The organism is Virgisporangium aurantiacum (assembly GCF_016863635.1).
GTDB classification, from domain to species: domain Bacteria; phylum Actinomycetota; class Actinomycetes; order Mycobacteriales; family Micromonosporaceae; genus Virgisporangium; species Virgisporangium aurantiacum.
Window position 1 is genome coordinate 1 of record NZ_BOPG01000024.1, and the last position, 112,979, is coordinate 112,979.

Genomic DNA, 112,979 nt, shown 5'->3' on the forward strand with positions numbered 1-112,979 from the left:
TTACCGCAAGGGCGTGCTCGTCGGCGGAGGCCACGACGTCGAACCGGACGCGGTGCGAGCCGGCGACCAGGAGCGCTTCGCCTCGGCGAGCGGACAGCAACAGGTGCCGTTCGGCGTCGGTGAGCTGGAACGCGTCGGCGATGGCATCGATGGCTTGCGGGGCCTGCCGCATCAGCACCTGGGTGGCGCTGTTGGCGATGACCGCCCGGCCGAGGTCGGTGCCCAGCACATCGGCGGCGTCCTGGGTGATGACGGCCAGCCCGGCGCTGCGTTTGCGGGCGGCTTTGGCCATCTTGAACAGCCAGTTCGCGGCGGTGCCGTCACGCAGCATCGTCCACGCCTCGTCCACGACCACCAGCCGCGGACGCACCGCGTGTGGCCGGGCGCGCCGGCTTGTGGGTGGTGTGTCGATGGTTCGCCAGATGTGATCGAGGGCGAGCAGGGTGCCGATGGTCTTGACCTCGTCGGCGAGGTGCCGCAGGGACCAGACGACCAGATGCCCGTCGGGGCGGCCGGTTGTGGGTCCGTCGAAGAGATCCTTGAACGAGCCGGTGACCCACGGCGCGAGCCGGGCGGCGAGTCTGGTGGCCGCTGGGTCTTCGGCCGTCGCCAGGGTGGCGGCGAGGTCACGCAGGAGGGGTGCCGGCGTGTCCCAGGTGGCCGGATCGGCGGTGATTCCGGCCTGGTGGTAGGTGTCGATGATCGCCGTGTCCAGGGCGGCGGTCTCTTCCGGGCCGATGTCGGGGGTGCCGCGGTTGGGGCCGACGAGCACGGCGATGACGGTGTGCAGGAACAGCCACCGGCGGTTCAGGGCGACATCCCGGCGATCCCCGGCCGGGATGTCGAGCGGGTTGAGCCGTACGCCGGCGGCACCGAGCTGCACGACGGTCCCGCCGACCCGCTCGGCCAGGCGAACGTACTCGTCCTCGGGGTCGACGACCGCGACGTGGACGCCGTGGTACAGGTTGCGCAGCACTTCGAGTTTCACCAGGTACGACTTGCCGCTGCCGGATCGGGCCAGGACGACGGAGTTGTGGTTGTCCTGCGCCCAGCGGTCCCACATGACCACGCCGGAGGAGGCGAGGTTCAGCCCGTACAACACGCCGGTGGCCGATGCCGGTTCACCCGGAAGGCGGGCGGGCAGGTCCGGGCAGGCGAGCGGGAACGCGGCGGCCAGGGCGTGCGTGTCGAGGGTGCGGCGCATCCGGATCGCGTCGGTGCCCAGCGGCAGCGTGGAGACCCAGCCGTGCAGGTGCCGATGGGTGACCGGCTGAAGGTCCAGCAGCACCGAAGCTGCCGCGGCACGCACCTGCGCGCACGCCTCGATCAGCGCTTCGGCGCTGGCAGCGTGCACGGTGATGTACACGCCGGTCCGGAACAGCTTCGCCGCCCCACGGGCGACGCGGTCGGCCAGTTCGGCCGCGTCCTCCGCGGCGGCGTCGACGCCCGGATCGCCGAGCCTGCCCTTGTCGGCGTCGATGCGGCGCGAGGACTCCAACTTGGCGCGCTGGCGGCGTAGCTGGCCGGCCGCGGTGTCGGCCCGGACCGGCTCGACGTGGATGGCGACATCGAGGCGCCCCGGCCAGGACAGGATCGGCTCCAACCACGGTGCGCCGACGGTCGCCGGGTACCCGGTCACGGCGAACGTCGCGGCGTACCCCCATCCCAGGCGCAACGATCGTGCGCCGACCTCCACACTGTCCGGCCCGACCGCTGCCGCAACGGCGTGCGCTCCGGCGTGATCGGTGGTCAACGTCCGGACGGGTCGAGTGAATCTCACGGCTTCTCCTCGTCCGGTCCGGCGGTTATCACGGCATCGGGGATCGTTCGGCCGGTGCCGACGGTGCGCCACGGATCGCACGCGGCGGCGAGCGCGTCGGTCACCTGCCCGCCGTCGAGGACCCGGGTGGCTGCGCCGAGCCCGGTCAACGCCCGGGCGGTCTGCTCTGCGGCACGGCGGGCCACACCCGGGTCGGTGTGCGGCCCGACCTGGTGGGCGATGAGGACCCGCCGGTCGAGTGGGTCGCGGTCGGCGGCCAGGTCACGCAGAAACTGCGCGTAACCGGCGGCGGCATCGGCCAACGCGGAATGCGGCAACGCGTCCAGGCGGTCGTCGACCAACTGGGCGACGGTGTACAAGTCAACGCGGCGCGTGGAGATCACAATCTGCACCGGGCCCGACAGCGAGTTGAACCAGCGGCCCATGCCGGCGACGAGGGCGTGCTGCTCAACGACGGAGCGCAGGTCGAAGTTGACCGTGGTGGCTGCGGTGACCGCGATCCGGCCGCCGTCGACATCGACCGTTCCGTTCTCGCCAATGGCGTTCGCCGGCAGTCGTAGCGGTGCCATCGCCGTCCGGCCGTGGCGGTCATCGGTCGCGGCCGTGAGTCCGTCGGCGGTGGCCGTCCGCGGCACCGGTGCCCAACTGGGGACGGTCGGAGAGGCATCGGTTGCGGCGACCAGGCGTCGTGGTGCACGGCGGGCGGCGATGGCGGCGGCGATCCAGCGGTCCATGCTGATCCCGTCGCGACGCCCCAATGCGACCGCAGCGGCCAGCCCACCGACGGGCAGGGCAGCGGTCGCCAACACCACTGCCGGCACCGCCGGGGTCAGGATCTGAAAGGCAAGCCACAGCAGCACTCCGGCGGTGGCGACGATGGCGACCTGCCGGGCGGTCAGCCCGTACACAACGCGGTCCGGCGCGTCGAAATCAGCGGGAATTTTCGCCTCGACCGGCGGGGCGTCATAGCTCATCGGATGTTCCTCCGTCCACGGTGGTCATGCGGGGCCGACCGCGCGGCGGGTCGCCGGTGGAAGGGTCGGCCGGCCTTCCAACGCCTGCGGCGGCCGGCCCGGATGCGGTCGCGCGCTTGGCGATCGGTCTACCCAGACATGACCGCGGCGCGGCGGCTCGGCGTCGGCCCTCGGCGGCCGGGGTGGGTGGATGTGCAGGTGCTGGTGCAAGTGCTGGTGGTCGTTGGCGTGCATGTGGTTTGCCGGCGCTCGAGGTCCAGCGGCCGCGGCCGCACCGCGACGGCCCAGCAGCCGACCGCCACGAAAGCCGACCGCGCCGAGGAGCTGCTGTACGACCACGACACGGACGATGTTGGCGAGGACACTCCCGCCGCGTCCAAGGTCGCCACCGCCGACGATGCGGGCGACCCACTTCGGGATCCGAATGACCAGCCACAGCACGAAGCAGGTGATCAGGATGTTCAGCACGCCGGTGGGATCTTTCGGCAGACCCAGATCCGGCAGATTGGCGTCGCTGGACAGCAACGTCGCCACCGCCACGTTCAACGTGACCGCCTGGAGCACCTGCACCAACAGCACTCCGACCAGCGACCGCCACCAGAGCCGGGCCACCACCTCCGTGTACGGCAAGGCGTGGCACATCAGCGCGACCGGGGCGGTGCCCGCAACGACCAGCAGAACAGCAATGCGGCCCAACCAGGTGAAGACCAGCCCGATGAGCATCCACAGCGCGAGTTCACGCAACACGAGCGCCGCCACGAACATCGTCGAGTCGGTGGTGGAGCCGAGGATCACCCGGCGGATCTGGGTGAACGCGTCATCGGAGGTGAACCTGTCCCCGGACAGGGCGCCGGTCACAGCGTTCGCGCCGGTGATGGCCGCCCGCACCATGGGCGTTGCCATGTTCGCGGCCAGAAACCCGATCAGCATGCGCGGCAGCAGCTCCTTCAGCGAATACCGCTCCTGCACATTCCCGTGGGTCATCGCGATAACGCCCACGACCATGACGACGAGCACCATGAAACCGTTGGCGACCAGCAGCGCCCGACCGGACACGTAGGACACCTGCGGCAGCCCGGTGACATCAGGGCTGGAGAACACCGAGCCCGACAGCAACCCCAACACCCAATTCAGCGCGGCCTGGGTGGCCGAGGTCAACCAGTTCAAAATCGCCCCGCCCAGCGCGCCGATCAAGCCTGAGTACCAGCTGTCCATGTCAGGCGATCCCGAGAATGCCCTTGATGATCGCGACCAGGATCGGAGCGAGCGCGGCCAGCGCGTAGCCGAGACCGGCGGACTTGAACGCCGACTTGGCCTTCTCCACCTCACCCGGATCACCGCCGGCCATCACGTACCGGACCCCGCCAACGGTCGCGAAGAACGTGGCGATCGCGGCCAGGATGCCCATCAACCACCCCGTGGCGTTGTCCAGAATCGTCGTCAGTCGCTGGGTCGGATCAGGCTCAGCGGCAAAGGCCGGTGACCCGGCGGCGACCGACAAGGCCACGGTCATGGCGACCGCGGCCGCCATCCGGATCAGTCGGTGCCGGATGTTGCTACGTTTCATCGGATCTACCTCCACAGTTCGGCCGGACGGTCCTCACTCGGCGGGAGGGCGGCGTGGGAGCCCTTTCTCCCTTCCGTCGACGCGATCGGCTGCATGCGTGACCGTGTCCAGCCAGACCGCCCACCCCGCGAGCGAGACGGGACTCACCGACGCCTTGCGATGGATCCCGCACCCGGGAAGAGCGGCCGTGTGAGCCGGTGATTACCGGCCCGCCGACTCACATCGACCCACACCGGCTCATCAGTCCGAAGCGGACGGTGGAGACGCGGTCGCGCCGGGGAAAGGGCTACACGTCACGGTTCCGACCGCGATCGCGTCCCGCAGTCGACGCTCGGCGCGATGGCGGCGAACCACCACCGTGTTGGGCCGTTCGCCCAGCATCGATGCCACCTCGTCGACGGCGGCGCGCTCCAGCCGGGTCACCCCGATCAGCCACGCCTCCGCCCGCGAAAGCACCCCTGCCCGCACGGCGTCGAGCAGGACGAAGTCCGGATGCCCCCACGGCGTCTGCGGGGCGCAGGAGGCGAACTGCGACCAGACAACGCCCCGCGCCGCCGCGTCGTGGTACACCTGCTTCACCCCGGCCCGATGGGCCGCGCGGACCAGCCGGGCGCACAACGCCCGCGCCGTCACGTCCACCCGGTACAACTCCGCGACGAACCCCTCGGCCAGCGCGGACTCCACATCGTCGCGATCGCCGGCGGAATCCAGGGTGAGGGCACGAGCCTCACGACGGAGTCCCGGCATCGCCATTCCCAGGGCGACCACGAGCCATGTAGAGCGGTCACTACGTGCCCGGCGGATCAGCACCCGCCAGACCGCATCCCGCACCGCCAACGGCGTCTGCCGGCGCAGCAACAGATCCCGCAGCGGACGCAACAGAATCCGCCCGGGCGGTAGCTGCGTCCGAACGTCCTGAGGAACATCGCCGTCGAGATCCTCGCGGCGCAGGACGAGATTCGTCGGCTCGGTCGTCGCGGCAAGGAACACCTGCTGCGCCACCCGCAGCGCCGATGTCGTGTAGTCCGAACGCGAGCGTCGCGCCATCGTCGAACCCTCCTACAGTTGTCGGCCCGCGCTGGTCTGCGCTCGCGCGGGTCTGGGAGAGCCATCAAGGCACCGGCACCGTCACACCGGTCCCACACGAGCGGCGAGGTTGGGGAATCTGTAGCCCTTGGGATGCATCGATCCGCACAACCGAACACCGGGATGGAGAACATAACCACAGGTCAACCGTGGTGTCGCCCGATGTGACGTCGAGTCAGCGTGCAAGATCTCCAACGACGGCGGCGAGCTGCTCGGGAGACCTCATGTCCAGGACCTGCAATGTGATTGCGTGTGACTTCGTGTGATTCCTCGATCCCGGGCGGGCCTCACACGGACTCACATAGCTTGACCGTTGGCGGGTCCCGGCGGGCTATTACGAATAGTCCGGGCTCACCGGACCCAGCGCATACGCGAGTTCCGTGGGAGAGGGGGCAGCGATGGCGGGTGGAACCAGCGCAGCACGCAACGTCTCCGCCGGCGCGGTCGCCGCGATCGCGGCGTGGTCGTCGTACTCGCACATGGTCCACGTCGCGCTGGCCTTCGGCGAACGCCCCGAGGTCGCCTACGCGCTTCCGTTCAGCGTCGACGGCATGCTGATCGTCGCCAGCGTGGTGATGGTCGACGACAAGCGCCGCAGCCACCGCGTTCGCCCCATCGCACGCCTGGCATTTACCGCCGGCGTCCTCGCCTCCGTCGCGGCCAACATCGCCGCCGCCCAACCCAGCATCGGCGCCCGGATCGTGGCCGCCTGGCCAGCGGTGGCGCTCCTCCTGGTCGTGGAGATGCTGGCCCGGCCGACCGGTCCCTCCTCCGCGGAAGTTCCGCCGACGGCCGCCGCGGAAGTTCCGCCCGCAGCCGCCACGAACATCACACCGGCGGCAGTTACGATCGCCGCCGCACTACCACCCGCCGACGGTGCGGCGGAAGTTCTGGCCCGGCCAAACACCCACCTTCCGCCGGTCACCAACAGCCGCCTTGGCGCCGTGAACCTGATCGAGGCGGCGACAGGTGGCGGAGACTCCGCCGCCGTCCCGCCGCTCGCTGCCGTGGGGAAACCCACGGCCACGGCACGGAGCCGCCGCACCGCCGTCCTCTCGCCGCTCGGCGGAACAGTCGATGTTCCGCCGCAACTGCCGCCGGCCGAGGGCGCTGATGTCGAGACGGCGGAACCTGCGGGCACACCAATCGCCCGCCGCATGCTGAAGCCGTCACGCACGCACTCCCGGCTGCGTCGGCCCGCCGCCACCACCCGCCAACTTGCGCGTCAGATCATCGAAACAGAGCCGCATCTATCCCGTGCCGAGGTGGCCGCACGGCTGGGCGTGTCCACCCGCCGGCTCCGTGAAGTACTCGCCACTCCGACCTAGTTCCAGCCGACGAACGCTGCCGAGGCGACGTTGGCGCCCCCATCCGTCCCTTGATCAGGCGGTGGTGGTCTCGTATCGGGTCAGCTGGTGGCGGATGTGGGGGTCTCGCTCGGACAGCAGGTCGTCGATCAGGTTCAGGGCCGCAGTGCGCACGGCAGGCGTATCGGCGGAGGCATAGGCACGGACGGCCATGTCGGCCACCAAGTTCTGATGGGCCGGACGCCTGACCCGGCGCGGGCCGGGGCGCGCCTCGGCGGTCAGTAAGGGGCGGAGGGCGTCGATGATGGCCTCCGAGCCCAGCCGGTGCGATTTATCCAGGGCTTTGAGCACGGGCCAGGGATCGTCGACGTAGGCGGGGCTGGCCAGGAACGGCGGCAGGAGGGCCCGGCTGGTCGGGTCCGTCTCGGTGAAGGACCGGATCCAGTTGGCGGCTGCGCCGCGTACCGACGGATCCTCGTCGTGAAAGAGGTGGTCCAGCCACTCGGCGCACCATTCCCGTACCCGGGGGTTCTGGGCTGCGAAGAAGGCCGCGGCGACTTGGGCGACCCCCGCACGTGATTCCGGTGAGCGCCCGACCGTCCCGCTGAGTAAGGCGGCCGTCGCTCCGGATTCCAAGGCCATCAGGGCCGTCAGGCGACCGCCCGCCTCGCGGACGGCGGGGACTGGCGAGGTGACCATCCGGCGCACCACCCGCCGCAGGCGCGGCCCCGGGTCGGCCTTGAACCGGGCGATGCAGCGCTCGACGTACCGCGTGGCCAGCACGGCGTCGTGCGCCCGGCGCACGAGCATCTCGAGCAGTTCCCGAGCGAAGGTCTCATCGTGTTTCGCCACGGTGAGCACCGCGCGCGCGGCGCAAGCCCGCACAGCACCGACCCGGTCTGTGCACAGGCGTCGCAGGGTGTCGGCGAACAGCGGCAGGCGCTGCGGACGCGGCCAGAGGAGAGCACTGATCGTCTCGGCCGCGGCGCCGCGGACGCTGTTGATGCCCGCTGTCAGCGGATCCCCGCCGTCGTTCCTGTCGGCGGGCAGCCACGAGTCCTCGTGCGGGTCGGCGTCCTCAGTGGCGTACCAGCGGATAATCTCCAGCACGTCGTCCGGGATGTCCGTGTCGGCCAGACGGGCGAGCGGCCTGCCCATCCAGCGACCGCCCGGGCGGCCCGGGAGATCGTGGAGCCGTCGCAACGCCGCGTACAGGGCGTCGGCCTCTGCATCGCCGACGGAGTCGCCGACGGCGATCAGGATCGCGTCGGGATACGCCCGGTGCACGTCGTCCGGCATCCCGACCACCAGGCGCAGGAAGCGACCCGGATCGGTCCGTGCCACGTCCTGCAACACGGCGGACAGTTCGTGGGGACCGCCTTGCAGCCACCCTTCCCGTTCGTCGGAGTCGTAGCGCCGCATGGCACTGAGCCACTGCTCGTCCGTCATGCGCGCCGCGGCCGCCGGCTCGATCGGCGAGGGGACGAAGCCGAACTCTGCGCCCTGTGGGGGCCGGGGGTCCTCGCCGAACTTGCGCCGCAGCTCGTCGCGGCGCCGACGCGCGTCCGGCGACATGAGTGCGGGATCCAGGGCATCGAGGAGGACGAACTGCGCGGACCCTCGGGCCGTTCGCGTACGCGCCGACCTTTCCCAGTCGGGATAGAAGGCGAGGATCGACTCCTCCAAGGCGAGCCGCCGTCGTGGCGACAGCCGGGGATGGATCGCGCTGAGGAGCTCGTGCGTGACCCAGTACGCGCTGTCGATGTATCCGCACCGGTACCGCGCCGGGTCGGCCAAGAGGAAATCGAAGGCCCGATCCGCGTACCGGTCCGCGTTTCCGGCCCAGGTCCGATACAGCAGGAAGCGGGCGACTTCCAGGTCCGGCAACGCCACGAGGTCGGCCTCGTGGGGAAAGGAGTCCAGACCGGTCAGGGCATCGGCGAGGGCGACCAGCAGCGCGTCCACCGGATCCTCGACGGAACTCGAGATCGACGGCCACCAGCTGACCTCGGTGAAGGCCAGCATCGCCGCCACGTGGGGGAGCACGATCGACACGAACGCGTCGGGGTGACGGGATGCCATCGCCTGGAGGAAGTTTGTGACTGAGTGATGCCGTTCGACGACGGTTCCGAGCCTCGACCCGTGTTGAGCCGAAAGCGCGAACCACCGGGCAACGAACGCGGCTAGTACTGCGAGTCTGCCCTCGGCGTTGTCCTCGCCCTCGGTCAGGGAATAAAGGAACAAGTCGTCGACCAGCAGCCCGTTGTCGTCGAACAGGCCGCGGTCCAGCGCCGTGGCGATGAGTCGGCAGAAGGCCGGAGAGGAACCCGCCGGGGCCCGGTCGATGAGCAGGCGCAGTCTGTCCCGCCACGCCGGCTGGGGGAGGAGGGTCGTTAGAATCTCCGCGACCCGGTCGGCGTCCCATTTCAGGGCAGCATCGAGCATGGTCGCCGCCAGGTCCGGCCGGTCACCGGCGGCCCATCGCAGCACCACCCCGGTGGCATCCGCGTACGCGAACCATGCGGGCGTCGTGAGCACCTCCGCGACGGGGTCAGCGCTGACAATCCTCCAGAGCGCCGGTGTCGGCGCTGGATCCGAGGCCAGCACCGACAGTACGACGTCCTTGAGGTGATACCGGATACCGGGGTCGCCCAGGAGCTCAGAGATGGAACGTTCGTAGGCCGCACGGTCGGTGCCTCGCTGGTAGATGAGCACCTGCCGCACCAGCGAGCGATGCGAGAGATCCTGGTTGGTGTCCAGCAGGGCCGAGGCGAGGGGCCGCTCCGACTCCGCCCACGACCGCGCGATGACCTGGTCGAACAACGCCTCGTGCGAGAACCGGAGGTCGTTCCGCTCTCGGACCAGAACCCCGTCCCGAACGAGCTCCTCCACGACCGCCGACAGCGACTCGACCTCCCGCGCGTCGACCCCGTGGGCGCCGGTCTCCTTGGCCCGCTCCGCGATCAGCTTCAGCGCGCTCCACTTGGCGGTCACGTCCGCACCGCCCAATCCAGGTATCCGTCGATGAGCTCCTGCTCGGTGCCGAAGTCGAAGAGCTCCGCCGGCGGCACCTTGGTGAGGATCCGCAGGTTGCCCGGGACCCGAAGGATCGCGATCTGAACGTCGCCGAACTTCGACAGGTCGTGTCCTGCGGTGACGAGCGCGCCGGTCGCCTGCCCGCGCGACAGCAGTCCCACATCGAACCGGGCGGCGGGATCCGGCTCCGCCACCAGGCCGCGCAGCCGGGTGTCGGTGTCCAGATCCTCAGTACGGCACGAGACGAGGACGGCCAGGTTCGGATAGGCGGCTGCCTCGCGCAGCACCTCGCTCACCGCCCGGAACAACTCGACCGGCTTGTCCCGATTGACGCCGACGGAGTCCAACGAGTCGATCACCAGGACGCCCTGCCTGTTCCGCGCCACCGCGGCCAGCGCGGCAGCCGGGGGAGCGGCGAGTCCGAACGCCCGGCCGACCTCGGCGCTGGACGTCTCGCGCACGAGCCTCGTCACGTCGACGGTGAGAACCTCGGCGCCGGAGCGGACAAGGATGCCCGCTACCCCGGCTAGCACAGCGCTCTTGCCGCTGCCTTTCCCGCCGGTGACCAGCACCGACCGGGAGGATCCCAAGGACCGGACGATGTGCGGGATCTCGTCGCGCGGCAGGAACGAGGAGTTGACGAGGCTATTATCCACGCCGACGCGGAAGCGCTCCGTCGTCGCACGGACCTCGTCGGCCGAGGCGCCCGCCCCGCGCAGCGTCGTTCCGTCCTCGGCCAAGCGCCGGATCAGTTCCTCCCGGTCGAGCGGCCGATACAGGGATCCGCGGACGATCCTGAGGAGAGAGGCGATCGCATCCTTGGGGTCGCCGTCGAGGAAGGCGCCAGCGCGTTCACTCAGCCGCTCCTCGAGCGTCCAGGCGTCGAGGGTCCGCGTCCTGACGCGGTTGCGTAGCCAGGCCCACGCATCCTGGCCGGTGACGCGCCAGTGCTTGTGCTGGAGGTCGTTGAATGCGTCCGTCAGCTCCTGGCTCGACAGGAAGTGCGTGACGAAGTAGGCGAGCGAAGCACTTTCGGCGGCGTGGTCGCACAGCTTTCCGAGTGGGTGGGCGGCGTGCGCGGAGACGAAGACGCAGGTGGACCGCTCGTCGCCGGCGAGCTTGGCGCGGAAGTTGTCGAGCACGTGTTCGCTGTCCAGCGCGGGGAGCGTCCACTTCCCCGACTTTGAGTTCTGGTACTTCACCTGGTGCCACTCGCGTGTGTCGGGCCGGTCGACGAAGAACTCGAAGCCGACCCCGGCGGTGCCCGGCGGCTCCAGCGTGATCGACTCGGCCTGGCCGATCAGCAGGTCGATCAGCACGTACATGGTCCAGTGGTCTTCGTAGATTCCGCTGACCTTGGAAGCCCCGCCGCCGTGCAGAGCGACCTTCGAGGTCGTCATCGGCCACCTTCCGCGCGGACAACACGGCCAAGCACGGAGTGTAGCCGCCGAACCGGGGGCGGGCCTTGAACCCGGCCGCAGGACGTTTGGCGAGATTACGCCGAGCAACTCTGATGCGTGAAGTCGGCGCTTCGCGAGCGCTGCTTACTCACTGTGAGCTACTGGCGGGGGAGGGACCGACAGCGGCTGTTCGTGGGCGTGGCGGGCACAGACAGCATGTCAGTCCTTGAATCCGCCACGACGTTGGGCATCTCTAGCGTCGCCGGCCACGCCGCTGCCGCTGTCACACGGGATCACAGCTCGGCACCGTCGATGCCTCGCCGGTAATCGGTGACGGCGATCAGCTGCATTTCCTTGATGCATGCGTGACTGGCCAGCGCGGGAGCCGCAACCCGCCATGGATCGACACCACCAACAGCACGACTGTCTCGGCTCGCGACTCGACGACCACCTCGCCGACCGGCTGGCGCTGCCGGGCGAGGCCCGTCCCGCCATTTGGCGCGCCGCGCCAGCGCAGCAGCCCGGCTGCCTGTCCCCGCGACTGGCCCACCTGCTGCTCGACGACCAGACAAAGGTCGAGGACGTCGTTCTCGACATCGACGACGACATCGCCTTCGCGGCCACCGCGGCAGCGACTGGACGCCGTCACCACGCACTCGGCGGAGCCCACCACCTGGCGACGATGAGCCACGCCGCCGGCTACCTCGATCTGATCCTGTTGCACTGGCCCCGCCCCGCGGTCAACCCCCGGTGGCTGCTGACCGCATGCCGATCGCTGCTCGGCGTCGCCGGTCGTCTCGTGATCGCCGTCTCCGTCGACAACGGCCAGCGGATGGCGCACCTGACCGCGCTCGGTGGCGCAGCGGCCACGGCCGGGCTGAACAAGATCCGCCACATCGCCGCCCTCGACCCGGACGCGGCCACATGTGAGCATCCGCACGCCGACCTGCTCATCTTCGGTGTCCACGATGTCAAGACCGCCGACGATGGGTGACCACACCGGCGCGGCAAGCCGTTCGCCCAGCGGCCACACCCCCGACGCGGTCTTGGCCACGCCGCGCACAGCGGCCACACCCTGCTGGGTGTACACATCCACGACGCCACTACAAGCGGCGATCAGCGGCATCGGGCAGAGCCACGTCGGGCCAGCGGCCACAGTGTGGCCCACCGGCCAGGACAATGGCGCCTCCCAACGCGCCGGCAGGTACCTGCCGCAGACACAGTGCCACCCGCAGCGGACCCGTCCAGCCCTGGCCGCCACGGCAATCGAGCGGTACAGCCGCCCGGGGCAGACTGTGTTTGACCCGTTCGTCGGAAGCGGAACCACGGTGGTCGAAGCGGTCCATGTCGGCCGCCGCGCGATCGGCGTCGACATTGACCCGCGATGGGTCGAGCTGACCGAACGTAACCTCCACCATGCCCGCCAGCACGGCGCCACCGGCGCGGCCATGATCCTGCGCGGCGACGCCCGCCACCTTCAACCGGTGCCGCGACGGCTGCGCGGCACCGTCGACCTGGTCCTGACCACGCCACCCGCCCGGCTGAACGCATCTGGCCACTCGGGGCGACGGTGGAGCAACGCCGACCTCGTCGGTCAGATGGAGACCGACCTCAAGTTGTCATTCGCCTGCTGGATCCCGCTGCTGCGCTCGGGCACAACCATCGTGCTGACCAGCCGGCTGCTGCACCGCGGGCACCAGATGCTGGACCTCACCGTGCCGATCGCGTATGCCGCCGAGTGGGCCGGGCTCGCCCTCGTCGAACGCATTGCCGCCCTACACGTCCCCATCAGCGACACCAGACGCGCGCGACGCCCGATTACCCGTAACCGGCGACGCCTCTCGCGACCGCGGGTCATCCACGACGACGTCCTCGTTTACCGCGTCCCGGACGTGCTGCCCACCTGGTGGCGAGGCCGCCGATGACCAGCGGCACCGTCCGACAACCGCCGAACAACGCCGCACCAAACCACACCGCACTGGCCCTGACAGCGAGCTGCAAGGTATTAGGCTCGAAGAGACCGTGACTGCTGGTCAAGAGGCCAACTATGGTGGCGGCCCTCCCGCTGCCACCGGCAATCCCACGCCTGCCGAAGAGATCCGAGTGCGGCTGCCGTCGGCGACGCCCGACCTCACGACCGGTGCCGCACGTGCACTACTTCGGATCTTGCTCAGCGCGGCCCGGCGGCACGGGGACGAACAGGACCGATCTGCTGAGGAGTGAAGCTGTGGACTTCGCCTTCTACGGTCGCGTGTCGACCGAGGACAACCAGGACCCGGAGTCCTCGCGCGGCTGGCAACTGACCCGAGCCCGGGCCTTGGTCGAGCCGCGCGGCGGCCAGATCGTGACCGAGTTCTTCGACATCGGCCAGACCCGTGCATTGCCGTGGCAGCGGCGTCCCGACGCCTCCCGCCTCCTGGCGGCGTTGCGGAATCGTGATCGTGGGTTCGACGCGGTGGTCATCGGGGAGCCGCACCGGGCGTTCTACGGCAACCAGTTCGGCCTGACCGCGCCGCTGTTCCAGCACTACGGCGTGGCCCTGTGGGTGCCCGAGATCGGCGGCCCGATCGACCCGGAAAACGAGGCGCACGAGCTGGTCATGTCCGTCTTCGGCGGGATGAGCAAGGGCGAACGCAGCCGGGTCAAGGTCCGGGTCCGCACCGCGATGGCGGCGCAGACCGAACTGGAAGGCCGGTTCCTCGGCGGCCGCCCGCCGTACGGATACACCCTCGCCGACCTCGGCCCGCACCCGAACCCGGCCAAGGCAGCCGAGGGACGCCGACTGCACGGCCTGACCCCGGATCCCGCCACCGCTCCAGTCGTGCAGCGGATCTTCACCGAGTTCCTGACCGGGAACGGGCTGTATGTCATCGCCGAAGGGCTCACCCGTGACGGGATCGCGTGCCCGTCGGCGTACGACCGGGCACGAAACCGGCACCGGTCGGGGATCGCCTGGTCCAAGAGCGCGGTGCGGGTGATCCTGACCAACCCGCGCTACACCGGCCGGCAGGTGTGGAACAAGCAGCGCACCGACGAGATCCTCCTCGACGTTGACGACGTCGCCCTCGGCCACACCAACGTCATGCGGTGGAACTCGCCGGACAGTTGGATCCGCTCGCGTGAGCTGGTTCACGAGCCGCTGATCGACGAGGACACCTTCGATCACGCCCAGCAGATCCTGACCCGGCGCGGCACCCGGCTGGGCAGCCCGCGGGGACCGCGCCGGAGCCGCCACCCGTACGTATTCAAGGGCGCCGTCTACGACGCCGTGTGCGGGCGGAAGATGCAGGGGCAGCACTCCCACGGCGTGGCCTACTACCGGTGCCGGTTCCCGCAGGAGTACGCCCTGGCCAACCGGATCGAGCACCCCCGCAACGTCATCCTGCGCGAAGACCTCCTCGTCCCGCACCTCGACGGCTGGCTTGCCGGGCTGTTCAGCCCGAACCACCGACAGGACACTATCGATCAGCTCACCGCCGCCCAGGACGAGCCCGATCAACCGGACTCGGCCGCCACGACCGCCGCCGCCGTGCTGCGCGACTGCGACGCGAAACTTGCCCGCTACCGCGCCGCCCTCGACGCCGGCGCCGACCCGGCAGTCGTGACCGGCTGGATCAGCCAGGTCCAGGCCGAACGGAAAGCGGCAGAAGCGCTACTGAGCGGCACGAGCCCCGGCAAGAGCAGCCGGCGGATGACCGCCGAGGAGATCGCGACCCTGGTCGGCCAACTCGGCGACATCCTGGCCGTCCTCGCTCAGGCGGACCCGGCCGACAAGGCCGAGGTCTACCGCCAACTCGGCCTGCGCCTCAACTGGCATCACGAAACACAAACGGCGCACGCGGAGATCGATCCGCTGCGCCGTTGGGAAAAGGTTTGTGTCCGAGGGGGGACTTGAACCCCCACACCCTATACGGGCACTAGCACCTCAAGCTAGCGCGTCTGCCATTCCGCCACTCGGACTTGGTGTGACCACCCGGGTCACGCCGCGCGATTACTGTACATGGCCCCCCGCCCTCTTCGCACGGTGGTTCCCCCCATGCGAACGAGGCAAGATCAAGAGGGAAAAAAGTGGCCCCGGGGGTACCGGGGCCACTCCTGCTCGGGGGCGCCGTCACGAGGGGGATTCGTGCGGCGCCCGGTTGGTTAGGTGAAGATGCTGACCCCGCCGGGCCCTACCAGCAGCCCGACGATGATGAGCACGATGCCCCAGAGGAGCTGGCCGCGGACGATCGAAACGATGCCGGCGACCACGAGAACAACTGCCAGGATCCACAGCAGGAAACTCATGGTCGCGGAGGTACCCAGGCGAATCCATGAATAAACGGGAGCGCTTCCGCTCAAGGTCGAATGGGACCGGCGCCACAGCCACACGGCGGCCACACAACCAGGCCACCCGCGGCACGCACGATCGTCACCCACCATAGAGTGAGGGCATGACCGGCACCGACGAGGTCGTTCGCATCTGTCGCGACCTGCTGCGCATCGATACCACCAACACCGGTGATCTTGCCACCACAGCCGGTGAGCGGGTGGCGGCGGAGTACGTGGCGGCGCAGCTCGACGAGGTCGGGATCGAGTCGCAACTCCGGGAGGCGGCGCCGGGCCGCACCAGCCTGATCGCGCGGATCGAGGGGACCGACCCCACCCGGCCGGCGCTGCTGGTCCACGGTCACCTCGACGTGGTCCCCGCCGACAAGAGCGAGTGGAGCGTCGACCCCTTCGCGGGGGAGGAGAAGGACGGCTTCCTCTGGGGCCGGGGCGCGATCGACATGAAGGACTTCGACGCGATGATGCTGGCCGTCGCGCGTCAGTGGGCGCGGGAGGGCAAGCGGCCGACACGGGACATCGTGTTGGCCTTTCTCGCCGACGAGGAGGCGGGCGGCAACTACGGCGCCGGCTACCTGGTCGACACCGAGCCGGAGCTGTTCGAGGGGTGCACGGAGGCGATCGGCGAGGTCGGCGGGTTCTCGCTCTCGATCAGCGCCGAGAAGCGGCTGTATCTCATCGAGACCGCGGAGAAGGGCATCGACTGGCTGCGCCTCAAGGCGAAGGGGCGCCCCGGGCACGGGTCGATGATCCACGACGACAACGCGATCACCGCGCTGAGCGAGGCCGTGGCGCGGGTCGGCCGCCATCGGTTCCCGGTCGTGCTGACGCCGACGGTCCGGGCATTTCTGGACGAGGTGGGCGAGGCGCTGGGCATCGAGGTCGACCACGACGACCCGGAGTTGACGATCTCGAAGCTGGGCCCGCTCGCCGCGATGATCGGTGCCACGATCCGCAACACCGCGAACCCGACCCGCTTCGACGCGGGGTACAAGGACAACGTCATCCCGAGCCAGGCGACGGCGGTGGTCGACTGCCGCACGCTGCCCGGCCAGGCCGACATCTTCCGGGAGCAGTTGCGGGCCGTGATCGGCCCCGACATCGAGATCGAGACCGGTCACCTCCACCCGGCCGTCGAGACCACGTTCGACGGCCCGCTGGTGGAGGCGATGAAGGCCGCGTTGCGTGCGGAGGATCCCGGCGCGCACCCGGTGCCGTACATGTTGTCGGGTGGCACCGACGCCAAGTCGTTCAGCCGGTTGGGCATCCGCTGCTTCGGGTTCTCCCCGTTGCGGCTGCCCGCCGACCTGAATTTCAGCGCGCTGTTTCACGGCATTGACGAGCGCGTACCCGTCGACGGACTAAAGTTCGGCGTGCGGGTACTCGACCGCTTCCTGACCGCCTGCTGAAGTTCCCCGATCTTCGCGAGAGGAAGCTCAACCATGACCGACCGGCACGCCGAACTGGATGCCGCTCTTGAGCGCATGATCACGGCTGCCCGCGATCACCTGGCCGCGGTGCGCGCCGCCGACGGCCGCGCCGACGACGACGAGGTGTGGCGGGCGTACGTCGAGCTCAACAACGCCTCGTTCGAGTACGACGAGCAGTTGCTCGACGCGTTCGGCGAGGTCACGCCGTGGGACGTCCAGCCGATCGACCCGAACGAGGCCGACAAGCAGTTCGGCTTCGGGGTCGGTGCCGGTGGGTCCGACGACGAGTACGAGCACGTGATCTCGGTGCGTCAGCGGCGTGACTACCGGGTACCGAGCGTGGCGGCGCTGCTGCGGGCGGCGGAGAGCGCCCGGCAGACCAGCCAGCAGGGCTCCGACGAGCCTGTGGCGGCGGTGGAGACGGTCGGCGAGGCGGTCCTCGAGCTGATGCAGGCCGCCGACGTGTCGCTGGGCGCGCTCGACATCCCCGAGCTGGAGTCGCTCGACGGGGTGGTCGTGGTGGCCGAGGTCGGGCAGCCGCTGGATCCCGAGGCGTACGACGAGACCGACGGCACCGGGCCGTTCGCGCTGGACACCGGCGACCGGCTGGTCGACCGGCTCGACGAGCACGCGAGCATCGGTTTCGACGACGAGGACGAGGAAGAAGACGAGGACGAGGAAGAGGACGCCTCCCAGGCGACCCACTGAGCCGCGCTCACCGCGTCCCAGATAAAGATCTTTCCGAAGACCGCCGGCCTGCCCGGCGGTCTTCCGTCTGTGGCACACTGCCCCTCACATATCGATCCTTGTCGAAACGGGGGACTCAGGATGCGTTATGGACGGCTGCGCCGTGCCGTGCTGGCGGCGGCGCTCACGATCGGAATGCTGGGCGTCGCGGCGCCCGCCGACGCGGCGGTGACGCGGATCGGGAAGATCTACCAGGAACCGTCGCCGTACGAGGCGCGCTTCCCTGACCTGCTGAAACTCGACGACGGCCGGATCATGGCCGTCTGGTACCGGGCGGCCGAGCACCAGGGGACGATCGGGACGGTCCAGGTCGCCTTCGACAACCGCGACAACGGACGCTCGTGGCCGGTGCGCCATAACGCGCTGGCCGACATGGCGCCGATGAGCGGCAAGGACATGCGCGACCCGAAGCTCGGGAAGATGCACGACGGCAGGGTCCTGCTGAGCTGGTTCGTGCCCGGCGACGGGGTGTACACCGCCGTGTGGCGGCCGGGCGACAGCTACTTCGGCACGCCGCAGAAGCTGGTCGTGCCCGGCCTCGCCGGCACGCCGGCCGAGCACGGCGGGATCGTCGCGCTCGAGGGCGGCAACCAGGTGCTGATCCCGTTCTACACGGGCAACGGCAACGCCTACGTCGCCCGGGCCAACTACCAGGGGACGGCGTCGCACGCGCTGCCGGTCAACGCGTTCTGGGCGCTGGAGACCACCTCGCGGGCCGCCGACGGCCTCAACGAGATGTGGTTCGAGCCGAGCCTCGTGCAGTACGGCGACACGCTGCTCGTGGTCGTGCGGCACGAGCGGTGGTCGCCCACCGACACCTCGGTCCGGCGGGGAGCACCCGCCCGCGTGATCACCTGGAGCGCGTCGACCGACACGCCGACGTTCACCCGGGCCGACTGGAACGTCCAGGCGAACTCGCACCACCTGCTGAAGACCGCCGACGGGCGGCTGCTGTTCACCTTCGGCAACAAGGGCGTGACCTACCGGCCCACGTACGGCACGCTGATCGGCAACCCGACCCAGTTGCCGTGGCGGCAGCCGTCGGCCGGGCAGAAGGTGGTGCCGATCTACAACTCGGGCTTCGGCGACCAGGGGAACCCGTCGAGCGTGGAGACGACGCCGGGCGTGTTCATCACCGCGGCGTACAACGCCAAGAAGTACGCGTCGAGCGAGGGGACCGGCACCTCACCGAGCGGTGGCAGTCTGTGGCTGCTGGAGAGCCGGAACGCCGACTACTGAGGCCGCAACGCGGCTCAGGTGCAGAACGGGCTCATGGGCGCGTCGGGAGCGATCACGGCGCGCCCCGCGTACTGGCGGCGCATCGCGCTGACCTCGTCGCTGGTCAGCTCGGCGAGCAGCAGGTGCGGCTCGATGCGGCGGGCGTGGCGGTGGGCGACGACCTCGGCGAGCACGGTGTCGTCGCGGGAGGCGATCACGTACGTAAGCGGACCGCAGTCGGTGAGGTGCCCGACCGAAGGTTGTCGCCACGTCATGGCTACGCAAGATATTCTCGCGACTACCCATTGTGCAAGAGGGTGCGCGGAAAGCGTTGGTAAAGATTCAGATGGAGAGACCGGGCTGCAGCTCCGGCTGACCGGGTGCGATGCGCCGCCGCATCATCACCTTGCGGGTTCCGTCGCGGTAGAGCTGGACCCGCGCCAGCTCCCATCCCGCGTACTCGGCCTGGAGCGTCAGCTGCGCCGTGGCGGTCAACCGGTCGACATTCGCTGGTAACCGCAACGGCGCGTACTCGTAATCCACCGGCTGCCTCCATGGGCGGTCGATTGTGGGCTATGGACAAATTCGCGGCCGCGAGCGGCGTGGCCTGTATCGGTGAAATGTGCGGTTCCCGTATGGTCGGCGCGTGGCGCGCGGACCGCAACTTGCCGCACAGACGACAACTACGGCGAGGCTGGGGTGAGGCGTCGCTACAAGTTCCTGCTGCGCCCAACCTCGAAGCAGGCGACGGCGCTCGCCGCGTGTGTGGAGGACCATCGGCTGCTGTACAACGCCGCGCTGGAGGAGCGCCGCGAAGCGTGGCGCCGTGCGCGAAAGGGAATTTTGTACGGAAGTCAGTCGAAGCAACTCAAAGACATCCGCAGCGCTGACCCGCAGGGGCAGGGTCGCTGGTCGTTCTCGTCCCAGCAGGCCACGCTGCGTCGCCTGGACAGAGCGTTCCAGGCGTTCTTCCGGCGTATCAAGACAGGCCGGAAACCCGGCTATCCGCGGTTCAAGGGTGGCGGCCGTTTCGACACGGTCGAATGGCCGAAAGACGGTGACGGTTGCCGATGGAACTCGACCTCCGACTCCGCTGCCCGCAGCGACCGCACCCGCGTCTACCTGCGAGGCATCGGTCACGTTCGGGTGCATGCCCATCGCAAGATTGCCGGGACCGTGAAGACCGTCAGCGCCAAACGGGAAGGGCGCCGCTGGTACCTCGTACTGTCGTGTGATCACGTACCCGCGGATCCCCTGCCGCCCGCCGGTAGCACTGTCGGGATCGACATGGGAGTGGCGTCGTTCCTCACCACCTCTGAAGGTGCGCAAGTCCCCAATCCGCGACCGGGCCGGTGTTCCGCCGGACGACTCACCGCTGCGCAGCAGGCTCTCGCCCGGTGCGCGCGGTACTCGAACAGGCGGAGGAGAATCGTCGCCCGGGTCGCTGCGTTGCATGCGGCGGTCCGCCGCAGACGGCTGGACCACGCGCACAAGACCGCCGTATGGCTCGTGCGCAACCATGACTTGATCTTCCACGAAGAACTTCGCATCACCAACATGACCCGCTCGGCGGCCGGCACCCTCGAAGAACCGGGCACGAACGTGGCTCAGAAGTCCGGGTTGAACCGGAGCATCCTCGATGCGGGTTGGGGGGTGTTCCTCGCTGTGCTGCACGCCAAGGCTGAGAGTGCCGGACGTGTCATTGTCGGGGTCGACCCCCGCAACACGTCCCGCACCTGTCCCGATTGTGGGCACTGTGCTGCGGGCAACCGTGTCACCCAGGCCAGTTTTGTCTGCCTCGCCTGCGGGTTCGCCAGGCACGCAGACATTGTCGCCGCAACCAACATCCTCAGGGCAGGGCTTGCCCTTCAGACCTGACGAACGGTCTGAGAAACTGACGACATCAGGCGTCAGAGGAGTCACTTTCCGATATTGCCGCGCGTCGGCGCCTAAAACCAGTCCTGATCCCGCACGAATCTACAGCTCACGCTCGGGATAGCCGCCGTAGGGGAGCGACACGTCGTCGAGCGCGGCGCGGATCTCGGCGGGCAGGTCCAGCCGTTCCGACGCCAGCGATCCGACCAGTTGAGCGGCGGTGCGGGCGCCGAGAATCACCGAGCTGACGCCGGGCCGGTCGCGGACCCAGGCCAACGCGACCGCGAGCGGGGCCACGCACAGCCCGTCGGCGGCCGTGGAGACGGCCTCCACGATCCCGCCGCAACGCGCGTCCAGGTAGGGGGCGGTGAAGCCCTCGAAATGCGGCGACGCGGCCCGCGAGTCGGCCGGGACGCCGTACCGGTACTTGCCGGTGAGCACCCCGCGCCCGAGCGGCGACCAGGCGAGCACGCCGAGCCCCAGCGCCGCGCAGGCCGGCAGCACCTCCCGCTCGATCTCCCGCTCGACGAGCGAGTACTCGACCTGGCTGGAGATCAGCGGGGTGCGTCCGGCGCACGTCTGCATCGTGGCGGCGTGGGCGGTCTGCCAGCCGGCGTAGTTCGACACGCCGACGTAGCGGGTCCGGCCGGACGACACGGCATAGTCCATAGCGGACAAAGTTTCCTCAAGCGGCGTGTCCGGGTCAAAACCGTGCACTTGCCACAAGTCGACGTAGTCGGTGTCCAGTCGGGCGAGCGACGCGTCCAGCGCCCGCAGCAGGTGTCCCCGCGAGGCGTCGCGCCGCCGCCGGTGCCCGGGCCGCAGGCCGGCCTTGGTGGCGATCACCAGTTCGTCGCGGGGGAGCAGGCGGTGCAGCAGGCTGCCCAGGACGGCCTCGGCGTCGCCGTCGGCATAGACGTCGGCCGTGTCGATCAACGTGCCGCCGGCGTCGGCGAACGTCTTGAGTTGCTCCGCCGCGTCGTCGGTGTCGGTGTCGCGGCCCCAGGTCATCGTGCCCAGCGCGAGCCGGGAGACCGTCAGCCCGCTTCGGCCGAGCGGTCGCTGTTGCATGAGCCACAGGATAGGGCCACTTAAGGTCACAACCACGTACCACACATAAGGTGAGTCGGGGTTCAGACCTTCGTGAATCAGGGAGACCGCATGCGCCTCGCGCTCAGCCTCGGATACCTGTCCGGGCGCACCAATCCCGCCGACCGGCTCGCGCTCGCCCAGGAGGCCGACCGGCTCGGCCTGGCCGCCGTATGGGTCGCCGAGGCCTACGGCTCCGACGCGGCCACCCTGCTCGCCTGGCTCGCCGCCCAGACCGAACGCATCGACCTGGGATCGGCGATCTTCCAGATCCCCGCCCGCACACCCACCATGACCGCGATGACCGCCGCCAGCCTCGACCTGCTCTCCGGCGGCCGGTTCCGGCTGGGACTCGGCGTGTCCGGCCCGCAGGTGTCGGAGGGCTGGTATGGCGTCCCCTTCGCGAAGCCGCTGGCCCGGACCCGCGAATACCTCGAGGTCATCGCGAAGGCCCTGGCCCGGGAGACCGTCGAGTACGCCGGCGAGCACCACACCCTGCCCGTCCCCGGCGGACCCGGCAAGCCGCTCAAACTGATGCTGCACCCGCACCGCGAGCGCATCCCCACCTACCTCGCCGCGATCGGCCCGAAGAACCTCGAGCTCGCCGGCGAGCTCACCGACGGCCTGCTCGCCGTCTTCTGGGCGCCCGAGTTCGCCGACGAGCAGCTCGCGTCGATCCGCGCCGGCCGGGAGCGCGGCGGCCGCGCCGGTGAACCGTTCGACGTCGTGCCGAGCGTCCCGCTGGTGATCGGCGACGACGTCGAGAAGGCCGCCGAGCCGGTGCGGCCGTACTCGGCCCTGTACGTGGGCGGCATGGGCAGCCGGGAGAAGAACTTCTACAACGCGCTGGCCGTGCGCATGGGCTACGGCGACGCCGCCCGCGAGGTCCAGGATCTGTACCTCGCGAAGAAGCAGCGCGACGCCGCGGCCGCGGTGCCGCTGGAGTTCATCGACCGGACCTCGCTGCTGGGCCCCGTCGACCGAGTCGCCGACCGGATGCGCGAGTTCGCCGCGTCCGGCGTCACCACGCTGTCGCTGGCGATCCACGCGCCCGACCTGGAGGCGAGCATCCGGCAGCTCCGCCTCGCGGCCGAGGCGTACGAGAAGTCGGGCGTCGCGTAGTTTCCCGATCTTTCCGCTGGTCTTGCCACACATCGATAGCGGTTCGACAATGTGACGATGATCATGGGGGATCACATCGAGTTCCGTCTGCTCGGACCACCGGAGATCGGCGGCCCACCCGGACGGGTCTGGTTTCGGAGCCACCGCCAACGCGCGGTGCTCGCGACACTGGCGCTGAACGCCAACGCGAACCAACTGCGGGAACGGCTCCGCGCCCTGCAGATGATCGTGCTGTACCTGTGCGGGCGGCGGGCCGAGGCGCTGCACGGCGCGCCGGAGGATCCGCTGGCCCTCGTCGCCGGATGGACCTGCGCCACCGGCGTCGACCGGGCGATGCGGTGACCGGCCTGATCGCGGTCGCCATCCTGACGATCGCGGCCGGCACCGTGTATGCGGTGCGCCGGCGCTACCTCGTCGTCACCGTCGTCGGGCCCAGCATGACTCCCACGTTCCACGACGGCGACCGGGTGCTGGTCCGCCGCCGCGACGGCCTGCGCTGCCGGACCGGTGACGTGGTGGTGCTCCGGGCGCCGGAGCAGCCGGGGTGGCGGGACCGGCCGCCGGAGTGGCACCTCAAGCGGGTCGCCGCGGTGGCCGGCGAACCGGTGCCCGCGGCGGTGGAGCGGGCGTGCGGGCAACCGTCGGGGAGCCCGGTACCGGCGGACCACCTGGTTGTGCTCGGCGACAACGTGGTCAGCTACGACTCGCGGTCGTGGGGCTTCCTGCCGGCCGACCGGGTGCTCGGTGCCGTGCTCCGGCGCCTGACGAAGGGACGCGGCGAGCCGGGTACCGCTGGTGCACCCAGGACCAGGTCTGCCGCGTGAACTGCAACGACTGCTGCTGAGAAGACCGACCGGTGCCGGCCGGAAGGCCGGTACCGGTGCCCCTCGTCCTGTCTCTTGGAGAGAAGCCCGTGCCGTACCTCATCGCCGCCGTCGTGTTCACCACCGTCCTCGGCCTGCTCAACCTCCTGCTCACCCTGGCGGTCCTCCGGCGGCTGCGGGAGCAGGCGACCCAGCCGGCCGCCGGCAACCCCGACTCGGAACTGCTGCCGGTCGGCGCGCCGCTGCCGGCCTTCACCGGCCACACCGCCGGGGGCGGCGTCGTCGACGGCGCGACGGCGAAGCCCGAGGTGCTGGCGTTCCTGTCGACCACCTGCGGCGCGTGCCTGGAGCAGGTGTCCGCGCTGATCCGCTACGTGACCGACCGCGGCATCGCCCGGGACGCCGCGCTGGTGGTCGTCGTGGGCCCCGCCGACGATCCGGTCGGAACGGAGCTCACCGCCGACATCGATCCGGTGGCGACCGTGCTGCGCGAACCGCTGGACGGCCCCGTCTGCCGGGCCTTCAACCAGCGCCTGTTCCCGACGTTCTACCTCGTCGCCGACGGGGTCGTGCGGGCGAGGTCGATCGACGTCGACGGCCTCCGGACGCACGCCGAGCCCACCCGGGCGTGAGTGACGGGGCCGCCGGCGAGCATGTACGCGACGTGTACGCGCGCCTTCTACGTTCTGCCCACACACGCCGTCGGCGTCGAACAGGGGAGAACGTCAGTGCGCATGAACGTCAGACGCCTGCTGCAGCGGGCCGCCATCGTGGTGGCGGTGATGGCCGCCGTGGTCGCCACGGGCGGACCCGCGAACGCCAACGTCGAATCGGGTGGAACGTACCCGGACCCCAACAAACCGGCCTTCTGCCACTACACGATCTGGGACGGGACGTTCTACTGCAACACCGAGGCCGAGTGGTTCAAGCCCGACTATCACTGGCAGGTGTTCGTCATCGGCCAGGACCGGTCGGTCTACACGAGGTGGCGGCGCGACGGTGGCACCGCGGAGTGGCTCAACATGGGCGGCACGTGCAATCCCAACCACCGGATCTTCCTCAACTACCAGTACGCCAACTGGTCGGTGGTGGTGAACTGCATCGCCGCGGCCGACGGCCAGTGGTGGTACCGCAAGCGGTTCAAGGACGGCAGCTGGACCCCGCGCTGGATCCGGGGCAGCGCGTCGCCGGACCCCCTGTAGGGGGTCGGCCGCCCGCGGTCAGTCGACGCGGGCGGCCGCGCGGCCCGCATGGAGGTAGCGGCCGCCGTCGAGGAACGTCACCGTGTCGTGCGTGCCGTCGACCGGTTCGGCGGTGACGAAGGTGTCGCCCGCCAGCATCACGAACCGGTCGGTGCGCGGCGGGCGGCCCATCTCCTCGACCAGCCCGTGCGGTGTCCGCCGCACCACCAGGCCGGCGGCGTCGGCCGTCACCTCGAACTCCCACAACGGCGTGGCGTAGCGACCGGCGAACCGGCGGACGTCGCCGGCGTCCACGGCCGGGCGCGGCGGCACCGGCCGGGACGGCGCCGTGACGCCGGCGAGCTCCTCCAGGAGCGGCACCACCAGGTCGTCGGTCATGCCGGTCGTCGCGGCGTCGGCGTTGATGCTCACCGCCACGACCAGGTCGTGGTCGGGTACCACCCGCCACATCGCGGCCTGGCCCGGCACGCCGCCGTCGTGACCGACGATCGTAACGCCCGACCACGTCCACAGCTCCAGCCCGAGGCCCCAGTGGTCGCCGCCGCGCCCGACGACACCGGGCGCCGCGACCTGCGGGGTGCGCATCGCGGCCACCGCGTCGGCCGACAGCACGGTGCCGATCTCCCGGCCGAACCGCACCAGTTCGCGGGGCGCCGCGCGTATCCGCGACCCCGCCGCGGCGTTCGACCGGGGCAGCGTCGCGTCGTCGACGGTGCGCCGGGAATCCAGGTGGCCGGTCGCCGCCGCGAACGCCCGCGCCTCGGCCGCGGAAAAGGCCAGGTGACGCACACCGAGCGGCCCGGCCACCCGCTCGCGCACCGCCGTCTCCCAGGTCGTGCCGCGCAGCCGCGCGACCAGCGCGCCCAGCACGCAGAAGCCCGAGTTGCAGTACGAGAACATCGCGCCGGGCGGGTGCACCTGCACCGCCTCGGTGCGCAGCCGTTCCAGGTAGCGGTCGGCCGCGTCGTCGCCGTCGCCGGTGTCGAGGAACAGGTCGCCGGCGAACCCGCCGGTGTGCGCGAGCAGGTGCCGCGCGGTGACCGCGGCGGTCGCGGCGGGGTCGGCCACCGCGAACCCGGGCAGGTACCCGACGACCGGCGCGTCGAGGTCGAGCCGCCCCTCGTCGACGAGTTGCAGCACCAGCGTCGCCGTCCACGGCTTCGTGACGGAGCCGACGTGGAAGAGGCTGTCGGGCGTCACCGCCGCACCCGTGCGGACGTCGAGCACGCCGTACGCCGCCTCGACGAGGTCGCCACCGTGTCCGACGGCGACCGCGGCACCCGGCACGCCGTGCCGTCGGGCCGCCTCGGCGAGCCGGTCGGGGAGCGACCCGCGCCAATCCGTCACCCGGCCGAGGCTACCGGGAGTTTTTGTCGGAGGGGGCGGGCAGGATGACGCGCATGACCGTGACAGGACGCCTGGAACTCGTCGCCTTCGACGCGACCGACATCGCGGGGCTCGCCGCGTTCTACGCCGAGCTCACCGGCTGGGAGACCGTCCGCAGCGTCGACGGCTGGATCACGCTGCGCGCCGGCGACGGGCAGGAGGTCGCCTTCCAGGAGGTCGCCGAGCACCGCGCGCCGCGGTGGCCGGGGCAGGAACGCCCTCAGCAGGTCCACCTCGATCTCCTCGTCGACGGGCACGAGGAGGCGGCCCGGCGCGCCGAGGCGCTCGGCGCCACCCGGCTGGCCGACGGCGCCACCTGGATCACGCTGGCCGACCCGGCCGGGCACCCCTTCGACCTGTGCCAGCGCGACGAGATCGGCCCGCAGACGCAGCTGTTCGCGGTCACCATCGACGCCCCCGACGCGTCGGCGCTGGCCCGCTTCTACGCCGACCTGCTCGGGATGGAGGTGACCCACGACGGGCCCGAGGGCGCGCTCGTCACCGGTGGCGGCAAGAGCCTCATGTTCCAGCAGGTCGCCGGTTACACGCCGCCGCGGTGGCCCGATCCCGCGCACCCGCAACAGGGGCACCTCGACATCGTCGTCGACGGTCCCGACCACCTCGCGGCGGTCGGCGCCCGAGCGGAGGAACTGGGCGGCACCCGGCTCGGCGGCGGCACCGGCTGGATCACGCTGGCCGACCCGGCCGGGCACCCCTTCGACCTGTCGATCCCCTGAGGGTCACTTCGCCTCGAGCACGTTCGTCGCCAGCAGCACCATCAGCAGCGTGCCCAGCGCCACGCGGTACACGATGAAGACGGTGTACGAGTGGCGGGCGATGTACCGGAGCAACCAGTTCACCGAGAGGTAGGCCACCACGAAACTCACCACCGTCGCCACGATGGTGTTCAACCAGCCGACGCCGTTGGAGATGCGGTCGAACTCGTCGATGCCCTGCAGGATCGACGCGCCGGTCAGCGCCGGGATCGACAGGAAGAACGACAGCCGCGTCACGGTCACCCGGTCGAAGTCGCGCAGCAGGCCGGCCGACATCGTGGCGCCGGACCGGGATATGCCCGGGATCAGCGCCATGCACTGCACCACGCCGATGATGAGCGTGTCCTTCCACCTGATGTCCTCCTCGCCCCGCTGCTGGGTGGCGGCGCGGTCGGCGAAGACCATCACCCCGCTCCACAGGATCAGCGCGCCGGCCACGAACCACAGGCTGCGCAGCGTCGTCTCGATCTGGTCCTTGAACAGCAGGGCCGCGAACACGATCGGCATCGACCCCAGCAGCACCGCCACCCCGAACCGGAAGTCGACGTGCCGGCGGGCCTCGGCGTTGGTCAGGCCGCGGAAGAACGCCGGCACGATCCGGGCGATGTCCTTGCGCAGGAACAGGATCGTCGCCAGCACCGCGCCGGACTGGATGATCACCGTGAACGCGGTGATGTCCGGATCGTCGATCTGGTACCCGAACAGCTTCTCCAGGATCGTCAGGTGGCCGGTGCTGGAGATGGGTAGGAACTCGGTGACGCCCTCGACCGCACCGAGGAGCACCGCTTCGAGAATGTTCAAATCTCAGGCCCCGCCCATTTCGAAACCGTTCATGGCCGGGAAGAGCATAGGGGACCGCGCGTACGCTTCGCCGGGTGGCAACCGTCCTCCTGCTGCGGCATGGCCGCACCACCAGTAACGCCGCCGGCACCCTGGCCGGTCGCCAGCCGGTCGAACTCGACGACGTCGGCCGTGGCCAGGCCCGCGCCGCCGGTGAGCGGCTCGCCGGCATCCCGCTCGCCGCGGTGGTCACCAGCCCCCTGATCCGCTGCCGGCAGACCGTCGCCGAGGCCCTGCCGGCCGTGAATCCGGCCGTCGACGAACGCTTCACCGAGTGCGGCTACGGCGATTGGACCGGGAAGGAGCTGGCCAAGCTCGCCAAGGATCCGCTGTGGAAGGTGGTGCAGGCGCACCCGTCGGCGGTCACGTTCCCCGGTGGCGAGTCGATGTCGGCGATGTCGGCCCGCGCCGTCGCCGCCGTGCGGGAGTGGGACGCCACCGTCACCGCCGAACGCGGCCCCGACGCGATCTGGCTCGCCTGCAGCCACGGCGATGTGATCAAGGCCATTGTCGCCGACGCGCTGGGCCTGCACCTGGACCAGTTCCAGCGCATCGTCGCCGACCCCGCGTCGGTCACCGCGATCCGCTACACGTCCACCCGCCCCTTCGTCGTGCGGCTGAACGACTCGGGCGCCGATCTGGCGTCCCTCGTGCCCCCGAAGAAGACCCGGCGCGGCCGCGCGAAGGCCGCCGCCGACAGCGACGCCGCGGTCGGCGGCGGAGCGGGGGCGGGGAGCGTTTAAGACGGTAGGCCAGTCGGCGTCGCCGTACCGATGCGGATATCGTCGTGGGTATGGCCCACCAGGTGTACGCGTTCGAACCGCCCGAGCGGTTCGTGGCCGGTACCGTCGGGCCGCCCGGCGAGCGCACGTTCTTCCTCCAGGCCCGCGGCGGCGGCCGGCTGGTGAGCGTCGCCCTGGAGAAGGTGCAGGTCCAGCTGCTCGCCGAGAAGCTCGACGAACTGCTCGCCGAGGCCAACCGGCGGTTCGGGCTCGAACTGCCCACGCTGGCGATCGCGGCCGACAACGAGCCGCTCGACACCCCGCTCGACGAGGAGTTCCGCGTCGGCACGCTCGGGTTGGCGTTCGACGTCGACACGTCCACGGTCGTCATCGAGGCGATCGCGGCCCCGGAGGGCGAGGCCGAGGCCGAGCCGGAGGAGGCGGCGGAGGACGACGACGCCGACGACGAGGACGCCGACGCCGACCGCGACCGCCTCCGGGTGCGGCTGACGCCACAGGAGACCCGGGCGTTCATCGAGCGCGCGAAGCGGGTCCTCGCGTCCGGCCGGCCGCCGTGTCCCCTGTGCGGGCAGCCGCTCGACCCGAAGGGCCACCTGTGCCCGCGGCACAACGGGTACCACCGGTAGCTACGTGGGCGAGCTCACCGACCTGCTGTCGCGGGGGAGTCTGGAGATCGAGGGCCGGCTGGTCGACGCGTCCAATACGACCCTCCGCGCGGAGATCACCCTCGACGGCGTCGACGCCCGGTGCGTCTACAAGCCGGTGCGCGGCGAGCGTCCGCTGTGGGACTTTCCCGACGGGACCCTCGCCGGCCGCGAGTACGCCGCCTACCTGGTGTCCGAACTCACCGGGTGGGGAATCGTGCCGCCCACCGTGCTGCGCGACGGGCCCCTCGGCCCCGGCATGTGCCAGCTGTGGATCGACGAGGACCGCCAGCGCCCGGAGCCGCTGGTGGACTTCGTGCCGGGGCGGCGCATCCCGGTCGGCTGGCACCGGGTCGCGGCGGCCCGCGACGAGAGCGGACGGCCGTTCGTCCTCGCGCACGCCGACGAGCCGCAACTGGCCCGGATGGCGGTCTTCGACGCGGTCATCAACAACGCCGACCGCAAGGGCAGCCACATCCTGTCCACGGTCGACGGTGAGCTGTACGGGGTCGACCACGGCGTCAGCTTCCACGTCGAGAACAAGCTCCGCACGGTGCTGTGGGGCTGGTCGGAGTCGCCGGTGCCGGACGACGCGCTCGACGTCCTCAAGAAGCTCCGCTCGGCCCTGGACGCCGACCTCGGCGCCGACCTCTCCGAGCACCTGACGATCCGCGAACTGCGCGCCATGTGCCGCCGCGTCGACGGCCTGCTGCGGACGAAGGTGTTCCCGAACCCGCCGGAGGACTGGCCGGCGTTACCGTGGCCGCCGATCTGAAATAGTCTGTTCGTGATCAGCGGTTAATGTTGCGGTCATGGAGCCCTGGACCTCGCACGACGTACCTGAACTGCCCGGTCAGGGCGTCCCCTTGAATTTGTACGACACCGCGCGGGCCGCCGTGGCCCCGACCGGCCCGGCCACGATGTACGTCTGCGGGATCACCCCCTACGACGCCACCCACCTCGGCCACGCCGCCACGATGATCACGTTCGACCTGGTCAACCGCGCGTGGCGGGACTCCGGGCTGGCGGTGAACTACGTGCAGAACGTCACCGACATCGACGATCCGCTGCTCGAACGCGCCACCCGCGACGGGGAGGACTGGGTCGTCCTCGCGATGCGGGAGACCGCGCTGTTCCGCGAGGACATGGAGGCGCTGCGGATCATCCCGCCGGAGCACTACGTGGGCGCCGTGGAGTCGATCCCTGCGATCGCTGCGGCCGTGGCCCGCCTCGTTGATCTTGGAGCCGCCTACCGGCTCGACGACGGCACCGGCGACGTCTACTTCCCGGTCGCGGCCGCGCCGGGCTTCGGGTCGGAGTCGAACTACGACCGGGAGACGATGCTCACGTTCGCCGCCGAGCGCGGGGGCGATCCGGGACGCGCGGGCAAGCGCGACCCGCTCGACCCGCTGCTCTGGCGCGGCGCCCGCGACGGCGAACCCGCGTGGGACGGCGGCCCGCTCGGCCCCGGACGGCCCGGCTGGCACGTCGAGTGCGCGGTGATCGCGCTGCGGCTGCTGGGGGACCAGATCGGCGTCCAGGGCGGCGGCAACGACCTGATCTTCCCGCACCACGAGTGCTCCGCCGCGCACGCCGAGGTGCTCACCGGCGTCGCGCCGTTCGCGCGGCACTACGTCCACGCCGGGATGATCGGGCTCGCCGGCGAGAAGATGTCCAAGAGCCGCGGCAACCTGGTGTTCGTCTCCCGCCTGCGGGCCGACAAGGTCGACCCGATGGCGCTGCGCCTGGCGCTGATCGCCGACCACTACCGCGGCGACCGCCAGTGGACCGACGACGTGCTGAAGGCCGGTCAGCAGCGCCTGGCCCGCTGGCGCGACGCGGTGGCCCGGGGTCGGGGACCCGCTGCCGGTCCGGTGGTCGCGGCTCTGCGTTCGCGGCTGGCCGACGACCTCGACACGCCGGGCGCCCTGGCGGCGGTGGACGCGTGGGCGGAGGCGGCCCTGGCCGGTGTCTCCGACGCGCCGGTCGACGAGGTCGCGCTGGCGGTCGACGCGCTGCTGGGTGTGCGCCTCTGAGCTACCGTCCACGGCACACCGAGCGCCGGAGGTAGTGCCGTGACCGACTTCGACCTGACCGATCACGTGTCCGCCGCCGACTACCCCTCCGTCGCCGGGTCGGACGAGAACGCGGCCGGCACGGTCGACGTCACGTCCGTCCCGCCGCGCGAGGACGACCCGGACGGCCCGACGGCCACCTACACCACGTACGACTACGACAGCGACGGACACGTCGACATGATGGTCGCCGACGCCGACAGCGACGGCCGTCCCGACACCGTCTACCGCGACGCCGACGACGACGGCCACTGGGACGACATCCGGTACGACAGCGACGAGGACGGCCGCTTCGACGAGGTGTGGCGCGACACCGACGGCGACGGTCACGTCGACTCCCTCGCCCGCGACACCGACGGCGACGGCGTGCTCGACGTCACCCGGGTCGACACCGACGGCGACGGCTCGTTCGACCGCATCCTGTACGACACCGACGGCGACGGCCGGACCGATCAGGTGGGCATCGACGCCGACGGCGACGGCCGGCCCGAACACGTCCTGCGGTACGGCGTCGACTCCGCCTCGGCCGCCGACCGGCCCTGGCACCGGGAGCCGTAGCCCCGGCCGTTCAGCCCGGCCGTTCAGCCCAGCGCCAGGTCCGGGTCGTCGGTGGGGACCGCGGGGCGTTCGCCGGCGATCTGGTACTTCTCGGTGAGCTGGGTGACCGGCCCCGGCCAGACCGCCTGCGACACCTCGATCGCCTTGCCGCGCTGGTCGAAGGCGACGTGCATCAGCACCAGCACCGGCGTGTCCGGGCGGATCTGCAGCAGTTCGGCCTCGTCGCGGCTGGGGAGGCGGGCGGTGATCTGGTCGGTGGCGGTGGTGTAGGTGCGGCCGGTGGCCTCCTCGACCTCCTGGTAGAGGGGCCGGTCGAACACCTCGGCCCGGGCCAGCGCGGTGCCGTCGGCGTCGGACGGGCGCAGCCACGCGGCGCCGACCTCCACCGGCACGTCCTGCGTCCGGACGAGGTGCCGGCGCACCACCAGCGTGGAGCCGGCGGCCACCCCGAACGCCTCGGCGACGTCGTGCGGCGCCGGGCCGTGGCCGACCTCCAGGAGATGCTGGCGGTACCGGGCGGCCAGATCGGCGTGATAGCCCCGCTGCGCCCCGTACCGCCCCCGGGACAGCCGGTTGAGCCGCCGCTTGGTGCCCCGCACGAACGTCCCGGAGCCGGGCCGCGTGATCAGCACACCCTCGACGCGCAGTTGGTCGATCGTGCGCTGGATGGTCTGCTTGGCGACGCCGTACTCGAGGGCGATGGCCGGGATGGCGGGCAGCCGCTCGCCGGGTCCCCACTCACCGCGGCGGATACGCTCGCGGAGCATCATCGCGATCTGCCGATGCGGCGCCTCGGCCGCCCCAGGATTCACGGTCATGGCAACCAACCTAGCCTCCTAGGATGCCGAAGGCGTGGTGACACGCCGCACGCACTCGAATGACGCGCCCAGCGCCGCCGGTCGGGCCCCGCGCTCGGTCGATTCGCGGATCTTGGACTCCCGGAGGGCCTATGGCACCCCGTGCAGTCCAAGATCCGCAAGAGTTGCTCGAGTTGACGCCGGACGAACCGCAGCAACTCGGCGTCGCCGGTGTTCGCGTCGATGCGGAGGATCGTCTCACCGGTGTCGCGCCGGGCCACGACGACGTCGGCGCGGACATCGGACACCTCGGGCTCCGCGGGGATGTCGGCGACGAGCGCGCCCACGAGCCGGGCGAGGGCGGCCCACCGTCGTGCCGGCGAGGGAGTGGCGGGGTAGGCGACGAGCAGCAGGCAGGCCAGGGTGTCCGGGTCGGCCATGAAACGGAACCCTACCGGGGATGCGGGCTTGTCCAAGTTGTCAGCGATGCGGCTTTGTCGCATGCGGGGGAGCGCGTGGTCAATCACGCGCGCATCGGCGTGTGTGATTCTGGCGCCGCTGCCGTGTGAACGCGTGGGAGAAATGTGAACCCCGGAGCCAACCGACCCACCGTCGGCGAGGGTAGAAGGTTGTGAGCATCGTGACGGAGCGCGCTCCCGCGCACGAGCAGGCCTTCGCCGACTGGGTCCGGCCGCACCTGCCGGCGATGGCGCGACTGGCCGCCCGGCTCGGCCCGCCGGCCGACCGTGACGACATCGTGCAGGAGGCGCTGGCGCGGGCCTGGCTCAAGCGGGACCGGTACGACGGCCGGCGGGGCACACCGTCGGCCTGGCTGCTGGCGATCACCGCCGACCAGGCCCGGAAGGCCGGCGGACGGCACTGGTCCCGCCGCTGGTTCGCCGGACCGGCCGGGCCCACCGCCGTGGCCGCCCGCGCCGACGACCGGCTCGACCTGGAGCGCGCGCTGCGGCGACTGACCGTACGCCAGCGTCTGGCGGTCGACTGCCATTACTTCGTCGGCCTGTCGATCGCGGAGACGGCGGCGGTGATGCGGTGCTCCGACGGCACGGTGAAGTCGACCCTGGCCGACGCCCGGGCGAAACTGCGCACTCTCCTGGAGGTGTCCGAATGACCGGTAACGTCGACGACCTGCTTCGCGGCGCCGGTGAGCGCTGGCGGTCGACGCAACCACCACCCCCGCAGCCCGACCCCGGTCGGTGGCTGGGCCCGGCCCGGCCGGCCCGACGCCGGTGGGCGCCGGTGCTCGCGACGACGGCCGCCACTCTCGTCGCGGTCGCCGCGGTCGCGGTGCTGACGACGCGGACCCGCGACACCGGAGACGAGGACCGGACCGGCAACGTCTCGACCGCCACCGCGCAGAGCCCGCCCGACCTCGTCGTCCGCGACGGGATGCGGGTGCGCGCCTCCGGCACCGTGCTGGCCGTGCCGGGGCAGCCGGTGCGGTTCTGTGCACCGGCCACCTCCACCGCGCCGGCGGGCGCCGACCTTCCCGCGTGCGTCCACGGGGTGGTCGTCACCGGGGTCGACCTCGGCGCCCTCGCCCAACCGGTCGAGCGGGCCGGCGCCCGGATCGGGTCCGCGACCCTCACCGGAACCTTGCGGTCGGGCGTGCTCGCGGTCACCGGGCAGGCGCCGCCCGAGCCGGCTGCTACGGCCGGGTCGCCGGCGGTCCCGTGCCCGGCGCCGGCGGGCGGGTGGACGGCGACCGGCCCCTTCGACGGCAGGGCCGTCCAGACGTACGTCGTCGAGAACGCCGACCGGTTCCGCAACCCGTGGGTCGGCCGTGCCGACGGCGGCGCGGAGGTGCTGGTCGTCGAGGTGGTCCGCGGCGACGCCGGTGCGGCCCGCACCGACCTGCGGCGCCGGTACTCCGGCAACCTCTGCGTGGTGTCGAGCCCGGGCCGGTTGAGCCTGGCCGAGCAGGCCGCGACCCTGGACCGCGTGCAGCCAGTCGTGCTGGACCTGTTGCGCGACCCGGCCACCGGCGTCTACGCCCTCGGCGGCGCGGAGAACGTCATCGTCGCGATGGTCGTGCTGACCCCCGACCTGTACGACCGGCTGGCCGCGATCGGTCTGACGGCGGACGACCTCAGTCCCTGGTTGCGACCCGTGCGGTAGCCCGGCGGTCGCGCCGGGCGGTGACCACGAGGGCGGCCAGCAGGACGTGCAGCAGCACCACCGTCAGGGCCGTCGCGACGCGGGGGGTGGTCCAGCCGATCACCGACTCCCACACCGCGTGGACGCCGGACACCAGCGGATCCGGCTCCCGCCAGGTCTCACCCTGCCACGCGACCCGTTCCCGCCACGCGTGCAACGCCGCCAGCACGCCGGCGACCACCAGCACCCCACCGGCGGCGAACCGGACGGACCGCGCGGCCTGCGGGGTGCGGGCCACCGCGCGGCGGACCGTCAACGCCAGCAGGCCCGCGGTGGTGAGCGTCAGCACCAGGCCCAGCCAGAACGCGACCGCGTGCACGAGACCCCAGACCGGCACGTCGAAGTCGAACGTGAGGACGCTCTGGGCGAGCATGTTCACCGGCGTGTACTCGGCGGTGGTCCAGTCCGGGTTCCAGCCGTTCACCTGCTCGCACGTCAGCCCCTGGTCGTACAGGTAGGACTGGGCGACGACCCCGATCAGGACACCGCCCGCCGCCCACGTGCCGGCCGCGCGGAGGGTTCCGGCGCGGTCGCCGGCCGCCGCCAGCGGGTCGACCGGTCGCCGCAGGGCCAGCGACACCAGCCCACCGGCGACCAGGATCGGAGCGGCGGCGACCACCCACCAGAGTTGCCCGCCGGCCCGTCCGGCCAGCGCGGCGGCGTCGATCCAGTCGAAACCGTTGAAGACGTCGGGGTCGCCGAAGATCGACGACGAGCAGTAGCCGTTCGGGTCCATCGCGTCGGCCAGGCCGGTGGCGAAGTACAGCAGGACGACCACGGCCGTGCTCGCGGCGACGGCGCTGCGGCGCAGCAGCCGGCCCAGCGCGCCCGCGGCGGTGCCGCCCGCCGGCCCGGTTCCGCCGACCAGGAGCAGCAGACCGAGCAGGACCAGTGCGGCGGTCGGGCCGAGGGGTGCCCGGACGCCGGCGTAGACGTTCACGGCGATCCGGTTGATGTCGTAGTTGATCGAGGTGTCCTCGAAGGCCCGCAGCGCGGCGGCGAGGACGAAGGCCATGGCGCCGAGCCACACCAGTCCACCCAGGAACCACAGCGGGCGGAGCCGGTCGGCGGAGGCCTGCGGTTTGTCGGTGTTGAACCGCGCGATCCCGGACTCCGCCGACGCCGCCGACGGCGCGGCGACCCCGGGATCGGGGAGAGGGGCGGGCGGCGCATGGGGCGGGGGAGCGGCCGGCGCGTCGACCAGGGCGTCGGTCAGGCAGCCGCGGGCCACGGCGAGTTCCGGCTGGTCGATCGCGATCGGCGCGACCCCGAGCGCGCGGTGCAGCAGGCTGGCGACCAGCGGCGTCCGGCTGCCGCCGCCGACGAGGAAGACGCCGGCCAGCGCGGCGGTGCCGACACCGGCGCCCAGCATCGTGGCCGTGGTCAGCGCGACCGTGCGGTCCAGCCACGGCCGGGCCAGGTCCTCGAACTCCGACCGGGTCAGGTGCACTTCCCGTTCGACGGCCGGCACCGCGATCGTCACCTGGCTGGCGCCGCTGAGCTGTTCCCTGGCGGCCCGGACGTCGTCCCACAACTGGCGGCGCCGGCGGCGGTCGGCGGCACCATCAGCTGTGGGGGCCGGAGCGGTCAGCCGGGCCCACTCGGCCGGCGACGCGTCGGCGACCTGCCGGCCCACCCAGTCCACGATCGCGGCGTCGAGGTCCACGCCGCCGACGTCGTCCAGGCCGGCAGACGTCGTGACCTCCCACCCGCCCGCCGGCGCCCGGCGCACGACGCTGATGTCGAACGTCCCGCCGCCGAGGTCGTAGACCACCAGCGACGACCCGTCGGGTACCCGCTGGCCCAGCACCACGGCGAAGTACCCGGCGGCGGCGACGGGTTCGGCGATCAGCGTCACCGGGCCGAGGTCGGCCGCTTCTGCCGCGTCCCGCAGGATCGCCTTGCGGTGCGTCCCCCACCCGGCGGGATGGGCGAGCACCACCTCGCCGACGGCCCCGCCGGTCACCCGCCGGGCCTCCGCCGCGATCATCCGGAACAGCGTCGCGACGGCGTCGACGACCGGCACCTCGACGTCGCCGAGCAGCAGGTGGCCGTCGTCGATGCGGCGCTTGGGGTTCGGCTCGTACCGGGCCGGGTCCAGGCGGGCACCGTAGTCGGCGTCGTGACCGGCGACCAGCCGGCCGTCGGCGGAGAACACCGCGGACGGCACCAGCGGCGACGAGCGGAACAGCAGCGCCTCCACGCGGCCGTCGGCCAGCTCGACGACCGCCACCGTGTGCGAGGTGCCGAAGTCGACGGCGAGACGCGTCACGACCGGGGGACCGGTCGTCGATTGACGTTGACCATGCGGTGCAACCTATCGGCCGGTGGCCAGAACCTTCGGATTGGTAGGCGGAACGGATTCCAACCTTCGGACAATTCATGGGGTGGTCCGGCGCCGGCCTTCTAAGGTGGCGGGATGCAGGTCAGCCAGTCGAGCAAGCTCGCCAACGTCTGTTACGACATCCGTGGTCCGGTACTTCAGGAGGCCAAGCGCCTGGAGGCCGAGGGGCACCAGGTTCTGAAGTTGAACATCGGCAACCCTGCCCCGTTCGGCTTCGCCGCCCCCGAGGAGATGCTGCAGGACGTCATCCTCAACCTGGGTTCCGCACACGGCTACGGTGACTCGAAGGGCCTGCTCTCCGCCCGCCGCGCGGTGGTGCAGTACTACCAGACCAAGGGCGTGCACGGCGTCGACGTCGAGGACGTGTACCTCGGCAACGGCGTGTCCGAGCTGATCGTGATGGCGCTGCAGGCGTTGCTCGACAACGGCGACGAGGTGCTCATCCCGTCCCCCGACTATCCCTTGTGGACGGCGGCGACCAGCCTGTGCGGCGGCACGGCGGTGCACTACCTGTGCGACGAGGAGTCCGACTGGTATCCGGACATCAAGGACATCGAGGCGAAGATCACCGACCGCACCCGCGCGATCGTGGTGATCAACCCGAACAACCCGACCGGTGCGGTGTACCCCGACGCGCTGCTGGAGCAGATCGTCGAGCTGGCGCGGCGGCACCACCTGCTGGTGCTGTCCGACGAGATCTACGACAAGATCCTGTACGACGGCGTCACCCACACGTCGGTCGCGTCGCTGGCGCCGGACCTGTTGTGCCTGACGTTCAACGGGCTGTCGAAGGCGTACCGGGTGGCCGGGTTCCGCACCGGCTGGATGGTGGTCTCCGGCCCCAAGCAGCACGCCGAGAGCTACATCGAGGGCCTGGAGATCCTCTCCAACATGCGGCTGTGCCCGAACGTGCCCACCCAGCACGCCGTGCAGACGGCGCTCGGCGGCTACCAGAGCATCAACGACCTGGTGCTGCCCGGGGGCCGGCTGATCGAGCAGCGCGACGTCGCCCACGAGATGCTCACGGCGATTCCGGGGATCACGTGCGTCAAGCCGAAGGGCGCGCTGTACATGTTCCCGCGCATCGACCCGAAGGTGCACCCGATCTACGACGACGAGAAGTTCGTCCTCGACCTGCTGCTGAACGAGAAGCTGCTGGTGGTGCAGGGCACCGGGTTCAACTGGGCGAAGCCCGACCACTTCCGGGTGGTCACCCTGCCGCGCGTCGCCGACCTGAAGGACGCCATCGGGCGGATCGGCCGGTTCCTCTCGACCTACAAGCAGTGAGCCGTCAGGGGTTGCCCGGGTTGGAACCCGGGCACCAGGCCCGTGCCGGGGCGGTGCCGAAAAGCAGGCCCGCCCCGAACAGCACCACCGCCACCAGCGGACCGGTGATCGTGCTGAAGTCCCAGGCGAGCCGTTCGGACAGCGTGTAGGCGAGCAGCACGATGCCGAGGCCGAGCACCGCGCCGACCCCGACGCCGAACCGGTGCAGGAACCAGCGCGCGACCGGCCCGCCCCGCCACACGCGGTACAGCGCCAGCCCGATGACGATCGTCCAGACGCTGACCCCCCACCAGGCGGTGGCGGAGTACGACCCCTGCTGCATGAGCCGGATCGCGACGAAGACCCACCAGACCGCGTACAGCACTGCCCCGACCTGCACCTGCCACGGCGGCACACCGCCGGGCGGGCCGCTGCGCGGATCGCTCACCGGCTCATCGCTCACCGGTTCGATGCCGTTGTGCGCCTTGGCCTCGCCGCTACGCGGCCGGTAGGCCGGACCGGCCCCCTCGTCCCATACCATCCGGCCGACCGTAGCAACCGGACGGCCCGGGGAACGCGCCGTGACTGTCGCGCCGCTGGCGCGCCGCTGGCGCCGGGAACGTCAGTAGCTGGCGGTGGGACCCGCCTGGCCGCCGCGGCGGCGGAGGTAGCGCTCGAACTCCTGGGCGATCTCGTCGCCACTGAGCGGCTGGATGCCCTCGTCACCCGAACGTTCCTCGAGTTCGCGGACGTACTCGGCCAGCTCGGCGTCCTGCTCGGCGGCCTGCCGCAGCCGGTTCTCCCACTCGCCCGACTCCTCGGCCAGGTCGGCGGTGGGGATCGGCAGGTCGAGGACCTCCTCGATGCGGTGCAGCAGGGCCAGCGTCGCCTTCGGGCAGGGCGGGTTGTTGGCGTAGTGCGGCACGTGCACCCAGAACGACATCGCCTCCAGGTCGGCGCGCTGCGCGGCGTCCTGAAGGATGCTCACGATGCCGACCGGGCCCTCGTAGCGGCTGAGGGTGAGGCCGTAGCGGTCGGCGGTGGCGCGGTCGGAGGCGCTGCCGCTGATCGGCAGCGGCCGGGTGAAGGGGACGTCGGCCAGCAGCGCGCCCAGCAGCACGATCCGGGTGACGTCGAGGCTGTGGCACACCTCGAGCAGCTCGTTGCAGAACGTACGCCACCGCATGCTCGGCTCGATGCCGCGGATGAGCACCACGTCGCGCTCGGCGCCGGGGGGCTTCGCCACGGAGAACCGGGTGGTCGGCCAGTCGATCTTGCGGACCTCGCCCTCGGCGAGCGTGACCGTGGGCCGGTTCACCTGGAAGTCGTAGAACTCCTCCGGGTCGAGCGTGGCGACGTTCTTCGCCTCCCAGATCTCCTCCAGATGCTCGACCACGGCCGTGGAGGCATCTGCGGCGTCGTTCCACCCCTCGAACGCGGCGATGGCGACAGGGGAGCGGAGGACTGGTAAGCCGTCGAACTCGGTCACCGACCCAGCCTACGCGGGTACGGTCCGCACTGCTCAGGACCATGCCGTGAGCGCGTGTCGCCCAAGGGCAACGCGTGTCACAGGAGGACCGCGCCGGACGGCCCACCCGAAACGGTAGATTTGAACGATGCGCTCAAGTCCTGACATCTTCTCCGCCGCCGGCCGGATCCTGGTCGCCGACGGAGCGATGGGAACCATGTTGCAGGCCTTCGACCTGGGCCTCGACGACTTCGAGGGCTACGAGGGCTGCAACGAGGTCCTCAACGTCACCCGGCCCGACGTCGTCCGCCAGGTCCACGAGGCGTACCTGCAGGCCGGTGCCGACCTGGTCGAGACGAACAGCTTCGGCACCAACCTCAGCGCGCTGGCCGAGTACGACATCGCGGAGCGGATCTTCGAGCTCGCCGAGGCGTCGGCCCGCATCGCGCGGGAGGCGGCCGACCGGTTCAGCACCGTCGACCGGCCCCGGTACGTGCTGGGCTCGATCGGTCCGGGCACCAAGCTGCCCACGCTGGGCCACATCTCCTACGCCGCGCTGCGCGACGCCTACCGCGACAACGCGGCCGGGCTGATCGCCGGCGGCGCCGACGCGTTGATCGTCGAGACCTGTCAGGACCTGCTGCAGACCAAGGCGGCGATCGTCGGCGCCAAGCGCGCGATGGCGGCCGGCCGCGACGTCCCGATCGTCTGTCACGTCACCGTCGAGACCACCGGCACGATGCTGGTCGGCAGCGAGATCGGCGCGGCGCTCACCGCGCTGGAGCCGCTGGGCGTCGACCTGATCGGACTCAACTGCGCCACCGGCCCGGCCGAGATGGGCGAGCACCTGCGCTACCTGAGCCAGCATTCGCGCGTCCCCCTGTCGGTGATGCCGAACGCCGGCCTGCCGCAGTTGACGCCGCAGGGCGCGGTCTACCCGCTGACGCCCGACGAGCTCGCCGACGCCCTGTACCGCTTCGCCACCGAGTACGGCGCGGTGCTGGTCGGCGGCTGCTGCGGCACCACGCCGGCGCACATCGCCGCGGTCGCCGCGAAGGTGGCCGGCCTCGGCCCGCTCGACCGCCGGCCGCAGGAGGACGCCGGTGTCGCCTCGATGTACCACCACGTGCCGTTCGCGCAGGACGCCGGCGTGCTGATGGTGGGGGAGCGCACCAACGCCAACGGGTCCAAGGCGTTCCGCGAGGCGATGCTGGCCGGCGACTTCCACAAGTGCATCGAGATCGCCCGCGAGCAGGCCCGCGACGGGTCGCACCTGCTCGATCTGTGCGTCGACTACGTGGGCCGCGACGGCGCCGACGACATGCGTCAGCTCGCCGGCCGGTTCGCCACCGCGTCGACGTTGCCGATCATGCTCGACTCCACCGAGCCCAACGTCATCGAGGCCGGCCTGGAGGCCCTCGGCGGCCGCTGCGTGGTCAACTCGGTCAACTTCGAAGACGGCGACGGCCCGACGAGCCGTTACCGGCGGATCATGCCGATCGTGCGGGAGCACGGCGCGGCCGTCGTCGCGTTGACCATCGACGAGGAGGGCCAGGCCCGCACCGCCGAATGGAAGGTGCGCGTCGCCGCGCGGCTGATCGAGGACCTCACCACGAACTGGGGCCTGCGGGTGCAGGACATCCTCGTCGACTGCCTGACGTTCCCGATCTCCACCGGTCAGGAGGAGACCCGTCGCGACGCGATCGAGACGATCGACGCGATCCGCGAGATCACCCGCCGCTTCCCGGGGATCAACTTCACGCTGGGCATCTCGAACATCTCGTTCGGCCTGAACCCGGCGGCCCGGCAGGTGCTCAACTCCGTCTTCCTGCACGAGTGCCAGGAGGCGGGCCTCACCAGCGCGATCGTGCACGCCAGCAAGATCCTGCCGATGAACCGCATCGCCGACGAGCAGCGCGAGGTCGCGCTCGACATGATCTACGACCGGCGGCGGGAGGGCTACGACCCGTTGCAGCGGTTGATCGAGCTGTTCGAGGGCGTCGACATGGCCGCCGCCCGCGCCGGGCGGGCCGAGGAACTGGCCGCGCTGCCGCTGGAGGAGCGGCTCAAGCGCCGGATCATCGACGGCGAGCGCACGGGCCTGGAAGAGGACCTCGAGGCCGCGCTGTCGGGCAAGAGCGCTCTGGAGATCATCAACGACATCTTGCTCGACGGCATGAAGACCGTCGGCGAGCTGTTCGGGTCCGGCCAGATGCAGCTGCCGTTCGTGCTGCAGTCGGCCGAGGTGATGAAGCAGGCCGTCGCCTACCTCGAACCGCACATCGAGAAGACCGACGACGGCGGCAAGGGCCGGATCGTGCTGGCAACCGTGCGCGGCGACGTGCACGACATCGGCAAGAACCTGGTCGACATCATCCTCACCAACAACGGCTACGAGGTCGTCAACATCGGCATCAAGCAGCCGATCTCGGCCATCCTCGACGCCGCGGAGGACTCGAAGGCCGACGCCATCGGCATGTCCGGGCTGCTGGTCAAGTCCACGGTGATCATGAAGGAGAACCTGGAGGAGATGAACACCCGGGGCGTCTCCGACCGCTTCCCGGTGCTGCTCGGCGGCGCGGCCCTCACCCGCGCCTACGTCGAAGACGACCTCCGCGCCGTGTACCAGGGCGAGGTGCACTACGCCCGCGACGCGTTCGAGGGCCTGACGCTCATGGAGCGCGTCATGACGGCCAAGCGCGGCGGCGCGCCGGTGATCGACGAGGCGCGGGAGAAGGCCCTGGCCGCGCGTCGCGAGCGCCGGGCGGCGCAGGTGACGGTGCGCGAGGACCTTCCGGCCCTCGACGACACCAGCGTCCGCGCCGACATCGCCTTCGACGTCGACGTGCCGAAGGCGCCGTTCTACGGGACGCGCGTGATCAAGGGCATTCCGCTGGCCGACTACGCCGCGCTGCTCGACGAGCGGGCCACGTTCCTCGGCCAGTGGGGGCTGCGCGGCACCCGCGGCGGCAACGGCCCCACGTACGAGGAGCTGGTGGAGACCGAGGGCCGCCCGCGCCTGCGGTACTGGCTCGACCGGTTCGCCACCGACAAGGTGCTCGAGGCGGCCGTGGTCTACGGCTACTTCCCGTGCTACTCCGAGGGCAACGACCTCGTCGTGCTCGACGAGAACGCCGCCGCTGAACGGGCCCGGTTCTCGTTCCCGCGCCAGCGCCGCGACCGTCGGCTGTGCATCGCCGACTTCTTCAAGCCCCGCTCGTCAGCAGGCGATCTGGACGTGATCGCGTTCCAGCTGGTGACCGTCGGCCAGCCGGTCAGCGAGTACTCGGCGAAGCTGTTCGCCGAGAACGCCTACCGCGACTACCTGGAGGTCCACGGGTTGTCGGTGCAGCTCACCGAGGCGCTGGCCGAGTACTGGCACCGGCGGGTCCGCGACGAACTGGTGCTGCCCGACGGGCGTCCCATGTCGGCGCAGGACCCGGGCGACCTCGACGGCCTGCTCCGCACCGACTTCCGCGGCTGCCGCTACTCGTTCGGCTACCCGGCGTGTCCCGACCTGGAGGACCGCGGCACGCTGGTCGGCCTGCTCGACGCCGGCCGCATCGGCGTGACGCTGAGCGAGGAGTACCAACTGGTCCCGGAGCAGGCGACCGACGCGCTGATCGTCCACCACCCCGACGCGTCGTACTTCAATGCGAAGTAGCGTCCTGATCGCTGTCGCCCTGCTCGCCCTCGGCGTGGGCGGCCTGGCCAGCTACCCGCTGACTCCGCATCCGGACCCGACGTTCGTCACGATGCGCTCCGGCGGGTCGGTGACGGAACCGGCGGCCGTCGAGGTGGCGCACGCGGGCACGCACGCGATCTGGGCGACCGGCGCGGTCGGCCCGTGCCGCGTCACGACCGCCGACGGCGGTGCGGCACCGGTGGCGGAGCCGCGCCCGCGGGCGGAATGGGTGTCCCGGGCCGAGGACGACGCGGTCTACACCCGGATCGCGACGTTCGAGGCGCGGGACGCCGGAGGTTACGTCATCCGCTGCGCGGGGGATCCGGCGGCGCCGGGCGCGTCGGTCAGCGTCTCCGAGCAACCCGACCTGCGGGTGGCGGTGACGCTGGTCATGGCGGGGGCGGTGGCGGTGGTCGCGGCGGTCGCGCTCCTTTTGGTGACGTTTATCCGCAGTCGACGACGCACAATGGTCTGATGGCGTTCCGCATCCCCGCCCCGGGGACCATCATCGACTCTGCCGTCTCCACCGCCGTCTCCGCAGCCGGGAGTGCGGTGGCCGTGGCGACCGGGCTCGCCTCGGCCCCCGGCCGCCTGCTGCGGCTCATCGACGAGGGCGAGGTCCTGCTGGTGCGTATCGCCGCCATCGTCGACGCGGCCGAGAAGACCGTCGACGACGTGCGCACCGTCACCACGTCGGCCGCGACCGTCGCCGAGGAGGCCGCGCAGACCTCCGCCGTCGCCGGGGCGTTGGTGGGGCAGGTCGCGGAGACGTCGGCGGCGGCGCAGGCCCTGGTGACCCAGATCGGCCCGGACGTCCACGAACTGCTCGGCGTCACGCGCGAGGTGCAGCAGGCGATCAACGGGATCCCGGGGTTCGGCATGCTCCGCCGCCGGGGCGAGGAGAGCTAGCCGCTATGTGTTGAGGGCCGCCCGGATCTGGCCGATCCACTCCGCGCCCCGCTGGCGTCCGTTCGGAAGCTGGTCGTCGCGGTCCCACCGCCACGTGGTGATCATCGCCAGCATGAGGATCCGGCACTCGCGCAGCAGGTCCGGGTCGAGGCCCGGATAGTGCTCGACGACCTCGTCGGGCGCGTGGGCGAGGTCGAACTCGACCGGGCCGCGGCAGCACGTCTCGAAGTCGACGAACACCGGCCTGCCCGCCGGGTTGAGGACGTTGCCCGGGTGCGGCTCGCCGTGCAGCAGCTGCTCGGCGGCGCCCCGCGCGCCGATGCTCCGCCGCAGGTTCCGCAGCGTGCCGGCGAGCAGCTCCCGGTCGGCGTCCGGCAGCTCCGGCGTCAGGTCGGGGCTGGCCACGAGCCGCTGCGCCTCCTCCACCCGGTCGGTGAAGTGCGGCGTCGGGACGTCGACCGCGCGCATGGCCGCGTGCAGCGTCGTGAGCGCCCCGGCGTACGCGGCCGGTTCCGGCTCCGACACGGACCCGTAGTAGGTCCACAGCGTGACCACGAAGCCGTCGGCGGCGTAGACCCGTGGCTCCACCCGCGGGTCGGGAACGGCGACCGGACCACCGGCGTCGGCGAGCCGCCGCGCCAGGTCGAGCTCGAACTGCGCGTTCTGCTGGGCTTCCGGTGCCACCCGGGCCACGGTGTCGCACGGCAGCAGCCGCAGGGTCAGCTTGTTCGAGTCGTGCAGCACGACCGCGTCCCCGACCGTCAACCCGAGCGCCGCCGCGGTCGACGTGGCCGCGGCGGTGGCGCGCCCGACCTCTGACACCTGCATCGTCCGGTTGCCCCTCTCCCTGGCGCGGGGGCCAACCCTGCCACGTCCGGAAGTCAGGGAGCGCGCCAGGGGCCGAGCTTCTCGGGGTTGCGGACGGCCCAGATGTGGCGGATCCGGTCGCCCACGATGTCGAACGCGAACACGGTCACCGTGACGCCGTCCAGCTGGGCGATCAGGCCGGGCTGGCCGTTAACCGTCCGTTCCAGGAGCGTCATGTCGGGCGCCTTGCCGGCGACGTCCACGATGCCCCGCGCGACCTCCGCCCCGCCCACGATCGGCCTGAGCGCGGCGCTGGCCAGGCCGCCGCCGTCGCCGGTCGCGGTGACGGCGGGGTCGAGCAGGCCGACGAGCGCGCCGATGTCGCGCGCCTCCCAGGCGCGCTTGAACTCGCGGACGACCGCGACGTTCCGCGCGGCGTCCCCGGCGGTCGGCGGCTCCGAAGCCTGGACGCGGCGGCGGGCCGACGACGCCAGCTGGCGGCACGCGCCCTCGGTGCGGCCGACGATCCCGGCGACGTCGGCGAACGGGTAGCGGAAGACGTCGTGGAGGACGAACGCGACCCGCTCCGCCGGCGTCATCGACTCGAGGACGACGAGGAACGCCATCGTCACCGACTCGTCGAGGGTGACCCGGTCGGCCGGGTCACCCTCCGCTGTCGGGCCCGGAATCGGTTCGGGGATCCATTCGCCCACGTACCGTTCCCGCCGGGCCCGGGCCGAGCCGAGCATGTCGAGACAGATCCGGCTGGTGACGGTCGTCAGCCAGGCACCGAGCGACTCGACCTCGTCCCGCTTGTGCCGCGGCATGGCGTACCAGCGGGCATACGTCTCCTGGACGGCGTCCTCGGCCTCGGCGAGCGAGCCGAGCAGCCGGTACGCCACGTTGATGAGATGACGCCGTTCCCGGATGACCGCCGGATCGGGTTCCGTTGTGCTCACGTAGGTTCGACCCCGTACCGGTGCGTATTGTGAGGTCCCACAGTACGGCGGCGTACGTCGTCCCGGGTCAGAGCCAGGTGGTGCCGAGCCACGCCGCCGCCGCGGCCGCCACCAGCAGGCCGATGTTCAGCCCGATCAGGCGGGCCTCGCCCCGCCTGACGTGGACGACGATGCCACCGACCTGGATCAGCACCAGCCCGACCGCGGCGGCCACCGCCAGCGCCGGCGCGATGTCGGTCAGCGGCGGCAGGATCAGGCCGACCGCGCCGAGGACCTCCAGCACCCCGATGGTCCGCACCAGCGGCATGGGCACCGTGTCGACCCAGCCCATCATGGGCAGCAGCTGCTGCTGGCTCTGGACGACCTTCTTGCCCCCGGCGTACAGATAGAAGACCGCCAGCAGCCCGGCGACGATCCAGTACGCGATCTCCATGGCGACCTCCATGCTGACCAGGTTGGTTACCGGTCGTAAGTAGCCACATGATGCGTCACTATTGAGCGGCTTACAAAAGGCACATCCGTGTGCCTGACACACAGGGAGGTGCGGTGGAGGAGTTCGGACACGCCTGCATGATCCGGGGCGACGGCGGCCGGACGCTCCGCCGCATCCTCGACCAGATCTGCAACAAGTGGACGCTGCTGATCGTCGCCACCCTCGACCAGCGGACGCTGCGCTTCACCGACCTGCACCAGCAGGTCCCGGGCATCTCCCAACGCATGCTCACCCTGACCCTGCGCAACCTGGAACGCGACGGCCTCGTCGACCGGACCGTGCACGCCGAGGTTCCGCCGCGGGTCGAGTACGAGCTGACCCCGACCGGGCGGAGCCTGCTCGGGCCGGCGCTCGCCCTGGCGGGATGGGCCATCGAGCACGTCCCGCACATCGAGGCGAGCCGCGCCGCCTACGAGAAGCGGTCAAACGGGGTCGGTTGATCGGCGACACTGGCCGGATGCCGGTGGACACCATGGTCAACATCCTCGAGCTGGCGGGGCTCTACGTGTTCGCCACCTCGGGTGCGCTGATGGCGATCCACAAGCGGTTCGACGTCGTGGGGATCGTGGTTCTGGCGCTGCTGACCGCGCTCGGCGGCGGTGTGCTCCGGGACCTCGTCATCGGCGACACGCCGCCGGCCGCGTTCACGAACGTCAACTACCTGGTGATCCCGATGGTGGCGGCGGTGGTGACGTTCTTCGCCCATCCGCTGGTGGGGCGGCTGGCGTTCCCGGTCCTCGTGTTCGACGCCGCCGGCCTCGGGCTGTTCTGCGTCACCGGGACCCTCAAGGCGCTCGACTTCGGGCTCGGGTCGCTGCAGGCGGTGCTGCTCGGCGTCACCACCGCGGTCGGCGGGGGTGTGCTGCGCGACATCACCGCCCGGGAGACGCCCGCGCTCGTCCAGATGGACACGGACCTGTACTCGATCCCGGCGGCGGCCGGCGCGGCCGTCGTCGTCGCGGCCCACCACACGGACCTGCCGATGCCCGTCGTCGCGACGTGCGCGGCGCTGTTCGTGTTCATGTTCCGCATCGTCGCGATGGTCCGGCACTGGACCGCGCCGCACGCCTGGGAACCGAAGGGGCGCACCGGATGAGGCATCCGGCGCGCCCCGGGTCGGTCAGTGGCCGCCCTCGACAAGTTCGAGGAGTGCACGCCTGGCCAGTTCCTGTGCGGTCTGCTCCATGACCTTCGTGGAGATGTAGCCGCGGTCGAGCGTGTTCCGGGACCACGTGACGCCGCCGTCGTAGGAGACCTCCGCGTAGCCGGAGGTGCCCATCCGCTGGATTCCCGTCACGTTCCGGCCGTTCCAGTCGCAGGAGTGGGTGATCGAGCCCAGCTTCGGGTCGATGAACTCGCTGCACCGGGGCTGCATGCTGGCGATGGCGTGCGCGAGCGCCTCCTTGTACTCGGCGTACGCCGGTGGCATCCCCACCCTCGCCTGCCCGACGAGCAGCGTCTGGTACTCGGTGATCATGGCCCGGGCGACGGTGTCCCGGGCCGCGTCGGCACCGAAGACCGCGAGCTTCTCGCGGGCGTTGGCGGCCGCCGTGGCGACGCTGACGACGTAACTGCCCCGGAGCGACGGCACGTTGAGCATGCCGACGTTGTTGATGGTGAACCGGACCTGTGCCTTGATGTCGGCGACCGCCAACTCGTCGACGTGCGCGTACAGGTCGGCCTTGACGCCCGACAGCGCCGCCCGGAGCTCCTGGACCAGCTGGAGGAGCTCGATGTCGTCGATGCCGTTCTCGGCCTTGTCGATGAAGCTGATCAGCAGCTCGATGCCCATGTCGACGTAGCTGTCCCAGTTGGCGTCGGCCTTCGCCGGTTGCACGGCGGTCTGGCTGACCAGAACCATGGCCAGCACGGCCGCGATCATCCTCATCTTCATACGTTGGCCCTGATCTGACGGAGCAGCGGAAGCGTCTGCTCGATGTAGGGACGCGAGGTGTCGCGCATCGGGTACGACTCGACCCACGCGTAGTCGATCGGGTTGATCGTCTCCGATCCGTGCCACAGTTCGCTGTTCCACGCGACCTCGCCGTTGAACGCGCGGCACCCGTAGGTGTGCTCGGTGATCCAGGCGAACTCCGGGTCCCAGATCGTGCCGTAGGAGTGGCTGCACGCCGGTTTCACCTTGTTCAGCACGTTCTCGTAGGTGTGGATCAGGTCGTCGAGCAGGTACGTGCTGTCGAAGCCCATCTTCGCGAACGTGACCATCGCGATCGAGTAGACCTCGCCGAGCAGCTTGGCGATGTTGTCCGCCGCGGCGAGGTCGACCACGGCGTCGAAGTAGGCGGTCGCCGTCGTCGCACAGTTGAGGCTGTTCTGCATGAACACCGGCACGGTGTACTCGTCCATGTAGTCGAGGCTCGGCATCAGGATGGTGCCCGACCGCAGGCACGCTCGCACGTCGGCCGCGGCGATGCCGTCGATGTGGGCGAGGATCTCCTGCTGCGACTGGTTGATCGCGCCGAGGATCTCCTGTTTCGCCCGTTCCAGTTCGGCCGACGTCACCCCGCCGCCACCGCCACCGCCGAACAGGCTCCCCGCCACCGCGACCGCGACGTTGATCCACACGGTCCAGGCCACCGCCTTGGCCGGCTTGGGCGGCGCGGCCAGCCCGATCGCGGCGGCCAGACAGATGACCAGGACGCCGCTGAGCAGTCGTCTTCGCATGGGTCCTCCAATCCCCGGCATCGACGTCCGTCGAAGCGCTTGCGGGGCAGTCTGGCGCGGCCCACTGAACGTCCAATGGTCATCGACTGATTGGTACATTGCCGCGATGGACAGCCAGGACAGGATCGTGTTGGCGTTGGTCCTCGTCGACGTCGCGGTGATCGTCATGGCCGGGCTTGCCGGATTCCTCATCGACCTGACGCTGCCCGGCCGGCGCTGGACCCGCTGGCGACTGTCGGCGCGGTCGGTGGCCCTCCTGTGCACGTGCATGGTCGGTACCGCAGGCCTGGTCGTCGTTCCGGTGGTGATGCTGGCGGCCGGCGTCCCGAGGACGATCATCGCGCCGGCGGGCATGGGGCCCTGGATCCTGGCGCTCGGCGGGGCCGTCACGTTCGCGGTGTCGCGAACCGTCGACCGGAAGGCGATGCCACCGACCCCATGATCATGAGGCTCCGCAGGGAGGCTCGGGGCGGCACTCTTTTGGGAGACAACGGCCGGTTGCGGCAGGACTTTGTCTCCCGGGTCCGGGCTCGGCCAAGATCATCTCTGTGCGTGACTCCGGGTCAACGTCGCTGAAGGCGGCACCGCGGCCTTGACAATCGCCAGGGCTAACCGTTAGCTATAGGGGCTAACGGTTATACGGGGGTGCGGATGCGGCAGGAAGTGGTCCTCGCGCTGCTGGCCAAGGAGCCCGCGCACGGCTACGAGCTGCGCACCCGCCTGCGCGACGCGCTCGGCCCGCTCGGCGACGGAATGAACGCCGGCCAGGTGTACGTCACGCTCACGCGCCTGGAGAAGGCCGGCCTGCTGGAGAGCACCGGCGGGTCCGATCGCAAGGTCTACGCCCTGACGCCCGCCGGCCAGCAGCGGGTCGCGGAGTGGATCGCCGAGGTGGGTTGGCCGCGTCCCGACCTCGCCGAGTTCCACCTCAAGCTGGTCGCGGCCGCGGCGGCCCGGCTGGCCGACCCGGTGGTGATCGTCGACACCCAGCGCCGCGAACTGCTGCGCCGCCTGCGGGACGCCCAGCGCGCGGCCATGGCCGAGCCGCTCAGAGGCTCCGACGCGGCCCTGCTGCTGGAGGGCGTCGTGCTTCGCCTCCAGGCCGACCTGCGGTGGCTCGAAGCGTGCGAGCAGACCTGGACCCACCGGAGGAGTGGATCGTGACCACCACGTTGAGCGCCCGCGGGTTGCGCAAGCGGTACGGCACGGGCGACGGGCTGGTGCGGGCCGTCGACGAGGTCGATCTCGACATCGCCGCCGGGGAGACCGTGGCGGTCATGGGACCCAGCGGGTGCGGCAAGTCGACGTTGCTGCACCTGCTCGGCGGGCTCGACCGGCCCTCGGACGGCGAGGTGTGGCTGAACGGGCGGCGCATCGACACGTTGAGCGAGAAGGCGCTGGCCCGCATCCGCCGCTCCGAGGTCGGCTTCGTCTTCCAGTCGTTCCACCTCATGGAGGAGCTCACCGCCGTCGAGAACGTCGAGTTGTCGTCGCTGATGGCGGGCCGGTCACCGCGTGCCGCCCGCCGCCGGGCGCTGGAGCTGCTCGACCAGGTCGGGCTCGCCGATCGGGCGCGGTTCCTGCCGTCGGCGCTGTCCGGCGGGCAGCGGCAGCGGGTCGCGGTGGCACGGGCGTTGAGCAACGAACCGGCCGTGGTCCTCGCCGACGAGCCCACCGGGAACCTCGACAGCGCCGCCACGCTCGACGTGCTCCAGCTGTTCGAGCGGCTGCACACGGCCGGGCAGACGCTGGTGATCGTCACCCATGACGCGCGGATCGCGGCGACCGCCGACCGGCTGATCACGATGCGCGACGGCGCGTTCGTCGACGAGACCCGGCTGACCGGCGGCACCTCGGGACGGCTCGGCGCCCTCGTCGGGCTGGAGGACTGATGGGTCGCCTCCTGCTCGTCGCCCGCCTCGCCGCGCGCGACCTCCGCCGGCGCCGCACCGAGGCGGTGCTCCTGCTGCTCGCGGTCATGGCGGCGACCACGACGTTGACGCTCGGCCTGGTGCTGCGCGACGCGGCCGGCGACCCGTACGCGACCACCCGGGCGGCCACCAACGGGCCCGACGTCGTCGTCAGCGCGGACGAACCCGGCGCGCTCGCCGGTCTGGAGAACCGGCCCGGCGTCACCGACCACAGTGGACCGTTCCCGGCCGCCGCCACGGAACTGCGGGCGAACGGCCGGACGTCGGACGTGCAGGCCGTCGGCCGCGACAGCACACCGGCATCGGTCGACCGGCCCGAGGTCACCCGCGGCGGCTGGGTCCGCGCGGGCGGCGTCGTGGTCGAGGCCGCGTTCGCCGACGCGCTCGATCTGCGCATCGGCCAACAGGTGACGCTCGGCGGGCGGGCCTTCGAGGTCGTCGGTTTCGCGGTGACGGCCGCGGCGCCGCCCTATCCGCAGTCGCTCTGCTACTTCGCCTGCCTGGTCGGCACGGGTGACGGCGACCGGCCGCTGCCCGACGACCTGCTGGAGAATCCCGGCCTGGTGTGGCTCACCGGGGACGACGTACGCGGCATCCCGGGTGAGGCGGCGTACGTGCTGAACCTCAAACTCGCCGACCCCGCTGCGGCGCAGGCGTTCGTCGACACGTACGGCCAGCGGCTGCCGATGCGGACCTGGCAGGACATCCTCACCGACGCCACGGAACTGGCCGGTGACTCGCAGATCCTGCTGCTGATCGGCGCCTGGCTGCTCGGTCTGCTGGCGGTGGCCAGCCTCGCGGTACTGGTCGGTGGCCGGATGGCCGACCAGACCCGGCGGGTGGGCCTGCTGAAGGCGGTCGGCGGCACGCCGGGCCTGGTCGCCGCGGTGCTGCTGGCCGAGTACCTCGCCGTGGCGCTGGTCGCCGCCGCGGCCGGCCTGGCGGTGGGAACGCTGGCGGCGCCGTTGCTCACCGGGCCGACCGCGGGCCTGCTCGGCAGCGCGGGCACGCCGTCGCTGACCCTGTCGACGGTCGGGGTGGTGACCGCCGTCGCGCTCGGGGTCGCGGTGGTGGCGACGCTCGTGCCGGCGGTGCGGGCGGCCCGCGTCAGCACGGTCGACGCGCTGGCCGACGCGGCCCGGCCGCCACGCCGCGTGGGCTGGTTGATCGCGGTGTCGGCGCGGTTGCCGGTCCCGTTGCTCATGGCCCTGCGGGTCGCGGCCCGCCGGCCGCGCCGGGCCGTCCTGGCCGTCGTCAGCATCGCGGTGACGATCAGCGGCGTGTACGTCGTCCTCGTGCTGAACTCGTTCCTCACCGGACAGCCGCCGGCCGGGTACGGCGAGCCGCAGGTGGCGACGCTGCGGCACGTGCTCCTGGTCTGGATGGTGATCCTGTTCTCGCTGGCCGCGGTCAACGCGGTGTTCATCACCTGGGCGACCGTGCTCGACAACCGCCACTCGTCGGCGCTGGCCCGCGCGCTCGGCGCGACCCCGGGCGACGTGGCCGCGGCGCTCGCGGCCGCGCAGGTGCTCCCGGCGCTGGTCGGTGCGCTGCTCGGGGCGTTCCCGGGCGGGTTCGCGCTGTTCGCCGCGATCGTCGCGATCACCGGCGGCGACCGCGACCGGGCCACGCTGCCGTCGGTGTGGCAGTCGGCCGTCGTGGTGCTGGCGACGGTGCTCGTGGTGGCCGCGCTGACCGCGGTGCCGGCCCGCCTCGGTGGTCGCCGCCCGGTCACCGAGACCCTCTGACCGCCCTTCCCTCGAACGATCGCCATGTGATAGACCGGCTTCGAACTCGATGATTTGGATTTAATCGATTCGAAGGGGTCTCCGCATGGCTACGCCGCCGATCAGCCGTCGTTCGATCCTGGCCGCCGGCGCGGGTGCCGCCGCCGGTCTGTCCCTGCCGGCCGCCGCCCACGCGGGCAACGGGCACCCGCCGACGGGCGTGGGGTTCACGCTCAACGCGGAGGTGCTCGACGGGGGCGAGCAGGTCACCTCCGTCACCCTCGACACGTCCCGCCTCGGTCCGATCGATCCGGCGAGCGTGACCGCCGGGACGTTCAGCGTCCACGCCAAGGCCACCAGCCCGATCCCGCTCGCGCCCGGCGACCTCATCTTCAGCGAGTACGACCTCGACCGCCCGGTGACCGCCGTCCGCGTCGACCGCCGCGGCGACATCGTGCTCGACCTGGCGTACGCCGAGGGCCAGGTCGGCGGCGGCACGCTCGGGTACATCGTCAGCAAGGGACGCAACGTCCAGCTGATGCTGGTCTACACGATCACCCAGAACGCGCCGGTCTCGGTGCGCCGCCGCCCGGTGACGATCTCCTCGTTCCGGCAGGGCCGCCTGTCCAGCCCCGAGGTGGACGCGTTCAGCTACCACACCGCGCGGTCCGGCATGAAGTACCGGCTGTTCTCGCCCCGGGCGCGGGGCCGGCGTCCGCTGGTCGTGTGGTTGCACGGCGGCGGGGAGGGCGCCTCGCTGCCGGACAACTACTACGACAACGAGACGACGCTGCGCGCGAACCGCGGCGCGCTGGGCTTCGCCACGCCGGAGGCGCAACGGATCTTCAACGGTGCGTACGTGGTGGCGCCGCAGAGCACGTCGTTCTGGATCGAGGACGGCGACCGCTTCGCGCCGCTGATCAACGAGATCATCCGCGAGGTGGTGCGGCGCAACGACGTCGACACGTCGCGGATCCACGTGGTGGGCTGCAGCAACGGCGGCTACATGAGCCTGAAGATGACCACCGTCTACCCCGACCTGTTCGCCGCGTCGGTGCCGATCTGCGGGGTCGTCCAGTCGTTCCAGGGCGGGCCACGGCTGATCACCGACGAGCAGTTGACCGCGATCAGCACGCCGACCTGGCTGGTCACCTCGCTCGACGACACGACGGTGCCGCCGGTGCCGAACACCGTCCACGCGCACGAGCTCATACCCGGGTCGCTGGTGTCGCTGTACGAGCACGTGATCTGGAACGGGCACCAGTTCCCCGGTCACTGGTCGTGGATCTACGTCGCCCGCAACGATCCGAGCGTCAACGGGCAGCACATCTGGCAGTGGATGGCCCGCCGGCGCGCCTGACCCACGGCATGATCGCAGGATGGACGCCGAAGAGATCGCCACGGACCGGCTCGACCTGCTTCCGCTGCGCGTCGACCACGCCGACGAGATGGCCGTGGTGCTGTCGGATCCCGCCCTGCACACCTACATCGGCGGCAGCCCGGCCACACCGTACGAGCTGCGGGCCCGCTACGAGCGCATGACCGCCGGGTCACCCGATCCGGCGGTCTCGTGGTTGAACTGGGTCGTCCGCCTCCGCGACGAGGGGTGCCTGGCCGGGACCGTGCAGGCGACGGTCACCGGGCCGGTCGCGGAGGTCGCGTGGGTGATCGGTACGCCGTGGCAGGGCCGGGGGATCGCGACCGAAGCGGCCCGCGCGCTGGTCGCGTGGTTGGCGGGGCGGGTGGACGGGGAGATCGTCGCGCACGTGCACCCCGACCACGGAGCGTCGGCGGCGGTGGCCGCGGCGGTCGGGCTGACCCGCACCGACGAGTGGCAGGACGGCGAGGTCCGCTGGCGCCGCGGTAATTCGATTGGCGGACCCGGCCCGGGGCGTTAGCTTGCCCGCCATGCCCATACGTACCGAGCACGTGCGCGACCATGACGCGGTGGCGTCCCTTCAGCGGGCCGCCTTCGGCGGCGATCACGGCGTCACCGTCGCCGAGCTGGTCGACGCGCTGCGCAGCGACGCCCTCTCGCTGGTGTTCGAGGAGGACGGCGAGGTCGTCGGGCACATCATGTTCAGCCCGGCGCTGCTCGACGCCCCGCGGCGGCTCGTGCCGGTCCAGACGCTGAGCCCGCTGGCGGTCACGCCGCCGAGGCAGGGCCGCGGCATCGGCTCCGCCCTCGTCCGCGCCGGTCTGGAGGCGATGGACGAGCGCGGCGTCCCCTTGGTGTTCCTCGAGGGCGATCCCGGCTACTACTCCCGGCTGGGGTTCACGCCGGGCGCAGATCACGGCTTCCGCAAGCCGTCGTTGCGGATCCCCGACGGGGGGTTCCAGGTGGTGCGCCTGTCCGCCTACGAACCCTGGATGACCGGAACGTTCGTCTACCGGAACGCGTTCTGGGACCACGACTGCGTCGGCCTGCGCGAACCCGTTGGATAGGGTTCGCGGGTGACGACGATCCTCGCGCCGTACCACCAGGACCAGCGACTGGCCGCCGACGACATCCCGGTGGACGCCGATGTCACCGTCCACCCGGATCTGCCCGACGGCTCCGACGGTGACGTGTGGGGCACGCTGGCCGGCGTCTGCGGCGCGATCGCCGACGCGGTCGCGCCGGTGGTCTCGGCCGGCGGTGTCCCGACGGTGTTCTCGGGCGACTGCCTGATGACCGGTGGAACCGTCGCCGGCCTGCAGCGCGCCGGGCTGGATCCGGCCGTCGTCTGGTTCGACGCGCACGGCGACGTGCACACGCTCGACACGTCCACGTCCGGATATCTCGGCGGGCTCGCGTTGCGGCTGCTGACCGGCGCGCACCCCGACCGCTACGCCGACCCGATCGGGCTGCGGCCGGTGCCGGCGGAGCGGGCCGTGCTCGTCGACGCCCGCGACCTCGATCCGGCGGAGGTCGGGTACCTCGCCGGCAGCGCCACCGGTCACATCCAGGTGACCGACGTGGCCGCCGACACCGTGCCGTCGGGCCCGCTGGTCGTGCACGTCGACGTCGACGTGATCGACGCGGGGGAGGTTCCGGGCCTCCGCTTCCCGGCGTTCGGCGGCCCGTCCGCCGCCGCCGTTCTCGGCGCCTGCGAACGCCTGCTGGCGACCGGCCGCGTCGCGGCGCTCACCGTCGCGTGCCCCTGGTGGCCCGCGAAAGGCGACGACGAGCGGGCCGTCCGCACCCGCCTGGTGACCCGGTTGGCCGGGCTGGCTCAGACCTCGGCGACCCAGTAGATCTGCTTGTGGCCGCGGGCCTCCATGGTCGCGGCCACCTCGTCGGCGTCCGCCCGCGATTCGTACCGGTTCACCTCGAAGCGGTTCCCGTTGTCGTCCTGGCGCCAGACGATCCACCGCCGCGGGCGGTCACCGGTCTCTTCAGCGGACATCGGCCCATTCTGCCCGCCCCGCCGATAGGAGGAGATTTCGATGCCGGACATCGAGCAACCGGCGCGGGTCGCGCCGCTGGCACCGTCCGAGCGAACCGAGCGCCAGGCCGCCCTGGTGGCGCAGGCGGGCGCGGAGCTCAACGTCTACACCACGCTGGTCCGCAATCCCGACGTGTTCGCCGACTTCCTGCCGTTCGGGCAGCGCCTGCTCACCCGGTCGACACTGGACGGCCGGGTTCGGGAGCTTCTCATTCTGCGGGCCGCGTGGCGGTGCGGGGCCGGCTACATCTGGTCGCACCACACGCGCATCGGCCGGTCCGTCGGCGTGACCGACGCCGATCTGGAGGCGCTGGCCCGCGACACCGTCGAGGACGGGGACGCGGTGCGCGCGCTGACCCTCCGGGTGGCGGACGAGCTGGTCGCCGACCATCGGCTGAGCGACCCGACCTGGCGCGACCTGGCCGCCCGGTACCCCACCGAACAGGTCATCGAGGTGTGCATGCTGGTCGGGTTCTACGCGATGCTGGCCGGGACGCTGAACTCGCTCGGCGTCCAGGTCGAGGAACCCGGCGCCGGTTCAGCGGGACGGTGACTGCCACACGAACCCGTCCGGGTCGGTGAAGGGTCCGGCGTCGCTGCCGACGACGATGCGGTGCGATCCGGTGCCGTCCGCGGAGACGCCGGCGGCCTTCGCGAGGGCGCGGCGCTTGAGCAGCGCCATCGAGATCGGGCCGGATCCGCCGAACTCGACGAACCGGCGGCCGTAGCTCTTCGTCGCGGCGAGGCCGTGGTCGACGTAGAACCGCTTGCTCGCGGCGACGTGGGCGACTCCCAGCTGCAGCACCACGTCGTCGATCTGTGTGGTGGCCGGGCCGGTGTCCTTCTTCGACGAGGACGCGATCGTCACGATGGTTCCGTCCGGGGACCGGATGACGCCACCGAAACCCCACAGCGACTTCTCGGCGGGCTTCAGCGTGGTGGCGCCGGCGTCGAGGGCGGTGTCGACGAGGCCGGTGACGGTGGACGGCTGCGAGACGACGAGCGACAGCGTGAACCCGCGGAAGCCCGTCGTCGGCGCGTCCGAGGCCCGCACGCACACCCGGGTGCCGAGCCCGAGGGCGGCGTAGAAACGCTCGGCGATGGCCGGGTCGGTCACCTCGACGGTGACGTGTTCGATGGAGGTCATGGCTGGTCAGTGTCCCGCCTGCCGGCCGGGTCCGCATCCGTGCCGAGCACGGAACGGGCCACGGATGGAGGCCCGTGCGCGAGGATGGCACGCGTGTCTACGCCGGCGGGCATCTCGGCCCGCGAGTCCGAGATCCTGGCCCTGGTCGGGCAGCGCCGCAGCAACGCCGAGATCGGTGCGCAGCTGTTCATCTCGGTGCGCACGGTCGAGGCGCACGTGTCGTCCCTGCTGCGCAAGCTCGGCGCCCCGGACCGGCGGGCCCTCGCCGACCTCGCGGCCGACGTCGCCCGCGCCGAGCGGACCAGTCGGGCGCTGGCCGGGCTCCCGACGCCGCTGACCGCGTTCGTCGGCCGGGCCACCGAGCGGACCGCGTTGGGTGCCGCCGTTCGCGCGCACCGGCAGGTCACCGCGGTCGGGCCCGGCGGGGTGGGCAAGACCCGGCTGGCGCTGGCCGTCGCCGCGGACCTGGCCGGCACGTTCGCCGACGGCGTGTGGTTCGTCGACCTGGTTCCGGTCACCGACGCGGCGATGGTCGGTGCCGCGGTGGCGGCCGCGATCGGCGTCGGCGAGCGGCGGGGATGCGGCATCGACGAATCGGTGCTCGCGGCGCTGGCCGACCGGCAGGCCCTGCTGGTGCTGGACAACGGTGAACACCTGGCGGCCGGGGTGGCGCCGTTCGCCGAGCAGCTGCTGGCGCGCTGCCCGGGCGTCAGCGTGCTGGTCACCAGCCGGGCCCGGCTGATGGTGCCGTTCGAGCGGGTCCACGCGGTACCGCCGCTGTCGCTCGACGGGGACGCCGTCGCCCTGTTCGTCGACCGGGCCGGAGCCGTCGGCTGGACCGTCGAGGACACGCACCGGGACCGGATCGCCGAGGTGTGCCGGCAGCTGGACGGGGTGGCGCTGGCGATCGAACTCGCCGCAGCCCGCCTGCCCACCCTCGGCCTCGACGGGCTGATCGCGGGCCTGTCCGATCACCTCCGGCTGCTCGTCGGCGGGTACCGGGCCGACGACCGGCACCGCTCCGTGCGGGCCATGCTCGACTGGAGCCGGGCCCTGCTCGACCCGGCCGACCTCACCCTGCTGCGCCGGGTCTCGGTGTTCGTCTCGCCGTTCACCACTTCGGCCGCCGCGGCGGTGGCCGGGTACGACCCGCTGCACCCGGGCCGGATCGCCGACGGGCTGGCCCGGCTCGCGGACCGGAGCCTGCTGAGCGTGGCCGCGTCGGGGGGCCGCACCCGGTACCGGGCGCTGGAGACCGTCCGCCAGTACGGAACCGACCTGCTCACCGCGTCCGGTGAGGACGACGCCACCCGGGCCCGGCACCTGCGCTGGTGCCGGGCCACCGTCGACGAACTGGCCGGAAGCCCGGGCAACGGCGACTGGCGGGCCCGGTTCGACGCGGTGGCCGACGACCTGCGGGCCGCCCTGGGCTGGGCCGCCGATCGGGCCGACCGACGCGTCGACGCCCACCACCTCGCCCTGTCGCTGGCCCGGCTGACCTTTGTCCGCACCCTCGTCGGCGAATCCCAGCAGCGCTACGAGCAGGCGGCCACCCTCGCCGACGACCCCGCTGACGCGGCCGCCGCCCTGCGGTGCGCCGCGACCGTGGCTGCCTGCCGGATGCGCGGCGACGACGCCTACCGCCTCTGGCAGGCCGCCGCCCGGCACGCCGGAAACCCCGCCGCGGACCTGGCCACCGCGGCCACCACCTACTTCCGCAAGTCCGGAGCCTTCGCCCAGCCGCCCCCGCGCGAGGACGTGATCGCGCTCCTCGTCCGGGCGCGGGAGCTGGCCGGCGACGACGTCGCGGCCCGCGCCGCGGTGGCCCTCGCCGACTGCGCCGCCGCGGGGCACGCCTTCTTCGCCGACCCGGCCACGCCCGCGCCGGACGCGGCGGAGATGACCGCTCGCGCCCAGCGGGCGGTGGACCTGGCCCGCCACCTCCACGATCCGCTGCCCGAGTGCGCCGCCCTGTTCGCGCTGGCCGGGGCCCAACGCCGCGCGGGCGACGTCTTCGCCGCCGCCGCGACCGCCCGCCGCCGCGTCGAGCTGCTGGATGACGCACCCGTGACGCCGGCCACCACCGACGAGCTGATCGACTCGCTCCTGATCGCCACCGCGACCAGCATCGGTGTCGGCGACCTGCCGGCGGCACGACGCTGGGGCCGGCGGCTGCGCGACCTGCCCGCGCTGGCCGAGGACGGGCACATCGCCACCTCACGGCTGCTCATGGCCGACGCCCTCGCCGGCCACGGCACCGACGTGATCGCCGCCAGCGGCCGGTTCCTCGACGCCTGGACCCGCGCCGGCCGGCCACCGGCCCGCGCGTTCGGCCCGGTGGCCGCCGCCGTCGCGATGGTCCACGGCATCGCCGGTGACGAGGCAGCCCGGGCCGAGTGGCTCTCCGTCGTCGACCAGCTCGGCGTCACCGCGGACGACCGGGCCGGCTACGGCCCGACGTTCGACGCGATCGTCCTGCTCCACCACGGAGACGCCACGGCCGCCCGGGAACAGCTGCACACCCGGACCGCGTGGCTCACCGGCATCCTGCTGCACTGGCACGTGGTCCTGCGGGCCGAAGCCGCCGTCCTGGCCGGCGACCCGGACGCCGCCCACCACATCGTCACCGGGCGGCCCGTCGTCACCGGAAACCCCGTCGCCACCGCGATTCTCGACCGGGCGGCCGCGCTGCTCGATCGCGACCACCATCGCCTCCCGGCCATCGCCGCCGCGTTCGAGACCGCCGGCTGCCCCTATCAACAGGCCCGGACGTTCATCCTGACCGGCGGCGACGCCGCCGCGGCCGGCAACGCCGTCCTCGCCGAGCTCGGCCTCGGCGTGCTAACTTAGGGACCCTAAGTTCAAGCCGAAGGGTCCTCATGCCCCGCCAGGGACTGACCACCGACCGGGTCTCGGCCGCCGCCGCCGACCTCGCCGACGAGGTCGGGCTCCAGCGGCTGACCGTCGCCGCCGTCGCCCGGAGTTTCGGGGTCTCCGACGCCGCGCTGTACGTCCACGTCCGCAGCCGCGACGCGTTGATCGAGCTGGTCGCGGTGCGCGCCGCGGCCGCGTTCGGCGACCGGCTCTCGCTCGCCGTCGCCGGACGGGCGGGCCGGGAGGCGCTGACCGCTTTCGCCGACGCCTACCGCGCGTTCGCGGTGGCGCACCCGGGGCAGTACGCCGCCACCCAACGGCAGCTGCCGCCCGAGGTGGGCCTGAACTCGGCGGGACACCGCAAGCTCATCGACCTCAGCTACGCGACGCTGCGCGGCTACGGGCTCGACGAACCCGACCTCACCGACGCGGTGCGCTTCGTCCGCAGCACCCTGCACGGGTTCGCGAACCTCGAGGCGTCCGACGGCTTCGGCCACCCGCGCGACCTCGACGCGTCGTGGCGCGCCCTCGTCGCCGCGCTCCACACCACACTGAGCCACTGGAGTACCGAGAAATGAAGCCCGACCCCGTCGTCCTCCTGCACGGTTCGGGCGGCGGCCCGCACTCGTGGGCCGGAATCGTCGACCGCCTCGCCGACACCTACGAACTGTTCACGCCGACCCGCCGCGGCTACGGCGACACACCAACCGGATCCAAGACCTTCCGGGACGAGGTCGACGACGTGCTGGCCCTGGTCGAGGACCTGGGCCGCCCGGTGCACCTCGTCGGCGGGTCGTACGGCGCCACCGTCGCGTTGCACGCCGCCGTCGCGGAACCGGATGCGGTCCGCTCGCTCGCCGTCTTCGAACCCCCGCTCTACGCCGCGGGCCCGACCATCCCGCTCGACCGCTTCCGCGCCGCTCTCGCCCGCGACGACACCGCGGCGATGGTCGCCGTCATCAACGACGTGACGCGGGCACCGGCCTCGTTGACGAGCGGCCGGACGCCCGATCCGGCCGTGTTCCGCCGGTCGGCGACCGGCTGGCTGCACGACCTGGAGTCGATGGCCGCCGACTCCACCGACATCACCCGCTGGTCGGCCGTCTCCGTGCCGACCCTCGTCATGCAGGGCGCCGACACCTGGGAGCCGATGCCCACCGTCATGAACACCCTCGCCGCGACGATTCCCGGCGCACGCCGGGTGATCTGGCCCGGACAGTCGCACTTCGCGACGATGACGGCCCCCGCGCTGTTCGCGGACACGGTGCGGTCGTTCTTCGGCGAGGCCGCGACGTGACGCGCTACCTGCCCTTCAGCGCGGCGATCTTTCCGGCCATCTCGGCGCGCAGCGTCTCCTCCAGCGCGCGCATCTTCGCCAGCTCGGCGTCGCCGTAGTGGTTGGCGGCCTGGGGCCACTCCGACCACGACCAGTCGCTGCGGGAGCGGTTCGCGGCCGAGTCGATGGCGCGGAGATTGCTGACGTCGTTGACGATCGCCAGCTGCGAGTCGAACGACAGGTCCTTGAAGCCGGGCATGAACACCAGTTCCCGCAACGGGATGATGTGGTCGACGTCCAGGGACGCGGTGCGGGGCGGCAGGCCGGTCGCGAAGTCCAGGCCGCGGGCGCCGCCGAGTACGCTGCGCATCGCCGTGGAGTTCGGTGACGCGGCGCGCATCTTGTCGTAGAGCGGGATCGACTCCTGGCGCAGCTGCTCGACCAGTCGCGCGTCCTGCTCGGCGTTCCGCCGGATCTCGCGACCGAGTTCGGCCACCCCGGCGTCCTTCGCCCTGCGCAGCTGGGCGAGGGTCAGCGTCGACAGGTCGCCGTCGACGTGCTCGTCGAGGAGTTGCCGTTCAGCGTCGGTGAGCAGCGACAGGTCGACCTTGCCGGCGTCGGCCATGCGTTTGTAGATGCGGGGCAGCATCTCGGCCTCGAGGTAGGCCTGCTTCTGCTTGTCGCGCAGGTTCTCCAGCTGAACCTCGGTCGGCGACTTGGTGTCCTCGGCGGCGACGAAACCGCGGCCCTTCTCGTACGAGTCGACGTTCTCCTCGTGCCGGGCCAGTTGCGCTTCCAGCGCCTCGATCTCCAGGCCGATGGACTCCGCCTCGCGGGCGACGTCGAGCTGTTCGGCGCCGGTGAGACGGTCGCCGCGCGCGGTCACCGCGGTCTGTTCGGTCTCCAGCTCGGCGATGATCGCCTTCAGCTTGTCGACCTCCAGCCGCGCCTCGTGACCGAGCGTGTCGTAGGCCGGCTTGCCGGAGATGATCTGCTGGATGCGGCTGATGAGCGCCCGGATCCGTCCGATCGGACCCTCGTACCGGCGCAGCTGCCGCACCACCTCGACGTGCCGGCGGATGTGCTGCGGCTCGACGTCGCGCCCGATCTCCAGCCGCACGCCGCCCTTGTCGCCGTACCGGACGTGCACGCCGTTGCCCGTCACCGTGTCGCTCTCGACGATCGCGACGTTGCCGGCGAAATCGCCCAGCGCGGCCTGCAGTGCGGCGCGATCGGCGTCGCTGCGCGCTCTTCGCGTGGCGAAGGGATTGGACGCCGACTGCGCACCCGGCAGCACGGCGTCCGCCGCGTCGGCGGTGTCGGCTGCCGAGCGTCCCATCAGACTGTCCCGGAATGCCTTGAGACTGGCCAGTTCCGGATCGCCCGGACCTTGCGCCTCCCGGCGGGTGATCTCCGCGTCGAGGGCGGCGCGGAGCTGCGGGCCGCCGACCGGGTCGTCGGCGAGGGGACGCAGCGCGTCGGCGAGCTCGCGCGGCGACCCGGAACCGGCGCCGTGGGCCAGCACCTGCAACCCGTGCGTGACCGGCGAGGTGACCAGGTTCTCGAACAGCTCGCCGGCGTCGGCGGCGATCTTCGGGGTCATGTACCCCCACGCGCGGGCCTTGTCGAGGGTGTCGGCGCCCGCGGCGTTGCGGCCGAACCCCGCGATCGCGATCAGCGCCGCCACGTCGCTGACGCCCTGCGACGACAGGTACGACTGGTACGCGATCGCGGACAGCTGACCCAGCGGACCGAGCATCTGCAGCGCCGTCAGCGCACCGGCGATCTTCGCCGCCTCCAGCATCATGTCGCGGATCGTCTCGGGCTTGAGCAACGCCTCCAGTTGCGCGCCGACGTTGTGCTCCACGTTGCCGATGTGGAAGATCGCGGCGAGCCGGTACTCCATGCTCTGCCGTTCGGCGAAGTACCCGTCGAGGTACTTGCGGAGGTCGGCCTGGAGGTTCGCGATGAGCCGGTCCGGTCCGCCCGTGGCCACCGCGTCCCGCGACGCCTCCAGTTCCGAGCGCAGCGCGACGATCTGGTCGGGGACCTTCGGGTCGCGCTGCCCGCCGGGTCCGTTGGCGGCGGCGGTCGCGGTCGCCTTCTCGATGCCCCCGGCGCGGGTGTTCGCGCCGCCCAATGCCTTTCCGTCGGCGGTCGGCACGTGCGGCGCGGCGAGCGCCTGCTGTTGCTGCCGCGCGGCGAGCAGGTACTCCGCGACCTCCGGCGCCACCACCTTGTGCTCGCGGGCGACCAGTTGCGGATCGGCGGGCCCGGCGGAGTAGACGTCGACGAGGTAGCTCCAGCCCTCCTTCGCGGTGACCGTGTGCACGCCGACGAGCGGCACCGACGCGTCCGGTGCCAGCCCCTTGGCGACGGCCGCCACCGGTTGCGCGACCGGCTTCACGGCGGCGACCTCGCTGAACCCGGTCGCCGACCCGTCCCGCTTGCCCTGCTCGAAGCTGCGGCGCCGGGCCGCCTCGTCGGACCCCGCGCCCGGGTACAGCTCACCGGACGAGTAGACCGGCCGGTCGGCGTCACCGGTGGTCTCCGCGCTGCGGGTGGGCTTCGCGACCTGCTTGGCGAACTGCGTGCCGCCGCTGGACAGGTGCTCGCTGAGCATGTCGACGGCGAAGTCCATCAGGTACGCCCGGGCGATGCCGCCCTCGGCGTGCACGGCGGGGTTGCCGTACCCGCGTCCCATCAGCTCGTACGGCTCGCCCATCAGGTCCATGATCAGTTTGACCGTAGGGTCCTGCAGCTCCTGCGCCTGGCTCACGAAGCCGAACCAGCGCCGGTGCACCGCCGCGAACTCGTCGATCGTGTACGCGGGACTCGGCGGCACCACCTGGTCGTGCAGGTTGGCGACGTCGGTGCGCTGATTGCGGAGCTGGCCGGTCAACTGCCCGGCGAACGCCTTCTCGGCCGTGTCGGTCGTCTCCGGCAACGCCTCCTCGGGGTTGACCACCGTGACGTCGTGCTCGCCGACCGGGAACACCGGCTCGTCGGGCGTCTCTCCACTGTGGATCGTCACCTCCCGCTGCCCGAGCAGGTCGAGTCCGCCGCCGAGTTCGGCCTTCGTCGCCGACTCGGTGACCGCGATCTGCCGGATCCGGGCGATGTCGCCGGCCCGCTGCTCGACGGCGAGGTCCACCGGTGCCGGCCCGCTGCCCGCCGTTCGCGTGGTCGCCTTGCGCAGTTGCTCGTCGAGCAGCAGCGCGCGCCGGGCCGTCTCGGCGACCTGCGCGCCCGCGGCGGCCCGGGCCGACTCGTCGGCCGCCAACGCGGCCGCCTCCCGGAGCGCGACCAGCTCGCTGATCGTCCCCTCCAACTCCAACCGCAGCAGCGCGGTCGCGTCACCGGAGGCGGTGGCGGCCTGGTCGAGGGCCTGCCGGACGCCGTTGACGTACAGCTCCGCGAACGACGCCCCGCCGGGCATGGCGGCGACCACGGCGTCGGCCGTGCGGGCCGCGATCACCCGGATCACCTCGCGCAGCCCGGCCGAGACCGTGACGCCCGCCTGCCCGCCGCTGGCCGCCTCGTGCGTGTCCGAGAGCAGGCCGAGAACGTCGGCGATGCCGAGCGTCTGCTCGCCGTCGGGCGGAACGGTGACCGCCTCGGTGAGCCCGCCGACCGCGGACGCCTGCGCGGCACCCCGCTCGACCTGATCGGGATCTGCCTTGTCCGCGAGCGCGCCCTTGGCGGCGGCGGCGAAGCCGGTGGCCAGGTCGACGGTGGTGTCCCGGGACGCGCCGGCCAGCACGGCGGCGGTCGCGTCACCGACCGCGCGGGTTCGGGCCCGGTCCGCCTCCGCGAGCGCGGCGACGTCGTCGAGCACGGGGTCCCGCTGGATGTGGGGTTCGACCCGCCGGCGTGTGCCGGCCCCGACCGGGCCGGCGTGGAACCGTTCGGCGACCGCGGTGGCCTCCCGCTCGGCGGGGTCACCCGGATGGCTGAGCCGGCCGGTGTCCCCGGCCGGGGCGGAACCCTGCTGCGTGACGTGGGTCAGTTCGTGGGCGAGCAGTTGCTGCCCGTCGCGGCTGCCCGGGTCGTACTGTCCGGCGGCAAAGTAGATGTCGGACCCGACGGTGAACGCGTTCGCCGCGACCTGGCCGGCCGCCGCCGCGGCGGACGAGTCGGTGTGCACCCGGACGTCGCCGAACCCGGCGCCGAGGCGGTTCTCCGCCTGCGCCCGGAAGTCGTCGGGCAACGACGATCCGGAGCCGCTTCCGGCGAGCGAGGAGGCAAAGCCGTCCGGCACGCCCTCAGCCGTGCCGGCGGCGCTGCGGAGCACCTGCCCTCCGGTCGACCCGGCTGCCGTTCCGGCGGCGCTGCGGAACACCTGGTCGCCGCCGAGGAGCCGGCCGAGGGCGGCGTTGCCGGCACCGCCGGCCAGTGCCGCACCCGCCGACGCCGCACCCGCGGTGTCGCCACCGGGGTCGGTCCGGTGGAGGAGCCGGTCCATCGCACGGTTGCCGCCGGCGGCCAGAACGTGGGGCGGGAGCGCCGGTGCCGGGCCGGTCGGTGTTGGGCCGGCCGGTGCGGCATCGTGGCCGGGCTCGGCCGCCTGTCGACCCTGCGGATTATCGCTGCGGTGAACCATCACCGCACAGTGTCGATCCCCGACGCAAGCACGGCTGTCGTTCTTCGGACTCGCTATCGAGCCGAGGGGAAGATCGACTCGGTGGCCTACGGCCTGACGTGAGGCTGCCCGCCGAACGCATCGACGATATGCGCGGTCCGATTCCCCTACGAAGACGATAGGGTCGCGAGCGTGGATCTGGACGACATCGCCGCCCGCCTCGGGGTACCCGTCGGAGACGTCGAACGGCTCGCCGGCGACCGGCCGTCGGCTCCGCTGCCCGCCAAAGCCGACGCGCCCGCGATCCTCGACCGGCTCGCCGTGCGGCCCGACGACGCCGCCGAGATCATGGCGGGCTGGCCCGATCCCGACTCTCCACTGTGGACGCCCGAGCTTCGCTGGCTGCTCGACCGTTCGATCGCCCTGGTGCGCGCCGACCTCGGTGGCCGCGACTGGTTGCCGCCCGGCCCGGAGCTCCCGCGCGACCGGGGTCCCGCCTGGCGGCATCTCTACGTGTACGCGTACCTGGCGTTGGTGAACGTCGTCCTGAATTACCACCGCGACCACGGCGTCGCCGACGCCGTCTCCTGGGCGACCCTCGCCGACCTGGGTCGCAACCTGGCCGTCGACCGGCGGATGAACCGCGAGGGCTGGCCGGTCATGCAGGCCTGGCTGTCGCTGCACTGGCGCGGAGCCGTCTACGAACTGGGCCGGCTGCAGCACCACCGCGGCGGCGCCGGCTCCCGGGTCGTCGACCTGCACATCCCCGAGTCGGGGCCGATGACGCCCGCGGCGGTCGACGCGTCGCTCGACGCGGCCCGCGCGTTCTTCCCCCGCCATTTTCCCGACGAGCACTACACGCTGTTCGGCTGCGGCTCGTGGCTGCTCGACCCGCAACTGCTGGAGTACCTGCCGGAAGGCTCGAACATCATCCGGTTCCAGCGCAGGTTCGAGCTGGACCGCTACCAGGAGCCGGAAGGAATGGACGCCGACGTCGAGGTGCTGCGGTTCGTGTTCCGCACCCTCACCACGCCGCTCGACCAGCTACCGCGGCGCACCGTGCTGGAACGCGCGATCGTCGACCACCTCAAGTCCGGCCGCCACTGGCGCATCCGCCGCGGCCACTTCCCGATGTGATGCGCCTCGTCTCCCTGCTGCCGTCGGCCACCGAGATCGTCTACGCGCTCGGCCTCGGCGACGACCTGGTCGGCGTCACGTTCGAGTGTGACGAGCCGGCCCGTGCCCGCGTCGACAAGGCGGTGGTCGTGGCCGGCCGCGACACCACCGGCATGACCCCCGCCGAGATCGACGCCTACGTGCGCGACCGGATCGCCGCCGGCGAGGACCTCTACACGCTGCACGCCCGGGCGCTGGCCGGGCTCGACCCGGACCTGATCCTCACGCAGGACCTGTGCCGGGTCTGCGCGCTGCCGGCCGGTCACGTCGACGAGGCGCTCGACCACCTCGGCTGCCGCGCCGACGTCCTGTCGCTCGACCCGCACACGCTCGACGAGGTCCTCGACACCATCGTCGCGGTGGGCGCGCGGGCGGGCGTTCCGGACCGGGCGGCGCGCCTCGTGGCCGGGCTGCGCGGCCGGCTCGCGGCCATCGCGTCGGCTGTTCGTGGACGCCCGCAGCCGCGCGTCGCCGTGGTCGAGTGGGTCGATCCGCCGTTCACCGCGGGTCACTGGGTGCCCGACCTGGTCCGGGCCGCCGGTGGTGAACCGGTCGCGGCCCGGCCCGGTGGCCGCTCCGTGCAGACCACCTGGCCGGAGTTCGTCGACGCCGCACCCGACGTGGTACTCGTCGCCCCGTGCGGCTACGACCTCGACGGCGCCGCGGCGCAGGCCCGCACGGTCGTCCCGCTGTTCCCGGACGCCGCGGTCTGGGCCATCGACGCCAACGGCCTCGTGGTGCGCCCCGGCCCCCGCCTCGTCGACGGCGTGGCGGCCATCGCCGCGATCCTCCACCCGGAAGCCGTGCCGCGTCCGGCGGGTCAGATCAGGCCGGTCGGTCCCTGAGGGACCCACTCCTGCCACCGGGCGACCGGGACGAACCCGGCCCGCGTGTACAGCCGTTCCGCCATCGGCGTCGACTGGAGGCTGGCCGTGCGGAAGCCGCGGGCGCGCGCCGCCGCGAGTGCGTGACGCAGCACCCGGGCCGCCGCCCCGCGCCGCCGGGCCGGTTCGCGGGTCGCGACGAAGCCGACGTTGACGTCGCTGTCCACCGGGATCAGCACGAGTCCGGACGCCCGGTCGGCGTCGGCGAACGTCCACAGTCCCGGCACGCCGCGCAGCAGGTCGGCGTCGACGCCGGAGATGTCGGCGATCACCTCGGGCGTGACGCCGGAGACCACGCCGTCGTCGAGCGGCAGAGGATCCGGCAGCTCGCACACCATCGGCACCGTCGTGGTGTCGCGGACCAGCCCGGCCGCCGCGATCGCCGCCGCGGTCGCGTCGTCGGCCGACCAGATCGCATAGTGGGAGAGGCCCTCGAAGACAGCCAGCGCCGCCGGCACCGCGTCGGGACGCGGCACCGCGGCGTTGCAGAGAACCGGCTGACGTTCGCTCCGCAGCGCGACGAAGCCGTCGCCGCGCACCACACGCGCGTCGGGATGCGGGGCGGCGAGCGCCTCCCACGACCCGGCGAGCGAGGTGAGGTACCGGTCGAACACGACGGCAGCCTACGCGGGGACGAGCACGATCCGGCCGCCGGCGCCGCCCTTCTCCAGCAGTTCGTGCGCCTCGCGGGTCCGCTCGAACGGCAGCACGTGCGCGACGCGCGGTGTGAGGACGCCGTCGTCGACGAGCTCTGCCAGACCGGCCAGGCGCCCGCCGTCCGCGAAAACCTCCTGGACCACGACGCGGGTCGCGCGGATCGGCGGCGGCGCGAACGGTGCGACCAGCGCGACGAACGTGCCGCCGCCGCGCAGCGCCTGATGCGCGACGATGCCGAGAACCGCCGCGTCGATCACCGCGTCGACGCCGCCGGGCGCGAGGCCACGCACGGCTGCGGCGAGATCGTCGGTCGCGGTGGTGATCTGGGACGCACGTGAGCGCAGCCGATCGGCGTCGCGCGGCCGGGCGTGCGCGATCGTGCGCAGTCCCCGGCGCTTCGCGAGGTCGAGCGCGAACCCGCCCACGCCGCCGGACGCACCCGTGACGAGCAGCGTCTGCCCCGGTTCGAGGCCGGCGAGGTCGAGGGCGCGGTCGGCGGTCAGCGCGGTGAGCGGCAGGGCGGCCGCGTCGGTGAGCGGCACCGAGGCCGGCGCGGGCGCCACGGCCGACTCGTCGAGCACCACGTACTCCGCGTGCGCGCCGCCGGCGAAGAGCAGGTCCCGCAGTCCGATCACCGCGGCGCCGATGGGGAACCGGTCCGCTCCCGGACCGCACGCGTCGATGTGGCCGGCCACGTCCCAGCCGAGGCCGAACGCGTCCATCGGGGGCATGAGCCCGGCCGCGGTGAGCCGCCCGGCGCGGGCCGACAGGTCGATCGGGTTGAGCGCCGACGCCGCGACCCGGACCCGGACCTGGAGCGGGCCGGGTTCGGGCAACGGGACGTCGACGAGGTCGAGAACCTCGGGGCCGCCGGCGCGGCGCACGATGATCGCTTTCACGGAATGAACGCTAGGCACCTACCGTTGGTCGCGGGAGTAGGCACCTTCGAGTGCCTGAGGCACCCGGAGGAGCCCGATGACGACAGCCGGCGCCGCGCAGCGGCGGGAGACCACGCGGCGGGAGTACAACGCGAACCTCGCCGAATGCCCCGGCCACGAGGTGCTCGCGGCGCTGAGCGACAAGTGGGTGACGCTGATCGTCAGCGCCCTGGCCGACGGACCGCTGCGACACGGCGAACTGGCGCGCACCGTCGCCGGTGCCACGCAGAAGATGCTCACCCAGACGCTGCGCCGGCTCGAACGCGACGGCCTCGTCACCCGCACCGTGACGGGCACGGTCCCGCCCCGGGTCGACTACGAACTGACCGACCTCGGGCACGACATCCTGCCGCTGCAGCGCGCCATCAAGGCGTGGGCGGAGACGCACATCGACCGCGTCCACGCCGCCCGCGAACGGTACGACGGGCGGCATCAGGAGCCGCGGTGCTGAGGCAGATCAAGGGCGGCGGGCGGCCGGTCGCCTCCGACGAGGAGCTCCGCGCGGTCGGCGGCACCGGCCGGATCTTCCGCGTCGGCCTCGCCGGCCTGTTCCGTGGTGGACGCGAGGAGTGGCGCACGTTCGTCCCGTCGATCCTCGCCGCGATCGTGCAGGGCGGCGCGATCGTCGCGGCCGCGTCGGGGCTCGGGTGGGTGACGACGCACGTCATCACGCCCGCGTTCGCCACCGGGGAAACCACGGTCGGCGCGGCGTTCTCGGCGGCGGCGGTGATCGTCGGCATCGCGCTGGTGCGCGTCTGCGGGCTCGTGACGCGACGGGTCACCTCCGGCACCACCCAGTTCCGGCTGCAGGCCCGCTACCGGCGCGCGCTGACCCGGCGGTACCTGCGCCTGGGTCTCGCCTGGCACCGGCGCAACCCGGCCGGCCAGATGCTGTCGACCGTCGGCTCCGACGTGGAGGCCACGTGGTCGCCGATGATGCCGTTCCCGTTGGCGATCGGCGTGCTGTTCATGCTCGTCGCCGGCGTGGCCGCCACCGTCGTCGCCGACCGCGTGCTGGCCGTCGTCGCGCTGGTGCTGGTGCCGCTCATCATCGCCGTGAACCTGGGATACCAGCGGCGGGTGGCGCCGCGCCTGCGGCACGCGCAGCAGATGCGGGCGCAGGTGGCCTCGATCGCGCACGAGAGCTTCGAGGGCGAACAGGTCGTGCGGACGCTCGGCCTGCGTGACGCGCAGACCGGACTGTTCGCCGACGCGGCGACCCGGCTGCGCGACGCCAACATCCGCGCCGGCCGGGTGCGACCCGATCGTGGAACTCCTTCCCACCACGGGTGTTCTCGTCGTCCTCGTGGTCGGCGCCAACCGCGTCGCCAGCGGCGCCATCGACACCGGTGTGCTCATCCAGGTCACCTATCTTCTGACCACGATGGCGTTTCCGCTGCAGATCATCGGCCGGCTGCTGAGCGGGCTGCCGTTGTCGGTGATCGGGCGGGAGCGGGTCGGCCGGACCCTCGCGTGCGCCGAGGAGCTTCCGTACGGCGCGCGGGCGTTGACGGACCAGGACGACGGGTTGTACGCCCGGCTCGACGACGTCGGTTTCGGGTACGACCCGGCGCAACCCGTCGTCGACGGGCTCGGCCTCGATCTGCCGCCGGGCACCGTCACCGCCGTCGTCGGCGCCACCGGCGCGGGCAAGAGCACGCTGGCGAGCCTGCTGAGCCGCCTGCTCGACCCGTCCCGCGGAACCGTCTCCTACGACGGTCACGACGTCCGCGACCTGGCCGAGGGACAGGTCACCGGCACCGTCGCGCTGGTGGCCCAGCAGACGTTCCTGTTCGACGACACCGTGCGCGTCAACGTCGCGCTCGACGGGTCGTACACCGACGACGAGATCTGGCACGCGTTGCGGACCGCCGCCGCCGACACGTTCGTCGCCGCGTTGCCGAACGGGCTCGACACGACGCTCGGGGAACGCCACGCTGTCCGGCGGCCAGAAGCAACGGGTCGCGCTCGCCCGGGCGCTGATCCGGCGGCCGCGCCTGCTGATCCTCGACGACGCCACGTCGGCGCTCGACACCCGCGTCGAGCGCGACATCCTCGCCCGGCTGCGCGGCGCGGTCGGGCAGACCACGCTCGTCGTGGTGGCCTACCGGCGCAGCAGCATCGTGCTCGCCGACCGGGTGGTGTTCGTCCACAATGGACGGATCGGCGCCACCGGAACCCACCGCGACCTGTTCGACACCGTGCCGGCCTACCGCGACCTGGTCGGCGCGTACGACGACGCGGTCGAGGTCGACGAGCTCGCGCGGGCGGTGCGGGCATGAAGGACGGCTCCTTCGCCACCATCCGGCGCGGGCTGCGGGCCACGCCGGAGATCTTCACCGGCATCCGGCTGACGCTGCTGCTCGCGCTGTTCGCGGCCGGCGGGCGCATCGTCGTCCCGATGATGACCCGGTACACCGTCGACCACGGCCTCACCGACACCGACCGCGTCCTCGGCGCCGTCGGCGTCGCGCTGCTCGTGGTCGTGTCGGCCGGCGTCTGCTCGTGGGCGATGAACACGCGGCTCGTGCGGGCCAGCGAGACGGCGCTCGCCGCGTTGCGCGTCAAGGCGTTCGACCACATCCACCGGCTGTCGTCGCTGACGCAGCACCGCGAACGCCGCGGCTCGCTGGTCGCCCGGGTCAGTTCCGACGTCGACATCATCACCCAGTTCACCCAGGCGGGCGGCGTGACCCTGCTCATCAGCCTGCTGCAGATGGTCATCGCGACCGTCGTGATGCTGTGGTACTCGTGGGTGCTGGCGCTGGTGGTGCTCGCCTGCTTCGTGCCGGCGGCGCTGCTGATGCGGGCCGCCCAGCGGCGGGTCGCCGCCCGGTACCGGCAGGTGCGCCGCGACGTGGGGGAGATGTACGGGGTGCTCGGCGAGACCGCCGTCGGCACCGTCACGATCCGCTCGTACGGCGTCGAGCGGCTCAGTCAACGGCGGCTCGACGACGCGGTCGACACCGTGCGGCGCACGCAGACCTCGGCCCTGCCGCAACTCGCGGTCGGCTTCTCGGTCGGCGAACTGGTCGCCGGGCTGTCGACGGCAGCGGTCGTGGTCTGCGGCCTGGTGCTGTCGACGTCCGCCTACCGCGACGGCGACTGGTCCGGCTGGTTCGGCACGATCAGCCTCGGCGAACTGCTCGCGTTCGTCCTGCTGATCACGTTCTTCTCCCGGCCGATCCAGCAGTCGGTCGAGATCCTCAACGAGGCGCAGAACGCGGTCGCGGGGTGGCGGCGCGTGCTGGAGATCCTCGACACGCCCGTCGACGTCGCGCCGCCCGCGGAGCCGGTTCCGCTGCCGGCCGGCCCGGTGCGGGTCGAAGTGGCCGGCGTCGAGTACACCTACCCGACCGGTCCCCGCGTGCTGCACGGGATCGACGTCGACATCCCGGCCGGCGCGCACGTGGCCGTCGTCGGTGCCACCGGTTCGGGCAAGAGCACATTCGCCAAGCTGCTCACCCACCAACTGGTGCCGCAGCGCGGCGCGATCCGGCTCAACGGCGTCGGCCTGGCCGACCTGGCACCGGAGTCGCTGTACGGCCGCGTCGCGATCGTGCCGCAGGACTGTTTCCTGTTCGACACCACGATCGACGCCAACCTCCGCCTCGCCCGCCCCGAGTGCACCGACGACGACCTCCTCGACGCCCTGTCCGACCTGGACCTGATCTCCTGGCTCGGCACGCTGCCGCACGGCCTGCGGACCCGGGTCGGCCAGCGCGGCGAGGAGTTGTCGGCGGGGGAGCGGCAACTGGTCGCGCTGGTGCGCACGTACCTCGTCCGGCCGGACCTGCTGATCCTCGACGAGGCGACCAGCGCGGTCGACCCGGCGACCGACGTGCGGCTGCAACGGGCGCTCCGCCGGGTCGCGGGCGACCAGACCACGATCACGATCGCCCACCGGATGGCGACGGCCGAGACGGCCGACCGGGTCCTCGTCTTCGACGACGGCACCGTCGTGGAGCAGGGCCGGCACGGCGACCTGGTGGCGCGCGGCGGCGTCTACGCGGGCCTGCACCGCGCCTGGACCGCGATGAAGGCCGAACCGTTTGCGGGGCCGCCGTCGGGGTAGGCGGTCGGCATGCCCATCGCGACGACGAGCCCGGTGACGGGCGACGTGCTGAAGACGTTCGACGCGCTGACCGAGGAGCAGATCGACGGCGCCATCGGCCGATCGGTGACCGGTTTCCGCGAGTTGCGCGGCACCACGTTCGCGCAGCGCGCCGCCTGGATGCGGGCCGCCGCCGACCTGCTCGACGCCGAGCGCGACGACGTCGGCGCCCTGATGACGCGGGAGATGGGCAAGACCCTCACCGCCGCGAAGGCCGAGGCGGCCAAGTGCGCCCGGGCGTGCCGCTTCTACGCCGACAACGCCGAGCGCTTCCTCGCCGACGAGCCGGTCGAGGCGTCCGACGTGGACGCGTCCGCCGCGTACGGGCGGTACCAGCCGCTCGGGCCGGTGCTCGCGGTGATGCCGTGGAACTTCCCGCTGTGGCAGGCGATGCGCTTCGCCGCACCCGCGCTGATGGCGGGCAACACGGGGCTGCTGAAGCACGCCTCGAACGTCCCGCAGACCGCGCTGTACCTCGGCGACCTCTTCCGTCGCGCCGGGTTCCCGGCCGGCGCCTTCCAGACGCTGCTGGTCGGCTCCGACGCGGTCGAGCGGATCCTGAGCGATCCGCGCGTGCGCGCGGCCACCCTGACCGGCAGCGAGGCCGCCGGCCGCTCGATCGCCGCGATCGCCGGCCGGGAGCTGAAGAAGACCGTGCTGGAACTCGGCGGCAGCGACCCGTACATCGTGATGCCCAGCGCCGACATCGAGCGCGCCGCCGAGGTGGCGACGACCGCCCGCTGCCAGAACAACGGGCAGTCGTGCATCGCGGCCAAGCGGTTCATCGTCCACGCCGACGTCTACGACGCGTTCGTCGAGGCGTTCGTCGCCCGGATGGCCGCGCTGACGGTCGGCGATCCGATGGACGACGCCACCGACGTCGGTCCGCTCGCCACCGAGCAGGGCCGCGACGACGTCGCCGGGCAGGTCGACGACGCGGCGGCCAAGGGCGCGACGATCCGGTGCGGCGGCGAGGCCCCGAAGCAGGCCGGCTGGTGGTACCCGCCGACGGTGGTCACCGGCATCACCCCGGCGATGCGGATGTACGCCGAGGAGGTGTTCGGACCGGTCGCCGGCGTGTACCGGGTCGGCTCCGTCGACGAGGCGATCGACCTCGCCAACGCGACGACCTTCGGGCTCGGCGCGAACGCGTGGACCGCCGATCCCGGCGAGCGGCAGCGGTTCGTCACCGAACTCGAGGCGGGCGCGGTGTTCGTCGACGGCATGGTCACGTCGTATCCGCAGTTGCCGTTCGGCGGCGTCAAGGACTCCGGCTACGGCCGCGAGCTGTCCGCGGCCGGGATCCGCGAGTTCTGCAACCTCAAGACTGTCTGGATCGGCGACTGAGCACCCGCGTCTTGCGCATAAGGCATCGATAGACGTAGAAATAGCGGCAGTGCACGATCGGTTTCGGCGGCCGGTCGATCGAATCCCGACCTGGGGAGCCAGCATGAAGCTCCGTGCCGCCGCCGTCTCGCTCGTCGTTCTCGCGGCCGTCGCCGTCGCGTCCGTGAATCCGGGACGCGCGGCGCCGGCCAACGCCGCCGGAACGCCGCCGCCCGGTCCGATCGCCGCGCCGGTGATGGGCTGGAACAGCTGGAACCGGTTCGGCTGCAACATCGACGAGAACCTGATCAGGGCCACCGCCGACGCCATCGTCAGCACCGGCCTGCGCGAGTCCGGCTACACCTACGTCAACATCGACGACTGCTGGATGGCCTCGACCCGCGACGCGCAGGGCCGCCTGCAACCGCACCCGACCCGGTTCCCCGGCGGCATCAAGGCCCTCGCCGACTACGTGCACGCCCGCGGCCTCAAGCTCGGCATCTACTCCTCGGCCGGAACACTGACGTGTGCCGGTTTCCCGGCGAGCCTGGACCACGAGGTTGTCGACGCGCAGACGTGGGCGTCGTGGGGGATCGACCTGCTGAAGTACGACAACTGCAACAACCAGGGCCGGCCGGCCCGCGACCGGTACCGGGCGATGGGTGACGCGCTGAAGGCGACCGGCCGCCACATCGTCTACAGCATCTGCAACTGGGGGCTGGACGACCCGTGGCTGTTCGGTCCCGAAACAGGCGGCAGCTACTGGCGCACCACCGGCGACATCAGCGACAACTGGGGCAGCGTCACGTCGCTGCTCGACCAGCAGCGCGGGCTGGAACCGTTCGCCCGCAAGGGTTTCTACAACGATCCGGACATGTTGGAGGTCGGCAACGGCGGCCTGACGCAGACCGAGAACATCGCGCATTTCTCGCTGTGGGCGCTGCTGTCGTCGCCGCTGCTCCTCGGCAACGACCTGCGTTCGGTATCGGCGTCGACGCTGTCGGTGCTGCGCAACGCCGACGTCCTCGCCGTCAACCAGGACTGGGGCGGCTCGCAGGGTCGCCTGGTCGCCGACGCGGGTGACGCCGAGGTGTGGGCGAAGCCGATGAGCGACGGGTCCACCGCGGTCGTCCTCTTCAACCGCGGCGCGACCACCGCGACCGTCGCGACCACCGCGGCCGCGCTCGGCCTCGGCGGCTCGTCCGCCTACGCGCTGCGCGACCTGTGGACCGGCGCCACCGCGACGTCGGCGGGCGCGGTGTCGGCGTCGGTGCCGTCGCACGGCGTGGTGATGTACCGGGTGACGCGGTCGGGGTCGCTGTCGGCCGCACCGGTTGCCGGGACGCATCAGGTGAGCGACCTGTCGTGGCTCGCGTCGTCGAACGGGTGGGGACCGGCGGAGCGCGACCGCGCGAACGGCGAGCAGGCCGCGGGTGACGGCGCCGCGCTGACGGTCGGCGGAACCGCGTTCGCCAAGGGCATCGGCGTGCACGCCGACTCCGCCGTCCACCTCTACCTGGGCCGGGCCTGCCGCACGTTCACCGCGCAGGTCGGCGTCGACGGTGAGGTCGGCGCGAACGGCTCGGCGCGGTTCCAGGTCTACGGCGACGGCAAACTGCTCGCCTACACCGACGTGAAGACCGGCGGGCAGGCACCCACCCGGCTCACCGTCGGCACGGCCGGATACCTGACGCTCGAACTGCGGGTCACCGACGCGCGCACCGGCATCGACTACGACCACGCCGACTGGGGCGCGCCGACGCTCACCTGTGGGAGCGCCGGCACCGGTTCGTGGGTGAGCGACCGCGCGTGGGCGTCGTCGTCCAACGGCTGGGGACCGGCCGAACGCGACCAGTCCAACGGCGAGCAGGCGGTGTCGGACGGCAGCGTGCTCACCGTCGGCGGCGTCCACTACCCCAAGGGGATCGGCGCGCATCCGGCGAGCGACGTTGCGGTGACGCTCGGCGGCGCGTGCACCCGGTTCACGGCGGTGGCCGGCGTCGACACGGAGACGGCGGGCCGCGGCAGCGTCGTGTTCTCGGTCGTCGCCGACGGAACGACACTGTTCACCAGCCCGACGGTCACCACCACACCGATGGCGGTCGACGTCGACGTCACCGGCCGCGGCACGCTGCGACTCGTGGTCGCCGGCGGGGCGGACGGCGTCGAGTACGACCACGCCGACTGGGCGGATGCCCGTCTCCTTTGTTGAAACTCCCATGACATGCTCGGCGCCGTCGTGACACGTACCAGGTGTGGACCGTGAACGACGTGAGGAGCGCCGGGTGGATTCAGAGCGGGTACGCCGCTTCGAGGCCGTCTACGCCGCCACGTTCACCGCGATCCTCGGGTACGCGGCGCGCCGGTGCGCCGTCCCCGAGGACGCGGCCGACGTGGTGGCCGAGACGTTCGCCGCGGCCTGGCGCCGGATCGACGACCTGCCACCGGGAGACCGGGCGCGGCTGTGGCTGTACGGCACTGCCCGCAACGTGCTGGCCAACCACCGGCGCGGATCGGCGCGCCGCGACGACCTGTCGGCCGCGCTCGCGGCACAGCTCGCCGGCCGGTACGCCCGGAGCCCGGAGGACGAACTGGCGGCGCCGGCCATCCTGCGGCTCCTCCACGAGCTGCCGCCGACCGATCGCGAGGTGCTGACGCTCGTCGCCTGGGAAGGCCTCGACCACGGCGAGATCGCCGAGGTTCTCCGTTGTTCACGCAACACGGTCCGGCTGCGGCTGCACCGCGCCCGGCGACGCCTCGCCGCGCGGCTGGCCGCGGCCGGCATCACCACAGGACTGCTGACGGCGGAGGAGAAGCGATGAACGACCTGAACGCGGTCACCCGGGCGGCCCGGGTCCGCGACGAGGACCTGGCCGGAATGGAGTCGGACCCGGCGGCCCGCGCCCTGTTCGACACGATCGTCACCGACACCGACCATGTCGCCGCGCGGCGGTTCACGGGTCGGCGGATCGTCCTGGTCGCGGCCGCGGTTGTCGTGGTCGGCGCGGCGGCGGTCTTCGGGCCGGGGCTGCTCGGCGACCGGCCCGGCGGCGCCGCGTCCTACGCCAACGACGCGATCGACATCCGGCGCGAGGGCCGGTTCCTCGTCGCGCGGATCAAGGACCCGCTTGCCGACCGCGAGCGGTTCACCGAGGCGTTCCGCGCCGTCGGCAAGAAGGTGACGATCACGCTGGTGCCCGTGTCGCCGCGCTACGTCGGGCAACTGCTCAGCTCGGGCAGCAGCGCCAACCGCACCACCCACGTGGAGACCGAGTTCGAACCCACCGGCGGGGGCCGCGTCGACTGCGCCGTCGAGCCGCTGCGGTGCACGCTCACGATCCGGATCTCAATCGACACGACGTCGACGGTCCAGTACACGTTCGGCCGCGCGGCCCGTCCCGGCGAGGCTCTCCAGGACCCGTCACGGGATCCCGGTTCCGGCCCCACGGTGTCCGGCCCCGGCGCGTCCGCGGGCGGTGGCAATTGAACCGGCGTCGGGTCATGACGCTCGGCGCGGCCGGCGTCGTGGTCGCGGTGGTTCCGGCGGTCACCGTCGGACCCACGTCGGCCGCCACGACGGTGACGCCCGCAGCCGCCGCCCACCTCACCCTGGTGCTCGACGGCCGCACCTACGTCATCCCCGCCGACGCCCAACTCCTGGTCGCCTCCGGCGCGTTGGACCTGAGCCTGTTCGAGGCCGGCGCGACCTCCGCGTGGCGGGACCTCACCGAACCGGATCCCGCCGTGGGCGGCGTCGGCCTGGGCAGTCGACGGATGCGGTCGGGCGCTCACGTGCGTCCCCGAGAATCGCCGCCTTCGGCGACGGCCGTCGGTATCACGGTGCGGTACCTCGACCGCGCGGGCCGGCCGACGGCCACCGCGTACTCGATGCTGCGCAACGTCGACGATCCGTCGGTGTTCGCGTTCGTCGTGCCGGAGCCCGACGGCACCGGCCGCGCGACGCTGCCGGCGGGCCGGTACCTGATGGAGTCCACAGTGGACACCCCGCGGCCGGGCCGGGCGGACCCGGCGGTCTCGGTGACGGTGAACCCGTTGCTGTCCGTCGACCGGGCCACCGACCTGGTCGTCGACGCGCGGGCGGCGCGGCCGGTGTCGGTCACCGTGCCGGATCGCGCGGCGGCGGGCGTGGGCGCGCTGGCGGCGTTCCGGCGGACGGTGACCGGCGGGCAGGTGCGGTCGGTGTACGGCAGCCCCGACGTCACCGCGCTCTTCACCCTCCATGATGGACCGACGACGCCGCCGGCCGACTTCGAATCGGCCGTGGGCGTGCTGTTCGCACGGCTTCCGGTTGTCTACGCGACCGGGTGGCGCCGCGACGGCGCGTTCTTCACCGGGTTCCGGCAGCGGGTGGCGGAGTCGGACCTGAGCACCGTGCGGGCCCGTTTCGACACGGTGGCGCCGGGCCGCGCGGCGGTACGGTCGTACGGCATCGCGCTGTCGTCGGGTGCCGCGGCCCAGTCTCTCGGTATCGATTCCCTGCCGGCCGACCGCATCGAGCGGTACGCGGGCAACGCCCGCTGGGCCACGGTGCTGACCGAGTACGCGGCCGGCACCGAGTTCGCCGACGCCGTGACCCAGGAACAGACCCCGACCGCGTACGCGCCCGGCCGCACCTACGCCGAACGCTGGAACGCCACCCCGTACTGGCCCGCACCCCGGGTGACCCGCGACGGCTCCAGGCTGTTCGCCCGGTTCGCGATGTTCTCCGACGCCTCCGGTATCCGTGAGGGCACCGGTTCGACCTCCCACGCCCAGGTGGACCTCTACCGCGACGGAGTCCTGGTCGGCACGGCATCCCAGCTCGACGGCGCCGCGTTCCCGTTTGTCGCCGGCCGACACACCCTGACCGCGACGGCCGAACGATCCTGGACCCCGATCGCCGCCCGGACCACCGCCACGTGGACGTTCACCACCGCTGCCCCGGGAACCCTTTCCCTGCCGTCGATCCGGTTCACGACGGCCGGCCCACGCACATTGCAGGTCCACGCGATGGGCGGCGTTCCGTTACGCTCGCTGACCGTGGACGCCTCCTACGACGGCGGCCGCACCTGGCATCCGGCGACCCTGACCGCCGGCTCCGCAATCCTGCCCCGGGACCCGGGAGGATCGCCGGTGTCGCTGCGGACCCGCGCCACCGACCGCACCGGAGCGACCGTCGATCAGACGACCATCAACGCGTACGTCGCAAACTGAGACGTAAATGGGCCGCCCGAATCGCGGTGGCGCCCCGATAATCATGCGGGTCGCTGGGACGGGTGGAGGAACGATGGTGTCAGACGGGGACAAATCGGCGGTTGCGGGGTCCACAGTGGAGGAGTCCACTGTGGACGGTGACCGGCCGGGACAGGTGGCGTCCGGGGCCACGACGCCGGAGGCCGTGACGCCGGCGACGGCCGAGGAACCGGCGGGGGAGGCCGCGACGGCCGAGGAACCGGCGGGGGAGGCCGCGACCGCCGAGGCATCGCGAGCGGAAGTGGCCGAGGCTGAAGTGGCCGAGGCTGAAGCGGCCGAGGCGGGACCGGCCGAGGCGGAAGGGGCCGAGGCCGAGGCGGAAGCGGCCACGGCTGAAGTGGCCACGGCCGAAGCGGTGTCGCCGATTGCTGGTGATCGTGGGGCGGTGGCAGGTGCGCGGTCGCGGCGTCCGCTCGTTGGGCTCGGGGTGGTGGCCGTGGTGTTGGCGATCGCCGTGGCGGTGGTGGGCGTCCTGTTCGTGCGGGAGAGGTCGGCGCACGACGATGCCCGGCAGGCGTTGCGGGCGGAGGCGGCCCGCACGGCTCAACTGGAGCGGGACCTGGCCGCGGTGCGGGCGGAGCGGGCCGAGTTCGAGAAGAAGTTGGCGGCCACCGAGGCTCAGCTTCTGAGCGCCGACGCGAAGGCGGCGATCGCCAACTGCGTGAAGCTCTATGCCACGCTCGAGCGGGCCATAGCGGACGCCGATCGGGGCGGCTTCGGGTCCGGCACGGTGGAGTTCGCTCCCATCGTGGTTCTCGAGAACGGGTCGCCGACGAAGGTGTGCGACGCCGCCGAGAAGTACCTCGCGAAGATCGGCTGAGGTGGGGGGCTTCCGGGGCGCGGCGATCTGGGCTACACATTCATAGGTATCGCTGAATGTGTGGCCCGTCCCGCCCGGAGGTGTGCCGTGCGAATCGCCCGGTTGTCGGCCGTCGTGCTGCTGGTGATCGCGCTCATGGGTCCGGTTCCGGTGGGCGCGGCGCCGGCGGCGGAGCGGCACACCGTCGCCTATGACCGGTACTCGGTGACGGTCGACGGGCGGCGGGTGCTCGTGCAGGGCGCGGAGTTCCACTACTTCCGGCTGCCGAGCCCGGACCTGTGGCGCGACGTGTTGGAGAAGATCCGCGCGGGCGGCTTCAACACGGTCTCGCTGTACTTCGACTGGGCGTACCACTCGCCGCGGCCGGGCGTCTACGACTTCACCGGCGTCCGCGACATCGACCGGCTGCTCGGCATGATCGACGACCTCGGACTGTACGCCGTCGTACGGCCCGGACCCTACATCAACGCCGAGACCACCGGCGGCGGGTTCCCGGCGTGGCTCAAGCTCGTGCCCGGCCTCGCCCGCACCAGCGCGCCCGGCTACACGGCGGCCTACACCGAGTGGCTGAGCCGGGTGAACCCGATCATCGCTCGCCACCAGGTGACGCGGGGCGGCCCGGTGCTGCTGTACAACGTCGAGAACGAGTACCAGGTGAACACCGACGCCGCCTACATGCAGGCGTTGCAGGACAAGGCCCGCGCCGACGGCATCGACGTGCCGATCGTCACCAACGTCTGCTGCGACGCCGGAAGCTGGGCCTCCACGTGGGGGAGCGGGCCGGGCGCGGTGCAGATCCCCGGCGTCGACGACTACCCGCAGTCCTTCGACTGCGCCAACGCGGAGACGGCGTGGGGACCGTGGGGCGAGGGCGTCACCGAACGGGTGCGTACGGACGGGCCGGGGTACGCCGCCGAGTACCAGGCCGGCGCGATCGACCTCAACGACACCGGCTACGAGAGGTGCCGGGAGCTGACCGGCCCGGAGTACATGCGGTTCTTCTACAAGAACAACGCGATCGCCAGCGGGTCGACGATGTTTTCGTACTACATGACGTTCGGCGGCACCAACTGGGGCTGGCTGTCGCAGCCGAACGACGTCTACACGTCGTACGACTACGGCGCCGCGATCACCGAGGGACGCCAGCTCACCACCAAGTATGACGAGTTCAAGCGGCAGGGCTACTTCCTCGCCGCCGCGCGACCGTTGACCAAGACCGATCCGGCGCCGGGGCCGGTGTCGGGCAACCCGGCGGTGCAGGCGGCCGCGCGGGCGAACCCCGACACCGGTACGCAGTTCGTGCTCGTCCGGCACACCGACCGGGCCGCCTCCACCGACGACGCGTCCACATTGGACTGGAACACGCCCGACGGCCGGTACCGCGTCCCCGTCACGGTGACCGGGCGGGGCGCGCAGATCCTCGTGGCCGGCCTCGACCTCGGCGGACAGCGGCTGGTCTACAGCACGTCGGAGCTCATGACGCATGCGACGATCGACGGCCGCGACATCGCCGTCCTCTACGGCAGCGGAGGCGACGGCAGCGGAGGCGCCGGCAGCCGGGGCGACGGCGACCGGGGAACCGCCGGCGAAACCGTGCTGCGGTACCGCGAGCGGCCGCGGGTGCGGGTGGTCGAGGGGACGGTCGCGTCGTCGTTCGACCCGGCGACCGGAGACCTGCGGCTGGCCTACCGCCACGACGGCCTGGCCCGGGTGGAGATCACCGGCGGCGGCCGTCGCCCCGCGTTGCTGCTCCTGGGGACGCACGAGACGGTCGCGTCGTTCTGGCGCATGGACACCGGCCGCGGTCCCGTGCTCGTTCGAGGTGCTCACCTCGTCAGAAATGCTTCTGTCCACGCGGAGACGCTGCGCCTGCGCGCGGACGCCGCGGCCGGCGGGCCCATCGAGATCTTCGCCCCCGCGAAGAGGGTGACCGTCAACGGCACCGCGACACCCGTGCGCCGCACCGCGAGCGGCTCGCTGCTCGGCACCCTCAGGGGACCGGATCCCGTGCGGTTGCCGGAACTCACCGGTTGGCGCGGGCACGACGAGGCGCCCGAGGCGCGGCCGGACTTCGACGACTCCCGATGGACCGTTGCCGACCGCACGACCTCGCTCAGCCCCTACCCGCCGGTGACGCAACCCGTCCTGTACGCCGACGAATACGGTTACCACTACGGCAATGTGTGGTACCGCGGCCGGTTCACGGCGACCGGCGCGGAGACGGCGGTGAAGCTCAACGCGATCACCGGACGCCGCGGCAGCTATCTGGTGTGGCTCAACGGCCGCTACCTCGGCACCGCGAAGGGTGGCGTGGAGGCGGACGCCGAGCCGAACAATCCCGACCCCGGGCCGGGAACGTTCGCCGTGCCACCGGGTCTGCTCACGCCTGGGCAACCGGCGGTGCTGTCGGTGCTCGTCGAGAACATGGGTCACAACGACGACTGGACCGTCGACGACAACCGGATGCGCCAGCCGCGCGGTCTCGTCGGGGCCGCGATCGTGACCGCCGGCGCGTCGGTTCCGGTGTCGTGGCGGATCCAGGGCGCCGGGCCGGCCGACCCCGTGCGCGGGCCGCTGAACAACGGCGGCCTGTACGGCGAACGGAACGGGTGGTCGCTGCCCGGGTCCGTGGACCGGCGCTGGCCCGCGATCGGCGCGCTGGCGGGAACCGCGGTGCCGCCCGGCGTCAGTTGGTACCGCACCTCGTTCCGGCTCGACCTGCCGAGGGGACACGACGTCTCGGTCGCGCTGAACTTCGACGGGCCGCTGCCCACCGGTCACCGGGTCATGATTTTTCTGAATGGCTGGAACCTCGGGCTGTACGGTGGCGGCATGGGTCCGCAGACCCGGTTCGTGCTGCCGGCGGGCCTGCTCCGCGACGGCGCGGTGAACACGCTCGCGCTGGCGGTGACCGCGCGCGAGCCGTCCGTGCTGGGGCCGGTGAACCTGGTGACCCTCGGGGTCCAGCGGGGCGGCACCGCTGGATAGAGTCCCGGGTCATGTCGGGTCTGTTGAAGAGGTTGTTGGGTCGGGCCGAACCGCCGGGTGCGGCGCAGCCCGCGCGGCGGCGACAGGTCAGGGCGCTGCGACGCGCGCCGTTGTCGTACGCCCCGAACCCGAACGGCCGGGCCGATCCGGGCGAGATCGTCTGGACGTGGGTGTCCTATGAGGACGATCCGCGCCAGGGCAAGGACCGCCCGGTCCTCGTGGTCGGCCGCGACGGCCGCACCGTGTTCGGGCTGATGTTGTCGAGCCAGTCCGATCGCGACGGGCAACGGGACTGGCTGGCTCTCGGCGCGGGCCCGTGGGACCGCGACAACCGGCCGAGCTGGCTCCGCCTCGACCGCGTCCTCCGGATGCCCGACGACGGCATCCGCCGCGAGGGCGCCGTGCTCGACCGGACCCGCTTCGACGCGGTGTGTACGGCGTTGCGGGCGGACTACGGCTGGACCTGAGTACATGGTCCTTGCGCTGGTTAACTCTTAATATGTAGAGTTAGCGCGTGACCCGCTCCCGGCGACCGTCCGCACAGACCACCGCGGTGGTGCTCGCCCTGGCCGCCGAGCCCACGGTCTGGCGGTACGGCTACGAGCTGTGCCGGGAACTCGGCCTCAAACCCGGTTCCCTGTACCCGATCCTGATGCGTCTCGCCGACCGGGGACTGCTGGAGGCATCCTGGGACACCGAGGTCCCGTCCGGCCGGCCGCCGCGTCACCTGTACCGGCTCACCGGTTCGGGGCGGGCGCTCGCCACCGAACTCTCCCGGGACCCGCGCCCGGTCACCGGCCTACGGGAGGGGTGGCAGGGCGCATGACCGACGTACCCGAGCGCATCCTGGCCGTCGCGGTCGCGGCGTTGCCCGAACGCCGGCGCGATTGGGGTCTGGCGATGCTCGCCGAGCTCCACGAGGTTACCCGGCGAGGGGACCGCTGGGCGTTCGCCCTCAGCGGCGTCCGCGCCACGCTGCTCATCCCGCCCGCCGGCGGCTGGTCGGTGCTCGCGCTCGTCGCGGGTGCGGTGGTGGCGGCGGTCGCGGCCGTCGGGCGCGTGGTCCGCGCGGAACTTCCGGCGCTGACGGTGTTCGCGATGACGTTCACCGCGGTGCTCGGCGCGCTCGTGGTCCTCGGCGTGGCCCGTTCGGCGAAGCCCCGCCTGCCCGCGCCCGTGCCCACCCTCGTGGTGGGCGGCGCCGTCGCCGCGTCGATCGTCGGCGTCGTCGTCTTCCTGCACCGCGAACCCGCCGCCGCGCGGTACCTGCCGGCACCGGCCGCCGCGTACCTCGCCGCCGTGCTGGCCGGTTGCCTGTGGATCGCCGTCACGTCCCCGCGCCCGCTCGGCACCACCCGGCTCGCGCCGTACCTCGGTGCCGCCGCCGCGCTGGTGCTCGCCGCGTGGTCGCTGGCGTTGTACCGGCTCGAACCGGTCGAGCCGCCGGTCGTGGTGGCCGAGGTGCTCGGGATCGGGCTGATGCTCACGCCGTTCGCGGTGTTCGCCGTCCCGGCGTTCGTCGCAAGCCGGGCAGCCGGCCGACCAGCAAGCCGAGCAGCCGGCCGGGCCGCGGGCGGGTCGCGCCGCGCGGGCGTCCAGGCCCTGGTGTGGACGCTCACCGCGGCGATGCCGCTCACGTTCGCCCTCTGGCTCCCGGAAGCGTTGCGCCGCCACGCGATCGACGGCCACACCCTCGACGGCGAGGTCGTCGCGCCCGTCGGCGTCAACCTGTCCGACGCGATCGTGTTCTGCCTCGGCCTGCTCCCGGTGTTCGGCACGGTGCTGGGCACGGCCGGCGCCGCCGTGGGCGCCCGCCGCCGCTGAGGCCCGGCCGGCACACCCGGCGGCTGGCGTCAGCCGAGCATGGTCGGGGGGTGCCACTCCTCGCCGCGCACGTGGTGGGCCAGGAACGCGAGCACCGTCGAGTACCAGACCTTCACGTGTTCGGGCTTGAGGATCCAGTGGTTCTCGTCGGGGAAGAAGAGGAACTTGTGCGGGCTCGACCCGTCGGCGGCCTTCGACCGGGAGAGGAGGTCCCACCACAGGCGGAGGGCCTCGCCGACGGGGACGCGGTAGTCCTTGTCGCCGTGGATGACGAGCATCGGGGTGGTGATGGCGTCGGCGAAGCGGTGCGGGGAGTTGGCGTCGGTCATCTCCGGGGTCATCTCGCGGAGCCAGTAGAACGGGGCGTCGGTGGTGGTCGCCATCTGGTCGAGGGCCCACAGCGAGGCGTGGGTGACGATCGCCGCGAAGCGGTCGGTGTGGCCGGCGATCCAGTTTGCCATGTAGCCGCCGAAGGAGCCGCCCATCGCGGCGGTGCGGGTGGCGTCGATGTCGGGCCGGGCCGCGGCGGCGTCGGTGATCGTCATCAGGTCGGTGTACGGGGCGCCGCCCCAGGCACCCCAGCCGCGCCGGATGAAGTCGATGCCGTAGCCGGTGGACAGGGCCGGGTCGGGCAGCAGGACGGCATAGCCCTGCGCCACGGCGAGCCACGGGTTCCAGCGCCACGACCACGAGTTCCAGGAGTGCAGCGGCCCGCCGTGGATCCACAGCAGCAGCGGCGCCGGCGAATCCGTCCGCGGCAGCGCGAGCCAGGCGCGGAGCGGGGCGCCGTCGGCGGCGGTGGCGGTGACCTCGGTCAGCGTCCCCGGAAGCTCCAGCGCGGGCGCCGGGCCGAGGAGCGGCTCGATGACGCCGTCCGACGAGACCCGGACGGGAGCGGGCGGACTGTCGACGGCCGTGCGCAGCGCGTAGATCCAGGCCCCGTCGGGCGAGACGCGGACGTCGGTGTACGTGCCGTCGTCGGGTGTCAGGCGGGTGGGCTCGCCGGTGGTGGCGTCGACGCGCCACAGCGGTGAGCGTCCGTTGTCGTCGGCGGCCACGATCAGCGCGGTGCCGTCGGGGGTCCAGCGGGCGCGGGACGGCCAGCGGTCCCAGCCCTCGGTGAGCGGCTGCACCGGCCCGCCGCCGAGCGGGACGACGCCGAGCCAGGAGTCGCCGGGATCGTGCGGGTTCGACCGCCGGTGGACGAGGAGCGCGACGCGTTCGCCGTCGGGCGAGAGCCGGGGCAGGCCGTACTCGTGGTCGGCGTCGTCGGCGAGGATCCGCCGTTCGCCGTTCGCCACGTCGATCGCCACCAGCGTGTCGCGCTGCGAGCCGGCGGATTCGGCCACCCGCCACACGGCGACGACGGTGCGACCGTCGGGCGTGATGTCCCAGCCGCTGTCGGCGTCCAGGGCCCGACCGACGTGCCCGGTGACGTCGCGCAGCGGCAGGTCGGCATCGGCTGAGGCGTCATCGGCGGGGAGATCGGCGACCAGCAGCCGGGTGCGGCCGGGCCCGAGGTCGTGGTCCCAGAACCGGATCGGGTACTCCTCGTGCAGGATCGCCGAGACGGCCGCCTCCTTGCGCTTGTCGCGGAGTTCCTTGTCGGCGGCCAGGTCGGCCGACGACGGCAGCATCGACGTGCCGACCAGCACGGTGCCGCCCGTGCTCACGAGGACGCCGTGCACCCCGCCGGCCGGTTCCGCCACCACCCGGGCGTCGCCGCCACCGGCGGGCTGCAGCCACAGGGCCGTCGGCGGATCGTCTTCGCTCTCCCGGTCGGGCGACGGCCGGGCCGAGGTGAACAGGAGGTCGCCCGACGGCGTGAACGCGGCCGTGGACTCGCCCTTGTCACTGCGGGTCAGCCGCCGGGCCGGGCGGACGCCGGCCGGGTCGACCTCCCACAACGCCGTGGTGTAGCGGGTTCCCTTGCGGTCGCGCGTCGCGACCCCCACCACCAGCCGGCGACCGTCGGGAGACAGCCAGAGCCCACCCACGCGCGGGAGGCGCGTGTAGGCGTCGAGGTCGGAAAAGGGATCAGCGGGCGCGTCGATGATCACATACCATTTCTACCACCGTTTCCGGTTCGCCGCCCGACCGATAGCCGACGGTTGCGGAGGTGCTCGGCGATCGCGCTCATGTCGCGGTCGCCGAACCCGGCGTCCACCGCGCCGGCCACGGCCGCGCGGTTCGCCGTCGCCTGGGCCGCCGGCACGCCGACCCGGGCGGCGAGGGCGAGCAGCAGGTCGAGGTCCTTGCCGACCAGGTCGAGCGTGAACGCGGGCGGCACGCCGTCGGGATCCTCGAACGCGGCCCGCTTGTACCCGACGAACGGGGCGCCCGCGACGCTGGCCGCGAAGACGTCGTAGGCGGTGGACCGGTCGACCCCGGCGGCCTCGGCGACCACCAGCGCCTCCGACAGGGCCTGGTTCAACGCGTGCACGATGCCGTTCACGGCGAGCTTGATGGTGGCGCCGGTACCCGCGGGTCCCACGTGGACGACCCGGTGCGACAGGTGCGCCAGCACCGGCCGGGCCCGGTCGAGGTCGGCGAGCCGGCCGCCCGCCAGCACCGTCAACTGTCCACTCTCGACACTCGGCACGCTGCCCGACACCGGCGCGTCGAGGTGCGCCGCGCCGGCGCCCCGCACCAGATCGCCGAGCCGGATCGCGGTGCGCGGGTCGATCGTGCTGGTGTCGGCGACGACCGTTCCGGCGCGCAGCCCCGCCACGAGCCCGTCCGCGCCGGTGTAGGTGGCCTCCACGGCCGCGTCGTCGGCCAGCGACACCAGCACCACGTCGGCGCCCGCGGCGGCGGCGCGGGCGGTGGGCGCGAGGTCCGCGCCGGTCCGGGCCGCGACCGCGGCCGCGCGGTCCGTCGTGCGGTTGAAGACCTTCACGGTGACGCGTTGAGCACGTAACCGCGCCGCCATCGCCGCACCCATGCGGCCCGTTCCGATTACGGCGACGACGGGACCGGTCACGTCAGCATCCACCCGCCGTCGACGGCGAGGTTGACGCCGTTGACCCCGCCGTTGGTCAGCAGGAACTCGGTGGCGCCGACGACCTCGTCGGTGGTGGCCAGCCGGCCGAGCGGCGTACGCGACACGACGTGGTCGAGCGGCTTGCCCTCCCAGAACGGCGTGTCGCCGATGATCCCGGGGTGCAGGGCGTTCACCCGGATCGGCGCCAGCTCGACGGCGAGCGTGCGCACCATGCCCGTCACCCCGCCGTTGACCGTCGACACCGTCGTCGAGCCTGGGTACGGGCGGTCCTTGGCGAGCCCGCCGAACAACACGATCGCGCCGGTCGGTGCGATCCGCGGCAGCAGCGCGTGGATCACCTCCGTGTAGCCGACGAGCTTGAGCGTCACGAGCCGCACGGCGCGCGCCACGTCGTAGTCGGTGGCGGTGTTCTGGTCGCGCTCGATGGCCGCCACCACCAGGTGGTCGACGGGGCCGACGTCGGACAGCGCGTCGGCGATCCCGGCGGGCTCGGAGATGTCCAGCGCGATGCCCCGGGCCGACCCGCCGACCTCCTTGGCGATCGCCTCCGTGCGGGCCGGGTCGCGTCCGGTGATCACCACCTCGTCGCCCCGACCGGCCGCGCGCTGCGCGATCGCGCGCCCGATGCCCGACGTGCCACCGACAACGACGACGGAACTCACGGTTGATCCCCCTTGTCGGCGAGCGCGGAACGCAGGTACTCCCAGTCGCGGACGAACCGGTACGAGTGCCGGCCGGGCGGCTGCGGCGACTGGGTCTCCAGCCAGCGCAGGTTGCCGCCGCCGGCGTTGCCGAACCCGTGCACGCAGCCGGCACCGGCCCACGCCACGTCGCCGGGGCCGAGCGTGTACACCTCGCCGTCGAACGTCGCCGACGCGGTGCCCTCGAGGAACAGGTACGTCTCCTCGAACGGGTGGTCGTGCGGGCCGGCCGTGCCGTCGGGCTCGTACTGCACCATGAACATCGTGGTGAGCCGGGCGCCGAGGTCGCTGTCGACCATCATCTTCACGGTGATCCCGCTGTAGACGAGCAGCGCCGTCCGCATGCTCGCGGAGACGGCGAGCATGCCCTGCTGCTGCTTGGCGGCGTCCATGTGGCCCGGGGTGATGCTGCCGAACCGGCGGGTGCGCGGGTCGCGGACGTCGACGGGCACCGGCTCGTGTTCCGGCAGCGCGGGCACGAGGATCGTGTCGCCGTCGAACCGGTCGCGCGGCACCGGTCCCTGCATCTCGGCCCACCGCACGGGTTCGTCGCCGTCGTTGCGCCACGCGTGCGCGACGCCGACCGGCAGTAGCGCGTAGTCGCCCGGGCCGAGCCGCACCGCACCGTCGGCGGTGTCGAGCACGCCGTACCCGTCGAGGATGTAGACGCTCTCCTCGAACGAGTGCACGTGCGCCGGCACGGTGCCGGCGGGGTCGAGCACGCCGATGTTGAACCCGGTGTGGACGCTGCCGGCCGCCTCGGTGACGACGTCCCATCGCGTGTAGCCGGTGGCGCCGGCCGCCCAGCCGCCGGGCGCGGCGTACGTCGCCCCGGCGGCCGTGCGGACCAGATGCGAACTCATGCGGCCGGGGCCTCCGACGCGCGGCGCGCGGCCTCGGCGAGCAGGTAATCGCGCGAGTTCTCGACGAGGTTCCGGGCGTTGGCGACGTCGGCGACGAGCTTGAAGTCGCGCTTGCGCCACACGCCGTCGACGAGCACGGCCTCCACGTTGGACACGTCGGCGCACAGCACCACGGCCGCGACCGGGTCGTGGATCGGCGTCATGTTGATGGCGGTGGCGTCGAGCAGCACGACGTCGGCCTGCTTGCCCGGCGTCAGCGACCCGGTGCGGCTCTCCAGCCCGGCCACGTGCGCGCCGTTGATGGTGGCCGCCTCCAGCATCTGCCGGTGGGTCAGCAGGCCCTGCGCGGGCTCGTTCTTCTCCCACCAGATCGCGTTGGTGCGGGCCCGGTCGGCGCCGAACGCGGCCCGCATCTGGGTGAACATGTCGCCCGGGACCGTGGTGACGACGTCGATCGAGAAGCTCGGCCGCAGGCCGTACTCCAGCGTCTTGGCGGTGGGCGGCCAGCCGTGGCCCATCTGCGTCTCGACCTGTGGCGCGATGGAGACGGTGCCGCCGGAGTCGGCGAGCAGCCGCCACTCCTCCTCGCTGAGGTAGCAGCAGTGGATGAACGTGGTGTCGGGCCCGAGCAGGTCCATCGTGGACAGTGCCTTGACCATGCCGAAGCGGCCGGCCATGCGTCCCATCGCGACGTGCACGGTGATCGGGATGTTCAGCTCGCGGGCCAGCGCCCACTCCGACCGGACCACGTCGTCCTTGCAGAACCCGGTGCCGCGGGTGGCGAGCGCCATCGTGAGCAACTGGTCGTCGGAGGAGAAGTGGGCGTCGCGGATGCGGCGCACGTCGTCACCGGGGATCGCGATGGAGCTCTCGAACCAGTACGCGGCGAGCGAGGTGTTCGCGCTGCCGTACGCGTACTGCGCCCGGATCCCCGTCTCCTGCAACGCTTTCACGCCGGCGTCGGGGTGGTCGGGGGTGTTGTTGATGTGCGACCAGTCGACGAGCGTGGTGATGCCGGCGTTCAGGCACTCCAGCGAGCCGGCGAGGTTGCTGGAGTAGACGTCCTCCGGCCGGTACAGCGGCGCGAACGTGTCGAGGATCTCGACGAAGTAGTCGTCCAGGGTGGCGTTCGGGGCGACGCCGCGGATGGCGGTCTCCCACGTGTGCCGGTGGGTGTCGACGAAGCCGGGGATGACGATTCGGCCGGTCGCGTCGACCACCTCGGCGTCGGCGTCGATGCTGGGTTCTACGGCGGCGATCTTCCCGTCCTCGATGAGGACGTCGCCCGTGGCGAGGTCGCCGATGGCGGGGTCCATGGTGATGACCTGACCACCACGGAGCAGGATGCGGTTGCTCATGACGGTTCCTTCGGGTGGGTGGGTGTGCGTCAGTACTCGGCGGATTTACGGACGGCGGTGACGAGCTTCTCGACGGTCGGGATCACGCGGTCCTCGAGCACGTCGGCGAACGGCAGCGGCACGTTCTCCGCCGCCACGCGGCGGATCGGGGCGTCGAGCGACTCGAAGCCCTCCTCGGCGACGATCGACACGACCGTGCCGCCCCAGCCGCCCTGGTACGGGTTCTCCTCGACGACGACCAGCCGCGAGGTCTTCGCCACGGAGGCGAGCACCGTGGCCATGTCGAGCGGGATGAGGCACCGCAGGTCGATCACTTCGACGGAGATGCCGTCGTCGGCGAGTTCCTTCGCTGCGGCCAGGGCCAGCGGGACGGTGGACGCCAGCGCGACCACCGTCACGTCGGAGCCCTCGCGCACGACGGCGGCCTCACCCAGCGGAACCACGTGGTCCGGCGGCGCCGGTGTGCCCTTGGACGCGAACAGTCCCTTGTGTTCGAAGAAGACCACGGGATCCTCGCTGCGGATCGCCGACGCCATCAGCCCGACCACGTCGGCCGGTGTCGACGGCGCCACGATCTTCAGCCCGGGCACGGTGAGCGCCCAGTTCTCCACGGCCTGCGAGTGCTGGGCGCCGAAGCCCAGCCCGCCGCCGTTGGCGGTGCGGATCACCAGCGGCACGGTGACCTGACCGCCGGTCATGTACCGCACCTTGGGGATCTCGTTGGCGAGGTAGTCCCAGCAGCAGGCGAGGAAGTCGGAGAACATGATCTCGGCGACGGGCCGCATGCCCGTCATCGCCGCGCCCATCGCCGCACCGACGATGGCCTGTTCGGAGATCGGGGTGTCCCAGACCCGTCCGGCGCCGAACTCCTCGAACAGCCCGACGGTCGTCTTGAACACGCCGCCCGCGGCGCCGATGTCCTCGCCGAGGCAGACCACGGTGGGGTCGCGCCGCATCTCCCGCGCGATGCCCTCGGCGACGGCCTCGCGATAGGTGGTCAGGTCCGCCATGTCGCGCTCCCGTCGGCCCACACGTCGGTGAACGCCTCGGCCGGGTCGGCGTCGGGTGCGTTCTTCGCCGCGTCGACGGCCGCTTTCACGTGCGTGTCGGCGCGCTCGTCGACCTTCTGGATCTCGGCCGGTTCGACGCCCTGCGCTTCGAGGCGGGCCCGGGCGATGTCGAGCGGGTCGTGCTTGAGCCACCGCTCCACCTCCTCGGCGGGGCGGTACTTCGCCGGGTCGGTGCGGCTGTGGCCGTGGTGCCGGTAGGTCTCCGCCTCGATGACGGAGGGGCCCTCGCCCGCTCTCGCGCGTCCGACAGCCTCTGACGCGGCCTCGTGGACGACGACCACGTCGTTGCCGTCGATGACCCGGGCCGGAATCCGGTACGCCGGCGCCCGATCGGCGGCCGGATGCTCGACCGCGGTGACGGCGCCGATCGGCGTGTACTCCATGTAGAAGTTGTTCTCGCAGACGAAGAGCACGGGCAGCTTCCAGACGGCGGCCAGGTTCAGCGCCTCGTGGAACGCGCCGATGTTCGTCGCGCCGTCGCCGAAGAACGCGACCGCGACCTGGTCGGTACCGCGCAGCTTCGCCGACCACGCCGCGCCGACCGCCATCGGCAGGTGCGCGCCCACGATCGCGTACGAGCCGAGCATCCCGTTGGCGGCCTTGGTGAGGTGCATCGAGCCGCCCTTGGCCTTGCAGATGCCGGTCGCCTTGCTCATCAACTCGGCGAGGCACTCCTCGGCGGTGGCGCCCATGGCCATCGCGTGGTGGTGGCCGCGGTAGGTCGCGAACACGTAGTCGTTCTCCCGCAGCGCCGCCGCCGTGCCGACCGCCACCGCCTCGTGCCCGGACGCCAGGTGCGTGGTCCCCTTGACCAGACCCGACATGAACAGGTCGAAGGCGGCCTTCTCGGTACGGCGGATCACCGCCATCCGCTCGTACATGTCGATGAGCTCGGTCATGCCGGTTTTCCGTTGTCGTTGTTGAGGTGCGACTGCGACTCCCGGGTGTGGCTCAGCGCGCCGCCCGCGGTGAAGTAGCGTTTTCCGGCGACGAGCAGTTCCTCCGCCGGGAACTTGGTGATGACCTCGCACCCGTCGGCGGTGACCACCACCTCCTCCTCTATCCGCGCCGCCGACCAGCCGTCGGAGCCCGGCCAGTAGGTTTCGAGCGCGAACACCATGCCCTCCTCGAGGACCTCCGGGTGGTCGAGCGACACCAGCCGGCTGAAGATGGGCTTCTCCCAGATCGACAGCCCGACGCCGTGGCCGTACTGCAGCGCGAACGCCGCCTCCTCGTTGGGGAAACCGAACTCCTCGGCGCGCGGCCACACGGACACGATGTCGGCGGTGGTCGCGCCGGGCTTCACGAGGGCGATCGCGTGGTCCATGTACTCGCGACAGCGGACGTAGGCGTCACGTTGGGCGGGTGACGCGCTGCCGACGGCGAAGCAGCGGTAGTAGCAGGTGCGGTAGCCCATGTGGCTGTGCAGGATGTCGAAGAACGCCGGGTCGCCCGGTCTGATCAGCCGGTCGCTGTAGACGTGCGGGTGCGGCGAGCAGCGTTCGCCGGAGATCGCGTTGACGCCCTCGACGTACTCGCTGCCGAGGTCGTAGAGCACCTTGGAGACCAGTCCGACGCACTCGTTCTCCCGGACGCCCGGCCGGAGGAACCGGTACAGCTCCTCGTACGCGGCGTCGACCATCGAGCACGCCTGCGCGAGCAGTCCGATCTCGTCCCGCGTCTTGATCCGCCGGGCGTCGAGGAAGACCTGCTGACCGTCGACGACCTGGAGCCCTTCCCGTTGCAGCGCCGCGAGAATCGGCATCTCGATGAGGTCGACGCCGACCGGCTCGTTGGCGAGACCGTGCTCGCGGAGCACGGTGGCGACCTTGCGGGCCACCTCCTCGGCGATGCCCGCGTCGGGGTGGAACGCCCCGCGCAGCGTGGAGATGCCGGCGCGGGCGCGGTTCTCGCCGTCGAGCCACGGGTTGTACAGCTGGTGGTGCTTCGCGGCCGACCCGAAGTCCCACAGCACCGGCTCGCCGCCGCGCGGCAGCACCGCGAAGCGGATCAGCTTGTCCATCGCCCAGGTGCCGATGTGCGTCGACGTCATGTAGCGGATGTTGGCGAAGTCGAAGGTGAGCAGCGCGCCGAGGTCGGAGTTGTCCAGGGACGCCCGCAGTTTGTCGAGCCGTTCGGTGCGCAGCCGGTCGAGGTCGAGCCGCTGTTCCCAGTCCACGGAGTTGGTGCCGAACGTGCGAACGGTCATGGCCGCGCTCCCTTGGCCGCACCTGTTAAATCTGTGTTACCGGCAACCTACGAAGGTGGGGGCCGTCCGTCAAGCCACACTCAACACTCACAGGTAACCTACACTCGACACCGGCCGAAGGAGTTGATCGTCGTGGCGTCGAACGCGTTGCCCCCCATCGGCGCGCGCCTGCGCGCCGAGCGTCTGCGCCGCGACGTCAGCGTGCGCGGGCTCGCCCGCGAGATCGGCGTGTCGGCGAGCCTGATCTCCCAGATCGAGACGGAGAAGAGCAGCCCCTCCGTCAGCACCCTGTACGCGATCACCACCGCGCTCGGCATCTCGATCGAGGACCTGTTCGACGACGCCCCCACCCCGGTCCCGGACGCTCCGGCACCCCTCGCCGCTGTCGGCGAACCGGTGGTGACGTCGTTCGGCTCCGGCGGCCTGGGCGGTGGTGTGGGCGCGGCCCTGCTGACCGCGTTGACGACCGCCGAAACCGCGACATCCGTGCCCGCCGCGACCGGGGTGGAGGTCGGCACGAGGCTCGGACCCGTCGTCACGCCGGACCTGCGCGAGGTGTTGACGCTCGACTCCGGCGTCACCTGGGAACTGCTCGGCCGCATCCCGCACAAGCACGTCGACTTCCTGCTCATCACGTACCAACCCGGCGGAACGTCGTCGAGTTCGGGGCTGCTGATGCGGCACTCCGGCACCGAGTTCGGGTTCGTGGTCAGCGGCGAACTGACGCTCACGCTCGGCTTCGACACGCACCGGCTGCGTGCCGGGGACGCCGTCTCGTTCGACTCCTCGACGCCGCACGCCTACCGCAACGAGTCCACGGAACCGGCCGTCGGCGTGTGGTTCGTGCTCGAACGCTCCACCTGATCATCGAGGCCTGACACCGCGCAGCTCTATTGCACGGGTGTGAACAAGGAGCTTACACTCCCGCCCAAGGCTCCTCCCCTCATCCCCAGCACAGGGAAGGGCGGACTGACATGCTGCCCCGCGCGAGACGACTCCTCCCCGCCGCCACCGTCATCCTGCTGCTGGCCACCGCCGCCTGCGAGAGCAAGTCGGCGGACGACGCGGCACCGGCGGCGGCGAGCGGCCAACCGATCACCGTCGGCTCGACGTTGTCGCTCAGCGGCGCGTTCGCGGCCACCGGCGCCATCCACAAGGTCGCCGGCGAGGCGTTCGTCGACCGGATCAACAAGGGCGGCGGCCTGCTCGGCCGTCCGGTGAAGTGGGTGGTGCGCGACGACGAGTCCGACCAGGCGAAGGTGAGCACGCTCTACGAGCAGCTCATCACGCAGGACAAGGTCGACCTGATCATGGGACCGTACGCCACCCCGAACATCCTGTCGGCGATGGCGGTCGCCGCCCGGCACCGGTACGTGCTGCCCCAGCACACCGCCGTGATCGCCCCGCAACTCACGTACGAATGCCAGTTCCCGGGCTGGTCGATCGGCCCGACACCGAACCTCTTCGTCCCCAACCAGTTGTTCGAGGCGGTGGCCTCGCTGCCCACGCCGCCGAAGCGGATCGCGGTGCTCACCAACCAGAACGGCTCCACCGACTTCGTGTCCTACGGCGCCGGCAACAACAAGACCGGCACGGTCTCTATCACCAAGGAGAAGGGGCTCGACCTGGTCCTGGAGATCCGCTACCCGCCGAACACCACCGACTGGGCGCCGATCGCCGCGCGGGTGCGCGACGCGAAACCGGACCTCGTCATCAACAGCGGGATCGGCGTCGACCCGGTGAACCTGCTGCAGGCGATGGCGCAGTTGAGCTACAAACCGCCGTCGATGTTCAGCCTCTTCCCGGCACCCGGCCCGCCGCTCGGGCTCGGCCCGGCGTCGGACGGGCTGCTGTCGGTCACCATCTTCGAACCGAACAAGGCGACCCTCGACAAGCTCGGCCCGACCGCCACCGACATCGTCGCCGACTTCAAGTCCCGTGCGACCGCGGCGAAACTGCCGTACACCGTCTTCGAGACGCAGGCGGCCGCCTCCTGGAACGCGTGGGAGATCCTCACCGGCGGAGTGAAGTCGGCCGGGAAGCTCGACCAGCAGGCGATCTGCGACGCCCTGCACAAGGACGGCGCGGAGACCACGTTCAGCGGCAAGCTGACGTTCGACCCGAAGCAGAACAACTTCTGGCCGACCACCCAGAGCATCAAGCAGATCCAGAACGGCGACTGGGTGACGGTGTGGCCGCGCGACCGCGCCGCCGGCCAGCTCAAGGGCCCGTGAGATGACGATCGCGCAGGCCGCGCTGAGCGGGATCCTGCTCGGTGGCCTGTACGCGCTGATGGCGGCGGGCGTCTCGGTGACGTGGGGAGTGCTGCGCATCATCAACCTGGCGCACTTCGGGTTGATCCTGCTCGGCTCCTACCTCACGTTCGAGCTCGCCTCGGCGTGGAACGTCGACCCTCTCGTGACGCTGGTGGTGAGCGTCCCGGCGATGTTCCTCCTCGGCGGCGCCGCCCAGTGGGCGTTCGACTACCTGAAGATCTCCGAGCTCAACTCGCTGCTGGTGACGTTCGGGCTGCTCATCATCATCGTCCAGGCGGTGAGCAACATCTGGAGCGCCGACTTCCAACGGATGACCGCGACCGTGAACCCGTACGCCACCGGGTCCGTCCACATCGGACGGTTCGTGTTCCCGGTGCCGACGCTGCTCGCGTTCGCCGTGGCGTCGATCGTGATCCTCGGCGCGCATCTGGTGCTACGCCGCACCTTCCTGGGCCGGGCGCTGCGCGCGTACGCCGAGGACCGGCCCATCGCCGCGGCGTTCGGCATCGACCACCGGCGCATCGGCGTGCTGCTCGCCGCCGCGTCGGGTGCCACGGCCGCGATCGCCGGAGCGCTGTTCGCACTCGCGAACGCGCTCACCCCGGCCACCGCGTTCGAGTGGTTCGGCACCGTGTTCGCCGTCGTGATCCTCGGCGGCATCGGGCACCTCGTCGGCACGCTGGCCGCCGGGGTGTTCGTCGGCGCGCTGTCGAGCGTGGTGTCGGTGGTGCTGTCGCCCGCGGCCGCCCCGTTCGTGCTGTTCTCGGCGATCGTGCTGGCGCTGCTGCTGCGTCCGCAAGGGTTGTTCCCGGTGGGGCAGCGCCAGTGACGACGCGCCGGGCTCTGATCGGTTTCCCGGTCGCGATCGCGGTGCTGGCCGCGCTGTCGCTGTACCGGGTCACGCTCGGGATCCCGTTGGCGTACCTGGTTCTGCTCACCAGCATCCTGTTCTGGGTCACGCAGGCGACGAGCTGGAACATCCTGTCGGGCTACAGCGGGTACTTCAGCTTCGGCCAGGCCGCGTACGTGGGCATCGGCGCGTACAGCACGGCCGTGCTGTTCGGCCGGCACGGCGTCAACTTCTACGTGACGGTGGTGGTGGCGGCCGCGCTGAGTGCGGTGCTGGCGCTGGCGATCGGCGCGCTGGCGTTCCGCCTGCGTTCGCTGCGCGGCGAGATCTTCGCGCTGCTGACGCTCGCGGTCCCCTTCATTCTCGCCGCCCTGGCCCGGATCAACACGACGATCGACGGCGGCCAGGGCATCATCGTCAGCGTCCCCGACTTCCCCGCCGGCATCGGCCTGTTCCAGGATTTCCTTTACCTCATCAGCCTTCTCGTCGCCGGCGCGGCGGTCGCGGTGGCGTTCGTGATGCGCCGCACCCGCATCGGCTGGGCGCTGTCGGCCGTGCACGACGCGGAGGACGTCGCCGAGGGCCTGGGCGTGGCGACGTTCCGGTACAAGCTGCGGGCGCTGGTGGCGAGCGCGGTCATCGGCGGCGTGGGCGGCGCGGTGTTCGCGTTGCAGATCGGCTTCGTCGCCGTCGACAGCGTGTTCCACCTGACCGTGCCGTTGTTCGTCATCGTGATCAGCGTGCTCGGCGGCCGCGCCCACTGGATGGGTCCGGTGGCCGGTGCCGTTCTGGTGGTGCTTCTGCAGGACCGGCTCACCGCGTCGGGGCTGGGGGAGTGGCAGCTGATCGTCCTCGGCGCGCTGCTCATCGTCCTCGTCATCATTGCGCCGCAGGGAATCTGGCCCGAACTGAGCGCGCGTCCATTGATCGCGGTCGGCACGGCCGCGGTGGTCACCGCCGCGGTCCGGCTCGCGCTGTCGGTGGATCTGTTGGACGCGTTGCTGGCCGGCCTGTTGACCGCATCCGTCGTCGCGATGGTGCTGAACCGGCGGGCGGGGCCCGCACCGCGCGTCCGGCCCGCGGAGACCGAACACGCCGTCGCCCCCACGGTTCCATCGCCGGTCGACGGTGCCGGTCGGGTGCTGGTCGAGTGCGCGAACGTCGCCAAACACTTCGGTGGCGTGCGCGCGCTCGACGACGTCTCGCTCACCATCCACGAGGGGGAGATCGTCGGCCTCGTCGGTCCGAACGGCTCGGGCAAGTCGACGCTCGTGAGCATCCTCGCCGGCAGCCGGCGCCCGACCGCCGGCCGGCTGATCGTCGAGGGCCGCGACGTCACCGGGTGGCCGCCGCACCGCGTCGCCCACGCGGGAATCGCCCGCACGTACCAGATTCCCCGCCCGTTCACCTCGATGACGGTGCGCGACAACGTCGCCATGGCGGTCATGTTCGGCCGCACGCCGAGGGGTCTCGTCGCCGCGCGCGCCGCGGCCGACCGTCCACTGGAGACGGTGGGCCTGGCACACCTCGCCGACGCCTATCCGGCCGTTCTCAACCTGCACCAGCGGCAACTGCTGGAGATCGCGCGGGCGTTGGCGGCCGACCCGAAGGTGCTGCTGCTCGACGAGGCGCTCGCCGGCCTGAACCCGGTCGAGATCGACAACGCGGTGGCGGTGATCCGGCGGGTGCACGAGTCGGGTGTGGCCATCGTGATCGTGGAACACCTGCTGCGCGTGGTGACGCAACTCGCCACCCGTCTCGTGGTGCTCGACCGCGGCGCCCGGCTCGCCGACGGCGATCCGAAGACGGTCCTCGCCGACCCGGCGGTCGTCCGTGCCTATCTCGGGAAGCGTGCCCATGCTTGAGGTTTCCGGCCTGGACGCCTACTACGGCGACGCGCGGGCGCTGAGCGAGGTCAGCCTGACCGTCCACGATGGAGAGACGGTGGCGGTGATCGGGCCGAACGGTGCCGGCAAGTCGACGCTCGTCAACGCGATCGCCGGGCTGCACCCGCACCGGTCCGGCCGGATCGCCGTCGGCGGAACCGACATCACCGGCGTGCCGGCGCACCGGGTCTGCGAGCACGGCGTGGCCGTGGTGCCCGAGGGCCGGCGGGTGTTCGCGACGATGTCCGTGTACGACAACCTCTGCCTGGGCGCCTACCGCCGGACCGCCCGCGCCGGCCACAAGCAGCGGCTGGACCGCGTCTTCGACGTCTTCCCGCGCCTGCGCCAGCGCGTCACCCAACCCGCCGGCACCCTCAGCGGCGGCGAACAGCAGATGCTCGCGATCGGCCGCGCGCTCATGGCCGGCCCCACCCTGCTGCTGCTCGACGAACCGTCGCTCGGGCTGGCCCCCGTGCTGACCGACGAGGTGTTCGAGGCTCTCGGCGCGGTGGGGGCGCAGGGCGTCAGCGTGCTGCTCGTGGAACAGGACATCGACCGCGCGCTCGACCTGGCCACCCGCACGTACCTGCTCGCCGAGGGGCGGGTCGCCGGCGAGGGCCCGTCGGCCGACCTGCGCGGCAGCGACGAGGTGCGCCGCAGCGTCCTGGGCCTGTAATTCCCGGCGCCGCCGTACGGAGGCGCCGTACGGTGATCGATCGTGACGTTGGTTCTGGCCTGCGCCGCCGCGTTCGTGCTGGCCGTGCTGTCGGCGGTGGCCGGCTTCGGTGGCGGGGCGCTGCTGCTGCCGGTGTTCACCGCGCTGTTCGGCCTGCGCGCCGCCGTGCCGATGCTCACCCTCGCCCAGTTGTCCAGCAACGGCAGCCGCGTGTGGCTCAACCGCCGCGACCTACGCTGGCCCCTCGTGGGCTGGTTCGCCCTCGGCGCCGTCCCCCTTGCCGTGGCCGGCGCGCTGCTGCTGGCCCACGCCCCGCTCGCCCCGCTGAAGCGACTCCTCGGCGTGTTCCTGCTCGCCGTGGTCGCCTGGCGCCGGCTCAACCCCCATCCCCGCAAACCCGCCGACGCGACGTTCGCCGGCATCGGCGCCGCCTCCGGTCTCGGCTCCGCTTTGCTAGGGTCGGTCGGCCCGCTGACCGCGCCGTTCTTCCTCGCCTACGGCCTCACCCGCGCGGCGTACATCGGCACCGAAGCGGCCGCGGCGCTCACCATGCACCTGACCAAGGTCGCCGCCTACGGCGCCGGCGACCTGCTGACGGGCCGCATCCTGCTGTTCGGCGCCGCCCTGACCCCGTCCACGCTGGCGGGCGCGTGGGTCGGCAAGAGGGTGGTGGGCCGGATCAGCGACCGCACCTTCGTGGTGCTGGTCGAGGCCGGCCTCGTGACCGCCGGAGTGCTCTTCCTGGCGGGCTTCTGAGGGCGCTCGTTCACGGTCGCGGTCAGCTGTCCAGGTGGGGGTAGCGGTAGTCGCGGGCCGGGAGGTGGTTGCGCTTGGTGGTGCGGGGGCTGGCGAAGCGGATCATGTTCCACACCGTGCCGGCCTTGTCGTTGGTGCCGGAGGCGCGGGCGCCGCCGAACGGTTGCTGGCCGACCACCGAGCCGGTGGGCTTGTCGTTGACGTAGAAGTTGCCCGCCGTGTAGCGGAGTTCGCGATCGGCGTCGTGGATGGCGTCGGGGTCGGCGGCGAACACGGCTCCGGTCAGGCCGTACGGGGTGGACTCGTCGACCAGGCGCAGGGTGGCGTCCCAGTCTGCGTCGTCGTAGACGTAGGTGGTCAGCACCGGGGCGAACAGTTCCTCGGTGATGAACGGTGAGCGGGGGTCGGTCACCTGGAGCACGGTCGGGTCGACGAACCAGCCCGTCGCGTCATCGGTGTTGCCGCCGACGACCACGGTGCCGTCCGCGCGGGCCTTGGCCAGCGCGGCCGCGTGCTTGGCGTGCTGACGGGCGTTGATGACGGCGCCCACGTAGGTCGAAGCAAGAGTCGGGTCGCCGACGACGACCTGTTCGGTGAGCGCCACGAGCCGGTCGCGCAGCGCGGGCCAGAGGCTGGCCGGAGCGTACAAGCGGGAGGCGGCCGAGCACTTCTGACCCTGGTACTCGTACGCGCCGCGGACGCAGGCGACGGCCAGCGCGTCGAGGTCGGCCGACGGGTGGGCGACGATGAAGTCCTTGCCGCCGGTCTCGCCGACCACGCGGGGGTAGTTGCGGTAGCCGGCGACATTCGCTCCGACGGTGCGCCAGATGTGCTGGAACGTCGCGGTGGAGCCGGTGAAGTGGACGGCGGCGAGGTCGCGGTGGGTCAGCGCCACGTCGCCGATGTCGGGGCCGTGGCCGTAGACGACGTTGATGACGCCGTCGGGCAGCCCCGCCTCGCGGAGCAGTTCCAGCGACAGGTGCGCCACGAGCGATGCGCTCTCGGCCGGCTTCCACACCACCGTGTTGCCCAGCACGGCCGGGCCGAAGGCGAGGTTGTTCATGCAGGTGAAGTTGAACGGCGTCACCGCGAAGACGAAACCTTCGAGGGGACGGTACTCGACCGAGTTCCAACTGCCCGGCAGCGAACCCGGCTGCACGTCGTACATGCGCAGCATGTTCTCCACGTTCGCCCGGATGAAGTCGATCGTCTCGCAGGCTGCGTCGATGTCGGCCTGGTACGTCGTCTTCGACAGTTCGAGCATGGTGGCGGCGTTGAGCCGGTCCCGCCACGGTCCGTGCTCCAGCATGTCGGCGGCGCGAAGGAACGGCGCGGCGCGGTCCTCCCACGGCAGCCGGCCCCACCACGACGCCGCCGCGGTGGCCGCCTCGATCGCCCGCAGCGTCTCGGCCGCACCGGCATGATGCACCTCGCCGAGCTGAACCGCGTGCGCGTGCGGGGTGACGACGGGAGCCCGCCGCCCGGTGCGCACCTCGACGGCGCCGACGCGGTTCGGGATGTCGTAACCGGCCGAGCGCACCTCGTCGAGCGCGGCGGCGGTGGCGGCCCGTTCCGGTGAACCGGATGCGTAGCCGCGGGGTGCGGTCGGGCCGATCGGGAACAGCGCGGTGCGGCCGGCAGGGGTCGTCATGTCGTGAGGGTAGGTACGCCTCCACGCGCGCCGCTTCGGCGGCATCACGGAAGTCCGGCCCGGGTTTTCCTACGATTGTCGAAAGGCGAGGGGGGACGGGTGCCGGACTCGGGGCAGGTGCAGGCCGCGGTGGACCAGCTGGCGGCGACGCTGGGCCATGCCGTGCTGATCGAGGACGGCCGGCACCGGCCGCTGTGGTGGAGCGTCCAGGGCGAGGTGGACACGGTGCGGGCGCACACGATCCTGCAACGCACCGTCGGTCCGGAGGCGGTGGCGCTGGTGGCCCGGATGCGGTTGGCGACCGCGACCGGACCGGTACGCACCCCCGCCGTTCCGGAGGCCGACATGCAGGCCCGCTGGTGCGTGCCGATGCGCGACGGCACCGACCTGCTCGGCTACCTCTGGGTGCTCGACGGCGACGGCACGGTCGCACCGGACCAGCTGCCCGGGCTCGTCGCGTGCGCCGACCTGGCCGCCTCGGTGCTGGCCCGGCAGCGGGCGTCCGATCAGGGACACGAGCGGCGGCGGTCGGCGTTGCTGGCGCGGTTGGCGAAGGGCGCGGACGCCGACGCCGCGACGGAACTGGTCGCCCTGGAGAACCTCGACGCCGACGCGACCGTGGTGGTCTACGGCCCGGCGCGCGCCGGCGGGTGGGGGTTGGGCGCCGGTCTCAGCGTGCATCTCCAACCGGTGCCCGGTGACCCGCCGACGAGCGGCCCGCCGCTGCCGCTGGCCGACCTGCGCCGGGCCGTCGAGCGGGCCGACAGCACGGTCCGGGCGCTGCGGGCCGGCGCGCTATTGCGCACCCCGTCCTGGGACGCGCTCGGTGCCTGGCACCTCGTCGTGGCGGCACCCGCCGACCTGTCGCCGGGCGACATCCACCCGGGCGTGCGGGCGCTGGCGGCGTTGCCCCGCGCCGACCTGCTGACCACGGCCCGCGTCGTGCTCGAACTGGGCGGGGACGTCGCGCGGGCGACCGCCGAACTGCACATCCACCGGACGACGTTGTACTACCGCCTCGACCGGATCGAGGCGGTCGCGGGCGTGGACCTGAAGGCCGGACCCGACCGCGGCGACCTGCTCATGGCGCTGCGCCTCGCGGCCTACCGCGAGGCGTAGCCGTTCGACATTTGTAGCAACGGGACGGCGGTATTTGAGCGTCGGCGCCGAAGCGTCGATGCCCGTCGCGGGCCTACGGTCGCCGGCATGAACACCGCGGACGTCCTCGTCGTCGGCGCCGGTGCCATCGGCGCGAGTTGCGCCCACCACCTGGCCGGGCGCGGCCTGACGGTCGTCGTGGTCGACCGGTTCGACGGGCCGGCCGAGGGGAGCACCGGCCGGTCGTTCGCGTCGATCCGCGCGCAGTGGGCGGATCCGTTGAACATCGAGATGTCGTGGCGCAGCATCCGCGCCTACCGCGACCTCGACGTCGGCTACCGCCCCACCGGGTACCTGTTCCTCGTCCCGGCGGCGGCGTGGGCGGCGCACCTCGCCGCGGTGGACCTGCAACGCGCCCACGGGGTGCCGGTCGACGTCCTCGACGTCGACGCCGCGTCGGCGGTCACGCCGTTCGACGCGGAAGGGGTCGCCGGCGCCACCTGGGGGCCGGCCGACGGCGTCGTCGATCCGCACCTGGCGACGGCCGCCTACCTCGGCCTGGCCCGGGCGCGCGGCGCGGCCGTGCGGTTCCGCCACGAGGTGACGGCGATCGCGCCGGACGGCGACGGCTGGCGGGTCGAGGCCGGCGGCGAGCTTTTCCGCGTGCGGTACGTGGTGAACGCGGCCGGTGGCTGGGCGGGGGAGGTGGCGGCGCTCGCCGGGCTGCGGGTGCCGGTCGTCCACTCGCGCCGCAACATCTACGCGACCGCGCCGGACGCCCTCCCGACGACGCTGCCGATGACCATCGACCTCGGCTCCGGCGTCTACGTCCGCAGCGAGGGCGACCGCCTCCTGTTCGGCGGCGCCCGCCCCGACGAGCCCGACGGCTACCGCCTCGACGTGGACTGGCCGTGGATGGAGGGCCTGCTGGAGCGCGCGGTGGCGCGGTTCCCGTGGCTGGCGGACCTGCCGCTGGACCGGACGGCGTGCTGGGCCGGCACCTACGAGAACACCCCCGACCACCACGGCATCCTCGGCGCCGACCCGACCGCGCCGACGTGGGTCAACGCCTGCGGCTTCTCCGGCCACGGCCTGATGCAGGCACCCGAGATCGGACGGCTGGCCGCCGAACAGGTGGCCACCGGCGGGATCGACAGCCTCGACGTGACACCGTTGCGTCTGGACCGCTTCGCCGACGCGACGGCGACGAACGTGGAGTTGGTGTTCTGATGAGCGAGACGCCGTTCCGGCACCTGCACCACATCTGCATCGTCGTGCGCGACCTCGACCGCGCCGTCGCCGGCTACGAGTCGATGGGCGTCGGCCCGTGGCAGGACTACCCACCCCTGACCGAGTACCGCACCCTCGAACACCCCGATCCGGAGGCGTTCCGGGGGCTGCGGTACAAGTTCGTGAACCTCGACAACGTCCAGTTGCAGTTGTGCCAACCGCCGGAGCGCGACTGCGCCCAGCGCCGGTTCCTCGACGCCCACGGCGAGGGCGTGTACCACCTCGGTTTCGAGGACGACCTCGATGACGCCGAACGGTCCGCGCACACGCTCGGCCTGACCGTGACGGCGAAGGGCCGACGCGACAACGGTTCCGGCTTCGTCTACTTCGACACCCACGACCGCGGGGGTGTCACGCTGATGGCCCGCCGCACGGTCAGCTGACCGCCCTGAGCAACGACTTCGCGATCGTGTTCTTCAGGATCTCGGCCGAGCCGCCCGCGACCTCGTACGCCTTGGCGTCGCGGAAGTAGCGGCCGAACGGGGCGGTCTCCTGCGTGCCGTGCGCGCCGCACACCTGCACCGCCATCCCGGCGACGCGGGTGGCCAGCGCGGCGGCGAGCAGTTTGGCCGCCGAGGAGGTTCGCTGGTAGTCGCCGCCGGTGTCCAGGTCGTCGGCGGCCTGGTAGCAGACGAGGCGGGCGGCGTCGATCTCGGCGGCGGCCTCGGCGAAGTACCACTGGATGCCCTGGAAGTCGAAGATCTTCCCGCCGAACGCCTCCCGCTGCCGCACGTACGCGAACGCGTCGTCGAACGCCGCCCTCGCGATGCCGAGCGAGATGCCGGCCGCGAGCGTGCGGCTGTTGGACAGCGTCACCATCGCCTGCTTCAGGCCCTTGCCCTCGACGCCGATCAGCGCGTCGACCGGCACCTCGACCTCGTCGAGCACCAGGTTCACGTGCGGGCCGTTGCGCAGCCCGAACGTCTCCGCCTCGCGGGTCTCCCTGGTGGACACTCCGGGAGCGTCCCGGTCGACGGCGAACGCGGACACGCCCACGTCGGTCTCGGCGAGCACGACGAAGAACTCCGCCCGGGAGCCGGACGTGATGAAAGCCTTCTCGCCGACGATGACCCAGCCGGCGTCGCTGCGCCGCGCCTTCGTGTCGAGGGACCGGATGTCGCTGCCGCGCCCGCCCTCGGTCAGCGCGTACGACGCCCGCAGACCCTGGGCGTAGCGGGGAAGGACGCGTTCCTTCAGGCTCTCCGACCCGTACAGTTCGATGATCTTGCTGCTCTGCAGGATCGTGATGAGCGAGACGCCGAGGCTGGCGCTGCCCGCACCCAGTTCCTCGAAGACCGCGAGGGCGTCGCGCATCGGCGCGCCCTGCCCGCCGTACCGGGTCGGCAGCGTCATCGTGTTCCAGCCCCGGGCGGCGGTCTGCGCGACGAGGTCGACCGGGTAGACGTCCCGGGTGTCGATGTCGGCGGCCACCGGGCGCACCACGGTCTCGGCGAACTCGCGGGCCGGCGCCGCCACCGACTCGTCGGCCAGGTATCTCCACAGCGTCATGTCAGCTCTCCCAGCACGAGGGCGTTGAACTCGTCCATGCCGACGGGGTCGGCGCCGGCCAGGTCGTAGGTGCGCACACCGCGCGCGTGCACGTCGGCGAGCGCGGCCCGGATCCGCGCCGACATCCGGTACGGGCGCAGGTCTTCGCACCAGTCGAGCAGCGCGGCCAGCGCGAGCCACGCACCGGTCGGATTGGACCGGCGGGAACCGGTCCGGTGCGGCGACGACCCGTGCGCCGGCTCGAACAAGGCAGACAGCCCGCGCCCGCGCGACGGGTTGATGGTGGCCGAGCCGCACAGGGCCGGCGAGCCGGCGCGGGCGCACACGACGTCGGACAGGATGTCGCCGAAGATCCCCTCGGTGGCGATGACGGCCGGCAACTCGTCGAACCGGACCAGTTCGTAGGCGGCCCGGTCGACGTTGACGTTGTCGAACTTCACGCCGCGCTCGGCCGCGACCACCGTCGCCAGCGACCGCCACAGCCGCGAGGTCGCGAACACGCTCGCCTTGTCGACGCTGATCGCCCGCCGTCCGGGAACCGCATGCTCCGCGGCGAGTTCCAACACCTCCCGCACCCGCTCGGGCCGCAGCACGATCTGGTCGACCGCCGGGCCGACGCCGTCGCTCTCGGTGCGCCGGCTCGGGTCGGCGTACGCGCCGCCGGTGATGTTGCGGACGATGGTGACGTCGTCGACGCCGGGAACCCACACGGTCCGGACGCTGATCCGCAGGTCGAAAATGTGCCGGAGTTCGATGAGCGCGGCCTCGGGGTTCGGGCAGTCAGCCGCCGGCACACCGGGATGCGTGCCGACGGCGCCGCTGAGGACCACGTCGGCCGCGCGGCAGGCGTCGACGGTCCGCGGCGGCAGGATCGAGCCGGTCTCCGCCCAGCCCGACGTCCCGTACGGCCACGGGCCGGTCAGCGTCACCGGCGCGCCGTCGGCGGCCATGCGGCGCAGCAGGTCCAGCGGCCCGTCGAGGATCTCCCGGCCGATGCCGTCGCCGGGCAGCAGCGCGATGGTCGTCACGTGAGTAGCTCCCGGCCGTTCGTCGCGGTGATCGCGTGCGCGGCGTCTGCGCCGGCCCGCCGTTCCAGCGAACGCAGCCAGGCCGGCATCGCCTGGGCGGGCGTGGGGTGGTGGGCGTGGCCGAGGTCGGCGCCGAACACCAGCAGCGCGGTCGGGTACTCGTCGACGAGGTCGACGCTGGCCGCGCCCGGGCCGCTGAGGATGTCGGGCAGGATGCCGAGTTCGAGGCGCGCGTCCAGCGTCCGCAGCGCGATCCCCGCAGCGGGATGCCAGCCGAGGAACGGCATCTTCGGGTGGTTCACCAGCAACCGGGTCACCCCACGGGCGCGGGCCGCGGTGAACAGCACCACGGTCTCGGCGGCGGAGAGGTGACCGCTGGCGAGCACCAGATCGTGGGCCGCGACGACGTCGAGCACGTCGTACCACTCGGGACGCAGCGCGCCGTCGGTGACGACGTCGACGCGGCGCAGCCGGAAACCCTGGTGCACGCTCAGTTCCGGCCGTTCGGCGCCGGCCTGGTGGGTGGCCGAGGAGACCGTGGGCATCCACACGATCCGGCCGCCGAGCCGCGCGGCGACCTCGACCGCGTCGGGGTTCGCGCCGCCGACGGGACTGTTGAGCACGATGCCGCCGTGTACACCGGCAACGACCGCACGCTCCACAGTGGACCCTTCGTGCGACTTCAGCACGACGGTCGAGAAGCCGAGCGCCCGTTCTGCGGCGACGGTTTCGGCGTCGGTACCGTGCCGGGGGAGCAGGCTCGGCGACGCGTGCGCGTGCAGATCGACCATGTCGATGGCCCAGTCGGGCAGCGTCACAGGGCCGTCCACGAGAGCACCTCCTGGCCGTCCAGCAGCCGGCGCTGCACCTTGCCCGCGGCCGCGTCGCGGGGGATGGCGCGCACCTGCGCGACGCGGGCCGGACGCATGAACCCGGGCAGCGTGGCCGCGACCGCCCGGATCGCGTCGACCGGCACCGGTTCGGCGACCACGTAGAGAACGGCGTCGTCGTCGACGAGGTCGCCCGGTGTCTTCCACAGCGCGAGATCGGTCAGCTGCGCGAGCGTCCCGAATCGCTCTTCCACGAACGGGATCGGCACGAACTCGCCCTTGACCCGGATCGACTCCGCGGCCCGTTCGAGGAACACCAGACCGCCGGCCGCGCCATGGGAGGAGTCGCGGCGGCCGAGGTCGCCGGTGGCGAACCAGCCCTCGGCGTCGGTCGCGCTGTTGAGGACGCCGTGCGCGTAGTAGCCGGCGAACAACGTGCCCGGTTCCCTTTCCCGCACGAGGATCTGGCCGTCCACGACGCGATCGTCCACATCGGACCGTGGCAGACCGCCGTACCGGCTGGCGTTCGCCGGGATGTCGTCGCCGAGCCGCCACCGGTGCAGGTGGCTCACCCCGGCCGCCTCCGTCGACCCGTAGCCCGAGACCGCGAGCGGGATGCCGAAGCGGGACACGAACTCGGCGTCGGCGTAGAACATCGTCCGCACCCGGTGCCCCGCCGCGTCGGCCGCAGTCGTGGACCGCTTGAGGATCTCGACCGGCGGCGCGTGCAACGCCAACGCCGTCACCCCGTGCTCGCGAACGGCGGGCCAGAAGCCGCGCGCGGAGAACCGGTCGACGGTCAGCGCGTCGGCGCCGGCGGTGAGCGCGCCGACGATGCCGTACCCGAGCGGGTTGATGTGGAACAGCGGCAGCGGGGCCAGCATCCGGTCGGCGGCGGTCAGGCCGAGCGCGTCGGCGACCGCGCGGCCGAGGCGCAGGAAGTAGCTGTGCGTCTGCGCGCAGAACTTCGGGACGCCGGTGGTGCCGGAGGTGTGCATGAACGAGGCGATGTCGAACCGGTCGGCGTCGAGGCCGGGCGAGGCCTCGACCTCAAGATCGGGCCAGTCCGCGACCGTGTCGGGCACCTCGGTGACGACGAACGCCGGGTCCAGGTGGTCGAGCATCGTGGCGAGCAGGTCCTCCGGGTACGTCGGGTTGACCAGCGCCACCGGCGTTCCCGCGAGCAGGCACGCCATCCACACGACGAGGTAGTCGGTCGAACTCGGCGCGACGACGGCCACCCGGTCACCCGGACGCAGTCCACGGTCCCGCAGCGCCCGGGCGCCGCCGGCGGCCCGCCGCAGCGCGTCGGAAAGCTCGAGCTGCCGGTCGACCGTTCCGATCCGCAGGTCCGGGCGCTCGGCCGCCCGCGCAATGAGCAATTGCGAAAGGTTCATCGGGCCGCTTTCCGGGTGAGCGACCACATCTGCCGGGCGCGTTCGACCTCGGTCGCGGCCGACCACGCGTCGACGCCCGACGTGGTCAGCTGGAGGCTGGTCTTCAGCGCCCGGGCGAGCTCCGGATCGGCCCGCAGCGGGGCCGCCGCCGCGTCCACGAGCGCGTCGAGGTCGCCGTCGGCCGCGACGTCCCAGATCAGCCCGGCGGCCTTGGCCTCCAGAGCGGTGAGCGGACACGCGAACACCCCGAGCGCGGCGGCCGCCTGCCGGCCCGCCGTCCGGGCCAGCAGGTGCAGGTGGCCGCCGCCGGGATGGATGCCGATGGCCGCGAAGCCGGAGATCAACCGGGCGCCGGGCGCGGCGAGCCGCAGGTCGGTCGCCAGGGCCAGGTTCAGCCCGGCGCCGACGGCGGCACCCTCGATCCGGGCGATCGTCGGCACGGCGAGCCGTCCGACCCGCTCGAACGCCCGGTAGACGGCGCCCAGCTCGTCGTACATCCGGTCGGCGGGCGCGTCCGCGAGGGCGGCCAGCGTGCCGCGGGCGGCGCCCGAGCAGAACGCGCCGCCGGCGCCGGTGATCACCGCGACGCCCACCGTGGCGTCGGCGTCGACCGCGGCGCAGGCGTCGACGAGCGCTTGGGCGCTGGCCCCGTCGAGCGCGTTGCGGGTGGTCGGGCCGTCGAGCGTGATCCGGGCCAGGCCGGCGTCCACCGCCAGGGTCACCGTGGTCGTCATGGTCAAAATGCTTCGGGACCGCGAGCAGTAAGGGAAGAACGACTTCGCACACCCAGCGATAAGCTGACCTTATGTCTCTGAGCTCGGGTCAGCTCGCGCTGCTCGTCGAGATCCAGCGCACCGGCAGCCTGGCCCGGGCCGCGCTCACGCTCGCCGTCAGCCCGCCCGCGGTGTCACAGCAACTGGCCCGCCTGGAGCGGGACGTCGGCGCCCCGCTCGTCGAACGCGGCGCCCGCGGCGCCCGGCTCACCCGGCTGGGCGAGCGGCTGGCCGTGCACGGGACGCGGGTGGCCGACGAACTGCGCCGGGCCGAGGAGACCGCGGCCGACTTCATCGGCGTCCACCGCAACCGCCTCCGGGTCGGCGCCCCCGCGTCGGTGACCTACCGGCTGCTGCCCGACGTGCTCGCCGCGATCCGGTTCCGGTTCCCGGCGGCCGAGCTGTCGGTGGACGACATCCTGTCCGACGCGGGTCCCGGGCTCGTCGCCGACGGCGCGCTCGACCTGGCCGTCTCCGCGAGCTACGGCAGCCTGCCCACCGTCGACGCGGTCACCACCCACCGGATCCTCGCCGACCCGATGCTCGTCGTCCTGCCCGACACCCACCCGCTCAGCGGGGAAACGGGTCCCCTCGACCTGGCCGACCTCGCCGACGAGCCCTGGGCCAGCGGGCCACCGGGACGCCCGTCGCGGACCCAGCTCGACGTCGCCGCCGCCGACCGCGGGTTCGTCCCGCACGTGCCGTTCCAGACCGAGTCGTACGACGTCGCGCAGGCCCTCACCCAGGCCGGCGTCGCCGTCTCGCTGATCCCGCGCCTCGCCCTGACCCACCGGCCGGGCACCCGGGCCCGGCCGACCGCCGCCGGGCTGGTCCGAGACGTCGTCGCGATCGTCCCGGCCAGCCACGACCACGTCCCGCTCGCCGACGTGCTGCTGGGCCACCTCGGCGAGGTCGCCCTGAGCCAGGGCGCGCGGCGATGATGCCGCTCGCGCAGATCCACCGGCTCGCCCGGACGGTGGACGACGAGCGGCGCAGCCCGGTCGCCGACACGGTGGCGGCGGCGTGGGGCCATCCACCCGGGGCGGCCCGGCTGCGGCGCTCCAGCGCGAGTCACGTCTTCGCGGTGCCGACCGCCGGCGTCTACCTCCGGTTCGTCCCGGCGACCCACCGGCCCCTCGGCGCGGTGACCGCCGTCGCGCGGCTGATGGACACCCTCAGCAGGCGTGGACTGGCCGTGGTGGCGCCGGTCCCGGCG

107 protein-coding genes, 1 tRNA gene and 3 pseudogenes (1 of these 111 running past the window's edge) are annotated in these 112,979 nt (G+C 72.0%); 68 read left to right on the plus strand and 43 right to left on the minus strand.

The features are described 5' to 3' along the window. The 5 genes from Vau01_RS18525 to Vau01_RS18545 all read right to left on the minus strand — a co-directional run. The coding region (locus Vau01_RS18525; protein ID WP_239151687.1) for a VirB4 family type IV secretion system protein at positions 1 to 1,780 on the minus strand (1,780 nt) is incomplete at its 3' end. Next, on the minus strand, positions 1,777 to 2,754 hold the full coding sequence (locus Vau01_RS18530; RefSeq protein ID WP_203994166.1) for a PrgI family protein: 978 nt from the start codon (positions 2,752 to 2,754) through the stop codon (positions 1,777 to 1,779). The genes Vau01_RS18530 and Vau01_RS18525, both read right to left, overlap by 4 nt. A gap of 24 nt (positions 2,755 to 2,778) precedes the next feature. Next, complete coding sequence (locus Vau01_RS18535) at positions 2,779 to 3,969, minus strand: TrbL/VirB6 family protein (RefSeq protein WP_203994169.1); 1,191 nt, start codon at positions 3,967 to 3,969, stop codon at positions 2,779 to 2,781. A gap of 1 nt (position 3,970) precedes the next feature. After that, positions 3,971 to 4,321 (minus strand): pilin, encoded by a 351-nt coding sequence (locus tag Vau01_RS18540; protein ID WP_239151688.1) that lies wholly within the window; start codon positions 4,319 to 4,321, stop codon positions 3,971 to 3,973. Positions 4,322 to 4,561: 240 nt separating this feature from the next. Continuing rightward, on the minus strand, positions 4,562 to 5,368 hold the full coding sequence (locus tag Vau01_RS18545; protein WP_203994171.1) for a hypothetical protein: 807 nt from the start codon (positions 5,366 to 5,368) through the stop codon (positions 4,562 to 4,564). 437 nt (positions 5,369 to 5,805) lie between these two features. On the opposite strand from Vau01_RS18545, the gene Vau01_RS18550 reads away from it, so the two are divergent. Beyond that, complete coding sequence (locus Vau01_RS18550; RefSeq protein ID WP_203994173.1) at positions 5,806 to 6,735, plus strand: DUF2637 domain-containing protein; 930 nt, start codon at positions 5,806 to 5,808, stop codon at positions 6,733 to 6,735. Positions 6,736 to 6,789: 54 nt separating this feature from the next. Here the strand turns inward: Vau01_RS18550 and Vau01_RS18555 are convergent, their stop codons facing one another. After that, positions 6,790 to 9,708 (minus strand): hypothetical protein, encoded by a 2,919-nt coding sequence (locus Vau01_RS18555; protein WP_203994175.1) that lies wholly within the window; start codon positions 9,706 to 9,708, stop codon positions 6,790 to 6,792. Next, a complete protein-coding gene (locus tag Vau01_RS18560; RefSeq protein WP_203994177.1) occupies positions 9,705 to 11,150 on the minus strand; it encodes an AAA family ATPase in 1,446 nt (481 codons plus the stop codon). The genes Vau01_RS18555 and Vau01_RS18560 overlap by 4 nt, the downstream gene beginning before the upstream one ends. 361 nt (positions 11,151 to 11,511) lie before the next feature. Here Vau01_RS18560 and Vau01_RS18565 point away from each other — a divergent pair, with 361 nt between their 5' ends. From Vau01_RS18565 to Vau01_RS18575, 3 genes are all read left to right on the plus strand, one after another. After that, entirely contained in the window at positions 11,512 to 12,144 is a 633-nt protein-coding gene (locus tag Vau01_RS18565; protein WP_203994179.1) for a hypothetical protein, read from the plus strand. An 88-nt stretch (positions 12,145 to 12,232) separates the two neighbouring features. Then, the gene (locus tag Vau01_RS18570) at positions 12,233 to 13,075 is read left to right on the plus strand and encodes a TRM11 family SAM-dependent methyltransferase (RefSeq protein ID WP_203994182.1); all 843 of its coding nucleotides are present in this window, start codon (positions 12,233 to 12,235) and stop codon (positions 13,073 to 13,075) included. Positions 13,076 to 13,377: 302 nt separating this feature from the next. Further along, positions 13,378 to 15,045: a recombinase family protein gene (locus Vau01_RS18575; protein ID WP_203994185.1), complete on the plus strand. Its 1,668-nt coding sequence runs from the start codon at positions 13,378 to 13,380 to the stop codon at positions 15,043 to 15,045. On the opposite strand, the gene Vau01_RS18580 is transcribed toward Vau01_RS18575, so the two are convergent. Then, positions 15,027 to 15,110: transfer RNA gene (locus Vau01_RS18580), tRNA-Leu, on the minus strand. The two genes, Vau01_RS18575 and Vau01_RS18580, sit on opposite strands and share 19 nt — an antisense overlap. 183 nt (positions 15,111 to 15,293) lie before the next feature. Continuing rightward, entirely contained in the window at positions 15,294 to 15,437 is a 144-nt protein-coding gene (locus Vau01_RS18585; protein ID WP_203994187.1) for a GPGG-motif small membrane protein, read from the minus strand. A 146-nt stretch (positions 15,438 to 15,583) separates the two neighbouring features. On the opposite strand from Vau01_RS18585, the gene Vau01_RS18590 reads away from it, so the two are divergent. The 3 genes from Vau01_RS18590 (at position 15,584) to Vau01_RS63415 (ending at position 18,892) form a co-directional block, all read left to right on the plus strand. After that, the gene (locus Vau01_RS18590) at positions 15,584 to 16,885 is read left to right on the plus strand and encodes a M20/M25/M40 family metallo-hydrolase (RefSeq protein WP_203994189.1); all 1,302 of its coding nucleotides are present in this window, start codon (positions 15,584 to 15,586) and stop codon (positions 16,883 to 16,885) included. A gap of 33 nt (positions 16,886 to 16,918) precedes the next feature. Further along, the gene (locus tag Vau01_RS18595; protein ID WP_203994191.1) at positions 16,919 to 17,614 is read left to right on the plus strand and encodes a hypothetical protein; all 696 of its coding nucleotides are present in this window, start codon (positions 16,919 to 16,921) and stop codon (positions 17,612 to 17,614) included. Positions 17,615 to 17,734: 120 nt separating this feature from the next. Beyond that, on the plus strand, positions 17,735 to 18,892 hold the full coding sequence (locus Vau01_RS63415; RefSeq protein ID WP_239151689.1) for an exo-alpha-sialidase: 1,158 nt from the start codon (positions 17,735 to 17,737) through the stop codon (positions 18,890 to 18,892). A 14-nt stretch (positions 18,893 to 18,906) separates the two neighbouring features. Here the strand turns inward: Vau01_RS63415 and Vau01_RS18605 are convergent, their stop codons facing one another. Together Vau01_RS18605 and Vau01_RS18610 are read right to left on the minus strand one after the other, a co-directional pair. Then, positions 18,907 to 19,146 (minus strand): hypothetical protein, encoded by a 240-nt coding sequence (locus Vau01_RS18605; protein WP_203994193.1) that lies wholly within the window; start codon positions 19,144 to 19,146, stop codon positions 18,907 to 18,909. 67 nt (positions 19,147 to 19,213) lie between these two features. Continuing rightward, a complete protein-coding gene (locus Vau01_RS18610; RefSeq protein WP_203994195.1) occupies positions 19,214 to 19,414 on the minus strand; it encodes a DUF5703 family protein in 201 nt (66 codons plus the stop codon). A 156-nt stretch (positions 19,415 to 19,570) separates the two neighbouring features. Between Vau01_RS18610 and Vau01_RS18615 the strand changes: the two genes are divergently transcribed. Then, a complete protein-coding gene (locus Vau01_RS18615) occupies positions 19,571 to 20,749 on the plus strand; it encodes an RNA-guided endonuclease InsQ/TnpB family protein (protein WP_203994197.1) in 1,179 nt (392 codons plus the stop codon). 99 nt (positions 20,750 to 20,848) lie between these two features. Here Vau01_RS18615 and Vau01_RS18620 read toward each other — a convergent pair whose 3' ends face one another. Then, a complete protein-coding gene (locus Vau01_RS18620) occupies positions 20,849 to 21,817 on the minus strand; it encodes an aldo/keto reductase (protein WP_203994199.1) in 969 nt (322 codons plus the stop codon). Between the two features lie 90 nt (positions 21,818 to 21,907). Here Vau01_RS18620 and Vau01_RS18625 point away from each other — a divergent pair, with 90 nt between their 5' ends. From Vau01_RS18625 to Vau01_RS18645, 5 genes are all read left to right on the plus strand, one after another. Further along, complete coding sequence (locus Vau01_RS18625) at positions 21,908 to 22,957, plus strand: LLM class F420-dependent oxidoreductase (protein WP_203994202.1); 1,050 nt, start codon at positions 21,908 to 21,910, stop codon at positions 22,955 to 22,957. Positions 22,958 to 23,014: 57 nt separating this feature from the next. Continuing rightward, positions 23,015 to 23,299, plus strand: a complete 285-nt coding sequence (locus tag Vau01_RS18630; RefSeq protein WP_203994205.1) for a BTAD domain-containing putative transcriptional regulator — start codon at positions 23,015 to 23,017, stop codon at positions 23,297 to 23,299. After that, on the plus strand, positions 23,296 to 23,781 hold the full coding sequence (locus Vau01_RS18635; protein WP_239151690.1) for a S26 family signal peptidase: 486 nt from the start codon (positions 23,296 to 23,298) through the stop codon (positions 23,779 to 23,781). Before Vau01_RS18630 ends, Vau01_RS18635 begins: the two co-directional genes overlap by 4 nt. A gap of 89 nt (positions 23,782 to 23,870) precedes the next feature. Then, positions 23,871 to 24,413, plus strand: a complete 543-nt coding sequence (locus Vau01_RS18640; RefSeq protein ID WP_203994211.1) for a TlpA family protein disulfide reductase — start codon at positions 23,871 to 23,873, stop codon at positions 24,411 to 24,413. A 102-nt stretch (positions 24,414 to 24,515) separates the two neighbouring features. After that, positions 24,516 to 24,983 carry a hypothetical protein gene (locus tag Vau01_RS18645; protein WP_203994214.1) on the plus strand — a complete coding sequence of 156 codons (468 nt, stop codon included), beginning with the start codon at positions 24,516 to 24,518 and terminating at the stop codon, positions 24,981 to 24,983. A gap of 18 nt (positions 24,984 to 25,001) precedes the next feature. On the opposite strand, the gene Vau01_RS18650 is transcribed toward Vau01_RS18645, so the two are convergent. Then, entirely contained in the window at positions 25,002 to 26,330 is a 1,329-nt protein-coding gene (locus Vau01_RS18650; RefSeq protein ID WP_203994216.1) for a serine hydrolase domain-containing protein, read from the minus strand. Between the two features lie 53 nt (positions 26,331 to 26,383). Between Vau01_RS18650 and Vau01_RS18655 the strand changes: the two genes are divergently transcribed. After that, a complete protein-coding gene (locus Vau01_RS18655; RefSeq protein WP_203994219.1) occupies positions 26,384 to 27,106 on the plus strand; it encodes a VOC family protein in 723 nt (240 codons plus the stop codon). A gap of 3 nt (positions 27,107 to 27,109) precedes the next feature. Here Vau01_RS18655 and Vau01_RS18660 read toward each other — a convergent pair whose 3' ends face one another. Further along, the gene (locus Vau01_RS18660) at positions 27,110 to 27,946 is read right to left on the minus strand and encodes an undecaprenyl-diphosphate phosphatase (RefSeq protein ID WP_203994222.1); all 837 of its coding nucleotides are present in this window, start codon (positions 27,944 to 27,946) and stop codon (positions 27,110 to 27,112) included. Positions 27,947 to 28,020: 74 nt separating this feature from the next. Between Vau01_RS18660 and Vau01_RS18665 the strand changes: the two genes are divergently transcribed. From Vau01_RS18665 to Vau01_RS63420, 5 genes are read left to right on the plus strand one after another with little or no spacing between them, the layout of a single operon-like run. Continuing rightward, positions 28,021 to 28,728 carry a histidine phosphatase family protein gene (locus Vau01_RS18665; protein WP_203994225.1) on the plus strand — a complete coding sequence of 236 codons (708 nt, stop codon included), beginning with the start codon at positions 28,021 to 28,023 and terminating at the stop codon, positions 28,726 to 28,728. A gap of 50 nt (positions 28,729 to 28,778) precedes the next feature. After that, positions 28,779 to 29,354: a DUF3090 domain-containing protein gene (locus Vau01_RS18670; RefSeq protein ID WP_203994228.1), complete on the plus strand. Its 576-nt coding sequence runs from the start codon at positions 28,779 to 28,781 to the stop codon at positions 29,352 to 29,354. A 4-nt stretch (positions 29,355 to 29,358) separates the two neighbouring features. Next, entirely contained in the window at positions 29,359 to 30,147 is a 789-nt protein-coding gene (locus tag Vau01_RS18675; RefSeq protein WP_203994231.1) for an SCO1664 family protein, read from the plus strand. Between the two features lie 37 nt (positions 30,148 to 30,184). Beyond that, entirely contained in the window at positions 30,185 to 31,408 is a 1,224-nt protein-coding gene (gene mshC / locus Vau01_RS18680; protein ID WP_203994234.1) for a cysteine--1-D-myo-inosityl 2-amino-2-deoxy-alpha-D-glucopyranoside ligase, read from the plus strand. Between the two features lie 39 nt (positions 31,409 to 31,447). Next, positions 31,448 to 32,005, plus strand: coding sequence for a hypothetical protein (locus Vau01_RS63420; protein WP_239151692.1), 558 nt, complete (start codon positions 31,448 to 31,450; stop codon positions 32,003 to 32,005). A 23-nt stretch (positions 32,006 to 32,028) separates the two neighbouring features. Here Vau01_RS63420 and Vau01_RS18690 read toward each other — a convergent pair whose 3' ends face one another. After that, the gene (locus tag Vau01_RS18690) at positions 32,029 to 32,823 is read right to left on the minus strand and encodes a GntR family transcriptional regulator (RefSeq protein WP_203994237.1); all 795 of its coding nucleotides are present in this window, start codon (positions 32,821 to 32,823) and stop codon (positions 32,029 to 32,031) included. A 164-nt stretch (positions 32,824 to 32,987) separates the two neighbouring features. Here Vau01_RS18690 and Vau01_RS18695 point away from each other — a divergent pair, with 164 nt between their 5' ends. From Vau01_RS18695 to Vau01_RS18705, 3 genes are all read left to right on the plus strand, one after another. Then, the gene (locus Vau01_RS18695) at positions 32,988 to 33,371 is read left to right on the plus strand and encodes a hypothetical protein (RefSeq protein ID WP_203994240.1); all 384 of its coding nucleotides are present in this window, start codon (positions 32,988 to 32,990) and stop codon (positions 33,369 to 33,371) included. 62 nt (positions 33,372 to 33,433) lie between these two features. Then, on the plus strand, positions 33,434 to 33,934 hold the full coding sequence (locus tag Vau01_RS18700) for an RNA polymerase sigma factor (RefSeq protein WP_203994242.1): 501 nt from the start codon (positions 33,434 to 33,436) through the stop codon (positions 33,932 to 33,934). Next, positions 33,931 to 34,941 (plus strand): hypothetical protein, encoded by a 1,011-nt coding sequence (locus Vau01_RS18705; RefSeq protein ID WP_203994244.1) that lies wholly within the window; start codon positions 33,931 to 33,933, stop codon positions 34,939 to 34,941. Before Vau01_RS18700 ends, Vau01_RS18705 begins: the two co-directional genes overlap by 4 nt. Here Vau01_RS18705 and Vau01_RS18710 read toward each other — a convergent pair. Then, entirely contained in the window at positions 34,913 to 37,252 is a 2,340-nt protein-coding gene (locus Vau01_RS18710) for an Hsp70 family protein (protein ID WP_203994246.1), read from the minus strand. The two genes, Vau01_RS18705 and Vau01_RS18710, sit on opposite strands and share 29 nt — an antisense overlap. Before the next feature lie 147 nt (positions 37,253 to 37,399). Between Vau01_RS18710 and Vau01_RS18715 the strand changes: the two genes are divergently transcribed. Then, on the plus strand, positions 37,400 to 38,611 hold the full coding sequence (locus tag Vau01_RS18715) for a pyridoxal phosphate-dependent aminotransferase (RefSeq protein ID WP_203994248.1): 1,212 nt from the start codon (positions 37,400 to 37,402) through the stop codon (positions 38,609 to 38,611). A 4-nt stretch (positions 38,612 to 38,615) separates the two neighbouring features. Here Vau01_RS18715 and Vau01_RS18720 read toward each other — a convergent pair whose 3' ends face one another. Further along, positions 38,616 to 39,131, minus strand: coding sequence for a hypothetical protein (locus Vau01_RS18720; RefSeq protein WP_203994250.1), 516 nt, complete (start codon positions 39,129 to 39,131; stop codon positions 38,616 to 38,618). An 81-nt stretch (positions 39,132 to 39,212) separates the two neighbouring features. Continuing rightward, positions 39,213 to 40,079, minus strand: a complete 867-nt coding sequence (locus Vau01_RS18725) for a PAC2 family protein (RefSeq protein ID WP_203994253.1) — start codon at positions 40,077 to 40,079, stop codon at positions 39,213 to 39,215. 127 nt (positions 40,080 to 40,206) lie between these two features. Here Vau01_RS18725 and metH point away from each other — a divergent pair, with 127 nt between their 5' ends. Genes metH through Vau01_RS18740 form a run of 3 tightly spaced genes read left to right on the plus strand, consistent with a single transcriptional unit; the run spans position 40,207 to position 44,652 of the window. After that, positions 40,207 to 43,722 (plus strand): methionine synthase, encoded by a 3,516-nt coding sequence (gene metH / locus Vau01_RS18730; RefSeq protein WP_203994255.1) that lies wholly within the window; start codon positions 40,207 to 40,209, stop codon positions 43,720 to 43,722. After that, entirely contained in the window at positions 43,712 to 44,218 is a 507-nt protein-coding gene (locus Vau01_RS18735) for a hypothetical protein (protein WP_203994258.1), read from the plus strand. The genes metH and Vau01_RS18735 overlap by 11 nt, the downstream gene beginning before the upstream one ends. Continuing rightward, entirely contained in the window at positions 44,218 to 44,652 is a 435-nt protein-coding gene (locus tag Vau01_RS18740; protein WP_203994260.1) for a hypothetical protein, read from the plus strand. Before Vau01_RS18735 ends, Vau01_RS18740 begins: the two co-directional genes overlap by 1 nt. A gap of 3 nt (positions 44,653 to 44,655) precedes the next feature. On the opposite strand, the gene Vau01_RS18745 is transcribed toward Vau01_RS18740, so the two are convergent. From Vau01_RS18745 to Vau01_RS18755, 3 genes are all read right to left on the minus strand, one after another. Beyond that, on the minus strand, positions 44,656 to 45,480 hold the full coding sequence (locus tag Vau01_RS18745; protein ID WP_203994263.1) for a phosphotransferase enzyme family protein: 825 nt from the start codon (positions 45,478 to 45,480) through the stop codon (positions 44,656 to 44,658). Between the two features lie 53 nt (positions 45,481 to 45,533). Then, a complete protein-coding gene (gene sigJ / locus Vau01_RS18750; protein WP_239151693.1) occupies positions 45,534 to 46,418 on the minus strand; it encodes an RNA polymerase sigma factor SigJ in 885 nt (294 codons plus the stop codon). A gap of 67 nt (positions 46,419 to 46,485) precedes the next feature. After that, positions 46,486 to 46,863: a DoxX family protein gene (locus tag Vau01_RS18755; protein WP_239151694.1), complete on the minus strand. Its 378-nt coding sequence runs from the start codon at positions 46,861 to 46,863 to the stop codon at positions 46,486 to 46,488. 101 nt (positions 46,864 to 46,964) lie between these two features. Here Vau01_RS18755 and Vau01_RS18760 point away from each other — a divergent pair, with 101 nt between their 5' ends. Next, complete coding sequence (locus Vau01_RS18760) at positions 46,965 to 47,351, plus strand: winged helix-turn-helix transcriptional regulator (protein WP_203994266.1); 387 nt, start codon at positions 46,965 to 46,967, stop codon at positions 47,349 to 47,351. Positions 47,352 to 47,368: 17 nt separating this feature from the next. After that, the gene (locus Vau01_RS18765; RefSeq protein WP_239151695.1) at positions 47,369 to 48,007 is read left to right on the plus strand and encodes a trimeric intracellular cation channel family protein; all 639 of its coding nucleotides are present in this window, start codon (positions 47,369 to 47,371) and stop codon (positions 48,005 to 48,007) included. A 24-nt stretch (positions 48,008 to 48,031) separates the two neighbouring features. On the opposite strand, the gene Vau01_RS18770 is transcribed toward Vau01_RS18765, so the two are convergent. After that, positions 48,032 to 48,799, minus strand: a complete 768-nt coding sequence (locus tag Vau01_RS18770) for a hypothetical protein (protein WP_203994269.1) — start codon at positions 48,797 to 48,799, stop codon at positions 48,032 to 48,034. 2 nt (positions 48,800 to 48,801) lie between these two features. Beyond that, positions 48,802 to 49,593 (minus strand): hypothetical protein, encoded by a 792-nt coding sequence (locus Vau01_RS18775; protein ID WP_203994282.1) that lies wholly within the window; start codon positions 49,591 to 49,593, stop codon positions 48,802 to 48,804. Between the two features lie 106 nt (positions 49,594 to 49,699). Here Vau01_RS18775 and Vau01_RS18780 point away from each other — a divergent pair, with 106 nt between their 5' ends. The 8 genes from Vau01_RS18780 to Vau01_RS18815 all read left to right on the plus strand — a co-directional run bounded on the left by Vau01_RS18780 (position 49,700) and on the right by Vau01_RS18815 (position 56,488). Then, positions 49,700 to 50,035: a hypothetical protein gene (locus Vau01_RS18780; protein ID WP_203994284.1), complete on the plus strand. Its 336-nt coding sequence runs from the start codon at positions 49,700 to 49,702 to the stop codon at positions 50,033 to 50,035. 209 nt (positions 50,036 to 50,244) lie between these two features. Further along, positions 50,245 to 50,757, plus strand: a complete 513-nt coding sequence (locus tag Vau01_RS18785) for a PadR family transcriptional regulator (protein WP_203994286.1) — start codon at positions 50,245 to 50,247, stop codon at positions 50,755 to 50,757. Further along, positions 50,754 to 51,485, plus strand: coding sequence for an ABC transporter ATP-binding protein (locus Vau01_RS18790; RefSeq protein WP_239151696.1), 732 nt, complete (start codon positions 50,754 to 50,756; stop codon positions 51,483 to 51,485). Before Vau01_RS18785 ends, Vau01_RS18790 begins: the two co-directional genes overlap by 4 nt. Continuing rightward, on the plus strand, positions 51,485 to 53,272 hold the full coding sequence (locus tag Vau01_RS18795) for an FtsX-like permease family protein (RefSeq protein ID WP_203994290.1): 1,788 nt from the start codon (positions 51,485 to 51,487) through the stop codon (positions 53,270 to 53,272). Before Vau01_RS18790 ends, Vau01_RS18795 begins: the two co-directional genes overlap by 1 nt. An 85-nt stretch (positions 53,273 to 53,357) precedes the next feature. Then, a complete protein-coding gene (locus Vau01_RS18800) occupies positions 53,358 to 54,611 on the plus strand; it encodes a prolyl oligopeptidase family serine peptidase (RefSeq protein WP_203994292.1) in 1,254 nt (417 codons plus the stop codon). A 19-nt stretch (positions 54,612 to 54,630) separates the two neighbouring features. After that, positions 54,631 to 55,149, plus strand: coding sequence for a GNAT family N-acetyltransferase (locus Vau01_RS18805; protein WP_203994294.1), 519 nt, complete (start codon positions 54,631 to 54,633; stop codon positions 55,147 to 55,149). A 10-nt stretch (positions 55,150 to 55,159) separates the two neighbouring features. Further along, the gene (locus tag Vau01_RS18810) at positions 55,160 to 55,696 is read left to right on the plus strand and encodes a GNAT family N-acetyltransferase (RefSeq protein ID WP_203994297.1); all 537 of its coding nucleotides are present in this window, start codon (positions 55,160 to 55,162) and stop codon (positions 55,694 to 55,696) included. Between the two features lie 9 nt (positions 55,697 to 55,705). Continuing rightward, the gene (locus tag Vau01_RS18815; protein ID WP_203994300.1) at positions 55,706 to 56,488 is read left to right on the plus strand and encodes an arginase family protein; all 783 of its coding nucleotides are present in this window, start codon (positions 55,706 to 55,708) and stop codon (positions 56,486 to 56,488) included. Here the strand turns inward: Vau01_RS18815 and Vau01_RS18820 are convergent. After that, positions 56,467 to 56,640: a hypothetical protein gene (locus Vau01_RS18820; protein ID WP_203994303.1), complete on the minus strand. Its 174-nt coding sequence runs from the start codon at positions 56,638 to 56,640 to the stop codon at positions 56,467 to 56,469. The genes Vau01_RS18815 and Vau01_RS18820 overlap by 22 nt on opposite strands. 40 nt (positions 56,641 to 56,680) lie before the next feature. On the opposite strand from Vau01_RS18820, the gene Vau01_RS18825 reads away from it, so the two are divergent. After that, a complete protein-coding gene (locus Vau01_RS18825) occupies positions 56,681 to 57,232 on the plus strand; it encodes a carboxymuconolactone decarboxylase family protein (RefSeq protein ID WP_203994306.1) in 552 nt (183 codons plus the stop codon). On the opposite strand, the gene Vau01_RS18830 is transcribed toward Vau01_RS18825, so the two are convergent. Next, complete coding sequence (locus Vau01_RS18830) at positions 57,218 to 57,826, minus strand: VOC family protein (RefSeq protein ID WP_203994308.1); 609 nt, start codon at positions 57,824 to 57,826, stop codon at positions 57,218 to 57,220. The two genes, Vau01_RS18825 and Vau01_RS18830, sit on opposite strands and share 15 nt — an antisense overlap. A 93-nt stretch (positions 57,827 to 57,919) precedes the next feature. Between Vau01_RS18830 and Vau01_RS18835 the strand changes: the two genes are divergently transcribed. From Vau01_RS18835 to Vau01_RS18845, 3 genes are read left to right on the plus strand one after another with little or no spacing between them, the layout of a single operon-like run. Beyond that, on the plus strand, positions 57,920 to 60,676 hold the full coding sequence (locus Vau01_RS18835; protein ID WP_239151697.1) for an ATP-binding protein: 2,757 nt from the start codon (positions 57,920 to 57,922) through the stop codon (positions 60,674 to 60,676). 29 nt (positions 60,677 to 60,705) lie between these two features. After that, positions 60,706 to 61,278, plus strand: coding sequence for a TetR/AcrR family transcriptional regulator (locus Vau01_RS18840; protein WP_203994314.1), 573 nt, complete (start codon positions 60,706 to 60,708; stop codon positions 61,276 to 61,278). Next, the gene (locus Vau01_RS18845; protein WP_203994316.1) at positions 61,275 to 61,997 is read left to right on the plus strand and encodes an alpha/beta fold hydrolase; all 723 of its coding nucleotides are present in this window, start codon (positions 61,275 to 61,277) and stop codon (positions 61,995 to 61,997) included. The genes Vau01_RS18840 and Vau01_RS18845 overlap by 4 nt, the downstream gene beginning before the upstream one ends. Positions 61,998 to 62,001: 4 nt before the next feature. On the opposite strand, the gene Vau01_RS18850 is transcribed toward Vau01_RS18845, so the two are convergent. Beyond that, complete coding sequence (locus tag Vau01_RS18850; protein WP_203994319.1) at positions 62,002 to 66,579, minus strand: eCIS core domain-containing protein; 4,578 nt, start codon at positions 66,577 to 66,579, stop codon at positions 62,002 to 62,004. Positions 66,580 to 66,750: 171 nt separating this feature from the next. Between Vau01_RS18850 and Vau01_RS18855 the strand changes: the two genes are divergently transcribed. Together Vau01_RS18855 and Vau01_RS18860 are read left to right on the plus strand one after the other, a co-directional pair. Then, positions 66,751 to 67,695, plus strand: a complete 945-nt coding sequence (locus Vau01_RS18855) for an acyltransferase domain-containing protein (protein WP_203994321.1) — start codon at positions 66,751 to 66,753, stop codon at positions 67,693 to 67,695. Then, the gene (locus Vau01_RS18860; RefSeq protein ID WP_203995157.1) at positions 67,695 to 68,579 is read left to right on the plus strand and encodes an ABC transporter substrate-binding protein; all 885 of its coding nucleotides are present in this window, start codon (positions 67,695 to 67,697) and stop codon (positions 68,577 to 68,579) included. Before Vau01_RS18855 ends, Vau01_RS18860 begins: the two co-directional genes overlap by 1 nt. Here the strand turns inward: Vau01_RS18860 and Vau01_RS18865 are convergent. Next, positions 68,555 to 69,232, minus strand: a complete 678-nt coding sequence (locus tag Vau01_RS18865) for a GNAT family N-acetyltransferase (protein WP_203994323.1) — start codon at positions 69,230 to 69,232, stop codon at positions 68,555 to 68,557. The genes Vau01_RS18860 and Vau01_RS18865 overlap by 25 nt on opposite strands. A gap of 9 nt (positions 69,233 to 69,241) precedes the next feature. Next, complete coding sequence (locus Vau01_RS18870; protein WP_203994326.1) at positions 69,242 to 70,174, minus strand: NADP-dependent oxidoreductase; 933 nt, start codon at positions 70,172 to 70,174, stop codon at positions 69,242 to 69,244. A 76-nt stretch (positions 70,175 to 70,250) separates the two neighbouring features. Here Vau01_RS18870 and Vau01_RS18875 point away from each other — a divergent pair, with 76 nt between their 5' ends. The 15 genes and pseudogenes from Vau01_RS18875 (at position 70,251) to Vau01_RS18935 (ending at position 86,538) form a co-directional block, all read left to right on the plus strand. After that, the gene (locus Vau01_RS18875; protein WP_203994329.1) at positions 70,251 to 70,664 is read left to right on the plus strand and encodes a winged helix-turn-helix transcriptional regulator; all 414 of its coding nucleotides are present in this window, start codon (positions 70,251 to 70,253) and stop codon (positions 70,662 to 70,664) included. Between the two features lie 200 nt (positions 70,665 to 70,864). Further along, positions 70,865 to 71,407, plus strand: a pseudogene (locus tag Vau01_RS65265) (ABC transporter transmembrane domain-containing protein); the annotation flags it as partial. Positions 71,408 to 71,597: 190 nt separating this feature from the next. Then, positions 71,598 to 72,032, plus strand: a pseudogene (locus Vau01_RS65270) (ATP-binding cassette domain-containing protein); the annotation flags it as partial. 118 nt (positions 72,033 to 72,150) lie between these two features. After that, on the plus strand, positions 72,151 to 72,495 hold the full coding sequence (locus tag Vau01_RS65275; RefSeq protein ID WP_373320277.1) for an ATP-binding cassette domain-containing protein: 345 nt from the start codon (positions 72,151 to 72,153) through the stop codon (positions 72,493 to 72,495). Beyond that, positions 72,492 to 74,288, plus strand: coding sequence for an ABC transporter ATP-binding protein (locus Vau01_RS65280; RefSeq protein WP_373320278.1), 1,797 nt, complete (start codon positions 72,492 to 72,494; stop codon positions 74,286 to 74,288). Before Vau01_RS65275 ends, Vau01_RS65280 begins: the two co-directional genes overlap by 4 nt. Before the next feature lie 9 nt (positions 74,289 to 74,297). Then, a complete protein-coding gene (locus tag Vau01_RS18890) occupies positions 74,298 to 75,674 on the plus strand; it encodes an NADP-dependent succinic semialdehyde dehydrogenase (protein WP_203994335.1) in 1,377 nt (458 codons plus the stop codon). A gap of 103 nt (positions 75,675 to 75,777) precedes the next feature. Continuing rightward, positions 75,778 to 77,865 (plus strand): NPCBM/NEW2 domain-containing protein, encoded by a 2,088-nt coding sequence (locus tag Vau01_RS18895; RefSeq protein ID WP_203994338.1) that lies wholly within the window; start codon positions 75,778 to 75,780, stop codon positions 77,863 to 77,865. Positions 77,866 to 77,938: 73 nt separating this feature from the next. Next, positions 77,939 to 78,475 (plus strand): RNA polymerase sigma factor, encoded by a 537-nt coding sequence (locus Vau01_RS18900; protein WP_203994341.1) that lies wholly within the window; start codon positions 77,939 to 77,941, stop codon positions 78,473 to 78,475. Continuing rightward, positions 78,472 to 79,140 (plus strand): hypothetical protein, encoded by a 669-nt coding sequence (locus Vau01_RS18905; protein ID WP_203994344.1) that lies wholly within the window; start codon positions 78,472 to 78,474, stop codon positions 79,138 to 79,140. Before Vau01_RS18900 ends, Vau01_RS18905 begins: the two co-directional genes overlap by 4 nt. 14 nt (positions 79,141 to 79,154) lie before the next feature. Continuing rightward, on the plus strand, positions 79,155 to 80,867 hold the full coding sequence (locus Vau01_RS18910; RefSeq protein WP_203994347.1) for a hypothetical protein: 1,713 nt from the start codon (positions 79,155 to 79,157) through the stop codon (positions 80,865 to 80,867). Between the two features lie 73 nt (positions 80,868 to 80,940). Next, positions 80,941 to 81,726 (plus strand): hypothetical protein, encoded by a 786-nt coding sequence (locus Vau01_RS18915; RefSeq protein ID WP_203994350.1) that lies wholly within the window; start codon positions 80,941 to 80,943, stop codon positions 81,724 to 81,726. A gap of 87 nt (positions 81,727 to 81,813) precedes the next feature. Next, positions 81,814 to 84,714, plus strand: coding sequence for a beta-galactosidase (locus tag Vau01_RS18920; protein WP_239151699.1), 2,901 nt, complete (start codon positions 81,814 to 81,816; stop codon positions 84,712 to 84,714). Positions 84,715 to 84,725: 11 nt separating this feature from the next. After that, complete coding sequence (locus Vau01_RS18925; protein ID WP_203994353.1) at positions 84,726 to 85,181, plus strand: type II toxin-antitoxin system PemK/MazF family toxin; 456 nt, start codon at positions 84,726 to 84,728, stop codon at positions 85,179 to 85,181. A 47-nt stretch (positions 85,182 to 85,228) separates the two neighbouring features. Beyond that, positions 85,229 to 85,540: a PadR family transcriptional regulator gene (locus tag Vau01_RS18930; RefSeq protein ID WP_239151700.1), complete on the plus strand. Its 312-nt coding sequence runs from the start codon at positions 85,229 to 85,231 to the stop codon at positions 85,538 to 85,540. Further along, entirely contained in the window at positions 85,537 to 86,538 is a 1,002-nt protein-coding gene (locus Vau01_RS18935) for a hypothetical protein (RefSeq protein WP_203994362.1), read from the plus strand. The genes Vau01_RS18930 and Vau01_RS18935 overlap by 4 nt, the downstream gene beginning before the upstream one ends. Before the next feature lie 29 nt (positions 86,539 to 86,567). On the opposite strand, the gene Vau01_RS18940 is transcribed toward Vau01_RS18935, so the two are convergent. From Vau01_RS18940 to Vau01_RS18975, 9 genes and pseudogenes are all read right to left on the minus strand, one after another. Beyond that, complete coding sequence (locus tag Vau01_RS18940; RefSeq protein WP_203994364.1) at positions 86,568 to 88,598, minus strand: S9 family peptidase; 2,031 nt, start codon at positions 88,596 to 88,598, stop codon at positions 86,568 to 86,570. Beyond that, complete coding sequence (locus Vau01_RS63430) at positions 88,595 to 89,065, minus strand: NAD-binding protein (RefSeq protein WP_275423950.1); 471 nt, start codon at positions 89,063 to 89,065, stop codon at positions 88,595 to 88,597. The genes Vau01_RS18940 and Vau01_RS63430 overlap by 4 nt, the downstream gene beginning before the upstream one ends. Further along, positions 89,039 to 89,542 (minus strand): annotated as a pseudogene (locus Vau01_RS63435) (NAD(P)-dependent oxidoreductase); the annotation flags it as partial. The gene Vau01_RS63430 and the pseudogene Vau01_RS63435, both read right to left, overlap by 27 nt. Then, positions 89,518 to 90,204, minus strand: coding sequence for an SDR family NAD(P)-dependent oxidoreductase (locus Vau01_RS18950; RefSeq protein WP_203994370.1), 687 nt, complete (start codon positions 90,202 to 90,204; stop codon positions 89,518 to 89,520). The pseudogene Vau01_RS63435 and the gene Vau01_RS18950, both read right to left, overlap by 25 nt. After that, positions 90,201 to 91,106 (minus strand): cupin domain-containing protein, encoded by a 906-nt coding sequence (locus Vau01_RS18955; RefSeq protein WP_203994372.1) that lies wholly within the window; start codon positions 91,104 to 91,106, stop codon positions 90,201 to 90,203. Before Vau01_RS18955 ends, Vau01_RS18950 begins: the two co-directional genes overlap by 4 nt. Beyond that, the gene (locus Vau01_RS18960; protein ID WP_203994381.1) at positions 91,103 to 92,464 is read right to left on the minus strand and encodes an amidohydrolase family protein; all 1,362 of its coding nucleotides are present in this window, start codon (positions 92,462 to 92,464) and stop codon (positions 91,103 to 91,105) included. Before Vau01_RS18960 ends, Vau01_RS18955 begins: the two co-directional genes overlap by 4 nt. A gap of 29 nt (positions 92,465 to 92,493) precedes the next feature. Beyond that, positions 92,494 to 93,474 (minus strand): alpha-ketoacid dehydrogenase subunit beta, encoded by a 981-nt coding sequence (locus Vau01_RS18965; protein WP_203994384.1) that lies wholly within the window; start codon positions 93,472 to 93,474, stop codon positions 92,494 to 92,496. Further along, complete coding sequence (locus tag Vau01_RS18970) at positions 93,462 to 94,433, minus strand: thiamine pyrophosphate-dependent dehydrogenase E1 component subunit alpha (protein ID WP_203994386.1); 972 nt, start codon at positions 94,431 to 94,433, stop codon at positions 93,462 to 93,464. The genes Vau01_RS18965 and Vau01_RS18970 overlap by 13 nt, the downstream gene beginning before the upstream one ends. Next, positions 94,430 to 95,743: a M24 family metallopeptidase gene (locus Vau01_RS18975; RefSeq protein ID WP_203994388.1), complete on the minus strand. Its 1,314-nt coding sequence runs from the start codon at positions 95,741 to 95,743 to the stop codon at positions 94,430 to 94,432. The genes Vau01_RS18970 and Vau01_RS18975 overlap by 4 nt, the downstream gene beginning before the upstream one ends. Before the next feature lie 132 nt (positions 95,744 to 95,875). Here Vau01_RS18975 and Vau01_RS18980 point away from each other — a divergent pair, with 132 nt between their 5' ends. From Vau01_RS18980 to Vau01_RS19005, 6 genes are all read left to right on the plus strand, one after another. Continuing rightward, positions 95,876 to 96,607 carry a helix-turn-helix domain-containing protein gene (locus tag Vau01_RS18980; RefSeq protein WP_203994390.1) on the plus strand — a complete coding sequence of 244 codons (732 nt, stop codon included), beginning with the start codon at positions 95,876 to 95,878 and terminating at the stop codon, positions 96,605 to 96,607. 110 nt (positions 96,608 to 96,717) lie between these two features. After that, the gene (locus Vau01_RS18985) at positions 96,718 to 97,977 is read left to right on the plus strand and encodes an amino acid ABC transporter substrate-binding protein (protein ID WP_203994392.1); all 1,260 of its coding nucleotides are present in this window, start codon (positions 96,718 to 96,720) and stop codon (positions 97,975 to 97,977) included. Position 97,978: 1 nt separating this feature from the next. Then, entirely contained in the window at positions 97,979 to 98,848 is an 870-nt protein-coding gene (locus tag Vau01_RS18990) for a branched-chain amino acid ABC transporter permease (protein WP_203994394.1), read from the plus strand. Beyond that, positions 98,845 to 100,734, plus strand: a complete 1,890-nt coding sequence (locus tag Vau01_RS18995) for a branched-chain amino acid ABC transporter ATP-binding protein/permease (RefSeq protein ID WP_203994396.1) — start codon at positions 98,845 to 98,847, stop codon at positions 100,732 to 100,734. The genes Vau01_RS18990 and Vau01_RS18995 overlap by 4 nt, the downstream gene beginning before the upstream one ends. Then, on the plus strand, positions 100,727 to 101,431 hold the full coding sequence (locus tag Vau01_RS19000; RefSeq protein WP_203994398.1) for an ABC transporter ATP-binding protein: 705 nt from the start codon (positions 100,727 to 100,729) through the stop codon (positions 101,429 to 101,431). Before Vau01_RS18995 ends, Vau01_RS19000 begins: the two co-directional genes overlap by 8 nt. Before the next feature lie 42 nt (positions 101,432 to 101,473). Next, on the plus strand, positions 101,474 to 102,187 hold the full coding sequence (locus tag Vau01_RS19005) for a sulfite exporter TauE/SafE family protein (RefSeq protein WP_239151702.1): 714 nt from the start codon (positions 101,474 to 101,476) through the stop codon (positions 102,185 to 102,187). Between the two features lie 22 nt (positions 102,188 to 102,209). Here the strand turns inward: Vau01_RS19005 and pruA are convergent, their stop codons facing one another. Continuing rightward, positions 102,210 to 103,838, minus strand: a complete 1,629-nt coding sequence (gene pruA, locus Vau01_RS19010) for an L-glutamate gamma-semialdehyde dehydrogenase (protein ID WP_203994408.1) — start codon at positions 103,836 to 103,838, stop codon at positions 102,210 to 102,212. Between the two features lie 99 nt (positions 103,839 to 103,937). On the opposite strand from pruA, the gene Vau01_RS19015 reads away from it, so the two are divergent. The 3 genes from Vau01_RS19015 to Vau01_RS19025 all read left to right on the plus strand — a co-directional run bounded on the left by Vau01_RS19015 (position 103,938) and on the right by Vau01_RS19025 (position 106,609). Beyond that, a complete protein-coding gene (locus tag Vau01_RS19015) occupies positions 103,938 to 104,957 on the plus strand; it encodes a helix-turn-helix domain-containing protein (protein WP_203994410.1) in 1,020 nt (339 codons plus the stop codon). Positions 104,958 to 105,044: 87 nt separating this feature from the next. Then, positions 105,045 to 106,166: an NAD(P)/FAD-dependent oxidoreductase gene (locus Vau01_RS19020; RefSeq protein WP_203994413.1), complete on the plus strand. Its 1,122-nt coding sequence runs from the start codon at positions 105,045 to 105,047 to the stop codon at positions 106,164 to 106,166. Beyond that, positions 106,166 to 106,609 carry a VOC family protein gene (locus tag Vau01_RS19025; RefSeq protein ID WP_203994415.1) on the plus strand — a complete coding sequence of 148 codons (444 nt, stop codon included), beginning with the start codon at positions 106,166 to 106,168 and terminating at the stop codon, positions 106,607 to 106,609. Before Vau01_RS19020 ends, Vau01_RS19025 begins: the two co-directional genes overlap by 1 nt. Here Vau01_RS19025 and Vau01_RS19030 read toward each other — a convergent pair. From Vau01_RS19030 to Vau01_RS19050, 5 genes are read right to left on the minus strand one after another with little or no spacing between them, the layout of a single operon-like run. Further along, positions 106,602 to 107,735, minus strand: coding sequence for an acyl-CoA dehydrogenase family protein (locus Vau01_RS19030; protein ID WP_203994417.1), 1,134 nt, complete (start codon positions 107,733 to 107,735; stop codon positions 106,602 to 106,604). The two genes, Vau01_RS19025 and Vau01_RS19030, sit on opposite strands and share 8 nt — an antisense overlap. After that, positions 107,732 to 108,763, minus strand: a complete 1,032-nt coding sequence (locus Vau01_RS19035) for an isocitrate/isopropylmalate family dehydrogenase (RefSeq protein ID WP_203994419.1) — start codon at positions 108,761 to 108,763, stop codon at positions 107,732 to 107,734. Before Vau01_RS19035 ends, Vau01_RS19030 begins: the two co-directional genes overlap by 4 nt. Then, positions 108,760 to 109,593, minus strand: a complete 834-nt coding sequence (locus Vau01_RS19040) for a DUF6282 family protein (protein ID WP_203994421.1) — start codon at positions 109,591 to 109,593, stop codon at positions 108,760 to 108,762. Before Vau01_RS19040 ends, Vau01_RS19035 begins: the two co-directional genes overlap by 4 nt. Beyond that, the gene (locus Vau01_RS19045; protein ID WP_203994422.1) at positions 109,578 to 110,990 is read right to left on the minus strand and encodes an AMP-binding protein; all 1,413 of its coding nucleotides are present in this window, start codon (positions 110,988 to 110,990) and stop codon (positions 109,578 to 109,580) included. Before Vau01_RS19045 ends, Vau01_RS19040 begins: the two co-directional genes overlap by 16 nt. After that, positions 110,987 to 111,724 (minus strand): enoyl-CoA hydratase-related protein, encoded by a 738-nt coding sequence (locus Vau01_RS19050; RefSeq protein WP_203994423.1) that lies wholly within the window; start codon positions 111,722 to 111,724, stop codon positions 110,987 to 110,989. Before Vau01_RS19050 ends, Vau01_RS19045 begins: the two co-directional genes overlap by 4 nt. A 71-nt stretch (positions 111,725 to 111,795) precedes the next feature. Here Vau01_RS19050 and Vau01_RS19055 point away from each other — a divergent pair, with 71 nt between their 5' ends. After that, the gene (locus tag Vau01_RS19055; RefSeq protein WP_203994424.1) at positions 111,796 to 112,704 is read left to right on the plus strand and encodes a LysR family transcriptional regulator; all 909 of its coding nucleotides are present in this window, start codon (positions 111,796 to 111,798) and stop codon (positions 112,702 to 112,704) included. Next, positions 112,701 to 112,979 carry the 5' end (the start) of a phosphotransferase enzyme family protein gene (locus Vau01_RS19060; protein WP_203994425.1) on the plus strand. It continues 696 nt past the right edge of the window, so the window shows 279 of its 975 coding nt (coding positions 1–279); the start codon lies at positions 112,701 to 112,703; its stop codon lies beyond the right edge, outside the window. Before Vau01_RS19055 ends, Vau01_RS19060 begins: the two co-directional genes overlap by 4 nt.

Coding starts and splice junctions, on each gene's coding strand:
- Vau01_RS18530 (WP_203994166.1), bottom strand. CDS start 2,754: ATGAGCTATGACGCCCCGCCGGTCGAGGCGAAAATTCCCGCTGATTTC.
- Vau01_RS18535 (WP_203994169.1), bottom strand. CDS start 3,969: ATGGACAGCTGGTACTCAGGCTTGATCGGCGCGCTGGGCGGGGCGATT.
- Vau01_RS18540 (WP_239151688.1), bottom strand. CDS start 4,321: ATGAAACGTAGCAACATCCGGCACCGACTGATCCGGATGGCGGCCGCG.
- Vau01_RS18545 (WP_203994171.1), bottom strand. CDS start 5,368: ATGGCGCGACGCTCGCGTTCGGACTACACGACATCGGCGCTGCGGGTG.
- Vau01_RS18550 (WP_203994173.1), top strand. CDS start 5,806: ATGGCGGGTGGAACCAGCGCAGCACGCAACGTCTCCGCCGGCGCGGTC.
- Vau01_RS18560 (WP_203994177.1), bottom strand. CDS start 11,150: ATGACGACCTCGAAGGTCGCTCTGCACGGCGGCGGGGCTTCCAAGGTC.
- Vau01_RS18565 (WP_203994179.1), top strand. CDS start 11,512: ATGCGTGACTGGCCAGCGCGGGAGCCGCAACCCGCCATGGATCGACAC.
- Vau01_RS18585 (WP_203994187.1), bottom strand. CDS start 15,437: ATGAGTTTCCTGCTGTGGATCCTGGCAGTTGTTCTCGTGGTCGCCGGC.
- Vau01_RS18590 (WP_203994189.1), top strand. CDS start 15,584: ATGACCGGCACCGACGAGGTCGTTCGCATCTGTCGCGACCTGCTGCGC.
- Vau01_RS18595 (WP_203994191.1), top strand. CDS start 16,919: ATGACCGACCGGCACGCCGAACTGGATGCCGCTCTTGAGCGCATGATC.
- Vau01_RS63415 (WP_239151689.1), top strand. CDS start 17,735: ATGCGTTATGGACGGCTGCGCCGTGCCGTGCTGGCGGCGGCGCTCACG.
- Vau01_RS18605 (WP_203994193.1), bottom strand. CDS start 19,146: ATGACGTGGCGACAACCTTCGGTCGGGCACCTCACCGACTGCGGTCCG.
- Vau01_RS18620 (WP_203994199.1), bottom strand. CDS start 21,817: ATGCAACAGCGACCGCTCGGCCGAAGCGGGCTGACGGTCTCCCGGCTC.
- Vau01_RS18625 (WP_203994202.1), top strand. CDS start 21,908: ATGCGCCTCGCGCTCAGCCTCGGATACCTGTCCGGGCGCACCAATCCC.
- Vau01_RS18630 (WP_203994205.1), top strand. CDS start 23,015: ATGATCATGGGGGATCACATCGAGTTCCGTCTGCTCGGACCACCGGAG.
- Vau01_RS18645 (WP_203994214.1), top strand. CDS start 24,516: ATGAACGTCAGACGCCTGCTGCAGCGGGCCGCCATCGTGGTGGCGGTG.
- Vau01_RS18655 (WP_203994219.1), top strand. CDS start 26,384: ATGACCGTGACAGGACGCCTGGAACTCGTCGCCTTCGACGCGACCGAC.
- Vau01_RS18670 (WP_203994228.1), top strand. CDS start 28,779: ATGGCCCACCAGGTGTACGCGTTCGAACCGCCCGAGCGGTTCGTGGCC.
- mshC (WP_203994234.1), top strand. CDS start 30,185: ATGGAGCCCTGGACCTCGCACGACGTACCTGAACTGCCCGGTCAGGGC.
- Vau01_RS18690 (WP_203994237.1), bottom strand. CDS start 32,823: ATGACCGTGAATCCTGGGGCGGCCGAGGCGCCGCATCGGCAGATCGCG.
- Vau01_RS18705 (WP_203994244.1), top strand. CDS start 33,931: ATGACCGGTAACGTCGACGACCTGCTTCGCGGCGCCGGTGAGCGCTGG.
- Vau01_RS18715 (WP_203994248.1), top strand. CDS start 37,400: ATGCAGGTCAGCCAGTCGAGCAAGCTCGCCAACGTCTGTTACGACATC.
- Vau01_RS18720 (WP_203994250.1), bottom strand. CDS start 39,131: ATGGTATGGGACGAGGGGGCCGGTCCGGCCTACCGGCCGCGTAGCGGC.
- metH (WP_203994255.1), top strand. CDS start 40,207: ATGCGCTCAAGTCCTGACATCTTCTCCGCCGCCGGCCGGATCCTGGTC.
- Vau01_RS18735 (WP_203994258.1), top strand. CDS start 43,712: ATGCGAAGTAGCGTCCTGATCGCTGTCGCCCTGCTCGCCCTCGGCGTG.
- Vau01_RS18740 (WP_203994260.1), top strand. CDS start 44,218: ATGGCGTTCCGCATCCCCGCCCCGGGGACCATCATCGACTCTGCCGTC.
- Vau01_RS18745 (WP_203994263.1), bottom strand. CDS start 45,480: ATGCAGGTGTCAGAGGTCGGGCGCGCCACCGCCGCGGCCACGTCGACC.
- Vau01_RS18755 (WP_239151694.1), bottom strand. CDS start 46,863: ATGGAGGTCGCCATGGAGATCGCGTACTGGATCGTCGCCGGGCTGCTG.
- Vau01_RS18765 (WP_239151695.1), top strand. CDS start 47,369: ATGCCGGTGGACACCATGGTCAACATCCTCGAGCTGGCGGGGCTCTAC.
- Vau01_RS18770 (WP_203994269.1), bottom strand. CDS start 48,799: ATGAGGATGATCGCGGCCGTGCTGGCCATGGTTCTGGTCAGCCAGACC.
- Vau01_RS18775 (WP_203994282.1), bottom strand. CDS start 49,593: ATGCGAAGACGACTGCTCAGCGGCGTCCTGGTCATCTGTCTGGCCGCC.
- Vau01_RS18780 (WP_203994284.1), top strand. CDS start 49,700: ATGGACAGCCAGGACAGGATCGTGTTGGCGTTGGTCCTCGTCGACGTC.
- Vau01_RS18785 (WP_203994286.1), top strand. CDS start 50,245: ATGCGGCAGGAAGTGGTCCTCGCGCTGCTGGCCAAGGAGCCCGCGCAC.
- Vau01_RS18795 (WP_203994290.1), top strand. CDS start 51,485: ATGGGTCGCCTCCTGCTCGTCGCCCGCCTCGCCGCGCGCGACCTCCGC.
- Vau01_RS18800 (WP_203994292.1), top strand. CDS start 53,358: ATGGCTACGCCGCCGATCAGCCGTCGTTCGATCCTGGCCGCCGGCGCG.
- Vau01_RS18805 (WP_203994294.1), top strand. CDS start 54,631: ATGGACGCCGAAGAGATCGCCACGGACCGGCTCGACCTGCTTCCGCTG.
- Vau01_RS18810 (WP_203994297.1), top strand. CDS start 55,160: ATGCCCATACGTACCGAGCACGTGCGCGACCATGACGCGGTGGCGTCC.
- Vau01_RS18820 (WP_203994303.1), bottom strand. CDS start 56,640: ATGTCCGCTGAAGAGACCGGTGACCGCCCGCGGCGGTGGATCGTCTGG.
- Vau01_RS18825 (WP_203994306.1), top strand. CDS start 56,681: ATGCCGGACATCGAGCAACCGGCGCGGGTCGCGCCGCTGGCACCGTCC.
- Vau01_RS18830 (WP_203994308.1), bottom strand. CDS start 57,826: ATGACCTCCATCGAACACGTCACCGTCGAGGTGACCGACCCGGCCATC.
- Vau01_RS18840 (WP_203994314.1), top strand. CDS start 60,706: ATGCCCCGCCAGGGACTGACCACCGACCGGGTCTCGGCCGCCGCCGCC.
- Vau01_RS18845 (WP_203994316.1), top strand. CDS start 61,275: ATGAAGCCCGACCCCGTCGTCCTCCTGCACGGTTCGGGCGGCGGCCCG.
- Vau01_RS18850 (WP_203994319.1), bottom strand. CDS start 66,579: ATGGTTCACCGCAGCGATAATCCGCAGGGTCGACAGGCGGCCGAGCCC.
- Vau01_RS18860 (WP_203995157.1), top strand. CDS start 67,695: ATGCGCCTCGTCTCCCTGCTGCCGTCGGCCACCGAGATCGTCTACGCG.
- Vau01_RS18875 (WP_203994329.1), top strand. CDS start 70,251: ATGACGACAGCCGGCGCCGCGCAGCGGCGGGAGACCACGCGGCGGGAG.
- Vau01_RS65280 (WP_373320278.1), top strand. CDS start 72,492: ATGAAGGACGGCTCCTTCGCCACCATCCGGCGCGGGCTGCGGGCCACG.
- Vau01_RS18890 (WP_203994335.1), top strand. CDS start 74,298: ATGCCCATCGCGACGACGAGCCCGGTGACGGGCGACGTGCTGAAGACG.
- Vau01_RS18895 (WP_203994338.1), top strand. CDS start 75,778: ATGAAGCTCCGTGCCGCCGCCGTCTCGCTCGTCGTTCTCGCGGCCGTC.
- Vau01_RS18905 (WP_203994344.1), top strand. CDS start 78,472: ATGAACGACCTGAACGCGGTCACCCGGGCGGCCCGGGTCCGCGACGAG.
- Vau01_RS18910 (WP_203994347.1), top strand. CDS start 79,155: ATGACGCTCGGCGCGGCCGGCGTCGTGGTCGCGGTGGTTCCGGCGGTC.
- Vau01_RS18915 (WP_203994350.1), top strand. CDS start 80,941: ATGGTGTCAGACGGGGACAAATCGGCGGTTGCGGGGTCCACAGTGGAG.
- Vau01_RS18925 (WP_203994353.1), top strand. CDS start 84,726: ATGTCGGGTCTGTTGAAGAGGTTGTTGGGTCGGGCCGAACCGCCGGGT.
- Vau01_RS18935 (WP_203994362.1), top strand. CDS start 85,537: ATGACCGACGTACCCGAGCGCATCCTGGCCGTCGCGGTCGCGGCGTTG.
- Vau01_RS18955 (WP_203994372.1), bottom strand. CDS start 91,106: ATGAGTTCGCATCTGGTCCGCACGGCCGCCGGGGCGACGTACGCCGCG.
- Vau01_RS18960 (WP_203994381.1), bottom strand. CDS start 92,464: ATGAGCAACCGCATCCTGCTCCGTGGTGGTCAGGTCATCACCATGGAC.
- Vau01_RS18965 (WP_203994384.1), bottom strand. CDS start 93,474: ATGGCGGACCTGACCACCTATCGCGAGGCCGTCGCCGAGGGCATCGCG.
- Vau01_RS18970 (WP_203994386.1), bottom strand. CDS start 94,433: ATGACCGAGCTCATCGACATGTACGAGCGGATGGCGGTGATCCGCCGT.
- Vau01_RS18975 (WP_203994388.1), bottom strand. CDS start 95,743: ATGACCGTTCGCACGTTCGGCACCAACTCCGTGGACTGGGAACAGCGG.
- Vau01_RS18985 (WP_203994392.1), top strand. CDS start 96,718: ATGCTGCCCCGCGCGAGACGACTCCTCCCCGCCGCCACCGTCATCCTG.
- Vau01_RS18990 (WP_203994394.1), top strand. CDS start 97,979: ATGACGATCGCGCAGGCCGCGCTGAGCGGGATCCTGCTCGGTGGCCTG.
- Vau01_RS19000 (WP_203994398.1), top strand. CDS start 100,727: ATGCTTGAGGTTTCCGGCCTGGACGCCTACTACGGCGACGCGCGGGCG.
- pruA (WP_203994408.1), bottom strand. CDS start 103,838: ATGACGACCCCTGCCGGCCGCACCGCGCTGTTCCCGATCGGCCCGACC.
- Vau01_RS19020 (WP_203994413.1), top strand. CDS start 105,045: ATGAACACCGCGGACGTCCTCGTCGTCGGCGCCGGTGCCATCGGCGCG.
- Vau01_RS19025 (WP_203994415.1), top strand. CDS start 106,166: ATGAGCGAGACGCCGTTCCGGCACCTGCACCACATCTGCATCGTCGTG.
- Vau01_RS19030 (WP_203994417.1), bottom strand. CDS start 107,735: ATGACGCTGTGGAGATACCTGGCCGACGAGTCGGTGGCGGCGCCGGCC.
- Vau01_RS19045 (WP_203994422.1), bottom strand. CDS start 110,990: ATGAACCTTTCGCAATTGCTCATTGCGCGGGCGGCCGAGCGCCCGGAC.
- Vau01_RS19050 (WP_203994423.1), bottom strand. CDS start 111,724: ATGACGACCACGGTGACCCTGGCGGTGGACGCCGGCCTGGCCCGGATC.
- Vau01_RS19055 (WP_203994424.1), top strand. CDS start 111,796: ATGTCTCTGAGCTCGGGTCAGCTCGCGCTGCTCGTCGAGATCCAGCGC.